The sequence below is a fragment of the Bartonella numerosa genome, from assembly GCF_037070845.1.
GTDB lineage: Bacteria > Pseudomonadota > Alphaproteobacteria > Rhizobiales > Rhizobiaceae > Bartonella.
This window is the reverse complement of sequence record NZ_JAYMZI010000001.1, coordinates 173,015-279,283: the sequence shown is the minus strand read 5'-3', so window position 1 is coordinate 279,283 and position 106,269 is coordinate 173,015. Positions and strand designations below refer to the sequence as shown.

Annotated in this window: 90 protein-coding genes and 1 pseudogene; 62 read left to right on the top strand and 29 right to left on the bottom strand. The window is 41.9% G+C overall.

Going from position 1 to position 106,269, the window contains the following annotated elements; all coding sequences use genetic code 11:
• The 15 genes from WCP75_RS01230 to WCP75_RS01160 all read left to right on the top strand — a co-directional run.
• The coding region (locus WCP75_RS01230; RefSeq protein WP_336276430.1) for a YadA-like family protein at positions 1-3,003 on the top strand (3,003 nt) is incomplete at its 5' end.
• A 947-nt stretch (positions 3,004-3,950) separates the two neighbouring features.
• Positions 3,951-4,547 (top strand): invasion associated locus B family protein, encoded by a 597-nt coding sequence (locus WCP75_RS01225; RefSeq protein WP_336276429.1) that lies wholly within the window; start codon positions 3,951-3,953, stop codon positions 4,545-4,547.
• 1,606 nt (positions 4,548-6,153) lie between these two features.
• The gene (locus tag WCP75_RS01220; protein WP_336276428.1) at positions 6,154-6,876 is read left to right on the top strand and encodes an RlmE family RNA methyltransferase; all 723 of its coding nucleotides are present in this window, start codon (positions 6,154-6,156) and stop codon (positions 6,874-6,876) included.
• 173 nt (positions 6,877-7,049) lie between these two features.
• Positions 7,050-8,066, top strand: coding sequence for a GTPase ObgE (obgE, locus tag WCP75_RS01215; protein ID WP_336276427.1), 1,017 nt, complete (start codon positions 7,050-7,052; stop codon positions 8,064-8,066).
• 10 nt (positions 8,067-8,076) lie between these two features.
• The gene (gene proB / locus WCP75_RS01210; protein WP_336276426.1) at positions 8,077-9,216 is read left to right on the top strand and encodes a glutamate 5-kinase; all 1,140 of its coding nucleotides are present in this window, start codon (positions 8,077-8,079) and stop codon (positions 9,214-9,216) included.
• 32 nt (positions 9,217-9,248) lie between these two features.
• Positions 9,249-10,505 (top strand): glutamate-5-semialdehyde dehydrogenase, encoded by a 1,257-nt coding sequence (locus tag WCP75_RS01205; protein ID WP_336276425.1) that lies wholly within the window; start codon positions 9,249-9,251, stop codon positions 10,503-10,505.
• Between the two features lie 35 nt (positions 10,506-10,540).
• Positions 10,541-11,134 (top strand): nicotinate-nucleotide adenylyltransferase, encoded by a 594-nt coding sequence (locus WCP75_RS01200; RefSeq protein WP_336276449.1) that lies wholly within the window; start codon positions 10,541-10,543, stop codon positions 11,132-11,134.
• A 56-nt stretch (positions 11,135-11,190) separates the two neighbouring features.
• Positions 11,191-11,634 (top strand): ribosome silencing factor, encoded by a 444-nt coding sequence (gene rsfS / locus WCP75_RS01195; RefSeq protein WP_336276424.1) that lies wholly within the window; start codon positions 11,191-11,193, stop codon positions 11,632-11,634.
• A 1-nt stretch (position 11,635) separates the two neighbouring features.
• The gene (locus tag WCP75_RS01190) at positions 11,636-12,082 is read left to right on the top strand and encodes a 23S rRNA (pseudouridine(1915)-N(3))-methyltransferase RlmH (protein WP_442894933.1); all 447 of its coding nucleotides are present in this window, start codon (positions 11,636-11,638) and stop codon (positions 12,080-12,082) included.
• Between the two features lie 135 nt (positions 12,083-12,217).
• On the top strand, positions 12,218-13,450 hold the full coding sequence (locus WCP75_RS01185; RefSeq protein ID WP_336276423.1) for a murein hydrolase activator EnvC family protein: 1,233 nt from the start codon (positions 12,218-12,220) through the stop codon (positions 13,448-13,450).
• A gap of 1 nt (position 13,451) precedes the next feature.
• On the top strand, positions 13,452-14,762 hold the full coding sequence (locus WCP75_RS01180) for a S41 family peptidase (protein WP_336276422.1): 1,311 nt from the start codon (positions 13,452-13,454) through the stop codon (positions 14,760-14,762).
• A gap of 40 nt (positions 14,763-14,802) precedes the next feature.
• A complete protein-coding gene (locus WCP75_RS01175) occupies positions 14,803-15,324 on the top strand; it encodes an RNA pyrophosphohydrolase (protein ID WP_336276421.1) in 522 nt (173 codons plus the stop codon).
• A gap of 112 nt (positions 15,325-15,436) precedes the next feature.
• Positions 15,437-15,997, top strand: a complete 561-nt coding sequence (locus WCP75_RS01170) for an invasion associated locus B family protein (RefSeq protein ID WP_336276420.1) — start codon at positions 15,437-15,439, stop codon at positions 15,995-15,997.
• A gap of 300 nt (positions 15,998-16,297) precedes the next feature.
• Positions 16,298-16,591 (top strand): YggT family protein, encoded by a 294-nt coding sequence (locus WCP75_RS01165; RefSeq protein WP_336276419.1) that lies wholly within the window; start codon positions 16,298-16,300, stop codon positions 16,589-16,591.
• Between the two features lie 23 nt (positions 16,592-16,614).
• A complete protein-coding gene (locus WCP75_RS01160; protein ID WP_336276418.1) occupies positions 16,615-16,944 on the top strand; it encodes a DUF167 domain-containing protein in 330 nt (109 codons plus the stop codon).
• Between the two features lie 57 nt (positions 16,945-17,001).
• On the opposite strand, the gene ppa is transcribed toward WCP75_RS01160, so the two are convergent.
• The 3 genes from ppa to mgtE all read right to left on the bottom strand — a co-directional run bounded on the left by ppa (position 17,002) and on the right by mgtE (position 21,054).
• Positions 17,002-17,532, bottom strand: coding sequence for an inorganic diphosphatase (ppa, locus tag WCP75_RS01155; RefSeq protein ID WP_336276417.1), 531 nt, complete (start codon positions 17,530-17,532; stop codon positions 17,002-17,004).
• A 73-nt stretch (positions 17,533-17,605) separates the two neighbouring features.
• The gene (gene typA, locus WCP75_RS01150; RefSeq protein WP_336276416.1) at positions 17,606-19,426 is read right to left on the bottom strand and encodes a translational GTPase TypA; all 1,821 of its coding nucleotides are present in this window, start codon (positions 19,424-19,426) and stop codon (positions 17,606-17,608) included.
• A 251-nt stretch (positions 19,427-19,677) separates the two neighbouring features.
• Positions 19,678-21,054 carry a magnesium transporter gene (gene mgtE / locus WCP75_RS01145; protein WP_336276415.1) on the bottom strand — a complete coding sequence of 459 codons (1,377 nt, stop codon included), beginning with the start codon at positions 21,052-21,054 and terminating at the stop codon, positions 19,678-19,680.
• Positions 21,055-21,393: 339 nt separating this feature from the next.
• Here mgtE and WCP75_RS01140 point away from each other — a divergent pair, with 339 nt between their 5' ends.
• Positions 21,394-23,418, top strand: coding sequence for a M3 family metallopeptidase (locus WCP75_RS01140; protein WP_336276414.1), 2,025 nt, complete (start codon positions 21,394-21,396; stop codon positions 23,416-23,418).
• 154 nt (positions 23,419-23,572) lie between these two features.
• Here WCP75_RS01140 and WCP75_RS01135 read toward each other — a convergent pair whose 3' ends face one another.
• Complete coding sequence (locus WCP75_RS01135) at positions 23,573-24,583, bottom strand: SGNH/GDSL hydrolase family protein (RefSeq protein WP_336276413.1); 1,011 nt, start codon at positions 24,581-24,583, stop codon at positions 23,573-23,575.
• Positions 24,584-24,598: 15 nt separating this feature from the next.
• Positions 24,599-25,855 carry a lytic murein transglycosylase gene (locus tag WCP75_RS01130; protein WP_336276412.1) on the bottom strand — a complete coding sequence of 419 codons (1,257 nt, stop codon included), beginning with the start codon at positions 25,853-25,855 and terminating at the stop codon, positions 24,599-24,601.
• 1,047 nt (positions 25,856-26,902) lie between these two features.
• Here WCP75_RS01130 and WCP75_RS01125 point away from each other — a divergent pair.
• Complete coding sequence (locus tag WCP75_RS01125) at positions 26,903-27,898, top strand: KpsF/GutQ family sugar-phosphate isomerase (protein ID WP_336276411.1); 996 nt, start codon at positions 26,903-26,905, stop codon at positions 27,896-27,898.
• 244 nt (positions 27,899-28,142) lie between these two features.
• Here the strand turns inward: WCP75_RS01125 and omp10 are convergent, their stop codons facing one another.
• Positions 28,143-28,499: an outer membrane lipoprotein Omp10 gene (gene omp10 / locus WCP75_RS01120; RefSeq protein ID WP_336276410.1), complete on the bottom strand. Its 357-nt coding sequence runs from the start codon at positions 28,497-28,499 to the stop codon at positions 28,143-28,145.
• A 255-nt stretch (positions 28,500-28,754) separates the two neighbouring features.
• Here omp10 and WCP75_RS01115 point away from each other — a divergent pair, with 255 nt between their 5' ends.
• The 8 genes from WCP75_RS01115 (at position 28,755) to WCP75_RS01080 (ending at position 40,026) form a co-directional block, all read left to right on the top strand.
• Positions 28,755-30,149: a sigma-54-dependent transcriptional regulator gene (locus tag WCP75_RS01115; RefSeq protein WP_336276409.1), complete on the top strand. Its 1,395-nt coding sequence runs from the start codon at positions 28,755-28,757 to the stop codon at positions 30,147-30,149.
• 337 nt (positions 30,150-30,486) lie between these two features.
• Positions 30,487-32,058 carry a phospholipase D family protein gene (locus WCP75_RS01110; protein ID WP_336276408.1) on the top strand — a complete coding sequence of 524 codons (1,572 nt, stop codon included), beginning with the start codon at positions 30,487-30,489 and terminating at the stop codon, positions 32,056-32,058.
• A 154-nt stretch (positions 32,059-32,212) separates the two neighbouring features.
• Positions 32,213-33,712, top strand: coding sequence for an IMP dehydrogenase (gene guaB, locus WCP75_RS01105; protein WP_336276407.1), 1,500 nt, complete (start codon positions 32,213-32,215; stop codon positions 33,710-33,712).
• A 678-nt stretch (positions 33,713-34,390) separates the two neighbouring features.
• Complete coding sequence (locus tag WCP75_RS01100) at positions 34,391-34,534, top strand: hypothetical protein (protein ID WP_336276406.1); 144 nt, start codon at positions 34,391-34,393, stop codon at positions 34,532-34,534.
• A complete protein-coding gene (locus tag WCP75_RS01095; RefSeq protein WP_336276405.1) occupies positions 34,491-35,777 on the top strand; it encodes an RsmB/NOP family class I SAM-dependent RNA methyltransferase in 1,287 nt (428 codons plus the stop codon). Before WCP75_RS01100 ends, WCP75_RS01095 begins: the two co-directional genes overlap by 44 nt.
• 120 nt (positions 35,778-35,897) lie before the next feature.
• Positions 35,898-37,454, top strand: coding sequence for a glutamine-hydrolyzing GMP synthase (gene guaA, locus WCP75_RS01090; protein ID WP_336276404.1), 1,557 nt, complete (start codon positions 35,898-35,900; stop codon positions 37,452-37,454).
• Positions 37,455-39,024: 1,570 nt separating this feature from the next.
• Positions 39,025-39,174, top strand: a complete 150-nt coding sequence (locus WCP75_RS01085; protein ID WP_336276403.1) for a hypothetical protein — start codon at positions 39,025-39,027, stop codon at positions 39,172-39,174.
• Positions 39,175-39,303: 129 nt separating this feature from the next.
• Entirely contained in the window at positions 39,304-40,026 is a 723-nt protein-coding gene (locus WCP75_RS01080; protein ID WP_336276402.1) for a glycerophosphodiester phosphodiesterase, read from the top strand.
• A 145-nt stretch (positions 40,027-40,171) separates the two neighbouring features.
• On the opposite strand, the gene WCP75_RS01075 is transcribed toward WCP75_RS01080, so the two are convergent.
• The 7 genes from WCP75_RS01075 to WCP75_RS01045 form a co-directional block, all read right to left on the bottom strand.
• Positions 40,172-41,209: a sn-glycerol-3-phosphate import ATP-binding protein UgpC gene (locus tag WCP75_RS01075; RefSeq protein WP_336276401.1), complete on the bottom strand. Its 1,038-nt coding sequence runs from the start codon at positions 41,207-41,209 to the stop codon at positions 40,172-40,174.
• Between the two features lie 2 nt (positions 41,210-41,211).
• The gene (ugpE, locus tag WCP75_RS01070) at positions 41,212-42,063 is read right to left on the bottom strand and encodes a sn-glycerol-3-phosphate ABC transporter permease UgpE (RefSeq protein ID WP_336276400.1); all 852 of its coding nucleotides are present in this window, start codon (positions 42,061-42,063) and stop codon (positions 41,212-41,214) included.
• Positions 42,064-42,081: 18 nt separating this feature from the next.
• Positions 42,082-42,966, bottom strand: a complete 885-nt coding sequence (gene ugpA / locus WCP75_RS01065; protein WP_336276399.1) for a sn-glycerol-3-phosphate ABC transporter permease UgpA — start codon at positions 42,964-42,966, stop codon at positions 42,082-42,084.
• A gap of 105 nt (positions 42,967-43,071) precedes the next feature.
• Positions 43,072-44,397: a sn-glycerol-3-phosphate ABC transporter substrate-binding protein UgpB gene (ugpB, locus tag WCP75_RS01060; protein ID WP_336276398.1), complete on the bottom strand. Its 1,326-nt coding sequence runs from the start codon at positions 44,395-44,397 to the stop codon at positions 43,072-43,074.
• Between the two features lie 379 nt (positions 44,398-44,776).
• Positions 44,777-45,721, bottom strand: a complete 945-nt coding sequence (locus tag WCP75_RS01055; RefSeq protein WP_336276397.1) for a metal ABC transporter solute-binding protein, Zn/Mn family — start codon at positions 45,719-45,721, stop codon at positions 44,777-44,779.
• A 1-nt stretch (position 45,722) separates the two neighbouring features.
• The gene (locus tag WCP75_RS01050; protein WP_336276396.1) at positions 45,723-46,604 is read right to left on the bottom strand and encodes a metal ABC transporter permease; all 882 of its coding nucleotides are present in this window, start codon (positions 46,602-46,604) and stop codon (positions 45,723-45,725) included.
• Between the two features lie 6 nt (positions 46,605-46,610).
• Positions 46,611-47,360: an ABC transporter ATP-binding protein gene (locus WCP75_RS01045; protein WP_336276395.1), complete on the bottom strand. Its 750-nt coding sequence runs from the start codon at positions 47,358-47,360 to the stop codon at positions 46,611-46,613.
• Between the two features lie 578 nt (positions 47,361-47,938).
• Between WCP75_RS01045 and nrdH the strand changes: the two genes are divergently transcribed.
• From nrdH to nrdF, 4 genes are read left to right on the top strand one after another with little or no spacing between them, the layout of a single operon-like run.
• Positions 47,939-48,163 carry a glutaredoxin-like protein NrdH gene (gene nrdH / locus WCP75_RS01040; RefSeq protein ID WP_336276394.1) on the top strand — a complete coding sequence of 75 codons (225 nt, stop codon included), beginning with the start codon at positions 47,939-47,941 and terminating at the stop codon, positions 48,161-48,163.
• Positions 48,163-48,570, top strand: coding sequence for a class Ib ribonucleoside-diphosphate reductase assembly flavoprotein NrdI (nrdI, locus tag WCP75_RS01035; RefSeq protein WP_336276393.1), 408 nt, complete (start codon positions 48,163-48,165; stop codon positions 48,568-48,570). Before nrdH ends, nrdI begins: the two co-directional genes overlap by 1 nt.
• Positions 48,558-50,693: a class 1b ribonucleoside-diphosphate reductase subunit alpha gene (nrdE, locus tag WCP75_RS01030; protein ID WP_336276448.1), complete on the top strand. Its 2,136-nt coding sequence runs from the start codon at positions 48,558-48,560 to the stop codon at positions 50,691-50,693. Before nrdI ends, nrdE begins: the two co-directional genes overlap by 13 nt.
• Before the next feature lie 12 nt (positions 50,694-50,705).
• Positions 50,706-51,680, top strand: a complete 975-nt coding sequence (gene nrdF, locus WCP75_RS01025) for a class 1b ribonucleoside-diphosphate reductase subunit beta (RefSeq protein WP_336276392.1) — start codon at positions 50,706-50,708, stop codon at positions 51,678-51,680.
• On the opposite strand, the gene prmC is transcribed toward nrdF, so the two are convergent.
• From prmC to secA, 4 genes are all read right to left on the bottom strand, one after another.
• On the bottom strand, positions 51,677-52,543 hold the full coding sequence (prmC, locus tag WCP75_RS01020; RefSeq protein ID WP_336276391.1) for a peptide chain release factor N(5)-glutamine methyltransferase: 867 nt from the start codon (positions 52,541-52,543) through the stop codon (positions 51,677-51,679). The genes nrdF and prmC overlap by 4 nt on opposite strands.
• Positions 52,540-53,619: a peptide chain release factor 1 gene (prfA, locus tag WCP75_RS01015; RefSeq protein WP_336276390.1), complete on the bottom strand. Its 1,080-nt coding sequence runs from the start codon at positions 53,617-53,619 to the stop codon at positions 52,540-52,542. The genes prmC and prfA overlap by 4 nt, the downstream gene beginning before the upstream one ends.
• Positions 53,620-53,810: 191 nt before the next feature.
• Positions 53,811-54,305 (bottom strand): Fur family transcriptional regulator, encoded by a 495-nt coding sequence (locus tag WCP75_RS01010; protein WP_336276389.1) that lies wholly within the window; start codon positions 54,303-54,305, stop codon positions 53,811-53,813.
• Entirely contained in the window at positions 54,244-56,961 is a 2,718-nt protein-coding gene (secA, locus tag WCP75_RS01005) for a preprotein translocase subunit SecA (protein ID WP_336276388.1), read from the bottom strand. Before secA ends, WCP75_RS01010 begins: the two co-directional genes overlap by 62 nt.
• 441 nt (positions 56,962-57,402) lie before the next feature.
• Here secA and WCP75_RS01000 point away from each other — a divergent pair, with 441 nt between their 5' ends.
• From WCP75_RS01000 to WCP75_RS00985, 4 genes are all read left to right on the top strand, one after another.
• Positions 57,403-58,359 (top strand): peptidylprolyl isomerase, encoded by a 957-nt coding sequence (locus tag WCP75_RS01000; RefSeq protein ID WP_336276387.1) that lies wholly within the window; start codon positions 57,403-57,405, stop codon positions 58,357-58,359.
• Positions 58,360-58,495: 136 nt separating this feature from the next.
• On the top strand, positions 58,496-59,722 hold the full coding sequence (gene argJ / locus WCP75_RS00995; RefSeq protein ID WP_336276386.1) for a bifunctional glutamate N-acetyltransferase/amino-acid acetyltransferase ArgJ: 1,227 nt from the start codon (positions 58,496-58,498) through the stop codon (positions 59,720-59,722).
• A gap of 124 nt (positions 59,723-59,846) precedes the next feature.
• On the top strand, positions 59,847-60,260 hold the full coding sequence (locus WCP75_RS00990) for a (deoxy)nucleoside triphosphate pyrophosphohydrolase (RefSeq protein WP_336276447.1): 414 nt from the start codon (positions 59,847-59,849) through the stop codon (positions 60,258-60,260).
• Positions 60,261-60,680: 420 nt separating this feature from the next.
• Positions 60,681-62,033 (top strand): L-cystine transporter, encoded by a 1,353-nt coding sequence (locus WCP75_RS00985; RefSeq protein WP_336276385.1) that lies wholly within the window; start codon positions 60,681-60,683, stop codon positions 62,031-62,033.
• Between the two features lie 18 nt (positions 62,034-62,051).
• Here the strand turns inward: WCP75_RS00985 and WCP75_RS00980 are convergent, their stop codons facing one another.
• Positions 62,052-62,936 (bottom strand): methyltransferase domain-containing protein, encoded by an 885-nt coding sequence (locus tag WCP75_RS00980; protein WP_336276384.1) that lies wholly within the window; start codon positions 62,934-62,936, stop codon positions 62,052-62,054.
• A 259-nt stretch (positions 62,937-63,195) separates the two neighbouring features.
• Here WCP75_RS00980 and WCP75_RS00975 point away from each other — a divergent pair, with 259 nt between their 5' ends.
• Both WCP75_RS00975 and grxC read left to right on the top strand, forming a co-directional pair.
• A complete protein-coding gene (locus WCP75_RS00975; RefSeq protein ID WP_336276446.1) occupies positions 63,196-63,915 on the top strand; it encodes a ComF family protein in 720 nt (239 codons plus the stop codon).
• 47 nt (positions 63,916-63,962) lie between these two features.
• Positions 63,963-64,220, top strand: coding sequence for a glutaredoxin 3 (grxC, locus tag WCP75_RS00970; RefSeq protein ID WP_336276383.1), 258 nt, complete (start codon positions 63,963-63,965; stop codon positions 64,218-64,220).
• A 25-nt stretch (positions 64,221-64,245) separates the two neighbouring features.
• Here grxC and ubiG read toward each other — a convergent pair whose 3' ends face one another.
• Entirely contained in the window at positions 64,246-64,986 is a 741-nt protein-coding gene (gene ubiG, locus WCP75_RS00965; protein WP_336276382.1) for a bifunctional 2-polyprenyl-6-hydroxyphenol methylase/3-demethylubiquinol 3-O-methyltransferase UbiG, read from the bottom strand.
• 200 nt (positions 64,987-65,186) lie between these two features.
• On the opposite strand from ubiG, the gene WCP75_RS00960 reads away from it, so the two are divergent.
• Positions 65,187-66,443, top strand: coding sequence for an aspartate kinase (locus WCP75_RS00960; RefSeq protein WP_336276381.1), 1,257 nt, complete (start codon positions 65,187-65,189; stop codon positions 66,441-66,443).
• A 647-nt stretch (positions 66,444-67,090) separates the two neighbouring features.
• On the opposite strand, the gene nhaA is transcribed toward WCP75_RS00960, so the two are convergent.
• Together nhaA and WCP75_RS00950 are read right to left on the bottom strand one after the other, a co-directional pair.
• On the bottom strand, positions 67,091-68,452 hold the full coding sequence (gene nhaA / locus WCP75_RS00955) for a Na+/H+ antiporter NhaA (RefSeq protein WP_336276380.1): 1,362 nt from the start codon (positions 68,450-68,452) through the stop codon (positions 67,091-67,093).
• Positions 68,453-68,574: 122 nt separating this feature from the next.
• A complete protein-coding gene (locus WCP75_RS00950) occupies positions 68,575-70,269 on the bottom strand; it encodes an aq_1923 C-terminal domain (protein WP_336276445.1) in 1,695 nt (564 codons plus the stop codon).
• Positions 70,270-70,649: 380 nt separating this feature from the next.
• On the opposite strand from WCP75_RS00950, the gene WCP75_RS00945 reads away from it, so the two are divergent.
• The 8 genes from WCP75_RS00945 (at position 70,650) to WCP75_RS00910 (ending at position 78,268) form a co-directional block, all read left to right on the top strand.
• Positions 70,650-72,422 carry an SLC13 family permease gene (locus WCP75_RS00945; protein WP_336276379.1) on the top strand — a complete coding sequence of 591 codons (1,773 nt, stop codon included), beginning with the start codon at positions 70,650-70,652 and terminating at the stop codon, positions 72,420-72,422.
• A gap of 625 nt (positions 72,423-73,047) precedes the next feature.
• Positions 73,048-73,719, top strand: a complete 672-nt coding sequence (locus tag WCP75_RS00940; RefSeq protein WP_336276378.1) for a tetratricopeptide repeat protein — start codon at positions 73,048-73,050, stop codon at positions 73,717-73,719.
• A 4-nt stretch (positions 73,720-73,723) separates the two neighbouring features.
• Positions 73,724-75,151: a ribosome biogenesis GTPase Der gene (gene der / locus WCP75_RS00935; RefSeq protein WP_336276377.1), complete on the top strand. Its 1,428-nt coding sequence runs from the start codon at positions 73,724-73,726 to the stop codon at positions 75,149-75,151.
• A 426-nt stretch (positions 75,152-75,577) separates the two neighbouring features.
• Positions 75,578-76,006 (top strand): AtpZ/AtpI family protein, encoded by a 429-nt coding sequence (locus WCP75_RS00930; protein ID WP_336276376.1) that lies wholly within the window; start codon positions 75,578-75,580, stop codon positions 76,004-76,006.
• 7 nt (positions 76,007-76,013) lie between these two features.
• The gene (locus WCP75_RS00925; RefSeq protein ID WP_336276444.1) at positions 76,014-76,772 is read left to right on the top strand and encodes a F0F1 ATP synthase subunit A; all 759 of its coding nucleotides are present in this window, start codon (positions 76,014-76,016) and stop codon (positions 76,770-76,772) included.
• Between the two features lie 54 nt (positions 76,773-76,826).
• Entirely contained in the window at positions 76,827-77,057 is a 231-nt protein-coding gene (locus WCP75_RS00920; protein WP_336276375.1) for a F0F1 ATP synthase subunit C, read from the top strand.
• Positions 77,058-77,192: 135 nt separating this feature from the next.
• Complete coding sequence (locus tag WCP75_RS00915) at positions 77,193-77,759, top strand: F0F1 ATP synthase subunit B (RefSeq protein WP_336276374.1); 567 nt, start codon at positions 77,193-77,195, stop codon at positions 77,757-77,759.
• 11 nt (positions 77,760-77,770) lie between these two features.
• Positions 77,771-78,268 carry a F0F1 ATP synthase subunit B gene (locus tag WCP75_RS00910; RefSeq protein WP_336276443.1) on the top strand — a complete coding sequence of 166 codons (498 nt, stop codon included), beginning with the start codon at positions 77,771-77,773 and terminating at the stop codon, positions 78,266-78,268.
• Between the two features lie 226 nt (positions 78,269-78,494).
• Here the strand turns inward: WCP75_RS00910 and glyS are convergent, their stop codons facing one another.
• From glyS to WCP75_RS00890, 4 genes are all read right to left on the bottom strand, one after another.
• Complete coding sequence (glyS, locus tag WCP75_RS00905) at positions 78,495-80,714, bottom strand: glycine--tRNA ligase subunit beta (RefSeq protein ID WP_336276373.1); 2,220 nt, start codon at positions 80,712-80,714, stop codon at positions 78,495-78,497.
• Positions 80,714-81,658, bottom strand: coding sequence for a glycine--tRNA ligase subunit alpha (locus WCP75_RS00900; RefSeq protein ID WP_336276372.1), 945 nt, complete (start codon positions 81,656-81,658; stop codon positions 80,714-80,716). The genes glyS and WCP75_RS00900 overlap by 1 nt, the downstream gene beginning before the upstream one ends.
• Before the next feature lie 104 nt (positions 81,659-81,762).
• Positions 81,763-83,463 carry a tetratricopeptide repeat protein gene (locus tag WCP75_RS00895; protein WP_336276371.1) on the bottom strand — a complete coding sequence of 567 codons (1,701 nt, stop codon included), beginning with the start codon at positions 83,461-83,463 and terminating at the stop codon, positions 81,763-81,765.
• A 94-nt stretch (positions 83,464-83,557) separates the two neighbouring features.
• Positions 83,558-84,571, bottom strand: a complete 1,014-nt coding sequence (locus WCP75_RS00890) for a polyprenyl synthetase family protein (protein WP_336276370.1) — start codon at positions 84,569-84,571, stop codon at positions 83,558-83,560.
• A 252-nt stretch (positions 84,572-84,823) separates the two neighbouring features.
• On the opposite strand from WCP75_RS00890, the gene WCP75_RS00885 reads away from it, so the two are divergent.
• The 7 genes and pseudogenes from WCP75_RS00885 (at position 84,824) to WCP75_RS00855 (ending at position 91,742) form a co-directional block, all read left to right on the top strand.
• A complete protein-coding gene (locus tag WCP75_RS00885; RefSeq protein WP_336276369.1) occupies positions 84,824-85,612 on the top strand; it encodes a tRNA1(Val) (adenine(37)-N6)-methyltransferase in 789 nt (262 codons plus the stop codon).
• 189 nt (positions 85,613-85,801) lie between these two features.
• Complete coding sequence (locus WCP75_RS00880; protein WP_336276442.1) at positions 85,802-86,653, top strand: S49 family peptidase; 852 nt, start codon at positions 85,802-85,804, stop codon at positions 86,651-86,653.
• Between the two features lie 211 nt (positions 86,654-86,864).
• A pseudogene (locus WCP75_RS00875) lies at positions 86,865-87,795 on the top strand (4-(cytidine 5'-diphospho)-2-C-methyl-D-erythritol kinase).
• Between the two features lie 262 nt (positions 87,796-88,057).
• A complete protein-coding gene (gene rnhB / locus WCP75_RS00870) occupies positions 88,058-88,699 on the top strand; it encodes a ribonuclease HII (RefSeq protein WP_336276368.1) in 642 nt (213 codons plus the stop codon).
• Positions 88,696-89,658 carry an L-threonylcarbamoyladenylate synthase gene (locus WCP75_RS00865; protein ID WP_336276367.1) on the top strand — a complete coding sequence of 321 codons (963 nt, stop codon included), beginning with the start codon at positions 88,696-88,698 and terminating at the stop codon, positions 89,656-89,658. Before rnhB ends, WCP75_RS00865 begins: the two co-directional genes overlap by 4 nt.
• Positions 89,659-89,660: 2 nt before the next feature.
• Positions 89,661-91,070, top strand: a complete 1,410-nt coding sequence (locus WCP75_RS00860; protein WP_336276366.1) for an FAD-binding oxidoreductase — start codon at positions 89,661-89,663, stop codon at positions 91,068-91,070.
• Between the two features lie 147 nt (positions 91,071-91,217).
• Complete coding sequence (locus WCP75_RS00855) at positions 91,218-91,742, top strand: DUF6101 family protein (protein ID WP_336276365.1); 525 nt, start codon at positions 91,218-91,220, stop codon at positions 91,740-91,742.
• A 353-nt stretch (positions 91,743-92,095) separates the two neighbouring features.
• Here WCP75_RS00855 and purD read toward each other — a convergent pair whose 3' ends face one another.
• On the bottom strand, positions 92,096-93,370 hold the full coding sequence (purD, locus tag WCP75_RS00850) for a phosphoribosylamine--glycine ligase (protein WP_336276364.1): 1,275 nt from the start codon (positions 93,368-93,370) through the stop codon (positions 92,096-92,098).
• Between the two features lie 94 nt (positions 93,371-93,464).
• Here purD and ubiA point away from each other — a divergent pair, with 94 nt between their 5' ends.
• Complete coding sequence (ubiA, locus tag WCP75_RS00845; RefSeq protein ID WP_336276363.1) at positions 93,465-94,466, top strand: 4-hydroxybenzoate octaprenyltransferase; 1,002 nt, start codon at positions 93,465-93,467, stop codon at positions 94,464-94,466.
• A 141-nt stretch (positions 94,467-94,607) separates the two neighbouring features.
• Here the strand turns inward: ubiA and pdxH are convergent, their stop codons facing one another.
• Positions 94,608-95,231 carry a pyridoxamine 5'-phosphate oxidase gene (gene pdxH / locus WCP75_RS00840; protein WP_336276362.1) on the bottom strand — a complete coding sequence of 208 codons (624 nt, stop codon included), beginning with the start codon at positions 95,229-95,231 and terminating at the stop codon, positions 94,608-94,610.
• Between the two features lie 305 nt (positions 95,232-95,536).
• Here pdxH and WCP75_RS00835 point away from each other — a divergent pair, with 305 nt between their 5' ends.
• The 10 genes from WCP75_RS00835 (at position 95,537) to WCP75_RS00790 (ending at position 104,099) form a co-directional block, all read left to right on the top strand.
• Positions 95,537-96,451: a DnaJ C-terminal domain-containing protein gene (locus tag WCP75_RS00835; protein WP_336276361.1), complete on the top strand. Its 915-nt coding sequence runs from the start codon at positions 95,537-95,539 to the stop codon at positions 96,449-96,451.
• A gap of 117 nt (positions 96,452-96,568) precedes the next feature.
• The gene (gene fabI, locus WCP75_RS00830; RefSeq protein WP_336276360.1) at positions 96,569-97,387 is read left to right on the top strand and encodes an enoyl-ACP reductase FabI; all 819 of its coding nucleotides are present in this window, start codon (positions 96,569-96,571) and stop codon (positions 97,385-97,387) included.
• A gap of 348 nt (positions 97,388-97,735) precedes the next feature.
• A complete protein-coding gene (locus WCP75_RS00825; RefSeq protein WP_336276359.1) occupies positions 97,736-97,924 on the top strand; it encodes a hypothetical protein in 189 nt (62 codons plus the stop codon).
• Positions 97,925-98,052: 128 nt separating this feature from the next.
• The gene (locus WCP75_RS00820; protein ID WP_336276358.1) at positions 98,053-98,175 is read left to right on the top strand and encodes a hypothetical protein; all 123 of its coding nucleotides are present in this window, start codon (positions 98,053-98,055) and stop codon (positions 98,173-98,175) included.
• A gap of 64 nt (positions 98,176-98,239) precedes the next feature.
• Positions 98,240-98,449, top strand: a complete 210-nt coding sequence (locus tag WCP75_RS00815) for a hypothetical protein (protein ID WP_336276357.1) — start codon at positions 98,240-98,242, stop codon at positions 98,447-98,449.
• A gap of 115 nt (positions 98,450-98,564) precedes the next feature.
• The gene (ribB, locus tag WCP75_RS00810; RefSeq protein ID WP_336276356.1) at positions 98,565-99,680 is read left to right on the top strand and encodes a 3,4-dihydroxy-2-butanone-4-phosphate synthase; all 1,116 of its coding nucleotides are present in this window, start codon (positions 98,565-98,567) and stop codon (positions 99,678-99,680) included.
• A 7-nt stretch (positions 99,681-99,687) separates the two neighbouring features.
• Positions 99,688-99,942, top strand: coding sequence for an exodeoxyribonuclease VII small subunit (locus WCP75_RS00805; RefSeq protein ID WP_336276355.1), 255 nt, complete (start codon positions 99,688-99,690; stop codon positions 99,940-99,942).
• A 228-nt stretch (positions 99,943-100,170) separates the two neighbouring features.
• Positions 100,171-102,078 (top strand): 1-deoxy-D-xylulose-5-phosphate synthase, encoded by a 1,908-nt coding sequence (gene dxs / locus WCP75_RS00800; protein ID WP_336276354.1) that lies wholly within the window; start codon positions 100,171-100,173, stop codon positions 102,076-102,078.
• Between the two features lie 15 nt (positions 102,079-102,093).
• The gene (locus WCP75_RS00795; RefSeq protein WP_336276353.1) at positions 102,094-102,843 is read left to right on the top strand and encodes a TlyA family RNA methyltransferase; all 750 of its coding nucleotides are present in this window, start codon (positions 102,094-102,096) and stop codon (positions 102,841-102,843) included.
• A gap of 59 nt (positions 102,844-102,902) precedes the next feature.
• Positions 102,903-104,099 (top strand): class I SAM-dependent RNA methyltransferase, encoded by a 1,197-nt coding sequence (locus WCP75_RS00790; RefSeq protein ID WP_336276441.1) that lies wholly within the window; start codon positions 102,903-102,905, stop codon positions 104,097-104,099.
• Positions 104,100-104,151: 52 nt separating this feature from the next.
• Here WCP75_RS00790 and tldD read toward each other — a convergent pair whose 3' ends face one another.
• Both tldD and WCP75_RS00780 read right to left on the bottom strand, forming a co-directional pair.
• Complete coding sequence (gene tldD / locus WCP75_RS00785; RefSeq protein WP_336276352.1) at positions 104,152-105,576, bottom strand: metalloprotease TldD; 1,425 nt, start codon at positions 105,574-105,576, stop codon at positions 104,152-104,154.
• Positions 105,577-105,684: 108 nt separating this feature from the next.
• Positions 105,685-106,224, bottom strand: coding sequence for an invasion associated locus B family protein (locus WCP75_RS00780; RefSeq protein ID WP_336276351.1), 540 nt, complete (start codon positions 106,222-106,224; stop codon positions 105,685-105,687).
• Between the last annotated feature and the right edge of the window lie 45 nt (positions 106,225-106,269).

Sequence of the window (106,269 nt, the reverse complement as noted above, 5' to 3'; positions counted from 1 at the left end):
AATGAGTTCACGAAGCTAGACAATAAGTTTACGGATTTGGACGGTAAGATTGATGGCGTGAAAAGTGATTTCAAAGACAATCTTCTCGCTAAATATAACAAAGGTGATAAATCCATTTTTATCGGTAGTGATGTAGATGGTGCCGTAATTAATGTTTCCAATAAGAATAGCGGGTCTCGAAAGATTCTTGGTGTAGCCGATGGAGATATTTCCGTAAGTTCGTCTGAGGCAGTGAATGGTTCGCAGCTTCATTCTTTAGGTGATGTGATTGCGAAATCTTTTGGTGGTAGCGCTGATTATCAGAACGGAAGATGGGTAGCGCCAAGATTTGATATCGTGCAATTTGGTGCTCATGGTCTGAGTAGCGGAAAAGAAAGCTATTACACTGTTTCTGATGCTTTTGGTGCGGTTAATGATAATTTCGAAAGCCTGAGCGATAATATGCGTACTATGCAAGATGACATTATCGGAAGTGTGGGGCAAAATTCCATATCATGGGATAGTAACGAACATGCGTTCGTTGCCAGTCACGTGACGTCCGGTGTAAAAACCAATGGTAAGCTTAAGTTTCTTCTTGATGGAAGTGTTTTTTCGGGTTCGACAGAGGCTGTGACAGGTGGTCAGCTTTACAATGTGAATAAGACTATTGCCGAATATCTTGGTGGTGGATCTAAGTTTGAGAATGGAAATTGGGTAGCGCCAAATTTCAAGGTTTCTACGCTCAATGCGGATGGTGTCTTTGAAGATACTGATTACACAAATGTTGCTTCCGCACTCGGTAGCATAAGCAGCTCCTTCAAAAATGTAGGAGAAAAAGTCAAAAATGATGTAGTGTCTGAGCTGAGAAATGATGTTGTTGGCGGAGTTACATCTCAGGTCATTCAGGATATTAAGACTGAAGTCAACGAATCTAGCCTTGTACAACACGATGTATCTACAAATGTTATCTCAATTGGTGGAAATGTAGGTGGTAGTGAAATTACGGTTGGAAACAGTAGTACTGGCTTGCGCACTATCTCTGGTGTGAAAGCGGCGTCGCTTACAGCAATGTCAACAGAAGCTGTTACTGGTTCTCAGCTCTATTCTATGAGTAACGCTCTTGCTTCGTATTTTGGTGACGGTGTCAAGTATGAAGGTGGGGAATGGGTAATACCAAGTTTCACAGTTACCGAACTCAATGAGGATGGTACTTCTTCAAAGCATGGTTACACAAATGTTGCTTCTGCGCTTGAAGGTATGAGCAGTTCTTTTGAAAACCTAACACAAAGCGTCATGAACAATATAGTGGAGGGTATTACGCATGAGGACCTTGTTACCAGCGTTGTTGATGGAGTAAAAAATGAGATAACGGTTGATATCGCTGATGAGCTAAAAGATGATGTTCTCCTTAAAATTGGCAATGATATTACCGATAACGTCACAAAAGAGATTCGTCGTACAAGTGTTGTGAAGCAAGAGGAGTTTGGAAGTGCCATCAATATTGGTAAAGATATGGGTGGAGTTGAAATTACTGTTGTGAACAATGAGGGCGCTTTGCGTGCTATCTCTGGTGTAAAGGCGGCGTCGCTTACAGCATCGTCAACGGAAGCTGTTAACGGTTCACAACTCTTTTCTGTGAGCAACAAGCTTGCCTCATATTTTGACGGTAGTGCAAAATATGAAAACGGTGAATGGATGTTGCCAGAATTTAGGGTTGTTACAATTGATGCGGATGGTGTTGCTGAAGATACCAACTATACAAACGTTGCTGCTGCACTTGATGGTATGAGTAGCTCCTTTAGAAATGTAGGAGAAAAAGTCAAAAATGATATAGTGTCTGAGCTCAAAGATGATGTTGTTGGTGGATTTACAGCTGAAGTTATTGAAAGTATTAAAGCGGATGTTGGTAAATTAAGTCTTGTGCAGCAGGATGCCTCCGCAAATATCATTACGATTGGTGGAAAAGTAGCTGGCACTGAAGTTACGGTTAGGAATAGAGATGGTGAGTTGCGTAGTATTTCTGGCGTAAAGTCTGCATCTATAGGAATTAGCTCAACGGAGGCTGTCAATGGTTCTCAGTTGTATTCGTTGAATAACCAGCTTGCTTCATATTTTGGTGGTGGTGCTAAGTACGAAAATGAAAAGTGGGTAGCTCCGGCATTTAATGTTGTGCAACTCGATGGTACTGTTGCTCGTTCTGGCAAAGATGGTGTGCGTCATACAGTTGCTAGTGCTTTCGATGCAGTTAATGAGAGCATATTGAGTATGAACAGTCGTATTGATGGTATCGAAAATAAGATTCCGAATGCTTCGGGCTCTGGTATTATAACTTCTGGTGATTTAGTTTCGGATTCAGATAATGTTGGTCACAATGGGCAGCTGAATAAGATTACGAATGTGGCTGATGGTAAGGTCGTGAGCGGCTCGCAAGACGCTGTGAACGGAGGACAACTCTGGGAAACGAACGAAAAAGTCGCGCAGATTGAAGAAAAAGTAGGTAATTCTGTTGCTTATGATGTAGATAAAGATGGGCATAAGTTTGTTTCCTTAGGTGGAGATGACAGTGAGCCGGTCTTACTTGATAATGTAGCCGATGGTAAAGTCGAGGAAGGGTCAAAAGAAGCTGTAAATGGCGGTCAGTTGGCGAGTGTTCTTGGTGATGCAAAAAAATATACGGATCAACGGCTAGATGGTATCACAGCTGATTCTATAAATGACGCTGTCGGGCAGTCTCAGTTGTATACGGATATGAAGTTTGAAGCATTAAGTTATGGCATTGAAAATAACCAAAAAGAAGCGAGACAGGCTGCGGCTATCGGATTAGCAGTATCCAACCTGCGTTATGATGATACACCGGGAAGGCTGAGTGTTTCTTTTGGCAGTGGTTTATGGCGTAGTCAGTCTGCGTTTGCTCTCGGTGCTGGTTATACGTCTGAAGATGGAAATGTACGTTCCAATTTATCGGTAACTAGTTCAGGAGGTCACTGGGGTGTTGGTGTAGGGGTTACCTTTACACTAAACTGATCAGATTGACGTAAAATCTCTTCTAAAATTTTTCTCGCCCCTATCTCGATTGAGATGGGGGCGAGCGTTTTTTGTTAAGGAGGTGTGCACGCAATGATGGCAAATAGGGATGTAGAAATTCTATAATTAAATAAAAAAATATATTTTTTTATTTATGTTGCCATAAATCTAGTTATGGCATTAGATGGACGTAAAGTCAGATCGTATATTTTTTTATAAATGAATTTATAATAAATAATTTGAACTTATTTTTTTAATAATCATTTGTATAATAGTTTATAATTTATAAATTTTTATGCCGTAGTGATTTTTATATTATTTATTGTGTTTTAAAAAAAATATACTATACTAATGCAGAGAAAGCTGGTTGTTATAGGAATAATATTTCTCTTGAATAGTAAGATTTCTGTTATCGTTGTTATAAAATATTGGCTTTATTCATGATGGTTGATGGCTCAGAAATGACCATAAGATTCGTGTTAAGAGTAAAAAAATAAAAATAATGTGTAGATGAATTTTTGGACTTCACGGCAAACGGTGGGTGGTCTTTTGCTTCGTTTTGTGGGTGGTTATTTTCTGTTTTTTTTAAAAATATCGTGTAGGGGTGGGCAGCTATTTTGTCCAGAAATTAGCGCTGTAAAACGGCAATTTATTTCTACAGTAGAAAAACGTAGTATCATTCTGTGCCATCAATGAAAGCGTGTTATGTATCGACACGATGGTGTTCACGATGATTAACAAGAGTGTATTGCTCAATCGTTTAAATTCGAACAGGGGGGATGGAACGTTAAGTTTGTCATGGTGGCAACTCAATCAAAAAAGCATTGGTGTGATCTGACGATTGAATCTGAGAATATTCGCAAAATAGGGAAGGCTAGACAGATTATAATCATAGCATGCAGAAAATAAATTAGGGTACGGGGAGCAGGAAATGTCCTGGGATAAAAATGACGGTAAAAAGAATTAATAAAGTCATGAAAAGGCAAAATATTTTGGTAAAGATTTTGTTGGCCTTTCTTGTATTGAGCAGGAGTGAAAGTTTTGCTAGTCAAAATAGTAGTGTTTATACTATACACCCTCCGCGGCTGTCTGTTCCTGGCGGAGCTCCGGGTGAAACACGTCGGATCATTGCACAATTTTACAATTGGACTCTGATCTGCGATGAAAAAAAATCGCTTCACAAGGGGATATGCAACGTAACACAGACTGTTCATGATCAGAAGGATGACACTATCTTCAGTTGGTCCCTTGTTGCTACAAAAAATGGCCAAGCAGTGATGCTCTTTCGGACGTTACCAAAAGCTGATGAAAGTATTCCCATTCGAATGTTCATAGATGGTGTTAAAAAGCCTGTTTTAGTTCGTTACACGCAGTGCAATAAAAAGGTGTGCTTAGCACAATTGCCCGTAGGATCGGCTTTAAGTGGGCAAATAGAGCAGAACAAGGACGTACGCATTTCTTATAAGGTTAAAGAGGGGAACACACTGTCTTTTACCGTGCCATTTAAGGGGCTTAGTGCGGCACTCTACTCTCTGCAACGATGATTGGCCAATTTCAGTAAAATTATTATTTTACTATGTTTCTGTAGTTTTTCTGATGAGAATCTGTGGTGGTTTGTTTTTTATGTTTGATACGATATGGGTTTAAGATTTTCACAAACCTTGTTAGCCGAATTGTATTGGCGGCTAACAATGAAAAATTTCTATAGTCAGTTTAAAAACGACTTAGAACGGAAAGAATATTCACTTTCTTAGGCGGTTTATTGTTCAGCTTATATGCTTTGGAGCATGCTTTAGCTGGGGACGGATCGACGTTAATTTTGGAATGGCATGGGAGTGTATCTGTTTTTCAGGACGTTCCTGTTATGTAGAGTAATAATATTCAAAGGAACCTCTAAAATATATTGTTCATTCTTTATTTTATGATAACTTTTTCAGGAATGTACTCAAGTAGGCTACGTTGAAGAGGACATAGTGGATTTTAAAAGATCCATTTTGTCATAAATAGCCAGTCCGTGATTTAAAAGTTTACCAATGCTGCATCTGCTAAAGGAAATTTTTAGGCATTGTTAGGGCACTTTTGATCCGATAGGATGATACTTATCGTAGAGATATAGTGAATGAGAAGATATTCTTTTATACTAGAAATCTTGATATTGTTTTGTGGTGGGTGGGTTTTGTTTTTATTGTTGATCATAAAAAATGCAGTAAAAGTAGCAAAATACTTATTTTGAATGACACAGTCTGAAAGCTTTAAGGTAGAGAAGCAAAGTTTTTTACTCGAGATTTTCTCGATAGAACTCTTTATCTTTTGTGGGATGTTTGAATTAGAGCTCCAATGATTATGCTTTCAGTGAATTGGAATGTCTTGGAATTGATGGTGTTTTTTCACGCGTCGCACGGTTTAAAAAAGGTGTGTGGTAAGAAGTAACTTTTTTCACGTGTAAGTTATAGATTTCTCGATTAAAGCGTCAAAGAATCATTGTTTCAGACTAAAATGAAGAGTGTTAGGTAGTTGGAAGTAGAGGTCGTTGTCTGGAGTATGGATATTGGTGAGCTGAACGTGTAGTTGTGCTTTTCGATATGGCAATTGGGTGTGGGGATGTCTGAGGTTATATTCCACGGGTTTTCTGGTCTTGTTTCTTGCATTTTCCAGAAAAATCTCACTTTGAATTTTATTACTGTCGGCTGTTGCATCTGCTAAATGTCCTAGGGGACAGCTGTTTGGGTAGTTCTGCAGGTGTAAAAGGTTATATAAAAATTTTTTCAATAATAATTTTGGGCTTATTTATTATAAATTGGGGATCTCTGCTGAGGTTTTTCTAGAAAATTTTTCAAAATTATTTTTGTTGTAGCGAGAGTACATTTCGTTTAGGGTGCCGTAGTTAAAGGCAAGTTGATGATATTGGGATGGATGATGCAGATATCGTTTTTGTAATGGATTTTTATGGGATGTGAGAATGGGGTCACATTCTAAATGAGGGAGATGAGTCCTCATACAATTTAGCTCGATGAAGAAGCTGGATGCTGTGAATTGTAGGTTAAAGAATTCAGTAGAGATTATGTTTTGCGCTGATGCGTGTTGTTATCACCAAAGAGAAAAGGGTTTAGGTATTCAGCGGCGGTCGGAGTATGGAGATAACGGATAATTATGAAAAGAACGACAAAAACGCCGACTGGTGGGTATGGTGGTTCGGGGTCGCATGAATTATATCAACGTGTAAAAAAGAAAGCAGGAACTATCAAGGCGTCGTCGCGGCGATGGTTGGAAAGGCATCTAAACGATCCTTATGTTCATCAATCGAGGGTTGATGGTTATCGTTCGCGCGCCGCTTATAAATTGATTGAAATCAATGAACGTTATAAATTTCTTAAAAAAGGTCAAAGTGTTATTGATCTCGGAGCTGCACCAGGAGGATGGTGTCAGGTGGCTGCACGTATAGTGAGATCAAATGATCGAGAGCCTAGCGTGGTGGGTATAGATTACTTAGATGTTAATCCATTACCCGGAGTTGCACTGCTGAAAATGGATTTCTTACATGCAGATGCTCCACAAAACTTAATTGACACTTTGGGAAAAAAACCCGATGTAATCCTTTCTGATATGGCTGCGCCCACAACGGGTCATCGACAAACGGATCATTTAAGAACGGTTCATTTATGTGAAGTCGCCGCTGATTTTGCTCTCTCAGTTCTCAAACCTGGAGGGCATTTTTTGGCAAAAGCCTTTCAAGGAGGCGCGGAAAACACTCTACTCAATACATTAAAACAGAATTTTAGAACAGTCCATCATGTAAAACCTCCTGCAAGCCGGAGAGAATCCGTTGAGTTGTATCTCTTAGCCCTTGAGTTTAAGGGAAAAATAGAGACTTGAATGTAGCTTCCTCTTTTCAAGAGGTTTTAATTCGCCTATATGTTTGGGGGCGAGAGTGTTTTCAGGCAATTGTCGGTGGTATGTTTGACCGTTTTTTGTAGGTAATGAAAAGCCGGTAAGGTTTGTGTGTTGCTTATAGAGATAGAGGAATTAATTCCTCAGTGGGCGTTTTCATGAAGTTTCTTGATCAAGCTAAAGTTTATGTTCGTTCTGGCTCTGGAGGGTCTGGTGCTGTGTCGTTTCGTCGTGAAAAATTTATCGAATTTGGAGGACCAGATGGTGGCGATGGAGGACGCGGAGGGGATGTTTGGGCCCTTGTCGTTGATGGGCTTAATACGCTTATAGATTACCGTTATCAGCAACATTTTAGAGCGAAAACTGGGGGGCACGGCAAGGGACGCAATATGACGGGTGAGAAAGGTGACGATGTCATCCTTAAGGTGCCTGTTGGAACGCAAATTTTCGAAGAAGATAATGAGACATTAGTTTGTGATTTAACGGAGATTGGACAGCGTTATCTTCTCGCAAAGGGGGGTAATGGCGGTTTTGGCAATTCTCATTTTACGACATCTACGAATCGGGCACCTCGTCGGGCGAATCCAGGATTGGCTGGGGATGAACGCGCGCTGTGGCTGCGGTTAAAATTGATTGCTGACGGAGGACTCGTTGGCTTGCCGAATGCTGGGAAGTCAACCTTTTTGGCATCGGTAACCGCAGCAAAACCAAAAATTGCCGATTATCCTTTTACTACGTTACATCCCCATCTTGGTGTTGCACGTATTGATGCTCGTGAATTTGTCTTGGCTGATATCCCCGGTTTGATTGAAGGGGCTCATGAAGGTGTAGGGATCGGAGACCGTTTTTTGGGGCATGTTGAACGTTGTCGTGTTCTGCTTCATTTGGTTTCTGCTCAAGAAGAAGATGTGGCAAAGGCATATCTTATTGTTCGCAATGAACTGAAGGCCTATGGCAATAATCTGAGTGATAAAACTGAAATTGTGGCTTTAAGCCAGGCGGATACCCTCTCTACTGAGGAGCGTGAGGCAAAACAGAAGATTCTTCATGGAGTAACGGGCCAATCTGTTATGATGCTTTCTGCGGTCAGTCGTGAAGGTCTAGAGGATGTGTTGCGCGCTTGTGCACACGTCATTGAGGCGGCGCGCCAAGAAAATATCAGCGAAGGTGGATAGGGATTGATATATGGCAGTTAGGTCGCACAAACTTGCAAGCTATAAACGTATTGTGATCAAAATTGGGTCCGCGCTTTTGGTTGATCCACGGGAGGGTTTGCGGGCTGAATGGCTCAATAGTTTGGTAAGCGATGTTGCCAGGTTACGCCAAAAGGGCGTCGAGGTTTTACTTGTATCTTCGGGAGCTATTGCTTTAGGAAGGACGCTGCTGCACCTTCCAAAGGGTGCTTTGAAGTTAGAACAGAGTCAGGCATGTGCTGCTTTGGGGCAAATTGAATTAGCAAAAACGTACAGTGATGCACTTGCCCAATATGGTCTAAAAACTGGTCAGATTTTACTCACTTTATCCGATACAGAAGAACGGAGACGTTATCTTAATGCTCGTGCTACGATTAATACTCTTTTGCACTTTGGAGTGGTCCCTGTGATTAATGAAAATGATACTGTTGCCACAAGTGAAATTCGCTATGGTGATAACGATCGTTTAGCGGCGCGTGTGGCAACAATGATGGGTTCAGATCTTTTAATACTTTTGTCGGACATTGATGGTCTTTACACTAAATCCCCTCATCGTGATCCAACGGCCAAATTTATTCCTTTTATTCCGTCGATTACAAGTGATATTGAAAAAATGGCAGACGTTTCCGCTTCAGGGTTTTCTCGTGGAGGAATGAAAACCAAGCTTGATGCCGGGAAAATAGCAAATTCTGCTGGAACAGCCATGATTATAACTTCAGGAAAGCGTATGAATCCCCTGATAGCGATTGACGGAGGAGAACGTGGAAGTTTTTTTGCTGCGAGTGAAAAACCCGTAAATGCCTGGAAAATTTGGATTTCCGGTCATTTGGGCACGTCCGGTATTTTAACGATTGATCAGGGAGCGGTTAAGGCGCTTGAGGCTGGAAAATCGCTGTTGGCTGCAGGTGTTACTGCTGTTGAGGGAGCGTTTTGTCGTGGGGATACAGTTATAATTGTTGATGAGAACGGAATTGAAATTGCTCGTGGACTTGCGAGTTATGGAAAAGATGAAGCCATTCGCATTATGGGGCGTAAAAGTGAGGAAATTGAGTCTATTCTTGGTTATGAAGCGCGTTCCGCCGTGGTTCATCGTAATGATATGGTTCTACATCGTTTTACCGATTCTATGTAAAAAAATGTTTTTTTACTTTTCCGAGTGATTGCATGAGTTTAGAAGAACAGATGAAGAGCATGGGACGAAAAGCGCGTCAAGCGGCTTCGATGCTTGCGGTTATTTCTCCTGAAGAAAAGAGTAAAGCATTAGAAATGGTGGCTTTGAGTCTGGAGGATCGGTTTTCTGAGATATTACGAGCTAATCGTAAAGATGTAGAAAATGCTGACAAGAATAATTTGCGGGCAGCGATGATTGATCGACTTAAGCTGGATGAGCCTCGTTTGCGTTCAATGGTAGATAGTGTTCGTCAAATTGCTCGTTTACCCGATCCTATTGGGCAAGTGATGGGTGAATGGACACGCCCAAATGGGCTTCATATAAGCCGTGTTCGTACACCTCTTGGTGTGATCGGTATCATTTATGAAAGCCGGCCAAATGTTACAATTGATGCGAGCGCTTTGTGTCTCAAGTCTGGAAATGCTGCGATCTTACGCGGTGGCTCGGATAGTTTTCACTCTGCGCATGCACTTCATTTTGCACTGGTGAGAGGATTGGAGAATGCTGGTTTTCCGGGAGATATCATTCAAATGGTCGGAACAAAAGATCGTGGCGCTGTTGGAGAAATGCTGAAGGGGCTGGATGGTACGATTGATGTTATTATACCCCGTGGTGGAAAAAATCTCGTTGCACGCGTTCAGTCTGATGCACGTGTTCCCACTTTTGCACATTTGGAGGGGCTATGTCATATCTATATCGATCAGTCTGCAAAGTTGAATATGGCACGTGATATCGTTTTAAATGCAAAATTGCGGCGGACGAGTGTGTGTGGCGCTGTTGAGACAGTTTTGATTGATCGTAAAGCATTAAAAAAATTTCTTCCTATTTTGATTGCTCTACAAAGAGAGGGGTGTGAAATACGTGCAACAAAGGATATCGTATCCCTCGTACCGGGAGTGAAGTTGGCATCTGAAGAGGATTGGTCATGTGAGTATCTCGATGCAATTCTTTCGGTTAAAACGGTTGAAGGTATTGAGGAGGCTATCTCGCACATTGAACGTTATTCATCGGGGCACACTGAATCGGTCATTGCCGAGGATTTGAAAGTGGTAGAGGCGTTTTTTAATCGTTTAGATTCATCTATTTTACTGCATAATGCATCCACGCAGTTTGCCGATGGAGGTGAATTCGGGTTTGGGGCGGAAATTGGTATAGCGACGGGGAAAATGCACGCGCGTGGTCCCATAGGTGTTGAGCAGTTAACATCGTTTCAATATCATATTAGGGGAAGTGGACAGGTTCGACCTTGAAAAAAACATTTTCCCCATGTCCACGGAAGATTCGCATTCCACATATTGAAAGGTCTAGTGTCGTTGGCCTTTTCGGTGGGTCTTTTAATCCACCGCATTTAGGGCATCTTCTCGTTGCAAAGACCGCAATTCGGCGTTTGCGTCTCGATCAATTGTGGTGGATGGTAACTCCGGGGAATCCTTTGAAGGATCATACACATCTACCATCTTTAGATGAAAGGATACGGTTAAGTTCCGAACTTGTTGATCATCCAAAGATACACGTGACTGGTTTTGAGCAGGTCATAGGTAAGACAGCGTCAGCAGATACGATTTCTTATATTCTCTCCCGTTGTAAAGGTGCGCGTTTTGTATGGGTCATGGGTGCAGATAGTTTTGCAACGATTCACCGTTGGCACCGGTGGCGTGACATTATGTCCATGCTTCCCATTGCTATTGTAGATCGTCCTTCGGTGCGTGCATCAACACTCTCCTCTCCTATGGCATGTGTTTACCGTTCTTTTCGTTTGGATGAGAGAGAAAGTGCGCGGTTACCTTTTATGAAGCCACCGGTTTGGACTTATTTGCATGGACCTCTTTCTTTTGAGTCATCAACGAATCTTCGTTTGGCGGGAAATAATTTTTCTTGAATATTTTATAAGATTTTGCGAATCTCTCCGGTGGGTTTTTTCTTTTGTATTTTTGGATGATGAGAAAGGGTATTGACCTGGAAAACGTTTTACAAAAAAGTTCCCATGATATTGTGTCTCGGGCAGAAAAGAAGCTTTCTTCGGTATCTAAGGGGCTTGAGGTCGTTCTTGGTAGTTTAGAGGATGCAAGAGCGGAGGATGTTGTCTCTATTGATGTTCGGAGCAGGTCGTCTTTGGCTGATTATATTGTGGTGGCGTCGGCACGTTCGCAGCGTCATATTTCTGCTGTGGCGAGTTTTCTGTTGTTCACTTGGAAGGATGGTGGATATGGTCGAGCGAGCGTAGAAGGGCTTGCTGGAGGTGATTGGGTATTAATTGATATGGGTGATATTATTGTTCATCTCTTCCGTCCGGAAGTTCGCCTCCTTTATAATCTCGAAAAAATGTGGCTTGCTCCAGATTTAAACGATACAGAGTCCGTTTTCTTTGGGGATCATTGATATGCGAATTTTTGTTTCTTCTGTTTATTGTATGAAGGTGGGCTCTGCGTGTAAATTGGCGCATCACTATTTTAGTCGTTTTTCTAAAAGTTATATGGTTGTTGGGCTTTGTTTTAAGACCTTTCAGGAAGTATTGAAGAATTGCATTCAGGTGGCGTACCAGTGCATGGAGGAAGAGGGGAGAACGCTTATTGGGTTCTTGTTTGAAAAGTATCGATTAATTGTGCTTGGTGAGCGCAGAAAGTCGATTTCGTCATCCGCTTCTACCGAAAAATTAGGATTGTATGGTGATGAGGGAATTTGTTATTTGGTGATTGCTGTGGGCGGGCATGATGAAAAAGCAAAGGGGCGTGCCAATTTTCTTTCATTTGTCGGTTCTATGATGTGGCTGCATCGGGTTTTTCGTATTGCTCGCAGAGCGGCTTTATTGGGTGATGACGGTTATTAATACTCCCTTACCGCCGTGTATGGGGATTTTTTATATAAATCATTAATATTGTTTTAGACGATGTCATTTAAAGCGTATTCGATTTATGAGACTAAACTTGATGGCTGAGCGAATAAAGGGATTTTTCATAAAAATATGCGATGTTTGTATGAAGGATGCGTGATATTTATAGCGTTGCTATCGAGTGTGTGTGTTTGTTTATCTACATCGTATGCTGAAGATACTGTTAGCAGTGTGGAAGCACATAAAGCATTGGTTGAAATTCGCAAGAGTATTTCTATTTCGCGCGAGCGTGTCGCTTATCTTGTTAATCAGGTTGAGCGTTTGAAAAAAGATCAGCGCGCTTTGACTGGTGCGTTAATAAAAGCAGCTAAAGCAGAACGCAATACAGCAAATGAAATTGCTGAAAGGGAAAAAAAGCTCGAAAAAATGATGAAAAAACAGGCGCAAAGTTATAAAAAATTGGAAAGTCGTCGAGCCGAATTTGCGGGAGTTCTTGCTATTTTGGAGCGTATGGGGCTGAATCCACCCCCTGCTTTTGTGGTACGGACCGAGGATGCGTTGGCTTCTATACGCAGTTCTGTTCTGTTGGGAGCGGTTATTCCTGAAATGCAAGAAAAAATAAAGGTTTTGTCATTAAATCTCAGGGAGTTAGTTGATTTGAATAACTCAATTGCGACGGAGTATTCGGCTCTGAAGACGAAAATGCAGAGTCAAGTGGAGCAGCGAAAGCATCTGGAGCTTTTGCTGGAAAAAAAGGAAAAATTACAGGAAAAGTCAGAAAGAGAGCTTATGGAGCAACGACAAAGAGGTGTTGCTCTTGCAAAAAAAGCTCATTCCTTGGAAGATCTGATTTTAGAACTTGACCGTCAGTCACAGCTCGATTCTAATATTCCTACGCAGGTACGAAAAAATTTGCAATTGTTAGAAAAATACAATTTTGAGGATCAAAAAGGCTCCTTGCTTTTTCCTGTTTCAGGAAGAAGAGTGAGGTATGTTAACAATGGTTCGCATATCACACGTTTTGGTGAAATGATTGAAACAGAATCATCCGCTGTTGTTGTGGCACCTGCTAATGCTTTTGTTGCTTTTGCTGGGCCATTTCGTTCTTACGGGCGGGTAGTTATACTGAATGTTGGAAATGGTTATCATATCATCCTTATAGGAATGTCAGAGATTAATGTGACTCAAGGACAGTTTGTTCTTTCAGGGGAGCCTCTTGGCGTAATGGGAGTGCAATTTACTGCGAACAGTGTTGCATTGGATATAGGAAAAAGTGCTCCGATGCTTTACATTGAGTTTAGAAAACAGGGAAAGCCTGTAAATCCAACTCCTTGGTGGCGGATAGAAAAATCGAAAAGGAATTAAGATGATTCGTAAAATTATTCTTTTAGTCACTGGGGTATTACTTAGTGCTACTTCAATAGTTCTTGTGCATTCTGTTGCTGCTAACAACGGAGGCGATACCTATAAACAGCTGGCTATATTTGGCGACGTATTTGAGCGGGTTCGTACGCAGTACGTGACGGTCCCAGACGATAAGAAGCTGATTGAAAATGCCATAAATGGCATGCTTACATCGCTTGATCCTCACTCAGCTTATATGAACGCTCAAGAAGCCAAGGATATGCGCGATTCCACTAAAGGGGAATTCGGAGGGCTTGGTATTGAGGTTACAATGGAAAAAAATTTAATTAAAGTCGTTTCTCCTATGGATGATACACCTGCTTCAAAAGCGGGTATTTTAGCAGGGGATGTCATTTCAAAAATTGATGGAGTGCAAACGAATGGCCAGACACTGAATGAAGCTGTCAATAAGATGCGGGGAGCTGTGGGGACACCGATTACATTGACAATCATTCGTTCTGGTGTTGATACGCCAATTGAGATTAAGGTTGTTCGTGATATCATCAAGGTGAAAGCAGTTAAGTACCGTGTTGAAGGTGATATTGGGTATCTGAGGCTTATTCAATTCTCTGAGCAGACTTTTGGCGATCTTCAGGCTGCGATTAAGGATATTCAGTCTAAAATTCCTCAAGATAAGCTAAAGGGGTACGTTCTTGATTTACGACTTAATCCTGGTGGTCTCTTAGATCAAGCAGTGAGTGTTTCGAGTTCTTTTCTTGATAAAGGTGAGATTGTATCGACCCGTGGACGTAAGAAGAGTGATGTAATGAGATTTGATGCTAAGCCAGGGGATATTATAAATGGAAAACCTCTGATTGTATTGATTAACGGTGGTTCGGCGAGCGCTTCCGAAATCGTTGCTGGTGCTCTACAGGATCATCGCCGTGCTACGATTTTAGGTACTCAATCTTTTGGTAAGGGGTCTGTTCAGACAATTATTCCTTTAGGTGAAAATGGTGCTTTACGCTTGACAACAGCACTTTATTACACACCGTCTGGCACTTCAATTCAGGGAACTGGGATCACTCCAGATATCATCGTAGAGCAGCCATTACCCGAAAAATATAAGGGGTATGATGTTAAGCTTGGTGAATCTGAGTTAAAAGGGCACATCAAAGGAACGCGAGAAAGCAATAAGGGGTCTGGCTCTGCTGCTTTTATTCCGAAAGATCCTAAAGATGATGTTCAATTGAATGAGGCTTATAAGCTTCTGCGGGGTGAAATGGCGAACGCAGCATTTCCACCAGATCCCAATAAGGATGTTCTGAAATAAGAAGGTGTTTGCATAGCATATGCTTTTAAGGGGAAATTGAATGGACGCGGTAGTAAATTTTAATGCTCTTCCCTATCGAAAATGTGTTGGGATCCTTGTATTTAACCACGAAGGTAAAGTTTGGGTTGGGCGTCGTTTGATGGTGCGCGCCAGGATGGATGCTGATGTGTCTGATTGTTGGCAGCTTCCCCAGGGGGGGATTGATGAAAATGAAGAGCCGCTGGACGCTGCGCGTCGCGAACTTTACGAAGAAACGGGTATTCGGTCCGTGATATTAATTAAGGAAGCAAAGGATTGGTTCAATTATGATTTTCCACGAGACCTTGTTGGTGATGTATTAAATAATAAATATCGCGGACAGACACAAAAGTGGTTTGCTTTTCGGTTTACAGGTGAGCTTTCCGAAATCGAGATTAATCCACCTCCAGATGGTAATAAAGCAGAATTTGACAGATGGAAGTGGGTTGATTTGGAAGTATTGCCTTCCATCATTGTCTCTTTCAAAAAGCATGTATACATGAAAGTTGTAAATGAATTTCGAGGTAGTTTTAGGCACTTATAAAAAAGTATATAATTGTAGAAAGCCATTTCTTTTATTAGAATGACTGTGTCATTGTGTAATTATTAAAAAATGGTAAAAGTGGTTCTGTTTTAATAAAAAATTGGAATGTAAGATGAAAAAATTGTTTAATTTATTTATGATCTCCGCTCTTTTGAGTATTTCTTCTGCGGCGTTCGCTGTGGATTCAAAAACTGCTGCACCCAAACCTGCTGCAGCTGCGTTGCCGAATGGTGCTTCTTCTTTGCTTGAGACTTATGGTTTGTGGAGCGTCAATTGTGGCATACAGGATGGAAAGAGGGTTTGTTTTATACACCGTCAAGAAGTAAATGATCAGAATCGTGTTGTCGTGGCGATGACTCTTATTGTAGATGCTGATAACAGCATATCCGGCAGTATGACAGTACCTTTTGGAATGCTGGTCTCTAAGCCTGTCCGCTTACAAGTAGATGAAGGGAAGTCAACTTTCGAGACCGCTATCCGGACTTGCTTGCCATCAGGTTGTGTGGTTCCCGTAGTTTTTGATAAAAATTTCGTAGCGGCATTGCGCGCCGGAAAGAAGTTGAAACTTTCTATGACGGTTGCAGCCCCGGGTGAGCCAGCTTTCAACGATCTATTCATTCAACTGAACGGATTTAGTAACGCACTCAACCGTCTGATTGCTTTGCAAAAATAATTCTGAGATAAAAAAGCGGCCTTTTTGGGCCGTTTTTAATCTAGGTGAGGGTGGTTTTTGTGCAAATTTACAGATTGGGGTGTGGCGTTTGCTGGGTTTTTAGGGCTTTTGTAGATTTTTCACCTGCTTCGTTGCTGTTTTTTTTTGTTAATGGTTTTACGGTTTAGGTTTCTGTATTTTTTGCTTACACTGAGAGACGTTGGTGTGTGATGTAAATCGTAAACTATTTTCAGTGGGCTTTATGTAATAAACTTTTGGGATATCGTCCTCTATTCCGTCGATTATAAAGAGAGACAGAGAATGGGTTATGCATTGTTTCAGGTGATTGATTTTATTTTCGATATTTACATTGATATTTTGATTGCGAGCGCTGTCTTCTCTTGGCTTTGTGCGTTCAATATAGTGAATGTGCGAAATCGTTTTGTTTTTTTAGTAGGGGATTTTTTGCACCGTATGACAGAACCTATTCTCGGTCATGTTCGGAAATTTTTACCAAATTTTGGAGTGGTCGATGTTTCACCTATCGCAGTCTACGTGATTATTTATTTTATCCGTAGCTTCATGTGGCAGGTTTATGCAAATACGTATTTGTAACATTTTGCTCCGAGTGAATAAGGATGTTCCATAGGGTTGATGCCAGTGGGTTGAGGTTGTTCGTATATTTAATTCCTAAGTCTTCAATCGATAAAGTCGTTGGAGTTAAATATGGGGACGATGGGAAGAAGTGCTTGGTGGTACGTCTTCGTGCTGCTCCTGAAAATGGGAGGGCAAACACACAGCTTATCAGATTTCTGTCGAAGCAGTGGAGAATTCCACTTTCTTGTATTTCCCTAAAAAGTGGAGTTACATCGCGTCATAAACAACTTCATTTTTCAGAATATATAGAAGAGCTGGAAAAAATATTGCACTCTTTAGAAGATTGCGCCTCTGCGCAAAAAAATAGATAAAAAAGATAAATGCGCCTGCTCTTAAGGCAGGCTTTTTATTTTGTCCTGTTGAAATAATTACGTTTTTTGATTACGTTCAATTGCCTGCGTAATCAATTCATGCGCAAAACTCTTGCTACGCCATCCCTCAATTTTAGCCCACTTTCCAGGCTCAAGGTCTTTGTAATGCTCAAAGAAATGCTCAATTTTTTTCAACGTAATTTCTGGGATATCCGTGTAATTATGAATGTTGACGTATTGCTGCGTTAACTTGGTAGAAGGAACGGCGATAATTTTTTCATCTTTACCGCCATCATCTTCCATAACAAGAGCGCCAATTGGAAGGACATTTATGACACAACCAGGCATAAGCGGACGGGTATTGCAGATGAGAACGTCAATCGGGTCCCCATCCTCTGAAAGAGTGTGTGGTACAAAACCGTAGTTTCCGGGGTAAACCATTGACGTATAAAGAAATCGATCTACGAACAAAGCTCCGGATTTTTTGTCCATCTCATATTTTATCGGTTGACCACCAAGGGGAACTTCGACGATGACGTTGATATCTTGTGGGGGATTTTTTCCAATAGGTATTTCCGCAATATTCATGTAAACATCCTTTCCGGGATACGGTTGAATAAGGTGCAATCGATTCGACTGGAAGAATCGTAAAATTAGGTTTTCAAATTGATGAGCGCGCCTTTTCAAAACGCTTTCGCTCATTTGGATCTAAATAAAGTTTACGTAGACGGATATTCTTGGGGGTTACTTCTACGAGTTCATCGTCCTGTATCCATGATAGAGCGCGCTCCAATGTCATCCTAATAGGGGGGGTCAGCTTTACGGCTTCGTCTTTTCCTGAAGCACGCATATTCGTCAATTTTTTTCCCCTTAAAACATTTACCTCTAAATCGTTATCACGTGAATGTATACCGACAATCATACCTCGATAGACTTTAACACCAGCGTCAATCACCATAGGTCCACGGTCTTCGAGGTTAAAAAGAGCATAGGCGACAGATTCACCGCTATCATTTGAAATCATGACACCGTTAACACGACCGGCAATGCTTCCTTTATAAGGCTCATAAGCGTGAAAAAGACGGTTCATAATCGCTGTACCGCGCGTATCTGTTAAAAGTTCAGACTGGTAACCGATGAGCCCTCGAGTTGGTACATGGAAGACGAGACGTACACGATTTCCCCCAGAAGGACGCAGTTCAATCATCTCCCCTTTTCGCTCGGAAATTTTTTGAACGACGGTTCCAGAGTGTTCTTCATCGACATCAATTACGACTTCTTCGATTGGCTCAAGAGTTGTCCCATTTCCATCCTGCCGCATGACAACGCGTGGGCGTGAAACACTAAACTCAAATCCCTCACGGCGCATATTTTCGATGAGAACCGCAAGTTGCAATTCTCCTCGCCCTGAAACATAAAAAGAGTCTTTATCGGCGGATTCTTCAACTTTAAGAGCTACGTTACCTTCTGCTTCTTTCAACAAACGATCACGTATAACACGGCTTGTAACTTTATCCCCTTCGGTACCAGCAAAGGGGCTATCATTGACCAAAAAGCTCATGGTAACGGTGGGGGGATCAACTGGTTGTGCGGCAAGTGGCTCATTAATTGTAGGGTCACAAAAAGTATCGGCAACAGTACCTTTTTGTAGACCTGCAATTGCTACAATATCACCGGCAGTACTTTCCTCAATAGGTTGCCGTTCTAGCCCACGAAATGCCAAAATTTTTGAAATACGCCCAGTTTCCAAAATTTTTCCATCTTGTCCAAGGACCTTTACGTTTTGGTTTGGTCTTATGGAGCCCGAATGAACGCGACCCGTAATGATTCTCCCTAAGAATGGATCTGCTTCAAGAATAGTTCCGATCATGCGGAACGGTCCCTCAGCCGCGGTAGGAGAAGGAACGTGACGCATTACAAGATCAAATAGGGGACTCAACCCTTGATCTTTCGGACCTTCTGGAGATTCCGCCATCCATCCATCGCGACCTGATCCGTAGAGAATAGGAAAATCGAGTTGTTCATCGGTTGCGCCAAGAGCAGCAAAAAGATCAAAAACCTCGTTGATAACTTCATCCGCACGTGCATCAGACCGGTCGATTTTATTAATGGCAACAATAGGGCGTAAGCCCACTTTCAGCGCTTTTCCAACGACGAATTTTGTTTGTGGCATTGGACCTTCGGCGGCGTCGACAAGCACGATAGCCCCATCCACCATATTCAAAATGCGTTCAACTTCTCCACCAAAGTCAGCGTGCCCTGGTGTATCAACGATGTTAATCCGGGTATCTTTCCAAACAACAGATGTTGCTTTCGCAAGAATTGTGATTCCACGTTCTTTTTCAATATCATTCGAATCCATCATACGTTCGCTCGTACGCTGATTATCACGAAAACTTCCAGATTGCTTGAGAAGCCCGTCTACTAGTGTTGTTTTTCCGTGGTCAACGTGGGCGATGATGGCAATGTTACGCAGTAGCATAAACTTTCTTCTTTTCGTTTAACAATATTCGCTCTGAAGGAAAGCCTTTAGTGTTTCCTCCCGATTATCGCGAGCATTCTACATGTTTTTTATGATTTTGGAAGAGGAAGAAATATTTTTACAGCAAGGCATCTACGAAGTTTTTCGCTTTACTGGATCAACCTGCCAATCCTTTCTGCACGGACAACGCTGCCTGTTTCTTCAGGTGAAAAAGGTTTTATCGCTTCACAAGGTACATCTCTCTTTAGACGCTATAGCAGGGTTCCGGATAAAATAAGGGAAGCTACAGAAAAATAAATCACAATACCTGTAACGTCTACTAGGGTCGCTACAAAGGGGGCAGAAGCGCTTGCTGGGTCGAATTTTAAAATCTTAAGGATAAAAGGGAGCATAGAACCGGACAATGATCCAAATGTGACAATTCCGATTAAAGCTGCACCTACTGTCATGGAAATAGCGACCCAATGTTCGCCGTAGTTATAGATGCCTGATTGCTGCCAGATGATAATGCGGGTGACGCCGATCGCTCCGAGTAACATACCGAGAGATAATCCTGTTGGAATTTCACGAATGATGACTTTCCACCAATCTTTAACTGTAAGTTCGCGCAAAGCCAATGCACGTATGATAAGAGATGTTGCTTGTGATCCGGAGTTTCCTCCTGAGCTCATAATAAGGGGAATGAAAAGTGTGAGTACAATCGCTCTTTCGAGCTCTGTTTCAAAATATTGCATAGCGCTTGCAGTGAGCATTTCACCGATGAAGAGTAGGGAAAGCCAACCACCACGTTTTTTCATCATTTCGAGAAAACTGATTTGCATATATGGTTTATCAAGAGCTTCCATGCCTCCAAATTTATAGGCGTCCTCGCTCATCCCATCGACTATAGTATCAAGTACGTCGTCGACGGTGACGATACCAATGACATGGTTATTTTCGTCAACAACCGGCACAGAAAGAAGATCATGGCGCTGAAAAAGGCGAGCAATATCTTCATGATCGGTGAATGGTGATATCGTGATAGGTGTGTCACGCGTAGGAACATTGATAATTTGTTCATTAGGTGAAGCAAGAATGAGGTTGCGAAGTGAGACAGCTTTGAGAAGGGTACCTATTTTGGGATCAATAACATAGCTCGTATAAACTGTTTCGCGTGTTCGTTCGACATCCCGAATGTGATCTAAAGTGTCCTTTACGGTCCAGTTTGATGGAACTGCTATAAATTCTGTTGTCATCAATGCACCAGCTGTATGATCAGGGTAGCTGGTGAGTTTTTTAAGCTCAGCTCTCGTTAAGGGGTTGAGCAAGGTATAAAGTCGTGTGCGTGTCTCCCCGTCTATCTCTTGGAAAACGTCTGCAGCAGCATCTGCAGACATGCCGTCAAGAATTTCAACAGAACGGTTTATGGGCAAAAGCTCAAGAATGGCGGCAGGTTGTTCAAGCTCTGGTTTATCAAAGAGTTCGATAGTATAGTCAAGGGGTAAGAGACTGAGAACGGTTACACGCTCCGTAATATCAAGATCATTAATGATATCAATGGAATCGGCGAAATGCCGATCTTTTAATTCTTTAGCAAGAGCCTCGGGGACGAGATTTTTGAAGTCGAAGGTCGTTTTGATTTCGGTCATGATGAAGTACCTTCCGAAGGATTGGAGAGTTATGAATCCAGATATATGGATAGGATAAATCAAAAATGATGGAAGATTTTAAAAAATCTGCCCCCGGTTACATTTTCAATCGTTAATATTTAGAATAAAGTCAAGGATAAATCGCAGTTCATGAACAATTTCATGAATTATGCGTGCGGGAATTTTCATTTATCTCCCATGACAAAGATGCCTTTTTCTTTCTTGTATTAGGGTGTAAGCGCAAACAGTTATTTAGAAACATTTTGGATAAGTTCACAATCTTATCATTTACATCGTAAAGATAATTGTTATGCTTTAAATTTACGGAGATATAATATTATGGCAAAAGAAGCGGTGCTAGATTGGAAGGGATTTTCGGGGCTTCCTGATTTTTCTTCAATAAGTGATGATGATTTTAAAGCTGCTTTTGAGCAGGCACTTAAGGAGGCTGAAGGAGAGGTTGAAGCAATTGCGGTGATGCAAGAGCCACCAACGCTTGAAAATTTTTTGCAGCCTTTCGAGCTTTCTGGCAAGGCGCTTGATCGTGTATGTTCGATATTTTTCTTGTACTCAGGTGTTTGTAGTAATGTGTTCATTCAGGAATTGGAGCAAGAAATTGCCGTAAAACTTTCCCGTTATTCTTCAAAAATTATGACGGACACACGGATATTTGCGAAGATAGAGCTACTCTATGAGCAGTCAAAGCAGAGCGTATATGACAGTGAGACAACGCGTGTTCTCGAATTATGGTGGAAAAATTTTGTTTGTAATGGTGCGAAACTTGATGAAAGAGGCAAAAAACGGCTTATTGAAATTAATGAAAAGCTTGCTTTTTTAGGCGCTACTTTTGGACAGCATGTTTTGAAAGATGAAGCTGAGTGGGTTTTGTTTTTAAAACAGGCAGATTTGTCTGGCTTGCCTGATGATCTCGTTGCATCAATGAAGGAAATTTCTCGTGAAAAGGGAAATGATGGGGCCTATGCACTGACATTGGCACGTTCAATTGTTGAACCATTTTTGAAATTCTCTCATCGTCGTGATTTGCGTGAAATGGCATTTCGAGCTTGGTCTAAACGGGGAGAAAATGACAATGATAACGATAATCGAGAGATTATCGTTGAGATCATTGCGCTGCGAGATGAGAAGGCCAAATTACTAGGGTACAAATCTTTCGCAGATTTGAAACTTGATAATACTATGGCAAAAAGTGTAAGTGCAGTTATGGATCTGCTTCTGCCTGTATGGGAGCGGGCGCAGATTAAAGCTGCTGCTGAGCAAATCGAATTGCAAGATTTTGCAAAAAAACAAGGAATTAACGAGCCTTTAGCGGCCTGGGATTGGCGCTATTATACAGAAAAACTACGTGCCGAAAAATTTTCTTTTGATGAATCTGAAATTAAGCATCATTTTCAGCTTGATCGCATGATTGACGCTGCTTTCGCAGTAGCGAAAAAACTCTTTGGAATTTCATTTGAAAAAAAAAGCGCCGTTGCACTTTGGCACTCTGACGCACAGCTGTGGGAAGTAAAAAAGTCTGATGGAAGTTTGCTTGGATATTTTATTGGTGATTATTTTGCGCGTTCTTCAAAACGATCTGGTGCATGGATGAGCAGGTTGCAATCGCAACATAAATTGAATGGCGGACAAAAGCCTATCATTTACAATGTTTGTAATTTCGCTAAGCCACCAAAAGGGGCGGCTGCTCTTTTGTCACTTGATGATGCGCGTACGCTTTTTCATGAATTTGGACATGCATTGCATGGTTTACTTTCTGATGTAACGTGGCCTTCTGTGTCTGGAACGTCGGTTTCGCGTGATTTTGTTGAACTTCCTTCTCAACTTTATGAACATTGGTTAACTGTACCAGAAGTATTAAAATCTTACGCTATGCATGCCAAAACAGGGATTTCAATGCCGCAAGTATTGGTAGATAAAATTATAAAAGCACGGACATTTGATGCTGGTTTTTCTGCGGTTGAATTTATCTCATCGGCCCTGGTAGATATGGCTTTTCATCGAGGGGAAACAGTGACTGATCCGGCAATGTTTGAGCGTAAAGAATTAGAAAAATTGCAGATGCCTGACACAATTATTATGCGCCATCGTCCTCCACATTTTGCGCATATATTTTCGGGTGATGGTTATGCCTCTGGTTATTATTCTTATATGTGGTCGGAAGTGCTCGATGCTGACGCTTTTCAAGCCTTTGAAGAAGTAGGGGATGTTTTTAATGTAGGGCTCGCTGACAAATTGAAACGTTTCATTTATTCTGCTGGAGGAAGCTGTGATCCAGAGGAGTTGTACAAGGCTTTCCGGGGGCGGTTTCCTTCGCCAGAAGCGATGATTAAAAAACGCGGATTGTAGAGCACGGCAGCATATGGTGTGAAGCACATTGTGACATTTCCTTGCGGTCCAAATTTGTGCTTGCCTTCTGTCTGTCACGGACGTGTATAACAGCTTTTTTGGTATATTCTATTTTGGATTTTTAAGAAGATAGATTTCAGATCGTAAAAGGACATCACGGAAGAGAAAAATCGTCAGCTCGGTCTTTGTGATGTCCGTTGAGGAGTGGCCATGATTTGTTCACGAAGTCCAAATCCTCTCTGTCCAGTAAGCGCGTATTCTTTTGTGCTATCTCATCTAAGCTCATCGGGGGCTGGTGTTTGATGTTTTCCAGCTCTCGTGTAGACTGGATGAGATGTGTGCTCACATGCGGGGAATTAAAAACAATTTTCAACTGTTTTTCCAAATAAGAGGCAAGCTTTTTCTTTCCTTCAGAGGTAAAATTGATACCATTGTTTGTGCGCAGTTTCACTGCTATTCCATTAACGTCATAGCCTGAGAAAGAAAATTGACCCTGTGTGTCAACGAAACCACCCCAAACACTGACGAAATGCCCCCCTGCCGCTTCTGTTTTATTTTTATAAAGTTCGTTAAAGATTAGCATTTTTCGTGTTAAATCATTGTTCTCAAAAGCAGGTTGCCCCACCCATATCCACGGCTTTCCTGAATCACGAAGACCTTTGGTGATTTCGGTAACTCTTCGTTCGTAGACATTCAGCCACTCTGGTTGTTCTGTGCTTAACAAACCGTGGGGCATTGTGATTGGTTGGTTATCATTCGCGCCAACCATTATGATGATGGCTTCGGGTTTGTTTTTGTCAATAAGCTTAGAAATATTTCTCTTCCAAGAATAATAATCAGTTCGGACCAATCCGGAATCTGGTACTGTACCATTTATGATAATGACACCGGTGTTATCGATATAGAGCCCTTTAAGTGCGTCTGCGGCGGCATATGCCATAAAGTCTCCTATAACAAGGATGCGTGTTGCATTTTTTTCTTTTACGTCTTTTTCTTGTATCGTGGCCCTTATTTGTGGTGCGTATATTTTTTTTTGTTCCAGTTCTCTATGTTTGAACAACAGTTCGAAAAAGCTGTGCGCCTCACTTGTTTTTTTTTGCATAACAGTGAAGACAAAAATAAAGAAAAGCAGGAAAGTGAAGTACACAACGCTGAAATGAGACAAATATTTTACTCTGGATTATCGTTTTCGAAGAAGAAGGAGGACGCTTTGAGATGGGTGCCCGTTGACTTCTAAGTTGTGTTGTAGTTGAAAAGCTTTGATTGCTTTTTTGGAAGCGATTCCTATTTTCCCATCAATCTCTCCTTCATAATAGCCGAGTTCACCTAAATGATATTGCAGCTCTTTCCGTTCTTGAAAAGAAAGAGGCTGAAAAGGTCGATTCCAGTCTTGAACCAATCCTGGATGTCCTGCAATGCGGTTAGCGAGAAGGCCTACAGCAAGGGCATAACGATCAGCATTATTATAACGCCTGATAACGAAGAAGTTTTTTGTCACGAGGAATGCGGGTCCTTCCGTTCCATCTGGACGTTTTAACATTGCAAGCTCAGATAGTGAGGGAAAAGAGTGGTCGTTTGCGTGTCTTACACCGAGTTTTTCCCATTGCTCAAAGGTGATCCAACCGTCAGGAAAATTTTTTTTCTTTGGTAATTTAACTTCTACCCCCCAGGGGAGACCAGGTTGCCAACCATTCATGTGGAGAAGATTAGCTGCAGTGGCGAGGGCGTCCGGGACAGAGGACCAAATATCGCTCCGTCCGCTTCCATCCATGTCGACCGCGTAGGCCAAATAGCTGCTTGGAATAAATTGTGTATGTCCCAATGCACCAGCCCATGATCCTGTGAGCTCGGAGCGTTCAATTCCACCATTTTGTAAAATTTTCATAGCAGCAATTAGTTGTGTTCGCGCATATTTTTCACGTTTTTTGTCAGCATAGGCCAGGGTTGCGAGCGAGCGAATGGCATCACGCACGATACCTTTGTTTTCTAAAACCTTTCCATAACTGCTTTCCATTGACCAAATGGCAAGAAGTATATGTTTGTCAACACCAAAGCGTTTTTCAATTTTAGAGAGCCACTCTTCCCATTTTTTTATTTTGTGCTGCCCCTCTCTAATTGCAATGTCGTGGATCCGATTATCAAAATAACTCCATGAAGGATCGACGAATTCTGGTTGGTGTGCAGCTCTTGCCAGAACTTCAGGGTCAATTGCGTTGACATCCTTGAAAGCTAGATTAAACGTAGATGGTAAAATTCCATTGGCTAGAGCCGTTTTTTTAAATTCTTTAACCCAGTTTTCAAAGCCGCTTTGGGCGTATGATAATGATAAAAAAAACGTCGAAAAAGTGTATAAAATGGCGGTAAACACAATAGCAAAGATGCCCTGTTTCATTGATTTTTTTGGAGAAAAAAAAGTTCCAGATTCTGTTTTTTGCATTTTTTAATTTCCGTCCATTTTCAAGTATCTTTATACGCCATAATCCCGTTTTTGTATCTGGCTTAATTGATTACGTTTTCAAGTAAACACATAGATTGTAATTAGGTTATTTACTTTAAACGAATGCTAATTTTATTCATTTCTTATTTATTGCTATAGTAGTTGAAGCAGTTGTTAAAATACATGGCAATTGAAGTCAGGGGGTTACATTTTTAGTCAAGGGGAGAATGGATGGTATCAATCCGAAAAGTGGCGCTTCCTGTGTTGGTTTTTTCTGCTCTCATTTCCCTCCTGCAGTGAAAACAGCCCGCAAAAAACAGCGAGCACTATGGGCAAGCTTGCTATTCAGCGCATTATAGACGGGGGCACGAAAGCCCGCGTTTAGGCATTTTATGTCCGTTATCGGATTCGGTAATTGATTACTAAAGTCCATTTTAATGCACAAACCAAGTTACGCATAGCACTTCTTAGGTTCAGTAAAAAGGGAAAATTTGAGTATCCAAACGCTTCATAGGTTTCTGTTTATACAGACTGCTTTAAGCAATAGGGGGCATCCTAATCGTGGATTTTTCTTTGGTGTTGGTGTGAGTTGTTTGGAGAGGAATCTTTTGCTCTATTATCATGGGGTGTTGCCGATACGGGTGAAATAAAGTCGTTGTTCTTGGGAGGGCGGTATTAATTAAAAGTTTGGTGGAAGAGATGTTATTCTTCTTCGAGAGTTTTATTCAGAAAGAACGCAAAATACGTTGCATATAATTTTGAAATTACGAGAATGACGGAAAATTAAGAACGAGGAGTGGGAAATGGAATTTAATTGATGGATGCGGTGGTGCGATTTTCAGGTAGGTGGAAGATGTTCTTCGTTGAGAATTGCGGATCAAGGTTTGCTTTTACTGAAATTGAAGCAAATAGCGAATATTGATTTTTTCTTCGGTGTATTTTGATGTGTACAGGTGGTTTTTTATGTCACTAAAAAATTATCTTAAAATCGTCAAAATTAAAAAATGATATAGACCTCTCGTTTAATTTCATTTATCGATCTCTTTTATGAAGAGGCCGTTTTCTCATGTTTTAGATTCGCACAGTGCTGTTGCGTCAGCGCTTAAGACGATTGTGAGCGAAAAGCGAGGGCTTGAGGCTCTTGAGTTGGCTCTTATGGGGAGCTTTTCTTCCTCTTTTAAAACTGCTGTTGAAACTATCAGAAATGCCAGCGGTCGTGTGGTTATCACGGGACTTGGGAAGAGCGGGCACATAGGAACAAAAATCGCTGCCACTTTAGCTTCAACTGGGACTCCTGCCTTTTTCGTACATGCTTCGGAAGCTAACCATGGTGACCTTGGCATGATTGGGTCTGATGATGTTATTCTCGCTTTGTCGTGGTCAGGCGAAACTCTAGAATTAAGTGGCATCATAAATCATGCTGCACGATTTCGTACTCCGCTCATTGCGGTAACATCGGGTAAGCATTCCATACTGGGGCGGCAAGCTGATGTTTTGCTATTGTTGCCAAAGATAGAAGAGGCTTGCCCTCACGGGCTTGCACCGACAACTTCAACGGTTATGCAATTGGCAATCGGAGATGCGTTGGCTATTGCTCTTCTAGAGATGCGGGGTTTTACGGCAACTGATTTTAAAATTTATCATCCTGGTGGTTATCTTGGTGCGAATCTCAAATATGTAGGTGATGTTATGCATCGGGGTGATAGCCTTCCTCTAGTTGTACAGGGTACGACCATGGTTGAGGCTATGAACATTTTAGTTGAAAAACATTTTGGTTGTGTCGGCATTGTAAGTCAGGAAGGTGAATTGATCGGGATCATCACTGACGGGGACCTTGCGCGCAATATGCACGTCGACTTATCGAAATTTGATGTCGATAGTATAATGACAAGAAATCCAAAAATTGTTGGTCCAGATACACTGGTTGGCGCCGCTATGGCTTTCATCAATGACTACCAGATTGGGGCTTTTTTCGTAGTTGAAGATAAAAGGCCTGTAGGAATCGTTCACTTTCATGATCTTTTACGCATTGGTGCTGCTTAAGCTGATATCATTTTTAGGGAAGATGAAGTTTTCTGTGAATTGGCTTCATCGGGTTGGAATGTTGAAATTAGTTGGCACAAACGGTTATTTTTCACGCTCTGCTACGCGGTACACTCCTTTATTTAATAGCTAACCATTTCTGGAGTTTCGTATAGCATAGGGGACGGGACCCGGAGCCAAGAAAAGCACCCATATCCTCCGTTGGTGCGCCCCTGTGATTTTTTTAGCAGCTGTCCTCTTTGAATTAAGCTCTTCGCTTGAGAGAAAATGGAAGTCCCGCGTGTGGTGTGCAGAAAAGTTGCATCTTATCGTATGATATTAGGCAGTTTACTCGGGATATAGTTCCACGAAGAATAGAGTGTATTTCAATTTCTACGTTCTGAGCGTTTATATATTTATAGGTACCTTCTGATAACTTTTCCTGTGTGTCTGCTGCTCTCGTTTCAAAGGTACCATCATAGAAGGAAGAAATAATACCATTCTCATCCATCCATTTACCATCAATTCCGTCTATATTTGCCTCGTGATATTGCGAAAAGCCGCACGCTGTTAAAGCCAGAGGAATGATTATGAGACATAAAATATGACAGGTGTTTTTCATTTTTTCACTCTAATTTTCGTTATTCTACTTTTGAAACTTTATACTTGTTAGATGACACCACTAATCAATATGAGAATTTTGATGAAAATCAATGGAAAAGCAAAAAAAATGGAAAAAAATGCCTTAATGTTGTATTTAGCTAACAGGCTTGATGGAATTCGTATGTGAAGTACGAGAGGTGGGATATGTTCTTTATGGTTTGCAACAATTCTTGCATTAAGCGGCTTGGTGATATTAGAAGGGATCGTTGAAGTTATGGTTGGTCCCATTCTGGTTGCAAGCGAAGATTACGGGAAACGTAGAGAGTTTTCCGCTATGCTTAGGGGCTTTGGTTATCGCGTTATTGAAGCTGAAAATGGTCTACGTACAGTTGATCTTTTGCACAGACGTAAGAATATCGTTCTTGTACTCCTTGACGTTATTATGAGCGATTTGAGCGTGAGTGATTTAATCAAGATGATTAGGGCTGCGGGTGTTTGCATTCCTATCGTTGTGATAGCGCCACAAGATAACCAAGAATTACTGCAGAAAGCTTTAACGGCTGGAGCTATTGATTATTGGATCCATCCAGTTACACCGATGCGACTGAGAGTCACTTTGGACATTCTTTTTCTTATTTCTGCGTTGGAACGCGAAATTGATTACATTAGACATGTTCGGTGGAAAAGTGAAAATCATCTGCGATTTTCTGACTTATGCATAAAAAGTAAAGTAATGCAAAATGTGCTGAAACAATCGAAGGAAGCCGCAGCTTCTTCACAGAATCTTTTAATAGAAGGTGAAGCAGGAACAGGTCGTGAGACGTTAGCTCGCATTATTCATCATGAAAGTTGTTCATCGAGGAAGGATTTTGTTCGGTACCAGTGTTCGGCTGTAGCTGACCCAGAAGAAGAAAAACGCCAGTGGTTTAACGAATTTTTGCCGCTGACTTCTTACATTGAAGAAGGAACACTTTGTCTCTGTGATGTTGATAGGCTTGAGCCTATACAGCAGAAGCGTTTCGTCCGTTACCTTGCTGAAAGGGAGAAAGTTGTAGGAAGTGGAGGTTATCCCTTCCGAATCATCGCCCTTTCGACATCACGGCTTGCTGATTTGGTTCAGGAAGATTTTTTTTCGTGTGATTTATTTGAACAGCTCTCTCAATTGCACATCAGTGTCCCTGCTTTGCGAGAATTAAGGGACGATTTTCCAGAGCTTGTGCAACGTTTAATTGACAGAATTATCGTTGAAACGGGAAGATCGCATGTGCATGGTTTGGCGGGATCAGCTCTTTCGCTGCTCATGCACTATGATTGGCCTGGTAATTGGGATGAAATTGAGAATTGTTTGTTTCGTGCTGTTCTACTTAGTGAGGGGCCGCTGTTGACTGTTAGAGATTTTCCGCAGTTATTGGGGAATCCGTTGGTGGGCGCTCCAAATATCATTGAGAGTGATGTTAAAGAATGCAACGAAAAAGGAGCAATACAATTTTTTGATGCTGATGGACATATTCGTACTTTTGCTGATATGGAGCGTGATATTATCGAAAGAGCAGTTCAGCACTACAAGGGGCGCATGAGCGAAATTGCTCGCCGTCTTCGTATCGGGCGTTCCACACTTTACCGTAAAATAGATGAATTGAAAGTGATGAATAATCAAAGTCAAAAGTAAAATATAGGAAAAATTTTCATTTATAGGATGCATAGTGGAGATCGGGGTTTTAAGAAGGGGCGGTTTTTTGTGAATTCTGGTTATCGGGGATGGTCTCGTTCGGACTGGCGCATATTGCGGCCCAGTCTGTGGGGGCTTCGTTGGATTGCCTTTTAGGTTCTTGCCACCTCATTGTAAATTGCATAATATATTGATTGTGGCTTCTACGCTCTTGATACAAGAGTGCAATTTTGGAAACGCTGATGCTGTACCGGCGCGTTCTCAGGCACGAGGCGATGTCTTCTTCGCTACTCGTGTTTATAGTAGTACGATAACTTAAAAATGGAAAGTATTCTTCTTGTTTCTGCTAAATATTATTTTTCATTTTATTGTGTTTTTTTTTGTTTCATCTGTATTGGCGGTTTATACATACGGACGTTTCATGAAAAATGCTCGGGGGAAATGTTCTTATGCGTTTACTGTTAAAAAAGATGAAACCAAGCTTGATCGTGTCGTAAGTAAGCTAGCTCAGGAAATGAATGGGCTGGGTATTGATAAAGATGCTCTTTCGCTCATCGCTAATAATCTAGATGCGTTTTGTGCCCGTGCTATAGGAGCAGCGCAAGCAGGGCGTAGTCTTGATTTGATGTACTATATTTGGGATGATGATTTAACGGGTCGCTTGTTGTTGAGTGAAGTTGTTAAGGCGGCTGACCGGGGTGTTCGTGTACGCCTTCTTTTAGATGACATTAATGCCCAGGCACGTGATCCGGCCTATATTGCGTTGGATAAGCATCCCCATATTGAGGTTAGAGTGTTTAATCCAGGGCGTGCGCGCAAGGGTGGTTTGCGCCGCGGTTTAGAGATTATACTGAGGGCGATCATTGTGACACGCAGAATGCACAACAAAGCCTTCATTGTGGATGGCCGGGTAGCCTTTGTTGGGGGAAGAAATATTGCGGATTCTTATTTTGATGCAGGAAAAAAATCACGCTTTAGAGATTTAGATTTAATGCTAATTGGTCCATCGGTTAAGAAAATAGAATCTGTTTTCGACGATTTCTGGAATAGTGCTGTGGTCCTGCCGATTCACACTCTCGTTGTTTCTAAAGGTGCGGTTAGCCTCGATTACTGGAGGGATCAATTGCGAAAGTTTCGTGATTCAAAAGTTTCTAAGGTTTATCTGGATTATGTTAGCGAGCATATTAATTTTGAATTCTTTATTCAGGCAGGGAAGCGATTATTTTTGGCAGAAAAAGTTGTTGTTCTTTCTGATCCTCCGGAAAAGGCATTACGTAAGAAAACAGAAAACTGGCTCATGAAGGCTCTTTTACAAGTTCTTAAGAATGCAAAAAAAACGGTTCAGATTACATCACCGTATTTCGTTCCTAGTAAGGTGGGTACGCGTAATTTGGGCAATTTGGTCTCAAAAGGTGTTGATGTTAAAATTCTGACTAACTCTCTGGCAGCTACTGATGTTGCACTTGTACATGGAGGCTATATGCTGTACCGCAAGGCATTGTTGAGGAGTGGTGTTAAGCTTTATGAGTTAAAGCCAGACAGCGGCGTCTATGGATTACGACTATTTAGATCGAGTAAGGCAAGCCTGCATACTAAAGCTTTTCTGGTTGATAGCAAAACTGCTTTCATTGGATCTTTCAATTTTGATCCTCGGTCGGCTACATTGAATACGGAAATGGGAATTCTTTTTGAATGTGCACCAATTGCAGAGAGGTTAAGTTTGCTTTTTTCTGAGGAAACTACTGGTGAGATGAGCTATCGTCTTCGTCTTGACGATAACGATCGTATTCATTGGGATTTTATTGAAGGTGAAAAACAGTGTAGCGTTAATTGTGATCCAGAAAGTAGTTTTTGGCGCCGCGCGTTTGCAAAAATAGTAAGTTGGTTACCCATCGAGTCGCAATTATAGATTTTTCAAATTAGATCTTGGAAAGTGCTTTATTTTCCTTTTCATTTCGTTTTCTGCATGGCATAATTCGCCGCCAATTCGCAATTTATTAGAGCTGCGGTCGTGTATTTCTCGGAAGTGAACTGCGGCGTTTTGTTGTTAGAGGAATTTGGCTATGGCAAAGATTGTTGAAACGAAGACGGGTGCGTTGGCATTAACTTTTGATGATGTGCTTTTACAGCCGGGTCACTCTCTTGTCATGCCGAGCCAAGTAGATCTCAAAACGCGCGTTGCGGCGGATATTGAGCTGCATCTGCCGTTACTTTCTGCGGCGATGGATACTGTAACGGAATCGCGTTTGGCAATTGCTATGGCTCAAGCCGGTGGACTCGGTGTTATCCATCGTAATATGTCTTCTGTAGAGCAGGCTGAGGAAGTACGCCAAGTCAAGAAATTTGAATCTGGTATGGTCGTTAATCCAGTGACGATCGGGCCGGATGCAACGCTTGAAAAGGCTAAGGCTTTAATGCGTTCTTATGGTATATCAGGTATTCCTGTTGTTGAAGATGATGCTGAAGGCGAAACTGCCGGGCGACTCGTCGGTATTTTGACAAATAGGGATGTGAGGTTTGCATCGGATCCGAAACAAAAAATCCGCGAATTAATGACGCATGAAAATTTAATCACGGTGCGTGAGAATGTTCGTCTGGATGAAGCGAAGTATCTTTTACATCACCACCGTATTGAAAAGTTGTTGGTAGTGGATGAATTGGGCCGTTGTGTTGGCTTGGTGACGGTTAAAGACATTGAAAAGGCGCGATTAAATCCGAATGCGGCCAAAGATTCTCAAGGGCGCTTGCGTGTTGCTGCTGCAAGTGGTGTTGGGAAGGATGGAATTGAACGCGCTGAAAGATTGATCGACGCTGGTGTTGATGTTTTAGTAATTGATACAGCGCATGGTCATTCTCAGCGTGTATTAGAAACAGTTGAGCATATCAAGAAAGTGGCGCCTTCTACAGCTATTATTGCTGGAAATGTGGCGACTTCACAAGCAACGCAAGCCTTAATTGATAGTGGTGCAGATGGAATAAAAGTTGGTATTGGTCCTGGTTCTATTTGTACAACTCGGATTGTTGCGGGTGTCGGTGTCCCTCAGCTTGCTGCCATCATGGGCGCTGCAGAGGTTGCTAACAAAGTGGGTATTCCTATCATTGCTGATGGCGGAATTAAAGCTTCGGGTGATTTTGCTAAAGCTCTGGCGGGTGGGGCTTGCGCTGCCATGATTGGTTCTCTTTTGGCTGGCACAGATGAAAGTCCTGGCGAAGTTTACCTTTATCAAGGGAGATCTTTTAAGGCTTATCGTGGCATGGGGTCGGTTGGCGCTATGGCAAGGGGGTCGGCGGACCGTTATTTTCAGGATGAAGTTCGTGATGAACTTAAGTTAGTTCCCGAAGGTGTTGAAGGACAGGTTGCTTATAAGGGCCCTATAGCGTCAGTGTTGCATCAGCTAGCTGGCGGGTTGCGTGCTTCGATGGGGTATGTCGGGGCAAGAAATCTAGCAGAATTTCGCGAAAAAGCGACGTTTGTTCGTATTACCAATGCTGGGCTCTATGAAAGCCATACGCATGATGTGGCTATTACGCGGGAAAGCCCGAATTATCGTAGGCCCATTTGAGATTTTCGAAAGTTGGGTCTGTTGTACGATGGCATAAAATAGTCTTGAGAGGGATAGGGGGCTTTTTTGCTGTGTTAATGACATTTCACGAGTATGAAGAAAGAGCTGGAGTTTTCACCTCCAGCTCTTTCTTTGGTTTTTTCAGAATTAAAAGAGTTAATTTTTTGAGGTTTTGCGCTCAGTTTTTTGTGTGTGTTGGCGGCTGTGAGTTTCATGGCTTTGGGCAGGTTTTTTTTTGTTGTTTGAAGGCATCGTACCGTGGCAACTTTTAGATACTGCCGTTTTCCCATTACTGTGAGTATTCATTATTTTCTCCTTTTAGATTATTTAGCATATAGGCTACTATAAGAACGGTCGTTCCAGATAAGTGGTTCCACGCAGTTTTTAAAAATTGCTCCATGTTTTTATTAGAGATGAGATGGATTTGCGCGGCCATAGCAGAGGCGTTTTTTATTTTGTCGGAGAATGATATTCGAAAGAAGTTGGATGTTTATACTCAGCGCTACAATCAAAGCTACTAGGAGGAAAAATCTTACGGAGGCAGTGGTTGTCCATAGAGTAAAGCAAGATCCCGTGTATTTTAGAACAATAAAAAATGCACATGAGCAATACATAACAATATGTTAGATAATGAGATACGATTTTATAAAATACGTGATTAAAGTCATTCGCTTTTTGATGCGAATTTTTCGTGGTTTATTTTTAGGAAAGTTCATTGGTGGCGAGAAGTTAATTTTATTTTTTTCTTTAACTAAGTTAGGTTTAACGGGAGAAATGGATGCGGTTGGGTGGACGTTTGCAAGCGGCAATAGATGTTCTTAGAGAAACGGAAGTTCGGTATCGTCCCATCAGTGAGGCTTTAAAAGATTGGGGTTATTCTCATCGCTTTGCTGGAGCAAGTGATCGTGCTGCAATTAGCACAATTGTTTATGATGTTTTGAGGCGACGTTATTCTTTTCAATGGCGTATGGACAGTGATGAAATTCGGGATATCGTTTTTGCTACTTTATTAGATGCGGGAAAAAAGACGATCGAGCAAGTTGATGCGGAATTAGAAGGAGATCGGTTTGCGCCGCGGTTATTGGGGGACAAGCAGCGTCAATCGTGGAGAAAACGGCAATTAATTGATGCGCCAGACTATATTCGTGGTGATATTCCTCAATGGTGTAAAGCCCATTTATTTCCTTCATTTGCAGATAATTGGGAGAGAGAGGCGGCTGCGTTAGCAACCCGTCCTCCTTTAGATTTACGGGTGAATAGTTTGAGAGCAACGCCGGAGAAGGTGTTTAAGGAATTGGCAAAAATTAAGGTCCAATCTGTGTCGTGGTTTCGACAAGCTTTAAGGATTTCACCAATTGAAGAGTTCGGCCGCCATCCTAATGTTCAAGTTGAACCTGCCTTTCAAAGAGGGCATTTTGAAATACAGGATTTGGGGTCTCAGATCGTTGCTTACCTTATTGAGGCAAAAGCGGGTATGCAGGTGTTGGATTATTGTGCTGGCGCTGGTGGGAAGACTTTAGCTTTAGCTGCTGGTATGAACAACCGCGGGCAAATTTACGCTTATGATTCAGATAAGGTTCGCTTGGCTCCAATTTTTGATCGCCTCCGAAGGGCAGGTGTTCGTAATGTGCAATCACGGGTGAAAATAGAAGAATTGGAGCCATTAATGGGGCAGATGGATGTCGTTTTATTGGATGTTCCTTGCAGCGGTACGGGGACGTGGCGACGTCGCCCGGATGCGAAATGGCGCTTAACACCAGAACAGGTGAAGCAACGTCAAGTAGAACAGAGCGCTATTTTGAATTCGGTACTGGAATACCTTAAACCAAGTGGTCGTTTGGTCTATATAACGTGCTCCTTATTTATTGATGAGAATGAGGAGCAAATTTCTCGTTTTCTTCAAAAAAATTCCAATTTTTATCCCATAAATATGCGTGCGCTGTGGCAGAGACATTTTGGTCTTTCGGCTGTGCAACCAATATTTTCGAATTATGGACTTACCCTGTCACCAGTGACAACGAAGACGGATGGATTTTTTTTGTCTATTTTGCAACAGAAACATTAGTTTGTAATGTTCATGATTTTTATAAAAGTTGCATTTTTTTATGCTAAACGACTTGTGAAAAAGTAAAGATTAGATAATAAATCTCATTCAATAATTTCTTGTATTACCGATTGGATTTTTATGAATACATCGCATTCAGGTACTGTTCTTATCATTGATTTTGGTTCGCAAGTTACGCAGCTTATTGCACGTCGGGTGCGGGCGATGGGGGTTTATTCTGAGATTATTTCGTTTCAGTCGGCTTCAAGATGGCTCAAACGCATGAAGCCTGATGCTATTATTTTGTCAGGCAGTCCTCACTCAACTCTTGATGACGGCTCTCCACGTGCTCCGAGGGAAGTTTTTGAGGCCGGTATTCCAGTTCTTGGGATTTGTTATGGAGAACAAGTTATGTGCGTTCAGCTTGGAGGAAGCGTTGAGGCTTGTCATAAACGCGAATTTGGACGTGCTTTTCTGGAAGTGCAAGAAGAGAGTCCGCTTTTTGATGGTGTGTGGAAAAAAGGATTCTCTTATCAAGTGTGGATGAGTCACGGTGATTGTGTGACGACTTTGCCCAATGGCTTTCATGTTATAGGGACGTCAAAGGGTGCTCCTTATGCTGCTATTGCTGATGAAGAACGCCATTTTTATGCGGTGCAATTTCATCCTGAAGTGGTGCACACACCAGATGGTGCTAAACTGCTAGAAAATTTTGTTTATAAAATTTCTGGTCTGAAAAGCAATTGGTCAATGGCAGCTTATCGTGATCGGGCGATTTCTGAGATACGCGAAATAGTCGGAAAAAGTCGTGTAATTTGTGGTCTTTCAGGCGGCGTTGACTCATCGGTTGTAGCTGTACTTCTTCACGAAGCAATAGGGGAAAAACTGACATGCATTTTCGTAGATCATGGGCTGATGCGTAAGAACGAGGCTGAAGAGGTTCTTATGTTATTTCGGAAACATTATAACATAAAGCTCATTCACGTTAATGCTACCGATATATTCATCAATGCATTGAAGGGTGAAACAGATCCGGAGAAAAAACGCAAAACAATAGGTCGCCTTTTTATCGAAGTTTTTGAAGAAGAAACCAAAAAGATAGGTGGGGCAGAATTTTTGGCGCAGGGGACGCTTTATCCAGATGTCATTGAGAGTGTATCAGCTATTGGCGAGGCGACAACGATTAAGAGTCACCATAATGTAGGTGGATTGCCAGAGCGAATGAATATGAAACTGGTAGAGCCATTACGTGAGTTGTTTAAGGATGAAGTTCGAATCTTAGGGCGAGAGTTAGGGTTGCCAGAACAGTTTATTGGTCGTCATCCTTTTCCAGGTCCCGGCCTTGCAATTCGATGCCCGGGTGCGATTACGCCTGAAAAATTAGAAATTTTGCGTGAAGCTGACGCCATCTACCTTGATGAAATTCGAAAAGCTGGTCTTTATGACGAAATTTGGCAGGCTTTTGCTGTTCTTCTCCCCGTTCAAACTGTTGGTGTTATGGGTGATGGGCGAACTTATGAATTTGTTTGTGCTCTTCGCGCTGTGACTTCTGTGGATGGTATGACTGCTGATTTTTATCCATACAGTGTAGAGTTTCTTGGTAAAGCGGCAGCGCGTATCATCAATGAAGTTAAAGGGATCAATCGCGTTGTGTATGATATAACTTCAAAACCTCCAGGTACCATTGAGTGGGAATGATTGCGTGTGTGGCGTTGGTTAGGGAAATTGACAATGGCATATGCGTGTGTGTGCGTATAAAGCGGTTGGTTGCGCCGTTTCAGTTTTGGCTTTGAAGCGAAAAATTTTGATTCTGAGTTAGAGATAAAAATCGTACTGTCTTGGACAGCGGAGAATGTGGTCTAATCATAAGACTTGTCATATTTGATAATTAGAATTCGTTGGCTTTATAAGCAGTGGTTTGTGTTTTCTGCCACTCACTATTCATGATAGCTTATTCTACAAAAAGTATGGAGGGGTCATGTTTCAAACTCTATATTTTTTCTGCATATTGGCTCTTTATGAGGTGGGTATCTGGATCATTGTGTATCGGAGCTTTCGGGGGGGGGCACGTGGTCGACATCGGTGGAAGTGCGCATCCACGGAGCGGACTATATTTGAGCTTTACGAATTATGCTATGAAAAATAAACTTATTTTGGGAGAGAAAGTGGAAAGAAAATGCTGCCTCATTTCATCCATTGTATAAAATATACAAAAAATTGAAATGTGGTGGAATGAATTTTTCAGCTTTTCCGGGTTATATTGTCGCAGAAAGGTGGACGGAGAGGATAACGTATTGGCTGAGTTGCAATAGAGCGGGGTAAGCTTGAAGATCTATTCAAGATGGGGGGATTATGCTGAAATTCTCTGATCTTACTTATTCTAAAATTTTTTCAGGTATATCAGACCGATATCGGTGCAGAAATGTGTTAAGCAAGTGGCTCATAAAGGGTCAGTTGAATGCCCTTTTGGCATGTTTCTTCTAATCGCTTAGTAGGGTAGATTCTTAATGGGTTGATTGAATGTAATTTTTATAAAGGATAATTTGAAAATTATGGCCTTGAGTTAATTAACGATTGTAAGGAGATTGTTGCGCGACTTCTCAGCGTTCTGGTATTTAGGTTAGAGTGGCTGCTACTAAGGGTGAAGATACTCTAGCTGTTGGCCTAGGGTGTTCACGTTTGTGCGTTGGAATTAATCAACTTAGGTTCGAATTAGGTGGCTTACATATTTTTGTTCATAAATTCGCGTAGGCGATCAGTGGGGCTTACGGCACTACAGCTCCTCGTAAAAAACTCTTAAACGACATCTTCGGTGAGTGTGCAGGAAAACTCCATGCAAAGGTGGTTACATTGAAACCAAAATGGCTGAATTCGCACTGAAATCTACTATTTCTGCGTTGGATGTTGCCAAATTATGTACGTAACGAGAAAAAAGTTTTGCTAACGACGATTTAGTATGAAACTACAAAGAAAGTACGCTGATTTTTAATCATGTCACTGTTTTTGTTCGTTTTATCAAAAGCTTAGAAAAAAACTGTAACTATGTAACTAAGGTGGATTCTCGTGTGCAAAATTGGAAAGTTAGTCCGAGCGACGACCACCCCATTTAAAATTAGAAAGCCGCTCTTATACGTAATATTCGAGAAAATTTGTCCTTTTAGGTAGCAATGGTAGTTAAAATGAGATCGATGTGGGTGCGCATTTTTTTGTTTCCAGTAGGTAGATTTTGGATTGGCTGCGTTAAGGTATAAGTTGGGCAGCTGTTTTGATGTGGGATAATTTTAAGCGGGAAAAAATTGTCAAAACGGAAAAAGTTTCAGATGATACAGTGTGGGCAGCTATATTGTTTTGCGACGTTTTTGACTTTATGGTTATAGGAAATTTTATTGTTAATGAATCGGCAATGATAGAATTCTAAGAGTGGGCATTTTGAGGATGCTATGTTCTCCGGAATCTGATACTTAATGGGTAAGCAGGCAAAAAGAGCTTTTAAATTTTTGTCGTGTGCGGTTGGTGTTATTTCAAATTTAGAAGTGTGAAGTTTTCTATGCCTAAGCAAAAAATTGTTGCGCATCGTGGTGGAAGTAGTCTTCGTTCTGAAAACACACTTTCAGCATTCCGCAACGCAATCGCGCTGGGAGCCGATGAGGTTGAATGCGACGTTCATCTTTTGAAAAGTGGCGAAGTGGTTGTCTTCCATGATTTTCATTTAGAGCAATTAGTTGGAAAAAAAGGGTATATTCATGATATTGATGATGAGACACGCAAGAAACTTCGTGTGCAAGGAAGCAGTGAGGCTCCCCCTTTATTAGAAGAATTGCTTGATCTTTTAGGACCGACTGACGTTGCGCTACATCTTGAAATTAAGACATGTGGCGAAGTCGAGCGTGAGTATATTTTGTCACAAAAGGCACTCGCATTAATAAAAAGCCGAAACTTGGAAAAGCGCGTTTCCGCAATCAGTTTTGATCCTGCTAGTCTCCGCCCTTTTATTGAATCAGGAATACCATCTGGCCCATGTATCGATGACTTTGAAGGTGATATGTGTCGTTATTTTTCTGAGTGGAAACAGTTAGGGTATCGTGATTTGAGTTTATATGGTTCTCTTGCTTCCCAAAGTTTTGTTGAGTCTGCGGTTGATGCTGGTTTTACTGTAGGAGTATGGACGATCAATGGACAAGCTCGGTTATCGCATTGGCTCGGTACATCGGTACATTATATAACGACAGATCAGCCTGATCTCGCTTTACGGTTGCGCTCGCAAAAATAAAGACAATTTTGTGCCGTTAAAAAAGCAAAGTCCTGTGTTTCTGCGATTGCATATTTCTGCAAAGTAATGAGAAATCCATGGAAAAAGGTTCGTAACTCATATGTTGATTGCTAGATATAAATTTCGACTGCAATGGTTACGTTGATTATGTGCGTTTTCCTGTGTTTTTGTTGAAAGTATGGAAGTTTTGAAGAGCGACGGTAAAACTTAATTTCTGCCCGTGGTCGTTTGCGAGGCGCTCCTTCGTTTCTATGGTAAAAAGAGAATCATTCCAACGTGTCACAATGTGACATCCTGTTCCAACAGGCTTTATAAGTTCGATTTTTGTGTGAAATACAAATCCTTTATTTGGATATTCACCTAACAGGATTGCTTCTGGCCTAAATGCCAAAAGATCAGTTTCTTTGCTGCAAGGAAATGAGCTGCTAAAATGTTGTTCTAAGATTTCACGATCAAGAAAATTTATTGGTGGAGAACCGATGAAGTCAGCGACGAAGGTTGTCGCGGGGTTGTCGTAAATCTCCATGGGGGTTCCTATTTGTTCTATGTGTCCTTTATTAAGAACGACCATTCTGTCAGCTAATGTCATTGCCTCTAGCTGGTCATGGGTGACGTACAGACTGGTTGTCCCCAAAGAACGCTGTAGGGTTTTAATCTCTATGCACATTTGTGCGCGCAATTTTGCATCAAGGTTTGAAAGCGGCTCGTCAAAAAGAAAGATGCGTGGTTGACGTACAATTACACGTCCCATTGCAACACGTTGCCGTTGTCCTCCTGATAATTGATGTGGCTTACGATCCAGAAACGGCTCTATTTGCAAAAGCTTTGCAGCTTGTGCGACACGTTTTTTGATTTCATCTTTCGGGGTTTTGCGATTTTTTAGACCGTATTCCAAATTTCCACGGACCGTCATATGTGGGTAAAGCGCGTAATTTTGAAAAACCATAGCGACGTCGCGATCAGCTGGTTCACGATCATTGATACGCTCATCATCAACGTATAGCGTGCCTGAGGTAACTTGCTCAAGTCCAGCAATAATACGCAGTAAGGTTGATTTGCCACATCCTGAGGGGCCGACAAGGACAAGAAGCTCGTGGTCTAAAACGGTTAAATTTAGATCGTCAATAATCAAAATTCCGTTGTCGTATTGCTTTTTTATATTAGATAATTGAACTGTGGCCACGATTATTTCTCCGTTTCGACGAGGCCTTTAACGAAAAGCCGCTGCATGAGGATGACTATTAAGACGGGTGGCACCATGGCAACGACTGATATTGCCATGAGGATATTCCATTGAGGGTCGTGTTGGAGTGATTCTACTATAAGTTGCTTTAAAATCACAAGAATGGTTTGATGTTCTTGGTCTGTTGTAATGATAAGAGGCCAGAGGTATTGCACCCATCCGTAAATAAACATGATGATGAATAAAGCCGCAATATTACTTTTGCTCAAAGGTAAGAGAATGTCCTTAAAAAATTTAAATGGTCCCGCGCCGTCTACGCGTGCGGCTTCTAAAAGCTCATCGGGAATAGTTAAAAAAAATTGACGAAATAAAAACGTTGCGGTCGCCGATGCTATGAGTGGAATGATCATTCCACTATAGCTGTTTATCATACCCAATTTCGCAACGACAACGTATGTTGGGATGATACGAACTTCGACTGGAAGCATCAATGTAACAAAGATGAGAGCAAAAGCGGTTTTCCGGAAAGGGAAGCGCATATAGACAATTGCATAAGCAGAGAAAAGAGAAATAATAATTTTTCCGATACTAACACCTAGAGCCATGATGAATGAGTTAATTAAAAGTGGTCCCAATCGTGGAAGACCCAGTTGCGTGAGTTTATCACCAAAGATTGCTGTATAATTTTCTAGAGCGTATTTTCCTGGAAGTAGAGGAAGTGTTCCTGCACTAAATGAAGCCGAACTGTGGGTGGAGGCAACAATAGCGACATAAACTGGAAAACAGATAATGGCGATACCAATAATAAGGATAAGATGGGTCATAAATTTTAAAACAGGACGGTTTTCAACCATGATGTTCCTCTTAATTCCTTAATATTGTACGCGACGCTCGATCCAGCGAAATTGAATAAATGTCAGCGCAATAACCATAAGCATTAATATTGCCGATTGTGCTGCTGAGGCGCCAATGATTTGATTTTTAAAGCCATCATCATACACCTTATAAACGAGAGTGCTCGTTGCACGCGCTGGTCCTCCAGATGTCATGTTGTCTATCATACCAAAAGTATCAAACATGACGTAATGAACATTCATGACGAGGAGAAAAAATGTCGTTGGTGAAATTTGTGGAAAAATTACAGTCCAAAATCGCTTAAAAGGACCTGCACCGTCGATTGCTGCTGCTTCTATTTGAGAGCGTGGGATAGACTGAAGGCCGGCAAGGAAAAAAAGGAAATTATAAGATATTTGCTTCCAGCTCGCGGCAATCACAATAAGGATCATGGCCTGAATGCTATTGACACGATGGTTCCAGATGATGCCAGTTTTTTCAAAAAGAACAGGAATAATTCCGATAGTAGGATGAAAAATGAATAACCACAATATTCCTGCTAATACGGGTGCAACTGCGTAAGGCCAAAGCAACAGCGTAGTATAGGCTTTCTTTGCATGAATAACACGATCAACAGAGACGGCCAAAAGAAGCGATATCGCCATTGAAATAATGGTAACAGAAGCAGAAAATATTACAGTCGTGAGAAGTGATTTTATGTAAATAGGATCAGACAGGACCGTTACGTAATTTTCAAAGCCAATAAAGGTCTCTGTAAAACCAAAGGGGTCTTCACGTTCGAAAGATAATTTTATCGTTTGGGCGGCAGGCAGAAAAAAAAATAAAAAAGTTACTGCAAGTTGAGGGAGTAGGAGCCAATAGGGAAGCCATCTGTTTTTGAAATACGCGTGTTTTTTTTGCATTTTCAGGTTTCTTTAATGAGAGGCATTGAAAAATTGACGATAAAAAACATTGGAAAACCCACTCTTTAGGTCGAGTTTCTTAATTTTCGATGGCAGTGTAGAATTTTAATGATTAGCTCTTTCAAATTCACGGAGAAGTTTATTTCCACGTTTGACGGCTGCACCCAGTCCTAATTCTGGTGTTTTAGAGCCATCAAGAACAGCTTCCAATTCCTGATCAAGAACAGAGCGAATTTGCGGCAAATTACCAAATCTTATCCCTCTGGAATTGATTGTCGGTGGGTTGAGGTCGATCTGCTTGATGGCTATATACGCGCCTAAATTTTGATCGTAAAAATGTTGTTCTTTACTCAATTCGTAAGCAGCTTTTGTGATAGGAAGATATCCTGTCTTCTGATGCCACTTTGCTTGGTTGTCTGCTCTTGAGAGAAATTTTAGGAAAGCGGCTGCTCCCGCGTATTCCTTCGGGGTGTGGCCCTTTAATACCCAAATAGAAGCGCCACCGACAATCGAATTTTGTGGAGCACCCTTTACATCGTCGTAATATGGCAACATACCAAATCCAACGTCAAATCGGGCTTCAGAGACTATACCGGCGCGTGATCCTGCAGACTGCATAAAAATCGCACAGTTTTGCGCCATGAACATTGGTGCTGAATCCAACGCGCCAGCGGGGCCGCCGTAGCGAAAGATACCTTGATCGTGCCACTTTTTGAGATCTGTCCACATCCGTACTTGTAAGGGCCCGTTGAATGTAAGCTCTGAGTCCAGTCCACCAAACCCATTGTCTTTCGTCCCAAAGGGAGTGTTATGCAAGGCTGAAAAGTTTTCTACACCGATCCATTGAGCCGCGTAGGACATCGTAAAGCCACAGTTCGCTGCTTTAGACTCGAGAATTCTTTTTGAGAATTCTTCGACATCTTTCCACGTTTTTGGGGGCTGTTCGGGGTCGAGCCCCGCTTTTTTAAAAATGTTTTTGTTGTAGTAAAGGATTGGCGTTGAGACGTTAAACGGCATGGAAAGCATCCGCCCTTGGGAATCGGAGTAATAACTTCTCACGGCCGGTAGGTAGTCTGTGGAGGAGAATTCTTGTTTCGTATCCGCCATAAGCTTGTAAATCGGGTAAATCGCGTTTTTTGCGGCCATCATAGTTCCGGTACCAACTTCGTAAATTTGGGCGAGGACCGGCTGCTGCTTTCCGCGAAATGCTGCAACAAGAGAGACCATACCCTCTTCGTATTCACCGCGAAAGGAGGGGATAATTTCGTATTCGGATTGGTTTGTATTAAAGTCGTTGATGAGACTTTCGGTTTGTTTTCCCAACTCTCCGCTCATAGAATGCCAAAAGCTGATTTTTGTCCGCGCAAAACTTGCAGTCGCCATGGTCGTGGCAATCGTAAGTGCTGCTATGGAAAAATGAAAACGATTCATAGCTCAACCTTTCCGAAGTGATGGAACGTAGATATCCTTTAAACTGTAGCATCACATATGCTATTTTAAAAATACGCCAGTCCATTTAAACAGGAACCACTAAAAGGTCAAACAAATTTGTTTGGGCTCGCTCGTTTTCCTTCTGCAACTGTTTGCTATTGTACTTTAACGTGATTACACGGATATTTGATGAAAAAAGCGATATATCTTAAATGAGCGGTATAAAAGGAAAATTTGAGAACGCATGCAGCAGGTATCGTTTAATTTGAGCGTTACATTTGGATCTATGATACACAGGAAGTAGGTGCTTTTAATTTTTATAATATTTACTTTTGCGGTCTTTTTTGTGATGGATTCGGAAAAATTGTTTGCGTTGTTGTTATAATTGTAGGTTATTGTGCTTTGATTTAACGCCTTTTATGGCGTCAATGATGGTGTTTACATTATGCTGCATAAAAGCGAGATAGGTTGCGGCGGGGCCGTCTTTGTTAGATAGTGCGTCGGAGTATAACGTTCCGCCAATTTTTAATCCCGTTTCTCTTGAAATTTGTTCTATGAGACGAGGATTCGAGATATTTCCAACAAATAAAGCGGCTACTTTATTTACTTTAATTTGTTCAATAAGTTTGGCTACATCGGCTGCAGCGGCTTCTGCTTCCGTTGATATGCCCTGGGGTGCAAGGACAGTAAGTCCATATTCTTGAGCAAAGTAGCTAAAAGCGTTATGGGATGTAATGATAGTTCGTTTATCTTTTGGAATGGCTGAAATCTGTTTCGTGATAATCATCTGCATTTCATCCAGCTTTTTGATGTAAGCGTATGCATTTTTTTTGTAGTTTGGACAGGATTGCTGATCAATTTTACAGAGAGCAGTAGCGATGTTTTTGATATAAATTTTAACATTGGGGATGGTTTGCCAGGCATGTGGGTCTGTATTGCTGTGGTGGTGTTTGGCGTTATGTTTTTGATTTTCAATTTTGATAGGAAGGATATTAGCGCTAGCTTTGACGAGAGGTGCTCGTGTGCCACTTGCCGCAATGAGACGGTCGATGAATCCTTCTAGGTTGAGACCATTGATAAAAATAATATGAGCATTTTTAAGATATTTGGCATCGCGAGGAGTCGGTATATAAGTGTGTGTGTTGGCATTCGCTCCGATCAGAGTAGTTACAGAAACGTGATCACCTCCTACGTTTTTTATTAAATCTGCAAGAATAGAGAAGCTTGCAACAACTCTGATCTTATTCTGTGCGTTGTGTGCAGAAATAGAAAATGGAAAGAGAGCAAATGACAAGAGGGCTCCAAGAAAAGCAAATTTAGGCACATTATTTCCTTATAGTGGGGGGGAAGTATGCAAAAAGATGAGAAAATCGTGTTGCGATAAGGCCACGCGGACTTATGATGCTGGAAAAAAGGTAAATAATCCCCGCCGCAATAATAATAGAAGGGCCAGAGGGAATTGACAAATGGAAAGAAAGCAGTAGTCCACACACGCTGGAAATGATTCCTAAAAAGATGGAAAATATGCATATGGAGCTAACACGAGAGAACCAAAAACGGGCTGTAATGGCCGGAATCATCATGATGCCAATAGAAAGCAACGTTCCTAATGACTGAAAGCCGCTAACCAGATTTAGAACTACAAGTCCAAGTAGCGATATGTGGGTATATTTACTCAGTGGAGAGAGTGATTGAAAAAACGAAGAGTCAAAGCTCTCTACTACGAGCGCTCGCCAGAAAATGCAAAGACAGGACACTGTGATCAGCATTATAGCGGTGATGAGGTATAGTGATTGTATATCAATGGCAAGCACAGAGCCGAACAAGAGGTGGAGCAGGCCAATCGTTGAATCTTTAAGTGAAACAATAATAACGCCCGTTGCTAGGGCAATGAGATAAAAGACTGTCATTGATGCGTCTTCTGTCTGGATGCTATTTCGTGAAATTAAGGCAGTTGCTATTGCAACAATAATGCCAGCCAATATTCCACCAAGTGTCATAGATATTAGGGATAATCCACAAAAAAGAAAAGCGGCTGCAACACCAGGAAGAATAGCATGGGATATAGCATCTCCTGTCAGACTCATTCTACGTAACATCAAAAATACACCGGTAGGACAAGCACTGATTGACAGAAGAATCAAACCGATTAAAGCGCTTTTCATAAAATAAAAATCGATGAAAGGTGCGAGGAGAAATGCGTACACGTTTCATTATCCAATATGGTTGGAGGTGTTGGTCGACAGGTATTGTTTTTGCGGTCTGATTCGAAAAAAATCAGGTGTGAAAGACGACACGATGTTGTGAGTGCTATCTTTGAAGAACTGTTTCGTTTCTCCGTAAAAGGCGTTGTGCTCATTAATCTGGATTGTTTGGGGAAAGTATTTTTGTACAACAATGGGGTCATGCAATGCTGTAAGGATTGTTCGCCCTTGCTGGTGCCACTGAATTATTAATTCTAAAAGATTTTTTTGGGTATTATGGTCGACGCCATTGAAGGGTTCATCAAGTAAGATAATATCGGCGTTTTGTACGATGATGCGTGCAAAGAGAGCACGCTGCAGCTGACCGCTTGATAATGTATCAAGCGATCGGGTGGCGAGCGCTGTAAGACCAACCGCATTAAGAGCGTTTTGGACTGCGTATCGATAGGGGCGCTGGCTTTTCCATAATCCACAAAAAGACCATAGCCCTGTCTTTACGAGCGCTTCTACATTAATCGGAAATGTTTTGTCGATGTTACATTGTTGGGAAAGGTAGGCTATACGATTTTTCTTCGATTTTGTGATTTTACCGCTAATGGGCCTGATTAGGCCAGCGACAGCTTTAAGCAACGTAGATTTTCCAGAACCGTTATCACCCGTTATCGCAACTAACGAACCTGACATGAGTTTCGCCGAAAAACTCCTTACTGCTATTCTTTTTGCGTAGCCTAATGTCGCATCGTCAAAATGTAGACCCATAACCTTCGTCTTCGTTCATTGTTTTTATAATAGTTATGTTATACAATTACATATGTCAATAATATTATGTTACAATGTCGTACAAATATCGTGGAAAGTTCAAAACAATGGTTGAATTTTTGTCATGAGATATTAAAAATATACGGTGTTAGCAGCGGATGGAGATATACGCGTTCCATTGAGTGTTTGAGTCTTTTCGTGATGGAAAAGTAAGGGTGGGAAGGCATTTTTGCTGGCGTATTTCTTTGCCTTTCGTGGGGTTCTTTACTCATGAAAGGGGGGTGAGGTTTTTGAGGACAGCTGCTTCGGGTGTTGTGTTATCGTAGATCATTTATTTTTAAGAGATGGTAGGAGGGAAGTGCGGTGCAGGCAAGCGGTTATTTTATAATTGGGGGGGGAAGAGTGCCATGATGAATTGTAGAATAATCGTATATTCTTATCATAATTTTTAAATTAGTTGATTAAGAATGTGGGGATTTTCTGGTATATTTAGGAAGCTATGTGTTGCTTGAGTGGGGGTGTGGCTGCGCATAATTTACGTGAAAAGCTGATTTTTGGAATTATGGAAGTTGGAAAAAATGTCTATTACTATTTACAGCAAGCCTTCTTGTGTTCAGTGCGATGCGACGCGGCGCGCCTTTGATGCCAAAGGTATTGGTTATCACGTTGTCGATATTTCCCGTGATGAAAAAGCGTATAGTTTTGTCCGGTCTTTGGGGTATCGTCAGGTTCCTGTTGTCGTATGTGGTGAGAATCATTGGTCTGGTTTCAGGCCGGATATGATTAGTGGTCTTTGTGATTGATGGGGCTTATCGTCTATTATTCGAGTATAACAGGTAATACTGAGCATTTTGTTTCTCGGGTTGACCAGCGGCTTTTCAAAATTGATAAAAAAAAACCTCGCGCGTTAGTTGGGGAGCCTTATGTTTTAGTCGTTCCCACGTACGCGGATGGTGAAGGTAGGATGGCCGTACCAAAGGCGGTTATTCGTTTTCTTAATGAAGTAGAGAATCGCAAATTAATTCGCGGTGTCATTGGCGGTGGAAATCGTAATTTTGGTCGCAATTATAGTTTAGCTAGCAAGATTATTGCTGAAAAATGTTTAGTGCCCTGCCTTTATCGTTTTGAGCTTCGTGGAACTGACGAGGATGTCGTGCGTGTAAAGAGGGGATTGGAGGAGTTTTGGAAACAATCAGTATGGAACGGCTGAAAAAATTAGGTAAAGTCACAGATTATCATGCATTGAATGCGATGCTTAATCTCTACGATGAGGATGGTCATATCCAATTTGATATGGATCGGCTTGCAGCGCGGCAGTATTTCCTCCAGCATGTTAATCAAAATACGGTTTTTTTTCATAATCTTAAGGAAAAAATAGACTATTTGATAGAGGAAGGTTACTACGAAAAAGACTTGTTTGAGCTTTATGATTTTTCTTTTATCAAAAGGCTTTTTAAGCGTGCCTACGCGTTCAAATTTCGTTTTTCGACTTTTTTAGGTGCGTTTAAATATTACACGAGCTATACATTAAAAACTTTTGACGGAAAGCGCTATCTTGAACGTTACGAAGACCGTGTCTGTCTGGTGGCTTTGTATTTAGCGCAGGGGAACAAGGCTTTTGCTGAAAGTCTCGTAGATGAAATTATCACGGGGCGATTTCAGCCTGCGACGCCAACATTTTTGAATGCAGGGAAAAAGCAGCGCGGCGAATTAGTGTCGTGCTTTTTGCTGCGGGTTGAAGATAGCATGGAATCGATAGGTCGTTCTGTCAATTCAGCTTTGCAACTTTCAAAGCGGGGTGGGGGTGTGGCGCTCTGTTTAACAAATTTGCGGGAAGCGGGGGCGCCGATAAAGAAAATAGAAAATCAGTCTTCTGGTGTTCTTCCCGTGATGAAACTTCTTGAGGATTCCTTTTCTTACGCTAATCAACTTGGTGCACGGCAGGGCGCTGGTGCTGTTTATTTGCACGCGCATCATTTGGATATTATGAAATTTTTGGACACAAAGCGCGAGAATGCTGATGAGAAGGTCAGAATCAAGACGCTTTCTCTTGGTGTAATCATCCCTGATATTACTTTTGAACTCGCGCGTAATAATGAGGATATGTACTTGTTCTCACCCTATGATATTGAGCGTGTTACAGGAAAACCCTTCAGCGATATTTCTTTAACGGAGCATTACCGGTCTTTTGTTGATAATGCAAAGATTCGTAAAAAGAAAATAAGTGCACGCGTCTTTTTTCAGACCTTGGCTGAGATTCAGTTTGAGTCAGGTTATCCGTATATTTTATTTGAGGATACTGCTAATCGTGCCAATCCAGTGGCAGGGCGTATAAGTATGAGCAATTTATGTTCAGAAATTTTGCAGGTGAGCGAGGCGAGTGAGCTGGAAACGGATTTAACTTATCGCACTGTTGGGAGTGATATATCTTGTAATCTTGGTTCAATGAATATTGCAAAAGCGATGGAAGGTGGTAGTTTAGGGGAAGCGGTGGAAATTGCTGTTCGTGCTCTCACCTCTGTTTCCGATATGAGTAATATCGCTTGTGTTCCTTCTGTCGCGAAGGGTAATGCTGAAAGTCATGCAATTGGTTTGGGACAAATGAACTTGCATGGATTCTTGGCGCGTGAGCAGATTTATTATGGGTCTCCGGAGGCCATTGATTTTACTAATATCTATTTTTATACTGTGGCATATCACGCGATACGCGCTTCTAATTTAATCGCGCGCGAGCGTAAAGAGACGTTCGTGGGGTTTGAGAAATCGGCTTATGCGGACGGCAGTTTTTTTGCAAAATACATCGATAAAGAGTGGAAGCCGCAGTCTGCGGTTGTGCGAGAGATTTTCGCGCGTAACGGTATTGCTATTCCAGATCAAAAAGATTGGCAGGAGCTCAAAAATTTAGTTGTTGAGCATGGTCTTTATAATCGCAACCTTCAAGCCGTGCCCCCTACAGGGTCTATCTCCTATATTAATCACGCGACATCTTCAATTCATCCAATTGCTTCAAAGATCGAGATCCGTAAAGAAGGAAAAATTGGACGTGTTTATTATCCGGCTCCTTATATGGACAATACAAATTTAGATTTTTACCAGGATGCTTACGAGATTGGTCCTGAGAAAATTATCGACATTTACGCTGCTGCTACGCAGCATGTTGATCAAGGACTTTCATTAACTTTATTTTTTCCGGACACGGCCACTACACGTGATATTAATCGTGCGCAAATTTATGCCTGGAAAAAGGGCATAAAGAGCATTTATTATATACGATTGCGTCAGATGGCATTGAGCGGGACGGAAGTGGATGGCTGCGTTTCTTGCAGCTTATAGGAGGTAGTTTGTATGACGAAGATTACGACCAAGAATCCTGTCGTGAGCGCTGTTAATTGGAATAAATTGCAGGACGAGAAGGATCTTGAGGTGTGGAACCGCTTAACTGGGAATTTTTGGCTACCCGAGAAGGTCCCGCTTTCTAATGATATTCCTTCGTGGTCGAGTTTGACAGAAGAAGAGCGCAGGCTAACAGTTCGTGTTTTTACGGGTTTAACTCTTCTGGATACAATTCAAAATACTGTGGGAGCCATTTCGCTTATGGCTGATGCGATAACAGAGCATGAGGAGGCCGTGCTAACGAATATTGCGTTTATGGAAGCAGTTCATGCACGTTCTTATTCTTCTATTTTTTCGACCCTTTGCTCAACGGTAGAAGTTGATGATGCTTTCAGGTGGTCAGAAGAAAATGTCCATTTACAAAGGAAAGCGCGGCTCGTGCTTGAGCGTTATGAAGGGGACAACCCATTAAAGAAAAAAATTGCTTCAACGTTGCTTGAAAGTTTTTTATTTTATTCTGGTTTTTATTTACCTATGTATTGGGCCAGTCGTGCGAAATTGAGTAATACGGCTGATTTGATTAGGCTCATCATCCGTGATGAAGCTGTACATGGTTATTATATAGGTTATAAATTTCAATTAGGGTTCGCAAAGCTTGATGAAACTAAAAAGCAGGAAATTAAGGATTTCGCGTTCGAACTGCTTTTCGATCTTTACAATATTGAATGCAAATATACTGAAGATCTTTATGATGATATTGGGTTAACAGAAGATGTCAAAATTTTTCTTCATTATAATGCGAATAAGGCTTTGATGAATCTAGGGTTTGAGTCCCTTTTTCCTCCTGAGGTTTGTCGTGTTAATCCAGCTATTTTGGCAGCTTTATCGCCGAATTCCGATGAGAATCATGATTTTTTTTCGGGAGCTGGTTCTTCCTATGTTATTGGTAAGGCGGTTGCTACTATGGATGATGATTGGGAATTCTAACGGTTGTGTGCGAAGAGGAGCGCGCGGGGTATATTGTTCAAGTCTCTGCGCACTTCCAGGCACTGGAAGCCGTTTCCTTCGAATAAGTTGCAAACTTCCTTGTCTTGGGAATGTCCAATTTCAACGGCTATGTGGCCGTTTTCTTTTAAGTAGTTTGTTGCTTCATGGACGAGCTTTCGATAGAAGTCGAGACCGTCTTTTCCGCCAATCAATGCGCGTAGTGGATCGTAGCAACGTACTTCCTTTGAGAGTTTCTCAATATCTTTTTCTGGAATATATGGTGGGTTAGAAATAATAAGATCAAACCGCCCTGTAACGGAGTCAAACCAGTCACTGAGAAGAGGTGTAAAGCGGTGAATGACTTTTGCGTTTTGCGCATTTTTTGTAGCTGTTTTGAGGGCATCTTCAGAAATATCGACAGCCACTGCGGAGGATTGAGGGATCTGTTTAAGAATGGCGATCGCAATTGCACCACTTCCTGTCCCCATGTCGAGTAGTAATGTCTTTTTTGATTGCTCCACCTGTTTTCTTAAAAATGGCAAAACGATGTCTACTAGCGTTTCTGTGTCAGGGCGCGGTTCCAATGTATCTCGAGATAATGAAAGGGATATACCGTAAAATTCTCGTGTTCCTATAATACGGTGAACGGGTTCGCCGGCAATACGTCGCTGTATTGCGTGTTCTAGTTGTGTCATTTGTTGAGGGGAAATGCGCATGTTAGGACGAGAGATTCTGTCAGATGCATCCGTTCCTGTTACCCATTCAACAAGTATCCTTGCATCAAGACTGGCCTCGGAAATTCCTTTATGACGCAATTCTTTTTTGGTTTTTAGGATGACATTATTGAGAAAACAGTCGTTCATCCATTATTATCCATTTCTGTGAGGAGAGTCGTTTGGTAATCAGAGATGAGAGCATTTATAAGCTCATCAAGGTCTCCCTCTATAATACTGTCAAGCTTGTATAGTGTGAGGTTGATGCGGTGATCGGTAACACGTCCTTGAGGGAAGTTATAAGTACGGATACGCTCTGATCTATCACCGGAGCCAACTTGGTTTTTACGTGACGCTGAGCGCTCATTTTCCGCTTTTTTTTGTTCAATATCGAATAGGCGTGCTCGTAAAATCTGGAGCGCACGTGCGCGGTTTTGGTGTTGTGACTTTTCTGCTTGTACAACCATAATGCCTGTTGGAATATGTGTAATTCGGACTGCCGAGTCTGTTGTGTTAACATGCTGTCCTCCTGCCCCTGACGCACGCATTGTATCGATACGAATATCCTCCGGCCGGATTTCAATGTCAATTTCTTCAGCTTCTGGAAGTACTGCGACGGTGGCAGCAGATGTGTGAATTCGTCCGCTTGTTTCTGTTTCGGGGACGCGCTGTACGCGATGAATACCAGATTCAAACTTCAGTTTAGAAAATACCCCTTGTCCTGAAATGGTAGCAATAATTTCTTTATATCCACCAACCTCGCCTTCATTAAGTGAGATAACTTCGACTTTCCATTTGTGGGCGTTGGCATAGCGTTCATACATGCGGAAAAGGTTACCGGCAAAAAGCGCTGCTTCCGATCCGCCTGTTCCTGCTCGAATTTCGATAATAGCGCTTTTTTTATCAGCAATATCTTTTGGTAAGAGAAGAATTTGGAGCTCTTTTTCGAGCTGCTTCCTTTTCTGAAATAATAGTGGAAGCTCTTCTTGAGCAAGATTGCGCATATCTGCGTCTGTTAGTTTATCATCGATCATAGCTTCTAGCTCTTTAATTTCTGCGTAAAGAGCGTTTAGAATTTGTATAGAGGCAACAATTGGTTGTAATTCTGCATATTCGGAAGCTAGCTTCACATAAACTTCAGCGTCAGGATTTTGAGCCATTTGGCTTTCAATTATTTCAAAGCGCTTTTCAAGTTGTTTCATACGATCTTGTGGCAAAGAAACCATGACAATACTAGCCTAATTTGTTATAATATTCTCGTTATAGTGTTGGTGATCAATCTTTTCATAGCATCATATAAAAGGCGGTAATAAAGCAGGAAAGCTTTTTTGCCAACGGGGACTGCGTGTTTTACATTGAATTTATACAAATCTGACTTACGGGGAGGGGATTAGGCTTTGCGTACGATCCCTGGAGGTCAGGGGTTGCGCTTTTTCCCGTAAAGCTCAAGTCGGTGGTGTATGATGTCGTAACCAAGGGATTTAGCAATCTCTTCTTGCAAATATTCGATGACATCCGATTGAAATTCTATGACTTTTCCCGTTTCTATATCGATTAGATGATCGTGATGTTTTCCGTCTGCTTGTTCGAAACGAGACGGTCCGCCGTTGAAAGTATGGCGATGAATTGTCCCATTTCCTTCTAATGTTTTCATAGTTCGGTAGACTGTTGAAAGTGAAATAGTCGAATCCATTTTGTTGGCGCGTTGAAAAATTTCAAATGCGTTTGGGTGGTCGTCTGTATCGGTTAAAACATCGAGAATAATGCGCCTTTGACGGGTTACTCTCAAACCTGCGGTGCGTAACTCTTTCTCGTAATTTCGCTTTTTATGCATTTCAATCATTTTCTTTTCAGACAAAGGATCCATGACAATGTTTATATTTTTTCTCTGAACCACAAGGACAAAGCTCATTGCGTCCAACTTTCCCCCATGTAGTTAAATCGCTTGGATCACGATCTTTAGAGTGAACGAGCTTATTTTCTCGCGATTGCGCCCACGAGACCGGATCATTTCCTTTTTCTTGGTTGTTAATAGAAGAATGATTTGCATCGGTTTGTGTGAGCGGCGGCGATTCTGAAGGCTGCTGAATGATTTCAAAGCGCATAAGTTTAGAAGTAACGTGCCTGCGCAAATTTCTGAGCATGGTTTGAAAAAGTTCAAATGCCTCTGTCTTGTATTCGTTAAGGGGGTCTCGTTGTGCATAACCACGAAAACCAATAACAGAACGCAGATGCTCTAAATTTACCAAATGTTCGCGCCACAATACGTCGATGGTCTCAAGCAATACAGCTTTTTGAAAATAAGCCATAACCTCCGGAGGGTAGCGTTTAGCACGTTCATTTTCAAGCTGGATAACAGCGTCAAAAATTTTCTCCAATAATTGCTCTTGAGCGATCCCATCTTCTTTCCCCCATTTCTTGACTGGGAGCTCAAGGTTGAAGAGTTGGCGAAATTCCTCTTGTAGAGTTTTTAAGTCCCACTTTTCAAAATACGTCCCCGACGGTATATAGGTCTCCACTAAATCCTCTACCACTTCGTTGCGCATTTCAAGGATCATTTCGGCCAAATCATTCGCGTTCATAATTTCCATACGCTGTTCAAAAATAACTTTGCGTTGGTCATTCATGACGTCGTCGTATTTTAATAAATTTTTGCGAATCTCGAAGTTTCGAGATTCAACTTTCTTTTGGGCTTTTTCAATGGCTTTATTAATCCACGGATGGATGATCGCCTCATTTTCTTTCAATCCAAGCTTTTGCAGCATGCTGTCCATACGATCAGAACCGAAAATACGCATGAGATCGTCCTGAAGAGAGAGAAAAAATTTTGATCGACCAGGGTCACCTTGGCGACCGGAGCGACCGCGGAGTTGGTTGTCAATACGACGGCTTTCGTGGCGTTCAGTTGCAATGACATAGAGTCCGCCAGCGGCTAGTGCTTTTTCTTTGAGTTTCTGGACGTCTTCTTTTATTTTTTTGATTTCGGCTGTTCGTTCTGATCCTTCGGGCATATCTTGTAATTCTTGTCGAATACGCATCTCGACATTACCACCTAGTTGTATATCTGTGCCGCGGCCAGCCATATTTGTTGCAATGGTTAAAGCTCCTGGAACTCCTGCCTGTGCAATGATATACGCTTCTTGCTCGTGATATCGGGCATTCAGGACTCTAAAATCGTTAATACCTTCCTTTCGCAAACGTTCTGCTAATTGTTCTGATTTTTCAATGGATGTCGTACCAACGAGGATAGGTTGTCCTTTTGCATGCGCCTGACGAATATCATGTACGATGGCACGATATTTCTCTTCCGCAGTCCTATAAATCTCATCATCTTCATCCCGACGTTGTATTGGTAAATTTGTGGGAACTTCGATAACATCAAGATCGTAAATATTACCGAATTCTTCTGCTTCTGTTGCAGCAGTTCCGGTCATGCCGGATAATTTCTTATACATACGAAAATAATTCTGGAAAGTGATGGAAGCTAATGTCTGATTTTCTGGTTGGATAGCAACGTGTTCTTTGGCTTCTAATGCTTGATGAAGGCCTTCAGAATAGCGCCTCCCTGGCATCATACGGCCTGTAAATTCATCAATGATAACAACTTCATTATTGCGGACGATGTAGTCTTTGTCACGGACAAACAGTTTATGGGCTTTTAGGGCGTTATTTATGTGATGGACAATAGCAACATTTTCTATGTCGTAGAGACTTCCGCTTTTTAGATGACCAGATTTCTCGAGCATCTTTTCAATTTTTTCAGTACCAATTTCGGTAAAAGTTGTCGTCTTTTGTTTTTCATCTATTTCGTAATCTTCTGCGATCAAGGCAGGAATGAATGTATCAATGAGGTTATAAAAATCTGTACGATCTTCTAAAGGTCCTGAAATAATAAGGGGGGTACGTGCTTCGTCAATGAGGATGGAGTCGACTTCATCAATTATCGCGTAATTATGCCCACGCTGGACCATTTTGCTGCGATCGAACGCCATATTATCGCGAAGATAATCAAAACCTAATTCGTTATTTGTCGCATATGTGATGTCGCACGCATACGCTGCCTGACGGGCATCGTTATCAAGATCATGGAGAATCACACCGGTTGTTAGCCCCAAAAATTCATAGATTCTACCCATGGTTTCGGCATCACGACTGGCAAGATAGTCATTTACTGTAACGACATGAACACCTTTTCCTTCTAATGCGTTGAGATAAACTGGGAGTGTTGCCATCAACGTTTTACCTTCACCGGTGCGCATTTCAGCTATACTCCGTTCATGAAGAACCATTCCACCGATAAGTTGCACATCGAAAAGACGCATATTATAGACACGCTTTACTGCTTCACGAATAGTCGCAAAAGTCTCTGGCAAAAGCGAGTCAGCGGTTTCACCTTCAGCCAGTCGCTTACGAAACTCATCGGTTTTTTGGCAGAGTTGCGTATCACTCAATTTTTGGAATTGTTCTTCCAAAGAGTTAATTTTTACGACCCTTTGGCGAAAGGCCTTAAGACGGCGCTCATGAGCCGAACCAAAAAATTTACGTGCAAAAACGCCTAAACCGACCATTCCTGGTCCTTTCTCTTATTTGTTACAACCATAGTTGGATGCTCCATGCACATTATCCCCATCTTTTCCACTTTCCAAGAGACTTCATGTTGAATGTATATGGTGTTTGTTTGCTTGTCGGTGCATAATCATTTACCTCAATTATCAAAGTAGAAATAAGAGGATAAACGCATCGTGTCAACTTCAGTAATACCATTTAATTAGTGCGCTATAGAGTAATTTATGATATGATGTAACGTAATATGGCGGCGTCCTGTGTGGTTGCATTTTTATTGTTGTAGATTTACTATTGTAGAGGTCTAAAGTGGGGCGAACCAAAGTAGAGGGGCGGTTTGTCTTTTTTTTACACAAAGTTATCGATTTGTCTATGCTTAGAGATTTAAAGTGTTATGATGGAATAACAGAATCTCGAACGTGTATTTGTCTTTAAGGAGCATATTTATGAAATTCAACTTTATCACGCTGTTTTTGACATCGACTTTACTAGTAAGCTCAAATTTGGGGGTGGTGGCTAAGGAAAGCGTGACGTCCGGATCGAATGATTTAAAGGCTTTGGAGAAAGCTTCTGAAAAGAAAATTCCTCCTTCTCATATTATGGCGGTCATTGATGGAAAGAATATTACGGCTGGGCAATTAGATGAATTAGCGCTCGAGATAAATCCAAATTTAGCAAATATCCCAGATGAACAACGCCGTATAACAGTTTTAAAGGCCTACTTGGACATGCGTGTTCTCACTAAAGCGGCAATCAGCAAAGGCATTGATAAGACTGCAGCTTACGATAAGCGTATGGCAATTATGCGAGACAATGTACTTCAGCAGCTTTATTTTAAGCAGATGGTTGTTGATCAGATTTCGGATGCTGATTTAGTAGCGCTTTACGATAAAGAGGTTGCTGCTTTGCCTAAAGAGGATGAAATTAGAGCGCGCCACATTTTAGTGAAAACAAAAAAAGAGGCGCAAGACATCATTAAGCGTTTGAATAAGGGTGAGAATTTTGAAGAGATTGCGAAAAAAAGCTCAACGGATGGTTCAGCCGCCGTTGGGGGGGATCTTGATTATTTTAGCCACGGCCAAATGGTTAAGCCTTTCGAGGATGCTGCGTTTGCCTTGAAAGTCGGAGAGTACACTAAAAATCCTGTTGAAAGCCCTTTTGGATGGCACGTTATAAAGGTAGAAGATCGTCGTCTGAAGCAGCCTCCTGTATTTGATGATGTGAAAGAGATGTTGCGTACGCAGCTCATAAAAGAGCGTTACCAAAAGCTCATTACCGATTTACGCAGTAAAGTGGATGTAAAGTATCCTGATGCTCATATTGCAGAGCTTATGAAGTCACTTAATAAAAACGATGTGCCGTTGTTGGGTGAGCCGTCTGATGACGATGAAGAAGAGGAATAGTATTTTTCAGTTGGGCATCTTGATGTGCTGGCTTTATCTAAGAAGTCTGGATTCTGTCTGTTGGGTTCCTGCTTAGTGGGGATGTCTTGTTGCGTTGGGCGTGGTTTTTTATTGGCAACACATTTTGGATGTATGAATGCTTTCTTTGTCTTCTCCGAAAATACAAGAGCTTCCGCCGTTGTCTGGCGTTCGGATAGCAACGGCTGAGGCTGGAATTAGGTATGAGGGTCGTACGGATCTCCTTTTTATTATATTCGATGTACCAGCAAACGTGGCGGGTGTTTTTACGCGCTCAAAATGTCCATCCGCTCCTGTAGAGCACTGTCGTGTGTCTCTTCCTCATGGGGTTGCTAGGGGTGTTGTTGTTAATTCCGGGAATGCTAATGCTTTTACGGGGCGCAAAGGTAGGCAAGTAACGGATGCGATAACGCGCGCTGCAGCACGTGTTTTAAAGGTTAAAGAAAATGAAATTTTTGTAGCCTCTACTGGCGTTATTGGGGAGCCGATGGATGCTTCCTATGTTGTGAATCTTTTACCAAATATGGTGGAGAGAGCAGAAGAAGGAAACTGGTTGGAAGCTGCGAAGGCTATTATGACGACAGACACGTTTCCGAAACTTGCTACGCGCAGCTTTGGTTGTGGGGGGGAGGTTGTCACCATTAATGGGATTGCGAAGGGATCTGGTATGATCGCGCCAGATATGGCAACGATGTTATCCTTTGTGGTGAGTGATGCGGCGATTTCTTCGGATATACTCCAGTCCATGTTATCAGAGGCAGTTCAGGGTTCTTTCAATTCGATAACTGTTGATAGTGATATGTCTACGTCGGATACATTGATGATGTTTTCAACAGGGCAGGTAAAAGGGAGTTTTCCCTGCCTTACGAGCAAGTCTGATCCGCGCTATGACGTATTTGTGAAGCAATTGAGCGGACTTTTGCTTGAGCTTGCCTTACAAGTTGTTTGCGATGGCGAAGGGGCTCGTCATTTAATCGAAGTTAATGTAATTGGTGCTACAACAGACGATGCTGCTAAGACTATTGCCCTATCAGTTGCAAATTCACCGCTTGTAAAAACAGCAATTGCTGGTGAGGACGCTAACTGGGGACGAGTGGTTATGGCAGTCGGTAAGGCAGGCGTCGAGGTAGATCGTGATTTGTTGACTATTTGGTTTGGTGAACATCGCTTGGCTGTCAATGGTGAGCGTGATCCTGAGTATAGTGAAGAGACAATAGGTGCTTATATGCAGGGAAAACATATCGCGATTCGTATCGATATTGGCCTAGGAAATGGTAAGGCGACTATTTGGTCTTGCGACTTGACAAAGGAGTACGTTATGATCAACGGTGATTACAGAAGTTAATAGATTTACTGTAGGTTTGGTATCAAGCGCTCTGCGCTCGTCGCAGAAGGTTGTTGTGGGCTCTCTCTTTGGAGTGGGTGTCTTTGGTAGAAAGAGTGATTATTGTTTCTGTTTGAGGGGTGGTATGCGTGTAGAAAGTTCGCTTCTTCTCGTTGTTGCGTGTGCGTTATTGGATAAAGATAATCGCGTTTTGCTTGCAGAGCGTCCTCAAGGGAAGCCGATGGCCGGTTTGTGGGAATTTCCCGGTGGAAAGATTGAACGAGGTGAAACTCCAGAGGCATCGCTGATTCGTGAATTAGACGAGGAGCTTGGTATTCATGTTTCAGAAAGTAATTTGTTTCCCCTGACATTTGTAAGCCATGGCTATGAATCATTTCACCTTTTAATGCCTCTGTATCTTTGTTCTCACTATGAGGGTGTTGTGCACGGGCGAGAAGGGCAAAATCTGAAATGGGTTTTTATTGGTGATCTTGATCACTGTTGTATGCCTGATGCTGATAAGCCATTAGTTCCAGTATTAAAAAATCTTCTATCCTAATCTGTTTATGAAAAGGAAGGAACATTTGCGGAGAAAAAGTATTTTCTTTTCATATTATGTTCATTACAAGGGTAGGTTCTGGAATTTGTTTGAGGGAGAGGTATTTCGGTTCATCGTTGGAGGTTCCCCTATTTTCGCGTGTTTGGCTGCGGGGTTTCCATTATTGCGCTTCTACTACAAGTCCGATATTGAGGTCAAATGAGGAAGCTCGGGGAGGGTTGCTATTTGTTGGAAGCATTTTGTTTTAGAATGAGACTCCGTCGATAGCAGGAATAACCAAGAATCCTCATCTATATAACTTTTGATGCAGAAATTTATAAAGTTTTGACGGGTTTTGTATTTTTTTCAAAATACTATGAATTGATTTTGAGTTATGCGTTATTTTCATTCTTAGGAGAAACGATAAGATAGGCATGAGCAATGGCATTTGATTTTTTCGTTAATTTATTTCTGTTTGTGATTTTTTTATTTTTGATTTCTCAAAGTAAAAAAATGAAATGGAGCCTTTCACTGCGCGTTATGCTAAGTCTCATTCTTGGCCTGGGTTTTGGGAGTGTCTTGCAAGTTGTTTACCGGGAGAATGGGATCACTTTACTAAATTCTGTTGAATGGTTTAATATAGTCGGAGATGGTTATGTCTCGTTGTTAAAAATGCTTGTTATGCCATTGATCCTTACTTCTATTGTTTCGGCAGTTGCTCATCTACACTCTGTTTATGATATTGGTAAAATTAGCGTTTCTTCAATTTCTATATTGCTCCTTACAACAGCCATTTCAGCTTTGATTGGTGTCTTTGTCGCTAACTCTTTCGGATTAACAGCTGGGGGATTGATAAGCGGAGATGAAAATATTTCCGCTGTTTTTCCCCATGCTCTTCAATTAGAAAATATGAGTATGCCGAAGATGATTTTATCCTTTATTCCTGAAAATCCGTTTGCTGAATTAGGGGGAGTGAAGCGAGAATCGGTTATCAGTGTTGTTATTTTTTCAGCGTTTCTGGGGGCTGCAGCTATTTTTTTAAAAAAAGATGATCCGGATAAAGGAGAAAAAGTTCTTTTATTTATTCAAGTTGCACAAGCATGGATTATGCGATTGGTTCGTGTTGTAATTTCTTTAACGCCTTATGGTATTTTCGCGCTTACAACGAAATTAGGAGCGACTTCGAATGTTGCAGATATTTTTAAATTACTGATTTTTGTTATTGCTTCTTATGTCGGTATTATTTTTATGTTTGGAATCCACGGTGTGTTGCTTGGCATATCAGGCATTAATCCGTTTCGCTTTTTTAAGAAGGTATTGCCTGTTTTGATATTTGCTTTCAGTAGTCGTTCAAGTGCTGCAACTATTTCTCTAAATATCGATGCACAAACACGTCAAGTTGGTGTACCGCAGTCGATCGCAAGCTTTGCAGCTTCTTTTGGGGCAACAATTGGGCAAAATGGTTGCGCGGGACTTTATCCAGCTATGCTTGCTACCATGATAGCGCCTTCTGTTGGCATAAATCCTTTCGATTTTACTTGGATTGCTACCCTCGTTGGTGTTGTAACGCTAAGCTCTATCGGCGTTGCTGGTGTTGGCGGTGGTGCTATTTTTGCTGCATTTATTGTGTTGCCAATTATGGGGCTACCTGTTTCTTTGATTCCTGTGCTTATTTCCATAGAACCCTTGATTGATATGGGGCGTACAGCTTTGAATGTAAGTGGCTCAATGTTGGCTGGAACTGTGACGAGTCAGATTTTACGTACAACAGATAGGAGCATTTTTAGAAAGTAGTTATTATATTGGGGGGGATCATGGTTTTTCCGGTTGTTTTCCCAAAACATCTGTGAGGGATATTTGGGCTGAACCTGGGTGCATGGGTTTTTGTTGGTCTTTGTGAGGAGCCCAACCAGAAAGCCAAATAAAAGAAAAATGTGCGCGGATGCGTCCATCAGGATCACTAAAGCGTTCTGCATATATTTCGGAGGCACGAAGAAAAAAACGCTTTGATACGGGACGCCGTGATCGATTAATGAGTGCATTTTGCATTCCCATGGCTTTAATGTCGTGCATGAGATCGAATATTGTATTGTAGCGTACAGTGATATCTTCAATATCTACGACAGGGAAGGCGAAACCAATGCGCTGCAAAAGGGCTCCCGCATCGCGAATATCCGCGAAAGGGTAAATTCTAGGGCTTGCTCCGTTGTAGAGCTCAATTTCGGCTTGTAGTAGGCATTCACGTAATTCGGTTAGTGTACCAGCTCCAGCCATAACGCCAAGAAATAAGCCATCTGGTTTAAGGGTGTTTCTTATTTGATAAAGGACGCTGGGGGTATCATTGGTTAATTGTAGTGAAAGAAGCGAAACGATAAGGTCACAATAATGCTCCGGAAAATCGAGGAACTCTCGGTGACGTAAATGAAATTTTTTATTACGACTCCCGTAGAGTACGTCAGTTTCAACGCGTTCTACGCAACGGACTTTCCCTGACTTCATTAAAGCTTGCACAGCAAGTTCGGTATGGCTATGTAGGTCCAGGCCAAGTGTAAACAGGCGATTAACAGTACCCAAACGTTTACAAAGGTCATCTGCCATGCGGGATAACAGGAAATCATACCCCGTTTTTACTTTTTTGAAGGCACGTTTACGGTATTGTTCAATACGAGCATAGTCGAAAATTAAAGGATGTGGCACGTCGTTTAATACTTCCCATCTATAGTATTACAGTATATTTTAAAAAGGCTCATTTTTACGCGAACCATGTCAAATTCTTGATGTAAAAAGTAGACTATGGAAAATGAGAGCTTTTAAAGCAACCCAATTTTATAAATCAAAGGGCGCAAAGGGAATTTTTTTGTATGTAGAAGTTGTAAAATTTTAAATTAGCTACGCTGTGTTTTTTTTAAATAGCTTTAGGCGAGGGGGTGTATTGGGTAAATTCATTGAATTCTTTATGACAATTCTATATCCGTCAATTTGTCCTGGATGTAAACGAACGGTTTCTTCTTATGGTACGGTTTGTTCTGAATGTTGGAAAGATCTTCAATTTATCACAAAGCCTTATTGTCCTATTATGGGGATTCCTTTTGTTTGCGATATGGGTGATGGCTTTCTTAGTGGTCAAGCCATTCAGAATCGTCCTCCTTTTTCGCGCGCCCGTTCGGCTATTATTCATAAAGGTCTGGCAAAACTTTTGGTGACGCGATTGAAATATGGTGATCGTACAGAACTAGCGTCTTTTATGGCCGATTGGATGGTGTTTGCTGGGCGTGAGGTTATTGAAGGTTGTGATGTCATCATTCCCATTCCGCTGCATTTTCGGCGTTTTTGGGGACGGTTCTATAATCAATCTGCTGAGCTTGCTCGCTGTATTGCAAAAACGCAGAAAAAAGCTTTTAGGCCTGGTTGGCTCGTGCGCCGTAGATATACGCGCCCGCAAGTTAGTTTATCTGTCGGGGAGAGAAAATTAAATATGTCGAATGCTTTTGAGGTTCCCTGTAAAGCTAGAGGACATCTGAAGGGATGTTCTGTTTTGTTGATTGATGATGTGTTCACGACAGGTGCGACAGTCACAGCGGCGGCTGCAACATTAAGGCGTGTTGGTGTGCGGCAGGTTGACGTTTTAACGTTTTCGCGCGCGTTGGAGGAAGCTTCAGTTTTTCCTCACTCTTGAAAGATTATTTAGGAATTGGTATTGGAAATTATTGGAGGATGATAATTGTGCATGAGATCGTACTTTATACGCGTCCAAATTGTCCTTATTGTGTGAAGGCGCGTGATTTGCTTGATAAAAAGGGGGTACAGTATACGGATATCGACGCGTCGACTTCTTTTCGCCAGGAAATGGTCAAGAAAGCAAATGGTCGTAATACGTTTCCGCAAATTTTCATAGGTGGTTATCACGTTGGGGGTTGTGATGATCTTTATGATTTAGATGCCGAAGGTAAGCTAGATCCTTTATTGAAGACTGTGCGGTAATGCAGTGGATTGTACGCGGTTCTCACTAAAAACGTCTTGCCAGAAGAAAGTAGTTGACGTCCATGTCTCGCGAGCGATTCCAGCTATCGTTTATTGGATTGTATGTTATGCCTATTTCATCGGTTACAGTGAGGGCATTTTCTGATAGGATTTTTTTGAGCTCATGTGGTTTTAGGAATTTTTTATAGTCGTGAGTTCCTTTAGGAAGCCAGCGTAGGATGTATTCAGCTCCTATGATGGCTAGCCCCCATGCTTTCCACGTGCGGTTGAGCGTTGAGATAAACATCAGTCCTCGTGGTTTGAGCATTGTTGCTGTGGCTGCTATAAAAAGCTTAACATCAGAGACATGCTCAACAACTTCCATATTGAGGATTATATCGAATTGTTCTCCCTCATCGGCTAATGTTTCTGCAGTGGCATTACGGTAATCAATTGAAAGACCGCTTTGAGCTGCGTGGGTTTTTGCAACCTCGATATTGGTTTGTGCAGGATCGGCTCCTACAACTGTAGCACCGAGACGTGCCATTGGTTCGCATAGTAAACCACCTCCACATCCAATATCGAGAACTTTTAAATTTTTGAATGGTGAAAGTGAAGCGGGATCGCGATTCAATGTTAGGCAAATTTTTTCTTTAATATACGCGAGGCGTGTTGGGTTAAATTGATGGAGTGGTCGAAATTTTCCCTGAGGATTCCACCATTCAGTGGCAATCTGCGAAAAGTGATCAATTTCATTCTGATCAATTGTAGTACGTGTCTCATTCATTTCATCATTCTCCTTTTTTATTTTTAATGACCAAGTCAGGTGAATTTTACTTAAAGTCAAGGAAAATTAACACACACATATCGGGCTTGCGTAAGGGATAGATATTCTGATATGCCAAAACCTTGTTTGTTGGTGCATTGGAAAGACCTCATTCTTCATCGCCATTAGAAATAGGAAATGCAAAAGTAAGAGTATTATTGATGACACGTATTGTCATGAAATTTGGTGGAACATCTGTAGCGAATGTTGAATGTATTCATAATGTTGCGCGGCATATTAAAAGGGAGGTAAATGCAGGTAATGAGGTTGCTGTCGTTGTATCAGCAATGGCTGGTAAAACCAATGAACTTGTTCAGTGGGCGCATGACACTTCACCAACGTATAAAGATGCTTGTGAATATGACGTGGTTGTTTCTTCTGGCGAGCAGGTAACTGCAGGTTTGTTGGCTCTCACGCTCAAAGCTATGGGAGTTAATGCTCGTTCATGGCTTGGCTGGCAGATTCCTATTCACACCAATAGCGCACACGGTGGCGCGCGTATTACGAATATTGATGGATCTTTTTTAATACGGTGTTTGCAAGAGGGGCAAGTAGCTGTTGTTGCTGGTTTTCAGGGGTTAGCTCCAGGAAATCGGGTTGCTACTTTGGGACGTGGTGGATCAGATACGAGCGCTGTTGCAGTGGCAGCTGCTATACAGGCTGAACGCTGTGATATTTATACAGATGTAGATGGTGTTTATACGACTGATCCGCGCGTAGAACCTAAGGCTCGTCGTTTAGCGAAAGTGGCCTTTGAAGAAATGCTTGAGATGGCTTCTCTTGGAGCAAAAGTTTTGCAAGTTCGTTCCGTTGAGTTGGCTATGGTTCATAAAGTTCGTACTTTTGTGCGTTCAAGCTTTGAAGATCCAGATGCTTTGGGCGCGGGTGATCCGATAAGTTTTTCTGGGACGCTTATTTGTGATGAGGATGAAATAGTGGAACAACAGAATGTTACCGGTATTGCTTTTGCTAAGGATGAAGCGCAGATTTCATTGCGTCGACTCGCGGATTGCCCTGGGATATCTGCAGCAATTTTTGGTCCTTTGGCTGAAGCGTACATCAATGTTGATATGATTGTGCAAAATACTTCTGAAGATGGTTCAACAACTGATATGACTTTTACTGTCCCATCGGCAGATGTTGATAAGGCTGTTGAGCTTCTTAAGGAAAATCAAAAAGAAATAGGCTTTGATGTTATTCAGTTTGAAAGTGGTCTTGCGAAAGTGTCTGTTATCGGTATCGGAATGCGCAGCCACGCAGGTGTTGCTGCTACAGCATTTAAAGCTTTAGCCGAAAAAGGTATTAATATCCAGGCAATTACTACATCAGAGATTAAGATCTCCGTTTTAATTGATAGCGCGTATACTGAACTTGCTGTGAGGACATTACATGCTGTTTATAAATTAGATAAAGGGTGAATGTTTTTTGTTCTAGGAAGTTTTTGAACCGTTAATATTTATGTGTAGCGCGATATATGGTGGTGTTGGTGGGATCAGTGTGGAAGGCGGTAGTTGCTGAAGAGGAAGTATATTGCGCCGATTCCTGATTGCGTATTTCAAAGGGGTATCTTTGTAAATTCTCATTTTAATTGCGTGTTCAATGAAGTTCAGTTTCGTTGGACTTTTGGTGCTGCTGCAAAAAAATACGGCTTACAGACAATTTGTTATGCCGACATTTTATCTTCAAACAGGGATTTAGAGTGATACGCTGTGCAGTAGCCTCTTTCCCGTAGTGTAGAAGATTTCAGTTTGTACAATATGTGAAAAAATTTCTTCCTTATGTTAATCTCGTGCGGAGGAGCGGGTAGGGTGTTCGAAGTTTTTCTCTACAAAAAGTACGCAACTTTTATAGGTTTTTTTTAGTGATTATAAGGTTGGGATATCCAAGTGATATCCAAGTAAGATTTTAAACAATATATAGTCTTTTCTTTTCAGAATAGCCATAGAAACAGGACACAGTGGGGTTTTTGTTACTCATTCGCGCAATCGTAATACGCCCAATACAGCAGATTAGGCTAAATTGCTTCCAAGATAAAAAAATTGAGGCGAAATACGATTGGTTTAATTCATTGGGAACTGCGAGGCATTTTTTTGCTGCCTTTGATACAAATAAGCCCGTACCCAAGACCGATGAGAGCGGATAAACCAGATCCACACAATACTCCAATTTTCGCAGCGTCAAGCAGGATGATGTTTTTAAAAGCAAGCATTGAGACGAAGATAGACATTGTAAAGCCAATTCCGGCCAACAGTCCGATTAACAACATGTTTGCCCATGTTATATTAGAGGGTAAGCGGCACAACCCCGATTTTACGGCTAGATAGCTTGCGGTAATAATGCCGAGAGGTTTACCAACAGACAGACCGGAAACGACACCGAGTATAATTAAGGATGATTTGTCGGCAGAAAGGTCAAAGTTCGCAAAACTAACACCCGCATTTGCAAAAGCGAAGACGGGCATGATACCATAAGCAACCCAAGGGTGCAATATTGCCTGTATGCGTATTACTGGTGCGATCATGTCGCGCTGTCCTTTGCGCATTTTTTTTAACGCATTTGAGATATGATGTACGTCTGTTTTTGCATTTTTCTCTTGAAGAACTTGCATTGCATTTCTTAGTATTGTGAGTGGAGCTACAAGGGTGCGGGTAGGGTGAACAGGGGTCATCATGCCCAGAATGACACCGGCGAGTGATGGATGAGCACCCGTTACCATTAAACCCCACCAGATGATTGTGCCCGGAAAAATATAAATCCACGCTGACGCAAGCCCGATCCATTGAAAAAAGAACACTAAAACAATTCCGGCCGCCGCAATGGCCAAACCGCTGGGGTCAATGCTGGCTGAATAAAAAAAGGCGATAATGAGAACTGCGATAATATCATCAATAATTGCCAAGGATAGAAGAATAATATGGAGATTGGAAGGAATTCTTTTTCCAAGAAGGGCAAGGATGCCAAGAGCGAAAGCAATATCTGTAGCTGTTGGCACTGCCCAGCCATGAGTGTGTCCACCATTTAAGTTGAAACCAAGATAAATAATTGCAGGGAGACAAACTCCACCTACGGCTGCAATAATTGGCAAAACTGCTTGTCTAAAATCAGCGAGGGCACCTTCATGAATTTCTCGCCGAATTTCCATACCGGCTACGAGAAAAAAAACCGTCATGAAAACGTCATTCACCCAAAAGTGTAGGCTCCACGAGAGGGAAAAGTTACCAAAATTAAAACCAAGATACGTATGCCAAAAAGCTTCATAGAGAGGCGAGTATTGGGAGTTGGCAAAAATAAGTGCAGCAGCTGCTGCCAGCAAAAGGACAATGCCACTCAGAGATTCAATATGGAGAAAACGCTCAATAGCAAAAAGTGCCTGATTTGTGACACGGGAAGCGCGGTTAGGCAAATGCTTTGAAGATAAATCAGACATAAACAACTCCAAATATTAACAACGTTATTAATGTACATCCCCTATACAAACAAACGCATAGAGCGCCATCATACCATATGAAAGAAAAAAAATAGAAATAAAATTCTTAGTTTATGGTAAGGTTATAAGGGTGAAGACTCATTCTCGATGGTCAAGTTCATTTTACTCAAAACTGCTGACAAATTATTTTGTAGATCCGCTCCTAAATCGGCTATTCTGAGGCCTTTTTCATCTTTTGTTGTTATCTTGATCGTTAATGTCTTCGGATTTTTAGCGAAATCGCCAAGAGACTTTGAAACAATTTCGGTTTTGTCACTATTTTTTAGTAATAATTTGGGACTCTGTGTCATTATCAAGTAAAAATCATCATAAAGTTCTTTTTTGAGATCGTATTTATCGTCATTAAACTTTTGTGCGAGATGGGAAAATAGGTGATCAATGAGCCCGGCATCCGTATAGCGTACACTAGCTTCAGTTATGCAAAAATTTTGAAAAGAAGCGATCATCACATTCTTTTGTCCGGAGAAGACTTCTTCGTCAACGCCGCTAATTCTGGCAGATATTTCTCCGGATCCGATGTCTTTCATATCGAAAGAAACTACATTAAGGGAAATTGCGCGCTTTTGCTCATCGTATGAAATATCAAGTTTTCCTGACAGGATCAGCTGTTCAAAATTCACGTTTTTGAGGAAATCTAAATCCTCTCTTTCTATTTCTCCGGGCACGACCGAAAAATTATCAAGAGATAACAGAAGCTTTTTGGGTACGGGCCGTTCCCACTGACTTGGTTTAAACTGAAATGAATCGAACTTTGCTTTTAACTGTGGCGTGTTGATGGAAAATTTATCCATTTTGGCATCAATTGAGGTAACTGCGAGTAGAGCATCCATGAAAGCGGCATTTCGCACCGTTTTTTGGGCTGTTTTGTTACCTTTTTTCTTTGCACTGAGGTACGCTCTTATCAATTTTTCAGGTGCTTGTTTGAGCGTTTTCATTTTCAAACCAGATGTCTTAAATCTGCCAAGGGAGAAAGAGGTACTCTTTTCTTTTCCTTTAAAAATATCCACTATCGTATCATCTAGAGCGATAAGGCCGGTGATGGTTTTTCCTTGATTAGTGAAGTTGCTTCTTCCGAAAAAAACAGAATAGGCGTAGCGGATATCAATATCGCGCGCTTTTATTGCATTACTTCTCGCGACTATATGTATTGGTTGCGCACCATTTGCAGCTGTTGTTCCAAGATTCATTGTTTCGACGTCAACGGAATAGATGTGTCCATTTTTTAAGCCATAAAGTTGAAGATTTTTTACCTCAATTTTATCGGTTAATTTATTTTCATTTTCTATAGAAATCAGCATACTTGGCGCTACAATTGATGAGAGTTTAACGCGTGTAATAAATTGTAAAAAGCGGGATGCAACCGTGGTATCGTTTTTCTCCAATGATACGCTGTTAATAGAAATTTTGGGGATTCTTACGTGGATATTATTGTACTTTAAATCGACGTCATAAAGTGTAAAAGTTCCAGGGATAAATGCGATAGGCGGGCGGGCTGAAAGTGCACCAATCCTAAGTGACATGTTCGCGGGCATGGGAATAGTGACGTTTCTCAGGTTAACTTTACCTATAACGCTAACTTCGGACCTTATTGCTTTTATGGAATGTCGAGCTATCTCTCGTTTTACAAAATCGTCAAGGTGGGGCTTTGCTATATAAAAACCGCCAACAATTATGATTGTCAAAATAGCTACAAATCCAACAATACACGCCAGCCAATATTTTAGATTTTCTTTGTATTCACTATTAAAATCGACCATCATTTCTTCTTTCGTCTTTAGCACTATACACAGGGGTTCAGGCTTTCTTTAGGCAACAACAAGAGCTCAGACAGAGTAGACGCGTTCCAGTTAAGTAGCTGTCTTGTTTTTCGTGCTTTTTTGACATGTAAAATCATCTTCTCCTGTTTTTCAATATGATTTTATTGATTGTTATTATTTTCTTGAGTTCCAGTATGTTATGAAAAGGCCATCTAATATGTAAAATGGGTATGTGTTGATCATGATTTTGTTTATAATATTAATCGTTCTTAAAGCATACTCATTTCCGCTTTTATCTTGTTGCCTTTTATTAAGGACAGTTAAGAATTAAGAAGGTGTGTTATTGTTCATTGTAATTTAATGGGGAGAGGATGGGTATTATGACAGAAGATCAAATGATGGCTTTTTTGATCATCGGTTCTATGATGGTTGTTTTTATCTGGGATCGATTTCGTTATGATGTTGTTGCTGTTTGTACATTGTTGATCGCTTCTGTCGTTGGTCTTGTCAGCCCAAAGGAGGCGTTTAGCGGTTTTAGTAATGACATTGTGATCATTGTGGGTAGTGTGTTCGTCGTCAGTGCTGCCATATCACGTTCTGGTATAATGGAGTTTATCATCCAGCGGGTATGGCCGGACGTTAAGTCAGTACGCCTTCAATTGGCTTTTTTAGTTACTTCTGTGATGTCGTTATCAATGTTCGTTAAAAATATTGGTGCTTTGGCTATCATGCTTCCAATTGCTTTCCAATTTGCCCGCCGTTCTCAGGTTTCTCCTTCTGTTTTTTTAATGCCAATGGCATTTGGTTCTTTATTGGGTGGTCTTATGACGCAGATAGGGACTTCTCCCAATGTCGTTATCTCGGCCATGCAAGAACGTTTAGCAGGGACTCCTTTCACTATGTTTGATTTTACACCAGTTGGTGCAGCAGTTGCTACTGCTGGTGTATTGTATCTAGTTTTTTTTTCGTGGCGTTTGCCTGCGCGTGTGCGTTCGGGCGCATCATTTGATGATGTCATTGACATTCGTAACTATATTTCTGAAGTGTGTATCCCAGCTAATTCACCGATCGTGGGGAAAACCATTGTTGATCTCGTTAAGCCATCAGGTGGTGAAGTTATGGTGATTCAAGTTATCAGAAATAAAGTGTTTATCTCTCCGCTTCCGGATTTTATCCTTTCTGAAAACGATATTGTTTTGTTAGAAGGGTCGCATACGGGCCTGGATAGTGTGATTAATTCTTCTCGTTTAACGTTTTCTTCTGGTCGCGCTATTCCTACGGGAGACAAAGACGGTGATGTTGATATCATTGAGGCAGTTATTACGCATAATTCCCCCCTCATTGGCATTAGTGCCAGAGAGTTCTCGTTGTTTGATCGTTACGATGTGAATTTGCTCGCGCTCAGTCGTCAGCATGAAAGGGTTCGGGGGAGGCTTGGTGATATTGATTTTCATCTTGGAGATGTGATTATTTTACAGGGGCAGGATGCGATCATTCCAAATTTATTACGCGAATTGAAGTGTTTTCCTTTAGCAAAACGCAATATCATGTTTGGAAATTTGCGGCATGGCATCATATCCTTGATTATTCTATGTGTAGCAATTACTTTTACGGCTTTTCAGATTGTTCCTGTGGCATTTTCTTTCTTTTCTGCAGCGGTTGCGATGGTTCTTTTTCGTGTTTTACCGGCGCGTGACTTATATCAAGCATTAGATGGACAAATATTGGTATTGTTAGCCGCCCTTATTCCGGTGAGTGAAGCATTGGAGAAGACAGGTAGTACGGACCTCATCGGTTACTGGCTTAGCCAATTGGCGGTGTTTCTGCCGCCATCCGGCGCATTGGCGCTCATGTTGGTTACAGCAATGCTAGTGACGCCATTCTTGAATAATGCGGCGACGGTGATGATGGTAGCGCCGATAGCGTCAAGTTTTGCCCATTCCCTTCATTATAATCCTGAGGCTTTCTTGATGGCAGTTGCAATCGGCGCTGGGTGTGAGTTCCTTACACCTATCGGGCATCAGTGTAACATGCTCGTCATGGCGCCAGGAGGATATCGTTTTAGCGATTATCCGCGTTTGGGGGCGCCGTTGGCTTTATTGGTGGTAATTGTCTCTGTTCCAATGCTGATGTGGATTTGGCCATTGCAGTGAAATGACTCTGCAATTTTAGATATAATAAATTTTGACAAAGTTTTTAAAGATCGTTCATAGAATGCATTTAAGTTTAAACAGTGTGTTTTTCTTTTTACCAGTGTGTTTCTGAGAGTTCAGATCGTGTCGCTTAGGAACTCAGATTTTATGCATTGGATAGAGCCTTTCATTTATTTTGTTTCAGGTGTTTCAATCATAAAAAATTTGATCAATATCCTTTCCGGAGTTGTTTATGAATTAGCTTATTTTGGTAATTCTATAATGGATATTTTCTAAATACGATGCGACTGTTTTCTCAGCTTCAGGGAATTGTTTAATTTGTGTGCGTTTTGTGAGGTTTTGAACAGTGTTATTTGAATTGTAGGGCGATGAGTTTTCAAAATTAAGGTGATGGTAGTTTTTGTATTTTGAAAAATTAGATGTTGACTATGTATAAAATTTGCAATTCAATCTGAAAGGTTGGGCTATTTTTGATTAATTTTGTCATGAAGGTCCGCTTATACGGGTTCTCGTTGGTTTTTGGATAATGGGCTGACAACTTGAAAATTTTCGGTTAATGAGAAGTGCTGCCGTCGTTCGTTTGTTGCGTAAAAGCGCAGGAGTTGATTTTTTAAGGTATGATAGTATGTCGTATGATAGTTTTATCGCTGAAGTTAATACAGAATTTCGTCAAGAAAAGGCTCTCGCTTTTTGGAGGCGATATGGTTTTTCGATTGTTGTTGCGATTATCGTTTTTATATTAACGGTGGCTGCTTATCAAATCTATCACTATGAACAAACGAAGAAGGCGGGCCATATTGGTGAGATGTTTATGAAGGGCCTCGATCTTGCGGATGCACACCATTTTGATGAAGCAATGAGGCAGTTAGAAGATGTTAAGTCGACCAACTTTGGGGGATATCCCTACCTTGCTCGTTTGCGTGAAGCTTCCTTGCTGATGGAGCAAGGCAATATTGCTAAGTCGGTGGAGGTTTTTGATGCAGTTGCAGCTGATGAAAGAGCGCCGCAAATTTTGCGGAGAGTGGCAAAAATCCGGGCTGCTTATATTTTAGTCGATGCGGGAACCCTTGATGATGTCAAAAAGCGCGTTGAAGACATGGCTAATGACGCGGATCCTATGCGTATGTCTGCAAGAGAGGCTTTGGGTTTAGCGGCTTATAAAGCTGATAGAATAGATGATGCGGTTTATTATTTTCGAAAAATTTCTGAAGACGATGTTTCAAGATCAAAAATAATGGATCGGGCACAAATTATGCTCGAGCTTATTCAAGCTGAAGGTAGAATGAGTAGGGGATGAGTTTATGGTCCTCACCGTTGCTATAGTTGGTCGGCCTAATGTCGGGAAGTCGACGCTGTTTAACCGCTTAGTTGGGAAAAAATTGGCTTTGGTTGATGATAAGCCTGGTGTAACGCGTGATCGGCGTGTTCATGAGGCTAAGCTTCAGGATTTGCGTTTTGACGTCATTGATACTGCTGGATTGGAGGAAGCGGGCGATCACACTCTTGAAGGTCGTATGCGCTTTCATACGGTGGCCGCTGTCGATGAAGCAGACCTCATTTTGTTCATGTTTGATGCGAAGAGTGGAATAGTATCTGGTGATCTCAATTTTGTTCCACTTGTTCGCAAATCGGGAAAACCGGTCGTACTCGTTGCTAATAAATCCGAATCAAAAGCAGCAATGGGGGGGGAATATGAGGCTTGGTCGTTGGGTTTAGGGAATCCTTGTTTGATATCTGCCGAGCACGGCTTGGGTCTTTCGGATCTTCGCGATGCAATTGTGAATGCTCTCGGCGAGGATAGAGCCTTTATGTGCGAAAATAAGGAGCAACAGGTTGCTACACAATTTTTGTTTGTTGATAATGATGCGGGCGGTTTTCAGGGACGGGAGTCTTCTTACGATGAAAATAAACCTATTCGGGTTGCAATTGCTGGTCGTCCAAACACAGGAAAGTCGACCCTCATCAATAGTATGTTGGGGCAGGATCGGTTGTTAACAGGACCTGAAGCAGGACTTACACGCGATTCCATCTCAGTGAATTGGGAGTGGCGCGGTTGCCGTATTAAGCTTTTTGATACTGCAGGTTTGCGTCGAAAGTCAAAAATTCAGGAAAAATTAGAAAGACTCTCCGTTGCGGATACTTTGCGTGCTATCCGTTTTGCAGAGGTTGTTGTCATTGTTTTTGATGCGACCATTCCATTTGAAAAGCAAGATTTACAGATCGCTGATCTTGTGATTCGCGAGGGGCGTGTTCCTATTATTGCTTTCAATAAGTGGGATATTATCGAAGATCGTCAGACAAAGCTGGTTGATTTACATGAAAAATGTGTTCGCCTCCTTCCTCAGATTCGTGGCTTGAGGGCCGTTCCTTTATCCGGCCAATATGGCCAAGGGATTGATAAACTCATGGAAAATGTTATGATGATGCACCGAGTTTGGAATCGCCGTATTCCCACAGGAAAGTTGAATCAGTGGATTGAAACTGTCGTTGCACACCATCCGCCTCCTGCGGTATCTGGACGTCGGCTTAAGATCAAATATGTAACACAAGTTAAAGCGCGTCCCCCTGAATTTGTCATTTCCTGCTCTCGATCGAAGGTTATGCCTCAATCATATTTGCGCTATCTTTCTAATGGATTGCGCGATGCGTTTGGTATGTCGGGTATACCTATTCGTATATCGTTACGGACATCTAAAAATCCTTTTGCGGCGCGTTCAAAAAAGGGATGATTCTTTTATTGTTAGAGCCGATTAAATTGCAAGGTAAGAGTTGATTTTTGGCGTTTTTTTGTTTTGTAAGGTGTTTTGCTGTTTTATCGTAAAAAGAGCGATAGTGGTTGGTGAACAGAAGTGTCCTCATTCGTGTTTGTCTATGAGGAGAATAAGGGGGTGTGCTGGTCGTGTTAAAGTTTTCTTTTAACTTCGGTTGTGTTTGTGGAGTTGTGTGTAAAAATAAATGAATTCTTGCTTGGGGTGCGGGTTTTGTTCGTTTGTCATTGGTTGAGTGCGAAGGGAGAGAGTGGACGCGAGCGTTTTTTTTATGCGATAAATTGTGATAGACTCGTTTTGGCAGCTTGACGAATAAATTTGATAACAATATGTTGTCGTTGGCTTTTAGGGTGTGTTCTAACCTTGTTTTTGATTGAGGAACCGGTTATGGCGGAAGGCGGTGGGCGTGTCGTGCTAGAAGAGAGTTCTGAAAAGGAAGAGCGAGGTGGTTGCTTGAGTTCAGGAAGCCTGGAGCATCGTGGTCGGAGGCTGGGTTTTGCTTTGATGCGTAGACAGGTATCAAAGGAATATGGTCCTGATGATGGGCAGCGGGGAGAGCCGCGAGGGAGAGTGGCTCAGGCAGTTGAACTTTCCAGTGAGTTTTTTGCGAGTGTTGTTGTTGGTGTTGTACTGGGGTTGGGGTTTGATAGGCTAGTGGATTCGTCGCCGTGGGGGTTGGTGTTCTTCCTTCTTCTTGGATTTGCTGCTGGTGTATTGAATGTTCTTCGGTTTGTGGGGTACGTGTCCTCCGACCGGCTAGGTGAGAATGGCGCGCGGCGTCAAGATAGAGAGACCGATAAAAGGTTTGACAGATGAGGTTGAAGTGATGTCACAAGCTCCAGATCCTATTCATCAGTTTGAGGTTTTACGATTAGTCAATATTTCTTTAGGAAATATAGATTTGTCGTTTACGAATGTATCATTCTTTGTAGTAGCCACTGTCGTTGTGACGTCAGTTTTTCTTTTTATTTCGTCGTCAAGTCGCGGATTGGTTCCTACACGGATGCAGTCTATTTCAGAAATGGCGTATGAATTCGTAGCGTCAACCTTGCGGGAGTCTTCGGGTCTGCAGGGGATGCAATTTTTTCCTTTAGTTTTTTCGCTGTTTACTTTCATTTTGGTTGCTAATTTTATTGGCCTTTTCCCCTATTTTTACACGGTTACTTCTCAGATAATGATCACTTTTTCATTGGCGATGTTAGTTATTTTGACCGTTATTGGCTACGGTTTTTGCAAGCATGGGCTTTGTTTTTTAAGATTGTTTGTCCCCAGTGGTGTTCCTGTTGTAGTTTTGCCTTTGGTGACTATGATTGAGGTGATTTCTTTTTTTTCTCGTCCTATCAGTCTCTCTCTTCGTCTGTTTGCCAATATGCTTGCTGGCCATATCACTCTTAAAGTTTTTTCTGGTTTTGTTGTCTCGATGATCGGGGCTGGGATTATGGGCGTTGGTGGTGCGGTTTTACCGCTTGTCATGACTGTCGCAATTACCGCCCTTGAGGTTTTGGTTGCGTTTCTTCAGGCTTATGTTTTCACGGTCTTAACTTGTATGTATCTGAATGATGCGGTTCATCCAGGACATTAATTAAGCTGGCGGTTTTTCGTCAAATATTGTAATTGTGCGTTAAAGGAGAATGATATGGAATTGGTGCTTGCAGCGAAGTATATTGGTGCTGGTCTCGCTTGTTTTGGTATGGCTGGGACAGCTCTTGGTCTTGGCAATATTTTCGGTAGTTATCTTTCCGGTGCATTAAGAAATCCATCCGCGGCAGATGGTCAGTTTGGTCGTCTGGTTTTTGGTTTTGCTGTGACGGAAGCTTTGGGTATTTTTTCGTTGCTTGTTGCTTTGCTGCTCCTTTTTGCAGTTTAATAGTTTTCAAGAGGGTATGTCTATTTTTTCTATGAGGGGTGGGCGTGCCTTTTGCGGTTTAGCTGAGAAGATGTTAGTTGGTGAGCACCAGTCTTAAGAGAGAGGTTGGGCGGGTTGTTTGAAGGATGAAATGAAATGCTTGTTTCTCGGGCTTATGCGTATGATATTGAGACGCCGATGGAGCGTATCAAAAATGCAGCGGAGCATGCGGAGCGCGTTTTTCCTCCCTTTGATTTGGCACATTTTGGTTCGCACCTTTTTTGGTTAGCGATTTCTTTTGGGCTTTTTTATCTTTTCATATCTCGTGTAATTGCGCCGCGCATTGGTGGTGTCATTGAAACGCGTCGGGATCGAATTGCATCCGATTTAGATCAGGCAATGCGTTTGAAGCAGGAGGCCGATGTCGTGGTTGAGACATATGAGAAGAGGTTAGCTGATGCTCGTTTAAAGGCACATGCTATTGCGCAAGCTGCTGGTGAAAAAATAAAAGAGAAGGCTGAGCTTGAACGAAAAGAGGTTGAGGAAAGTTTAGAGAAAAAGCTGACAGATGCTGAAAAACGGATAGCAAAAATTCGAGATAAAGCTATGCGAAATGTGGGATCGATTGCGGAAGAATTGACTCTTGAAATTGTAAAAAAATTGATTGACACTGATGTAAACAAGGAAGATGTTAGTTCGGCTGTCAAAGCTGCAAGCTTTTAGGGATTACGATGATGACGGATACTTTTTGGTCCTTAGTTGGGTTGGTTCTTTTTATAATTCTTCTGATCTATTTTAAAATTCCAGATATGATTGTACGTCATCTCGATATGCGGGCGAAGCGTATCAAGGATGAACTTGATGAGGCCCTTCGTCTTCGTGAAGAGGCGCAGGAAATCCTGGCTGAGTATCAGCGTAAACATGCAGAAGCAGAGAAAGATGCGCAGGAAATTGTCATCGCAGCTAAGCGTGAAGTTGAAGCGGTTGTCGCTGAGGCTCGTGCAAGAGCGGAAGAGTATGTGAAAAACCGCAATAAGTTGGCAGAACAGAAAATTGCACAGGCAGAGGCTGATGCAATACGCGTGGTTTCTTCATCTGCTGTTGATTTAGCGGTTTCTGCTGCACGTACGCTCATCGCTAAGGAGTTGGATTCTGATGATAGAGCCGGCGAGCTCATTAGAAAATCTCTTACCGAGGAAACTCTCGCGAAAATGAAAACGTATCTTAATTGATGGTCGAGAGAAGCGTTTTTTAGGGCTGATTCTTTTTATTAAGGTGCGGCTTCTTTTTTTTGGTTTCTTTGCTGTTTGTAGTTGAGTTTCAAAATTTTTCGGAATCACGGTACGTGGTTGGTTTGTGGTATTTTACCAAGGTACTTAACGGAGAAGTTTTCGAAGATGAAAAGGAGCGAGGTTGCGCCTTTGTCACTTTAGAGGTGATCAAATCTTCCTTTTTAGTTTAGACTACAAGCTTTGAAAAATTTGCGAGGGCTTTTGCGGTGATGCTGATACGCTTGAGAAGAGCGAGGCGATTGTTCCGAATATTGGGGTTTTGGTCGTTTACCAATATTTTTTCGAAGAATACGTCTATAAATTTTCCAAGTGGCACGAGCTCATTTAATGCAAGTGATAAGTTTCTTGTGCCCACGCGGCTGAGGATCTTCTCAACCTCAATGATTTTTTGATAAAGCTGTTTTTCTTCAGTTTTTACAAAAAGTTCGGGGTTGACTCCGCTCGTTAGCATTTCGCCTTTTTGAAGTTCATTCTCGAGGATGTTTTCAGTGCGTTTTATCGCAACTAAGAGGTTGTTTCCGTCCTCTGTATTTATGAATGAGGCAAGTGTTTCTGTATGGCGAAAAATTAATAAAAAATCATCAGAATTTTTGTCCAAAACTGCCTCAATAATATCGTAGCGGGCACCTTCTTCTTTTAGATAAATTTTTAGACGTTCATGAAAAAACGACAAGAGATCAAGCAGGACGTCCTCTGTTTTTTCTAGAACTATTTTGGAGGATTTTTCAGTTTTGATATGAGATATATTATACTTAAGTTTTTGCTGCGAGAAAAGGCTTTCTGCAAAGACAAAGAGTGGCATAAGGTTGATTTTCCAATCATGTGAAAGCACTAGTCTGATAATTCCTTGTGCTGCCCGTCTTAATGCATAGGGGTCTTTCGAGCCAGTTGGCTTTTCGTTTATGATCCAAAAACCAACGAGCGTATCGATTTTGTCAGCTAGCGCAACCGCCGTGGCAATGGGTTCTTCAGGGACACGATCTTTTGGTCCTTGGGGTTTATAGTGATCTTCTATTGCTTCAGCTACACGAGGATCTTCTCCCTGAATGAGCGCATATTTTCGTCCCATAATCCCTTGTAGTTCAGGAAACTCTCCAACAACTTCTGTTTGCAAGTCTGCTTTTGCAAGGATTGCTGCGCGTTTAGCTAAAAGAGCGTCGGCATGTACTAAAGGGGCAATTTTTTGTGCCAGAGCTGCGATTCGCTCCACTCTAGCACCTTGCGTACCCAATTTTGCATGAAAGGTCACATTTAAGTGATCAAGCTGCGCCATTCGCTGGTCGAGGGGTTTACTTAAATTGAGGTCGAATTTTTTAACAGAGTATTTTAACTGTTGAGTGTCTAGCAAATTGTGCTGGTCTGTTTGCCAAAAATAAAGTGCGTCAGAAAGGCGGGCACGTACAACTCTGCTGTTTCCTTTAGAAATCTCCTTTCCCTCATCATTTGCAAAAATATTAGAGATGAGAATAAAATGGTGAGAGAGTTTGGCTAATTCACCTCGTCTACGGGTTACAAAGCATTTTTGATTAGCTCTAATGGTCAAGCGAGTAATTTCTGGGGGAATATCAAGGAAAGATTCATCGAAACTTCCCATGAGCACAACAGGCCACTCAACGAGTCCCGCAACTTCTTCTAAGAGAGCACTGTCTTGAACTAATTCTAGGCCATTTGCAAAACATAGGTTTTGAGCGTCTGCTAAAATGATATTTTTTCGTCTTTCTGCATCCAGGATGACCTTGTTGGCTTCAAGTTTGGCTATATAGTCATCAAAACGGCGGATTCGGATAGGCTTGCCATCACTTAGAAAACGGTGACCGTAGGTTAGGTCGTTGCTTACAAGAGAGTCGATCACAAAAGGAATAACTCGCGTTTCGCCAATTTCTGGTCCGAAAATGCAGAGAATATTCTGTAAAGGACGAATCCACTTTAATGCTCTGCTTTTTATTGAATCTTTGCCCCAACGCATAGATTTTGGCCATGGGAAATTTCGGATAATATCTGGTAAAACATCGGCAATAATTTCTTCTGCATCTCGACCTTTTTTTGTGATTTTGGCTATATAAAAATCGCCATTTTTACCATTATGCGCAATATCTGCTTCAGAAATATCATTCAATCCCGTCGCTCGCAGGAAACCATCGATGACGTGTTGCGGTGATTTTACACTGGGCCCTTTTCGTTCTTCATAAATATCTTTTGAGCGTAGAGAAAGACCTCGTACATCTAATGTTAGTCGGCGGGGAGTCCAATATTCACGGGCAGCTTGATATGTTAAGCCTGCATTAGTAAGTTTATCTGTGACGCATTTTTTGAGGTCAGCTGCAGCTTTCCTCTGCATGCGGGCAGGCATTTCTTCGCTGAAAAGTTCAAGCAGCAGGTCAGACATTAGGCCTCTCCGTTAATGTGTGTTTTGCAGGCTTCGGTGAGTAAAAACGCTTCACCACAACGGCGTGCAAGATCACGAACGCGAAGTAGGTAACTTTGCCGTTCAGTTACAGAAATTACGCCACGTGCTTGCAACAGATTGAAGATATGACTTGCCTTAATGCACTGATCATAAGCTGGAAAAACACATGGGTATGAGTTATTTTTTTCGTCCGTCTTGTTGGCTTCAAGGAGCGAGATGCATTCGCGTTCCGCATCAATAAAATGTTTATGTAATAACTCTGTGTCGGCGAGTTCAAAATTATAGTATGAATATTCCTGCTCCGCTTGCAAAAAAACATCCCTATAAGTTATCTTATCCTCTCCTTCTAAACCGTTGAAGTTAAGATCATAAACATTATCAATACCTTGTATGTACATTGCCAAACGCTCAAGCCCATAGGTGAGTTCTCCAGAAACGGGGGCGCATTCAATGCCGCAGATTTGCTGAAAGTAAGTGAATTGAGAGACTTCCATACCATCGCACCAGCACTCCCACCCGAGCCCCCAGGCACCGAGTGTCGGACTCTCCCAATCATCTTCGACAAAGCGAACATCATGGAGTTTCGTATCAAGGCCGATGAATTCCAGGGATTTTATATAAAGATCTTGCAAATTTTTGGGTGATGGCTTGAGCAGCACTTGGAATTGATAATAGTGTTGTAAACGATTTGGATTTTTTCCGTATCGACCATCTGCTGGACGCCTAGAAGGTTGGACGTAAGCTACTTTCCATGGACGCGGTCCTAATGAACGCAATGTTGTAGCTGGGTGAAAAGTTCCAGCTCCAACTTCCATATCGTAAGGTTGCAGAATTGCACATCCATGATTAGCCCAATAATTTTGCAAGGTTAAAATTAACCCTTGAAAAGAACGTGCAGGGTTGAGATATTCAGGAAATTCCACGCTTTGTACCCTTTAATTGTTTAATTAAAAGACGGCAGCCAAAGGTTTTTTTTGGCCTCTATCATTGTCTATTGTCTCACACGGCTATGGTCAAGTACCGTTGTTCATTGCAAACCAAATTTCAATTTTTCTTGGATTTTTTGAGAATTTTTCGGTTTTCCATCGATCGCATGATTCCACTGAAATACCGCTTCACGTTTTCGTCCTACTTGCCAATAAGCATCACCTAGATGATCATTTAGTGTTGGGTCTTCAGGTTGTAATTTGACAGCAGATTCCAATAGGTCAACAGCTTTATCGTATTGTTTAAGCTTATAATAGGCCCATCCCAGAGAATCCAAAATATGACTATTTTGAGATTGTAATGTGGAGGCTTTTTGTAGCATTTGAAGTGATTCTTCAAGTTTTTCATCACGATCAACAAGGGAATAAGCGAGATAATTAAGGACTTGTGGCTGATCTGGGACAAAATTGAGCGCTTTCCTCAGGTCAAGTTCGGCTTTTGACCACTGCTGTAAACGTTCAAAAGCAATGCCGCGCTGATAAAAAAGCTTCCAATCGTCTCGCTGAAAGCTTTTTATTTGCGCAATAGCGCGATCCATAACCTGGGCGGCTTCAGAAAATTTATTGTCTTGCATATAAATAGCGGCCAACGTTATAAAAATATGACGATCATTAGGAAATTTGTCATTTAACGATGTAAGTAATTGAATAGCTTCGTTGTAGTTGTTGTTGCGTGCGAAAATAAGAGAAAGCCATAATTGCCCGCTTTTATAGTAAGGAGAGTTGGATGGTAGGGCGCGATAAAATTTAATCGCCTGATCTAAGTTATTCAGTCTTGCGGATGTGTCTGCCAATTGAAACAGAGCGGCATCATTTTGGGGGTTTAATGCCAGGGATAATTGTTGAAAAATACGCGCAATGCGCTCTGAGTCTTTTCGATTGAGTTCCGTTCCGAAATTATATAGTACCTCGCTTGCTCCTTGCTGAGGCGTTTTGATCAATCTCTCTAAGGTGGCGCCTTTTTCGATCTTTTCTCGAATACTCGTGAGTATTTCTCGTCTTTGCAATGTTTGTTCGCCGTGCTTGAGAGTTTGAATAGCCTGTTTGCGCATTTTATGATGCAGTTGGAAGGAAGCGTATGCTATAACAATGCGTTCGTAGGTATTCGGTGCGATAAAGGGACCTTGTCGGTTATTAAGCGCTTGAGTGAAATATTTTTCTGCGTCCTGTGTACGTCCTGCTAAATCGCTCATGAGCGCAAGATGGTAGTTTGTGAAAAGGTTGTACCAGACAGGGCCGTGTATATTTTTAAGGTCAGCGATCGCTTGAGAGTGATGTCCAGACCCGAATGTTGCCCAAAAACTGATCAATTCAGGAATTGGATTGTTGGGCGTCGGAGATGTTTGTGATTGCGATTGCAGAATATTTTTGGCACTTTTGTAATCTCTTTCGATAATATTTTGTACCGATAATGTTAGAGATACAAAAGGAGTTATAATGCCTTGTTCCTTCAGCCGTTGGGCCTGCTTAACAGCTTCTTTAAAGGAACCTACAGACAGCATTACTTCGAGGATATCCATTTGTGCATTAATATTTTTAGGCTGATGAGCGAGGGCCCGCTTAAAATAATTGATGGCCAAATCTATTTTGTTTTCATGATTCGCAACCCTTCCAGCTAAGTAAGCACCTGCGAACGAAGCTGCGTTTGTCGTGGTACTGGTTTTGCTATGGGTGAGGGATGGCATCAGCACGACAACTGCGATAAAGAAAGCAAAAAAGTGTGATGTTATTGTGCTGCGCATAAAGCTAATCCTTTTTAAGATAATCAGTTGAGTACGCGGTTTATAATTTATATTCGATCATTTCGTTTAAAAATACCACGATGGTTGCGATTAATTAGTTTATACGGGCGATACAAAAATTGACAGCCTCAACCAAAGCATTGTGGGCGGGGCTATCATCCATCAAAGAAAGAGCACTGATTGCATGTTTTCCGTGAGTTTTAGCTTGCTTTATCGTATCTGTTAGACCGTCATACTTTTCTATTAAATGCTGGGCGTGCGCAAAGTCTTCATCATTGCTGCTGCTATTTTTAAGTGCTTTTTTCCAAAACATTTTTTCTGCGGCATTTCCCCGTTCGTGTGCAAGAATGACGGGCATTGTAATTTTTCCTTCTCGGAAATCATCACCTACATTTTTTCCCAAGTGTTTTGTGATTCCACCATAATCGAGCGCATCATCGACCAACTGGAATGCCATTCCTAGCGATGCTCCATATTCGCGCAATGCAGAACGCTCTTTGTATCCGTAGTCAGTAATGATTGGTCCTATTTCAGCTGCAGCCGAAAAAAGTACAGCCGTTTTTGCGTTGATGATTCTAAGGTAATCTGAGACACTTGTCTCTATATTTTTCGCTGCAGAAAGTTGCATAACTTCGCCTTCAGCAATAATTGCAGCAGCGTTTGCTAGGACGGAGAGCGCCTCTATGGAACCAACGTCAACCATTAATTTGAAAGCTTGCCCTAACAGAAAATCACCAACGAGTATACTGGCCTGGTTTCCCCAAATCGTGCGTGCAGTAGATTTGCCGCGTCTCAAGCTGCTTTCGTCGATTACATCATCATGTAACAATGTTGCTGTATGCATGAATTCAACTGCCGTTGCGAGTTTTATGTGTCCACCATTTTTGTAACCAAACATATGGGCGGAGGCTAAGGTTATCATTGGGCGCAACCGTTTCCCTCCCGATGAGATAAGATGGTCAGAAATTTCAGGTATCATCTCAACATCTGATTTCGACATAGAAAGGATAAGCTGGTCCACGCGCTTCATATCATCTTTGGTAAGGCTGATAAGGGATCGGAGAGAAATTAGATTGTCTTTTGTATCTGGTCTTGTGGCAGCACTCAATGTGTTTTCTCCTAGAGTATTGCGGTGGGCTATATGAATGTTATTTCGTCTACAGCATAAAGGGGACTCTGCTTCGGTTCAAGTTTTGATGTTACGTTGAAGTACGAGTCTCAGATAATATTTATGAGGAAGATTTTTAATGTTTGCGTAATTTAATTTTTATGAAATTATGGGAATTTAAGGCACCTTATATTTTAGAAACAGCAAATTATGAAAAAACGTAAATTGTGACGATGAATATCAGGCTTTTATATGAATAATAAAACGAATCATAGTGACGAAACAGTTGACGGGTTTCATCGTGGGAGATTTTATTTAGTTCAGCCGCGTTTGCGTGGTCATCGTTCTGGCATGGATGCTATGTTGTTGGCTGGTTTGGTTCCCAGTGATTTTAAAGGTAGGGTTGTTGATTTGGGTGCTGGTGCCGGTGCGGCGGGATTAGCTGTTGCATCGCGTTGTTCAGAGGTTTCTATCACATTGGTTGAGCGGTCGGATTTTATGGCATATTATGCTCAAAAAACGCTCATGCTGAAGCAAAATGAGAAATTTGTTGATAGGGTTTGCCTGTTAAAGGCAGATGTTACATTTAGGGGAAAGAATCGTTTGGAGTCAGGATTATTAGATAATACTTTTGATTTTGCGATTATGAATCCGCCTTTTAATAGTTCTGCGGATCGCAAAACTCCTGACAAACAGAAGTTTGAGGCGCACGTTATGCCTGATGCGATGTTTGATAATTGGTTGCGAAGCGCGGCAGCCATTGTTAAACCTGGTGGGTATTTGGGGTTAATTGCGCGTCCGCGATCGCTGACTGATATTCTGCATGCTTTGAAAGGGCGTTTTGGTAATGTTTGTATAATTCCTGTTCATGCGCGCTCTGAAACAGCTGCAATTCGTATCTTGCTTTATGCAAAACGGGGAAGCAGAGCAGCTTCATCTTTGTTGCCACCGTTGATTATGCACGAGAACAACAGCCAGACTTTTTCGCCTCGGATTGACGCCGTTAATAATGGGCGCATAAGCCTGTGGGAACTTTTTTAATGGTGTCTTGTGTTTTCCAATTTATCATTTAAATTCGGGCCGGTTCTTTTCCTCAAGGGAGGTTTTAATTTCAGATGAATTTGGGTTCTATCGCGCGATTTGGGTTGCTTTTGGAACTTTTTGCATAGTTATGTTCTTCCTTTTTTGATCCTGCTTGTTCGCTTTCTTTTGATTTATAGAGGTATTATTTTGGTTAATGTTATAAAAAATCTTGTCTCCTGCTGTTTTTGTCCCAGTAAACTTGAGATCCCTGTGGTGCGTCTCCATGGGATGGTTGCCGGTTCTGACTCATTGGTATCGCGTACGCTTTCATTGGGTAAGTGCGCTAACCTTTTAGACAAAGCTTTTGCTTATAAGAAAGCGCCGGCCGTTGCCATTATCGTTAATTCTCCCGGCGGTTCGCCTGTACAATCGCATCTCATCTTTAAGCGTATTCGCGATTTGGCAAAAGAAAAAAACAAGAAGGTTCTTGTATTCGTCGAGGATGTGGCAGCGTCAGGGGGATATATGATTGCTTGTGCTGGGGATGAAATTTTTGCTGATCCATCTTCGGTTGTTGGTTCTATCGGGGTTGTTTCTGCTTCTTTTGGTTTTCCTGAGCTTTTGAAAAAAATTGGTGTGGAGCGCCGTGTGCACACGGCCGGAAAAAATAAGGTTGTGTTAGATCCATTTCAGCCGGAAAAGAAAGAAGATGTTGAACGCTTAGAATCCCTGCAACTTGAAATTCATCAAACTTTTATCGATTTGGTTAAGGTGCGCCGTGCAGAGAAGTTGTCAGATGACTCAGATCTTTTTACAGGAATGTTTTGGAGTGGAAAGAAGAGCGTTGAGCTTGGTCTTGTTGATGAATTAAATGATGTGCGTTCTGTTATTAAGACGCGGTTTGGTGACGATGCTAAGCTTCGATTAATTGCTCCTCCGAGAAATTTATTAGGGTATAAAACGTCTTTAGGCGTTACGTCTAATGTGGTTTATACAGCGGTTGATAGTGCGTTTATGGTAGCTGAGGAACGGGCGTTATGGCAACGTTATGGTTTATGATATATGCTGTATTGGTAGGTAATCTCCTTTAAGAGCGCATGTTAGAAGAGAGAATTTTAAACGATATGAGCAATTGTTCGTGGCCTTTTGTTTTTGTGGCGTACTGAGAAACAATTATGAAGGGCGTATCTTGTCTGCGTAAAGGCTGGTTTGTTGTGTGTACGATACGAGGTGCTTTCATAGGTATTGCGTTAGTTGAATGTTTCTTGAGATGATATTGAATGTACAAGCTTTGTTCAAATGGCACTGTTAGTTTGTTTACGCCTATTAAGTTGAATTTGGCTCTGCACGTCGTTGGCCGGCGCGCTGATGGATATCACTTAATAGAGAGCTTGGTTTATTTTAGTCTCAGTGGTGATTATTTGAGTTGTACTCCCTCTGAAAATGATGGTTTTGTTTTAACGGGCCCTTTCGCTGATAGGCTCGTTCCTGACACAGGTAATTTGGTTGTTCGTGCGCGTGATTTCATGCGTAAAATGTTTCCTGAATTTGCTAGACCTGCTTTTTTTCGACTCGTTAAAACATTGCCAGTCGCTTCAGGGATTGGCGGTGGTTCTGGCAATGCAGCTGGTGTTATGAGTATACTGCGTCGACAATGGAATCTTGATTGTCCCTATGAAAAATTAGCAAGAATGGGTTTAGAACTTGGCGCTGATGTACCGATGTGCTTTTCTGCATTAGAATGTTATCAGCCCCTTTTCGTTACAGGAATTGGACAAAATATGATACGGCTAAAAGATGCTTGCTCTCTTGCGGTGGTGCTGGTTAATCATGGTCAGCAAATTGCTACGGAAGCCGTTTTTAATGCTTTAGAAGAACGCTATAATTCTCCTTTAAAAATTGATCCAATGGTTTTGAGGACGGTGTACTCACTGGTTGAGGCGTTGCGGGAAACGCGTAACGATCTTTTTGCTCCTGCATTTAAAATTTCTCCTCGATTATCTGAAGTTTTAAATGTTTTGGATGAGAGCGGATCTCTTCTTTCTCGCATGTCAGGGGCTGGTGCTACTTGTTTTGGTATTTTTAAAGATGAAAAAGAGGCACAGCGGGCGGCTCTTTTTATTAAATCTATTCGTCCAGATTGGTTTGTTAGGCCTATAGTGACGTTAGGAAGGCTTCGAATACGTAAAGTGAGGACATGATTTTTGTCAATGATTATACTGCGCGAGATATTGAGGTGCCGTTATGAAATTTTTGATCAGGTTTGCGTAGTGGTGTAGTTAAAATATGGTGAACGATATTTAAGAAAATCGGGTTTCTGTATGCTCTTTGTGTTTTTGTATTGTTGTGCTTACGTGAAAAGTGTGGAGGCCCGGTGTTTCGTTTTCGTTATAAGACTTGTGAAAAATGGGTGGGGGTGCAAAAATAAATACATGTGTCAGTTACGTTGATAATTCATCCAATATGTTTGATCTATTACTTGAACCACATTTTTCGTACGAATTAGATTTGCAGAAACAGGGGTTCTCGCATGTCGCAGGTGTTGATGAAGTAGGGCGTGGCCCTCTTGCTGGCCCTGTTGTGACGGCGGCGGTCATTTTGGATAAAAATCATATACCGGATGGATTGAATGATTCAAAAAAACTTTCCGCTAAGAGGCGTAGCGGACTTTATCATGAAATTTTAAAAACTGCGTTAGCGGTTTCGATTGCTAGTTTGTGTTCCCGCACCATTGATCAGTGTAATATTAGAGAAGCAACTTTGGAGGCGATGCGCCGCTGTATCATGGGATTGGCGGTGCCAGCTCATTATGCATTAATTGATGGGCGCGATATTCCCTCTAAGCTGCTATGTCCAGCAACTGCTTTGATTAAAGGTGATCAGCGTTCGGTTTCAATTGCTGCGGCATCTATTGTTGCTAAGGTAACGCGTGATCAGATGATGGAGCGCGCTGGACAGGTTTATAAAGAGTATGGTTTAGAGAAGCACGTAGGCTATCCAACGTTGGCGCATCGTTTAGCTCTCGATAAATATGGGCCGGTTGTAGGACTGCATCGTTACAGTTTTACACCCATAAAAGGGCGCTATAGGAGTGATATATCGTGAAGATTCTTCCCCTAAACAGTGATTCGATGAAAGAAGCGGTCGTACTTCTGGAACGGGGGAGGTTGGTGGCGCTGCCGACAGAAACCGTCTACGGATTGGCTGGAGATGCAACTAATGGGGAAGCAGTAGCCGCTATTTTTTCTACAAAAGGCCGGCCGAAGTTTAATCCCCTGATTGTCCACGTAGGCAGCATCGCTATGGCAGAGTGCCATGTTGAAATTGATACTATTTCACGTCGATTGATGGAAGCATTTTGGCCCGGTCCATTGACATTAATTTTACCTTTAAAATTGCATCATAATATTCATCCTTTGACTACTGCTGGTCTTGATACGCTTGCTGTTCGTTTTCCGGACAGCTGTTTCGCCGAGGTCGTACGATATTTTGGTAGACCTTTAGCTGCTCCTAGTGCAAATCGATCAGGGCGTCTCAGTCCCACTTCAGCTGAAGCAGTTTTTGCATCTTTAGGGAGATCAGTTCCTTTGATTATTGACGGAGGGCCTTCTAAAATTGGGCTTGAGTCAACGATCATTAAAGTTTGTGGCGAAAGTGTTTATCTCTTGCGTCCCGGAGGGCTCTCTGCCAAGAGTATTGAAGATGTCACGGGGAGACCGCTGAAACGGTTGGATCAGCGGATGGCGATTGAGGCACCTGGTATGTTGAATTCGCATTACGCGCCTAATGCTGCGGTTCGTCTGAATGTGAAAAAGGTAGAATATGGTGAAGCACTTTTGGCATTTGGTCTCAAACGCGTTATGGGAGTTGAAAATGCTATTTCTGTGCTAAATCTTAGTGAAAGCGGGAAGTTAGAAGAGGCTGCTTCTCGCTTGTTTCAATACATGAGACAGTTGGATTCGCTTAAAGTGAGGTCTATTGCAGTGGAACCTGTACCGTTGCATGGGCTTGGTGAGGCTATCAATGATCGTTTAATACGCGCCTCTGCTCCAAAGGAAGAGTGAAAATGGAGCAGGATTTGATTGAGAGATTCAGAGAAATTGTTGGCACTGCGCATGCTATAACGGATGAGGCTTTAATTGCGCCATATTTGTCAGAAGAACGTGGGATTTTTCATGGAAAAACGTCGTTAGTTTTACGGCCATCTTCTACGAAGGAGGTATCATCGATTATGCAATTGGCTAGCCAAACGTGCACACCAATTGTACCTCAGGGCGGAAATACAGGTCTCGTTGGTGGTCAGCAGCCGGATAACAGTGGGGGTGGCGTTATTTTATCCATGGAACGATTAAACAAGATCAGATGTATTGATCTCGAGGGTAGTTTCGCTGTTGTAGAGGCTGGTGTTGTCTTACGCAGTTTACAGGAAAAAGTAGATGGAACTGATCTTTTTTTTCCTCTTTCTTTGGCTTCGGAAGGTTCTTGTCAAATAGGAGGAAACCTTTCGTCTAACGCTGGAGGTACGGCTGTTTTGGCTTATGGAAATATGCGTGAGCTTTGTCTTGGTTTGGAAGTTGTTTTGCCTGATGGCCAAATTTTGGATGATTTGCGTTTTGTAAAAAAAGACAATAGTGGCTATGATTTAAAAAATCTTTTCATCGGCGCAGAGGGGACTTTAGGGATTATAACTGCTGCTGTTTTGAAGCTTTTTCCAAAAGTAAAGGGCAAGGCAGTTGCTTTTGTAGGGTTACAAAGTCCAGCTAAGGCCCTCGCATTTTTGTCTCTTTCTCAACGTTGTGGAGGAGAGATGTTGACCGGTTTTGAGCTAATGGGAAAGCTCAGCTTGAAGATGGCTCTGGATTATAACAGATGCCAAGGTTCCCCTTTTAGGCATGATCATGAATGGTACGTACTGATTAATATTGTGTCATTGCGGAGTGGTGATGAAGCGTCATTGGTGCTCAATGGTATTTTGGAGGATTCTTTTAAAAGTGGTGTGATAGAGGATGCGGTTATTGCGCAATCATTGAAGCAGCAAGATTTTTTTTGGCAATTACGGGAAAGTATTTCGTATGCACAAAAATTGGCAGGAGGGTCGATTAAGCATGATATCGCGGTACCTGTTGCCTTTATACCTGATTTTATTGCTGAGGCATCCTTTATCGTTGAAGATATTTCTCCTGGTGCGCGGGTGGTTTGTTTCGGCCACATGGGTGATGGAAATTTGCATTACAATGTTACGCAGCCTATTGGAGCCGATACTGAGGCATTTTTGCAATTATGGTCCCAGATGAATCGTCGTATTCACGATTTAGTGATACGCTATCAGGGTGCATTTTCTGCTGAACACGGGATTGGTCAGCTTAAGCGTGGAGAGCTTCGTGCGTTTAAGTCACCTGTCGCGCTAGATTTGATGCAGAAGATTAAAAAAACACTCGACCCTTTAGGAATTATGAATCCTGGAAAAATATTATAGCTTGAGAATGGTAGATTTTATTGCGTATTCATATTTAGGTTTTGATAACCAAAAGATGAACTCTTCCATTTTTATTCAGCCTTTTAATGACCCAACGAAAAAAAACTGCTAGAAGGAGTGTGTTATTAAAATAATTGGGAAACTGTTATGGCTGATCGAGGCTTTAATCAGGCAAAAGCGGGGGTTGAATTTCGTTTGGATCCGTTTTATTTGCCGCAAACAACAACGTATTTTTCGCCAAAAACGGGTAATGAAATGACCTGTTCATTGGGCGAGAGTGGTGTTTTTCTTAAAACAGATTCTTCCTCAAGTTTGCTGCATTTGGTTCCGGCTTGTCATTACAGAGGGATTTCAGCACGTACAGTAAAAACTCCTTCAGGAGATAGGGCAGTTGCATTAGAGCTGTTTCATGTAGATGAAGAATCTTGTATCCCACTTTTGGTTTCTAGGGACTTGAATAATGTTCTCCTGGATTGGCGATTGTGGGCCGATATTTATAATCTTCCTATGCTCATGATTAACGAGGACGGCAGCAGTGTGGTTGTTAAAGAACGTTCTGATCTGCGTCGATTTTTTCATAGAACATTACGTTGTAAACGAAAGCGCTTCTCCCTTCGTTGTGGTGGCTCGCTGGGTCTGCGCTTGATAATGTTTGATCAGGTTGCAATCTAACGATGATTGCATGGGCAATTTTTGCATACCAGGTTGATGGGCGCTCTGCGGTCTGTACAGCTCTCCTACGACGATAAAGGACTTCGCATCTAGTTTTAAGCTTTGTGCATAAAAGGCCTAAACGGATACAAAAAACAAATAATGTCTGGTTGAGGTGCAGCGCTCTTGTGTTCAATGATTTGTATTTTATTTATTTTGTAGTGGAAACGAGTTTCCTCGTTTCACAGTTTTTTGCGTTTGATGGCAAATTTAATGTTCTGAAAAAAAATGCAGAGATATAAAATAGTTGGCAATTCACGCACATATATTGTCGTATGACATATACGACTATTGAAAAATAAAGTTTGAAAAATTCACTGTTCTCTCGTAACAGCTCGCCATCCAATATCGCGCCGAGCAAAACCTTCAGGCCAATCAATACAATCGACAGCTTTGTAAGCACGCTTTTGTGCCTGTGCAATGGTTTCTCCTACCGCTGTTACGTTTAAAACACGTCCACCATTGGCAATTAACTCTCCGTTGCGCAATGCTGTACCAGCTTGAAAAATTTTTACACCTGGGAGCGTATTCGCTTTATCAATATTGCGGATGATGCCGCCTTTTTTGGGAGAATCCGGATATCCCTTGGCAGCCATGACTACGGTCAAAGCGGATTTTTTAGACCATTTAAGAGGTTTTTTCTCAAGCTTTCCTTGGGCTGTTGCAAGGAGGATCGGAAGAATATCGTCTTCGAAACGCAGCATTAAAACCTGACATTCAGGGTCACCGAATCTTACATTAAACTCAATTAATTCAGGCCCTTTTTGGGTTATCATTAATCCAACGAAGAGAATGCCTTTAAAGGGTGCTCCCATTTCATTCATGCTGTATAGGGTTGGTTCAACAATTTCTTTAAGGGTACGATCAATCATTTCTTCCGTCATTAAAGGGGCCGGTGAATAAGCGCCCATGCCACCGGTATTAGCTCCAGTATCGCCGTCACCGACACGTTTATGATCTTGTGCTGACCCGAAAGGGAGAGCGATTTTACCGTCACAGAGGCAGAAGAAACTTGCTTCTTCACCTTCAAGAAAGGATTCCACGACAATTTTGGCGTCTGTATTATTCCCGGTATTACTGAGGCAAGCATCAACTGCATTGTATGCTTCCTCTATTGTCGTCGCAACAACAACACCCTTACCGGCGGCTAGGCCATCAGCTTTAATGACAATGGGAACGCCCTGTTGATGGATATACGTTTTTGCTTCCAGAGCATCACTAAAGCAATGGTAGGTGCCCGTAGGGATGTTATTTTTACGACATAAGTCTTTCGTAAAAGCCTTTGAACCTTCTAATTGGGCGGCTTTCTGAGTTGGTCCGAATACATAGATGCCAGCGCTATTAAGAGAGTCTGTTATGCCAGCAACTAACGGTGCTTCCGGTCCAACGACCACCAGGTCGATGGAATGTGTCTTGCAAAAATCAACAACGAGGGGATGGTTATTGATATCTAAATCAATATTTTCACCCAATTCCGTTGTTGCAGGATTTCCAGGAGCACAATATAATTTTGTCAACAGTGGTGATGCTGCTATTTTCCATGCTAGAGCATGTTCTCGCCCGCCTGAGCCAATAAGAAGAATGTTCATTGTCTGCTCCTACTACAGAAGAAGGTGATTCGGTCATTTTTCTTGTCATAAGAATGAAATGCCTCTATCGCAAGACAAAAGGTGAAACTATTTTATGAAAAAAAGTAAAAATATCGTACGTATTCAATCTTGTGAGAGTCATGGACAGGTTGCGGATGCTTCTTCTAAGTGGGTCTACCATTTTCTTCCACATTCTTTGTTGTTTTATGCTCAACTGGCACGTTGGGATCGGCCCATTGGGTGGCAGTTGTTGATGTGGCCCTGTTTTTGGTCAACGACTATGGCCTTTTTCTCTCATGAAATGATTCGATTGCCTCTTTTACCAATCTTGGGTAATTGGCTCTGGTATCTTTTACTTTTTTTTCTGGGGTCCGTGGCTATGCGGGGCGCGGGGTGTACGTGGAATGATCTTGTCGATCATAGGATTGATTCTCAAGTGGAACGGACACGTTCTCGTCCGTTGCCGACAGGACACGTGAGCCGGTTTCAAGCAAAAGTTTTTATATTGGTGCAGTGCTTGATCGGTTTGGTCGTCTTATCTCGATTTAATGTATTCAGTTTTTTTCTGGGTGTTTCGTCATTGGTAGCGGTAGCGGTTTATCCTTTCATGAAACGTGTAACGTATTGGCCGCAATTTTTTCTGGGTATTGCATTTAACTGGGGGGCATTGATGGGATGGGCGGTTGTGTATGGAAGTTTGAGTTTAGCGCCGATTTTACTTTATGCGGGATCAATTTTGTGGACGATAGGATATGACACAATTTATGCGCACCAGGACAAAGAGGATGATTCGACCGTTGGTCTACGCTCTACGGCGCTTCTTTTTGGCAAAGGCACCAAGTGCGCGCTTATGTTTTTGTATAGCGGTTTTGTCGTCTTAGTCGGCTTAGCGTTTTATCTGTCGCAGGTTCCTATTGTGGGATTTTTAGGGCTTTTTGCTGCAAGCATTCATATGTGCATTCAAATTAAGGTCATTGATATAGACGATAGCTTACAATGTTTGGGGCTTTTTAGATCTAATTCATTTGTCGGTTTTTTAATCTTTGCCGGTTTAGTATGCGGTGGCGTATGGACAGCAGTTTACCGCACAGTCTGACAATGATAAATTGGGTGATCATTGTGCTGCACGGTGTTGTGGGTGGTTTTTGTTTTTTATAGCCAGAGTTTTCTTGTTTGGGTTTCGTAGTCTTTTACTGAATTTCGCGGACTTTTAAGAAGTGCATTAGAGTCAAATGGGCTAAGGGTAAAGTTTTTTCTTCTGCCAATCAACACAATCAATCGAATTTCGTGTAAAAAGTACGCGATCATGTAAACGAAATGGACGATCGCACCAAAATTCTATGGAAAGAGGTTTGACTCGGAATCCAGACCAATGAGGTGGACGCGGGATATTGCCCACAGCATAGCGTGCAGTGTATTTGGCAATTGCCTCTTCAAGGATAAAGCGGTTTTCTAGCGGACGAGATTGTTTGGATGCCCACGCACCAATGCGGCTGCCGCGCGGTCGCGATTGGAAATAAGCATCGGCTTCCCGAGTGCTCACTTTTTCAACAATTCCTCTAATTCGAACTTGGCGGAGAAGAGATTTCCAATGAAAACCCAAAGATGCTTTCATTGATTTCAAAATTTCCTGTCCTTTAGAACTTTCGTAGTTGGTATAGAAAACAAAACCTTGAGAATCGAAATCTTTGAGAAGAACCATACGAACGTTGGGTAATCCAGTTTCGTCGACCGTTGCTAATGCCATAGCATTAGGATCATTTATTTCGTTCGCTATAGCCTCTTCAAGCCAATTGCCGAAAAGCGTGAAAGGTTCTTGCGCTTGTGTGAAATCATGATCGGATTGTACTTTGTTATTCATAATATCTCCGGATATCATTGAACGGAAGTGGGGTATTCCCCGATATATTTTAAGTTACTCTGAATTATTAAGGAACAAGTAACAGATACATTTTTTTGCGGTGTTTTTATAATTTTTATCGTTAGCATAAAATGAAAAGAGCCGTATTAGGTACAAAAATGCTTATTTTACCTAGTATTTTAGTCTCTTTATGGACATATAGACGAAGAGGAAATATTCTATGGGATGGCTGACAGTACTATGAGAGGTGTTGGGTAGCTCATCGCTTGGTGTTTTGGAAACAAAAGGACTGAAAAGAGGACAATATGCGTGATCCCTATACAGTTTTGGGTGTGGATCGTACTGCTGAATCGCGGGAAATTAAGTCTGCATTCAGAAAATTAGCAAAGAAATATCATCCAGATCACAATATGGATGATATAAAAGCCAAAGAAAGATTTTCTGAAATTAATCAGGCTTATGAGATTATAGGTGATAAAGATAAAAGAGCTCAATTTGATCGCGGTGAAATTGATGTGGAGGGAAAACCAATTCATCGGGCTTATGGTGCTGGTGGAAATTTCCGAGATAGATACGATCCTTTTTCGGAAGGAGCGAAGGGGTTTGATTTTGGTTATTCAGGTGGTTCCAGTTTTGATGCGAGCAATGTTTTTCGTGATTTATTTGAAAGGGGTGGAGGTTCCTCAAACTCTTCGCAATATAACCATAATCGCAATCAGTTTAAGCAAGGGGCTCATATTCGTGCCAATCTTACAGTGACATTGGAGCAGATGGTTGGTGCTGAAAGATTGGAAGTCGTTTTTCCTAATGGAAAAAAGTTAAAAATTAAGCTTCCAGATTACGTAGAAGATGGGCAGACCATACGTCTAAAAGGTCAGGGAGAAGAGGGAGCATACGGTGAGGCGGGAGATGCATTGGTGACCGTCCAGATTCGCAAACATCCTCGTTTGCGAGTTGAAGGAAGAGCCCTCCATCTTGATTTGCCGGTTTCTCTTAAACATGCTGTGCTTGGAGCAAAGGAAGAAATCGAGACTTTAGAGGGGCGAGTTGCCGTAAAAATTCCTGCATGGTCGAGTTCTGATCGTATTTTACGGTTGAAAGGAAAGGGACTCTATCTGAAAAACGGTCAAAGGGACGACCTTTATGTACATATTCGTATCATGTTACCGGAAGGCGGAGACGCAGAGTTGGAACAATTTTTTCGGACACAGAAAGATTAGCTTTTAAATTATTAAAAGCGTAGTTTCTATTCGACTTGAAATCAATTACTTGAAGAAAAGTTCGACCTATGTCATAGGCAGAGGGTAATGTTGATTTCAAGGAGCAGGGCAGTGCTGATGGCTAATGTTAATGGTTTATTGTGCGGAAAGCGTGGTTTAATTTTGGGGCTGGCCAATAATCGCTCTATCGCTTGGGGAATAGCTAAAGCGGTTAGTGCAGCGGGGGCGGAGCTTGCTTTTACTTATCAGGGAGAGGCAATAAAAAAGCGCGTTGAGCCTTTAGCTGAAGAACTGAATGGGATTGTTTGCGGTCATTGTGATGTTTCTGATAGCGCATCTATTGACGCAGTTTTTAAAGAAATAGAAACCAAATGGGGGAAATTGGATTTTTTAGTTCATGCTGTTGGTTTTTCTGATAAAGATGAATTGAGTGGTCGCTATGTTGATGTGAGCGAATCAAATTTTATGATGACAATGAATGTTTCTGTTTATTCCTTAACGGCTCTTGCCCGGCGGGCAGAAAAATTGATGTCGGACGGTGGTTCGATTTTAACATTGAGCTATTATGGTGCAGAAAAGGTTGTTCCTAATTACAATGTTATGGGAGTTGCTAAGGCGGCTCTTGAAGCGAGCATGAAGTACCTAGCAGTGGATTTAGGTCCTAAGAATATTCGTGTTAACGCTATATCTGCTGGGCCGATTAAAACACTGGCTGCTTCTGGTATCGGTGATTTCCGTTATATTTTAAAATGGAATGAGTACAATGCGCCTTTGCGTCGTACGGTAACGATCGAAGATGTGGGTGATTCAGCTCTTTACCTTCTTTCAGATTTATCCCGTTCTGTTACAGGTGAGGTGCATCATGTGGATTCTGGCTATAACGTAATAGGAATGAAAGCTGTTGATGCGCCGGATATTTCTGTCGTTAAAGAGTAAAGTTTATGAGGTCTTGTTCGACGACGATAAATTGACTAGGACCGGCGTGGTTGGCAGTCTTCGTGAATGAGAGGCTGCGTTCGCGCGGGGTCGGTGCGCTGTGGTTGTGTGTGCGTGGTAGAGGGACAGGGCGTTTTCCGTGTCGTGTAGCGCATCGAGTCGTTCGTTTTGTATAACGGCGTGGATTAAGGGTCGTGATGTCGCTCTTGGTTGTATCATAGATGGTTGTCCTTCAAGGATTGTTTGCGGTTTTTTTTTCATTTCTCAACTGTTGAAATATTTCTATTTGGTCTTTCGGATATCCGATATTATCTAATAAAGGTTAAGCTGGGACGGTTTAGCCGTGCGATGCAGAGTCGAGAGCAAGATCAAGTGGAGATTCTTTTGGGAATTGTTGTTCAAGGCGAGGCAACGTTGACGACAGCGGGGGCGTTGGTTTTTATATTTACCAAGATGCGGGGGCAGAATTCTAATGATTATAGTTCCATCGCTTACCAAGTATCACTTAAGTTATACAGATTATACTTGTGGCGTTGATATGACGTTCGTGATAGCGACTGACATTCGTGATATTAATTGCGCTTGTCAGGACTGATCACAGGTTGATAATGATCCATTTTTTACGCCTGATGCAGGGATAGTGTAGATTTTTAGCGGTTACTTTGATGAATTACGCGAAAGTAAGCTATATGTTGGTTTCTATCGCTGAGGTTGTTGAAGAAGACGTTCTCGCGAGGCTAGGAGCACTAATTTATGCAAGGCTAGATCGAATATTTCTTCGTTATTAATGTCTATTAATGCTGTTAAGGGGGGCAAGATTGGTGATGGATTTTCTGCAGCCCTTTTGATTAGATGAAGAAAATGCAGATGAAAGGTGTATGGAGAAGGGTGGGAGGCTGTTTTTTGTCTAATCATGCTTGCGGTATTTTTAGGTGGGGTATCAAGCGGGAAGCTTATCGCTCTATATTATATTTTTCTGTTAAGCTGATTTCGTCAATTTTGTTTCCTCACTGCCTGGTTGATGTTGATGGTAAGGATGTAAAGGTCATAACAGAGGGGTGATACGGTCCGTATGTTGGGTCCGCGCTGTTCGCGTTGGTGAAGTGATTGTTGCTTCTGTTATCCCTGACTATTATTTAGTACATCGTGGTCAGGTCTGCGATTCGAAAGGTGAATGATGGTGCATGATCAAAAAAAAATTATTTCTGCTATTAAGGCTTTTGAATGTGGTGAAATTGTCGTGGTTATGGATGACGATGACCGTGAGAACGAGGGTGATTTAATTGTTGCTGCCGTTCATTGTACAGAAGAAAAGATGGCATTCATTATACGCCATACGACGGGTATTGTTTGTGCGCCTATGCTAAGAGAAGGGGCGCAACGGCTTTATCTTTCCCCTATGGTTTCAGATAATGATTCTATGCACCGTACTCAATTTACTGTTACTGTCGATTTTAAATATGGAACGACGACAGGTATTTCGGCACAGGATCGTACGTTGACGGTTCGTAATCTTGCTAATCCCAATGCTTGTGCAAGCGATTTTGTTCGCCCGGGACATATTTTCCCTTTGATTGCGCATGAAGGGGGAGTTCTTATGCGTTCGGGTCATACCGAAGCGGCAGTTGATTTGTGTAAATTAGCTGGTTTGCCGCTGGTTGGCGTCATTGGCGAGTTGGTCAATGATGATGGTAGTGTTAAACACGGAGATGAAGTTACAAAATTTGCGCAAGATAATCAGTTACATGTAATAACGGTGGCGGATCTAATTGCTTATCGACAGCAGAAGGAAATGTTGATTAAACATATTGGAGAAGCGCACTTTGAAACATCAGTAGGAGCAGCCGTTTTTCGGAGCTACCAGCTCCCCTGGGAGGCCATTCAACATGTTGCGGTTATTTTTGGTGATATTCGCGATGGGAAGGATGTTCCTGTGTTTTTGCACCGTGAAAACATTATGAATGATATTTTTAATCAATCATCAAATATCGTGACTGTTATGGGGCGCATGATGGGAAAAGAGAGGCGTGGCGTGCTTATTTATTTACGCGAAGGGTCCGTTGGTGTTGGTTCTAAACTTTCTGTTGGCGTTCAGGGGATGGCAATAGAAGGCTCGGAGAGTCACGTGCAGGCAATTGAACGCAAAGAAAAGTGGCGCCGAATAGGCCTTGGGGCACAAATCTTGAGACATCTGGGAATTAATTCTATGATTGTTTACGCTTCAGATGAAGAACGTTATTATACAGATTTCGAAGGTTTTGGAGTTCATATATCCAGGACAGAAATTTTATGAGGGTAATATGAAGTCGGGAATAAAGAGAGAAGACATTGCGACATTGAGTTTTGAGGCGGCACTTAAGCAGCTTGAGGTGATCGTCGAGAATTTGGAGCGGGGGGATGTTCCTCTAGAGCAGTCAATTGATATTTATGAACGTGGTGAAGCTCTAAAAAAGCATTGCGATGGACTCCTGAAAGTTGCTGAAGCCAAAGTCGAAAAAATCCGACTTTCGGAAGGTGGTCTTCCGCAAGGAGTGGAGCCACTTGATTCTGAATGATATTGTTTGAGGGTATTTATCGTAATGTAAAAGGCCAAGTGATCTGGTTTATGGGGGATGAGCTTTGTAGTTTCTCTCTTCGTGAAATGGGTCGAAAGTTAGAAAAATTGTAGATAATTCCGCGTAGATAAACTATTTCGATGGCAATGTGATACACCATAAGCGAAAGCGTAGAGGGCTCATGCTGGTCGTTTCGCTTCATTTATGAGACAACATGAGGAGCTTCTCTTGTCCCAGATATTAACGCCACTACTTGATCGTGTTCATTTGCCGCAGGATTTGCGGGCACTTTCGGAGGCTGATTTGCTACAATTGGCTGATGAGTTGCGAGCTGAAACGATCGATGCTGTTTCTGTGACAGGCGGGCATCTCGGTGCTGGCCTTGGTGTCGTTGAGTTAACAATTGCGCTGCATTACGTTTTTAATACGCCTGAAGACAGGATTATCTGGGATGTTGGACATCAAGCATATCCACATAAAATTTTAACGGGCCGGAGGGATAGGATTCGTACATTACGTCAAGAGGGAGGTTTATCAGGTTTTACAAAACGGTCAGAAAGTGTGTATGATCCGTTTGGTGCAGGTCATTCCTCGACTTCTATTTCGGCCGGTCTCGGTATGGCGGTGGCTGATGCTTTAAGAGGAGAAAAAAGGCGAAGAATTGTCTCTGTAATCGGCGATGGCGCTATGTCTGCTGGTATGGCATATGAAGCAATGAATAACGCTGGCGCTTTGGATGCCCGTTTGGTTGTTATTCTTAATGACAATGATATGTCTATTGCACCTCCTACGGGGGCTATGAGGGCTCATCTTGCTAGGTTAATTTCTCATCCTTCTTACCGCAGTCTGCGTGAGCGGGTGAAGGTGTTCAGCAAAAAGTTGCCAAAATTTTTTTTGGATCAGGCTTATCGTTCAGAGGAATTCGCAAGATCTTTTTTGGTTGGGGGGACCTTATTTGATGAGCTCGGTTTTTATTACGTTGGACCCATAGATGGCCATAATTTGAACCATTTACTACCCGTTTTGAAAAATATTCGTGAATATCCTAATGGTCCTGTTCTGGTGCACGCAGTTACGCGCAAAGGAAAGGGGTACGCACCCGCTGAAGCATCATCTGACAAATACCACGGTGTTAATTGTTTTGATATTGTAACGGGAAAACAGGTTAAAGCACAAAGCAAAGCGCTTTCTTACACTAAAATATTTTCTGATGCTTTAATAGAAGAGGCTGCGCGTGATGATAAAATCATTGGTATAACGGCGGCAATGCCAAGTGGGACGGGTCTTGACGCTTTCGCTAGACAATTTCCAAACAGGATGTTTGATGTTGGCATTGCTGAACAGCATTCTGTTACTTTCGCAGCGGGGATTGCTAGTGAAGGGTATAAGCCTTTTGTTGCAATTTACTCCACATTTTTACAGCGTGCTTATGATCAAATAATTCATGATGTGTCTATACAAAAACTGCCGGTTCGTTTCGCGATTGATAGAGCGGGTTTTGTTGGTGCAGACGGTGCGACGCATGCAGGAAGTTTTGATATCGCTTTTTTAATGGTTCTCCCTGATTTTGTTGTGATGGCTCCTTCTGATGAAGTGGAGTTGATGCATATGGTGCGTACAGCAGCGGCCTATGACGAAGGGCCTATTTCTTTTCGTTATCCGCGTGGTGAAGGCACTGGTATGGATTTACCGCAGCGAGGCGAATTACTTGAGATTGGAAAGGGGCGCATTTTGCGCGAAGGAAGCAGGGTAGCTTTGGTTTGTTTTGGAACGCGGTTATCTGAAGCGTTAGCGGCAGCGAATATATTGGAAAATGAAGGGTTGTCTACGACTGTTGTTGATGCAAGGTTCGCGAAGCCTCTGGATAAAGATCTAATGTCTCGTTTAGCACGTGAGCATGAAGTATTTGTAACAATTGAAGAAGGTGCAGTGGGTGGATTTGGAGCACATTTATTACAATTTTTGGCGCAAAAAGGATTTTTAGATCATGGATTAAAGGTTCGCACGCTAAAACTTCCCGATGAATATTTGAATCACGGTCCACCGAAAAAGGTTCTTTCGCGTGTTGGACTCGATGCCATTGGTATTGTCAACACTGTGTTGTCCGCTTCAGGGAAGGAAATTCGGACGATATAGAAAGTTTAGTATGAGATGGTTGTTAAAAAACGACTTGATGTTTTTTTAGCTGAAAAAAATTTTTTTACTACACGCTCACGAGCGCGTGACGCCATTGTACGTCGAACTGTGAAAGTTGATGGCGAAATTATCGTTAAAGCCGGGTACTTCGTTTCTGATAATGCGGAAATTATAGTTTGCGATCCGGCACAGAACTACGTTTCACGTGCAGCGTTGAAATTGATCAGTGCGCTTGATACATTTCCGGTTGTAACGGACAAAGTGATCGCTATTGATATCGGTGCGTCAACGGGTGGTTTTACGCAAGTTCTCTTGGAACGTGGTGCAGCTCACGTTATCGCTATCGATGTTGGTAGTAACCAATTTGATCGACGTTTATTAGGGAACAGTGCGATCACCTTGTTGGAGGATCTCAGTGTTAGGGATTTAAAACAAGAGCATTTGGGAGGCCGAGAAATCGATCTCATAGTATCGGATGTTAGTTTTATTTCTCTTAGACTTGCGTTGCCTCCTGCTCTGTCTTTGGCTAAAGATGGAGCTCAGGCAGTTTTGTTAGTAAAACCGCAATTCGAGGTTGGTAGAGGAGGGGTCCTCGGTAAAAATGGGGTATTAAAAAATTTATCAGTAGCAGAACAAATTGCCAGAGGGATTTTTGATTGGCTGAATACTCAAACAGGGTGGACTGCGAAGGGTTTATTACCTTCGCCCATTTTAGGTGGTGATGGTAATCTGGAATTTTTGTTATTCGGGGAGAAAAAGGGGTGAGCGCTGATAATGATGTTGTAATCAACCGTATTGGAGCGGATGGACATGGTATCTTCAATATGTCGCATGGCACTATTTCGGTTCCTTTTACTTTACCAGGGGAGGTTGCAACAATTTCTCGTCGTGGGAAATATGGAAAATTGATTGCTCTCAAAAAAAAATCATCGGAACGAATCGATCCTATTTGCCGACATTTTGAGAATTGCGGAGGGTGCGCGCTTCAGCATTGGCGCGCTGACGCTTACCGCTCTTGGAAATGGCAGTTGGTTGTTGATGCGCTTAAAAAGTATAAAATCGATTCTCCTGTTCTTCCTTTAATTGAGTGCAAGCGTCACAGTCGCAGACGGATCACTTTGACAGCTCTTTCGATCAAGAATGACCGCGTTATTGGTTTTAACCGCTCTTTGTCCCATGATGTTATTGCTTTAGAAGAATGTCCAGTGACGTGCTCAGAAATTACGTCTAAACTAGATGGTATTAGAGTGCTTTGTTCTCTTATTGGAAATTATGCTGAGCGCTTTCATGTCACGGTAACATCTGTTGTAAATGGCCTAGATGTTGCTTTAAATGGGTGCGTAGTACGGGATGAGTGCATTCGCCAAAAATTAATTCACGCGGCGCTTTCTTGCGGAATTACGCGTTTATCTGTCGAAGGTGAGGTTTTTATCGAGCGAGAAAAGCCATTAGTTTATTTTGGAAATGTGGGGGTTGAATTTCCTGTTGGGGGTTTTTTGCAAGCGACTTCTGAAGCAGAAGATATCATAGGCGACATCGTTTTGTGCCACTTAAAAAAAGCAAGGAATGCTGTTGATTTGTTTTCGGGAGTTGGAACGTTCGCACTGCGTATGGCAAGAAAGATGAACGTCCACGCGGTAGAAAATGATGGGGAAGCATTAGAGAATTTAGGTCGGGCGGCACGTTTTACAGCTGGTTTAAAAAAAGTAACTTATGAAAAACGCGACCTCTTCCGTCGTCCACTTTCTGCAAATGAACTTGAGCGTTTTGATAGCGTTGTTTTTGATCCTCCGCGTGCTGGTGCAGAAAAGCAGGTGCGTGAATTGGCAAAAACGACCATTCCGCGTGTGGTAGCAGTCTCGTGTAATCCTATAACATTTGCTCGCGATTTATCTCTCCTGGTTTCTGGCGGTTATACTTTAGAAAAAGTTGTACCGATTGATCAATTTTTATGGTCACCGCACGTCGAAATCATCGCTGTCTTGAGTAGACTCAAGGTCAAAACTGGTTGGACGCTTTAGTTTTTTTGAGGGACACTAAAAAATTCTTTAATTTTGGTAAAAGCGTATCTAGCTAGCTTTGTGGAATTGCTGTTCCGCCGACCGTCATATTATTGATTCGCAGGTGAGGTTGTCCGACACCAACAGGGACATTTTGTCCAGCTTTTCCGCACATACCAATACCATTATCAAGTTTGCTATCATTACCAATCATTGTAATACGTTTCATGGCATCTGGGCCGTTTCCAATGAGGGTTGCACCTTTTATTGGCGCTACGATTTTGCCGTTTTCTACCCGATAAGCTTCAGTGCATTCAAACACGAATTTTCCAGAAGTGATATCAACTTGTCCTCCACCAAATGAAACGGCATAAATTCCGTGTTTTAGTGAGGACAAAATCTCCTCAGGTGTTTTGTCTCCTCCCAGCATCATAGTGTTGGTCATCCGTGGCATCGGTGGATATGCGTAGGATTCGCGCCGTCCATTTCCAGTTGGATCAACGCCCATAAGTCGGGCATTTAGCCTATCTTGCATAAAGTTAACAAGCCTTCCATCTTCAATTAGAACGTTACGTTTTGATGGAGTTCCTTCATCGTCGATAGTAAGTGAACCACGGCATAAGGGGATTGTACCATCATCAATTACTGTAACGCCTTTTGCTGCGATCTGCTTTCCTAAAAGTCCTGCGAAAGCAGATGTTTTTTTACGATTAAAGTCACCTTCCAAACCGTGACCTACAGCCTCATGAAGCATAACGCCAGGCCACCCGTTAGCTAGGATGACATCGAACGTTCCTGCCGGTGCTGACTCTGCTTCTAAGTTTGTCAGAGCCATACGCAAAGCTTCATCGGCAGCTTTTTTCCAATTTTCTTCATTAACAAACTGGCTGAATCCCTGCCGTCCACCACATCCATAAAAGCCATTTTCGCGTCGACCGCCTTCTGCAGCAACTACGGATACGGAAAGCCTCACGAGAGGACGAATATCACGAACGAACCACCCGTCAGCACGCAAAATTTCAACATGCTGCAGTGAACCAGAAAGGGAAGCAGAAACCTGGTGCAATCTATCATTTTTTTCACGTAAATAGGTATCGATTTTTTGTAAAATTGCGATTTTTTCTTCGAATGACGGAATGCTGAGAGGATTATGTGCTTGATAGAGTTTTTTGTTTGTTTTTTGAGGTGCTTCACTGTAGGAGCCCGTATAATTATTGTAGGCAATGGCTTTAGCTGTTTCGCTAGAGCGTTTGAGCGCAGAAACTGACAGTTCACTAGAGTGAGCGTATCCAGTAGTTTCTCCGGAAACGACACGCAGACCGAATCCCATATCTTGGTGAAATGATCCGTTTTTAAGCTGTCCATTGTCAAATAGAAGCGTTTCGCTTTCTGTGTATTCGAGGTAAAGCTCGCCATCATCAGCACGGTGCAGAGATTCTTGTACGAGTGATTGCACTTTAGATGGAGAAATATCAAAACGGTCAATCAGAGACTTCATAGCGGCTATCCTGTATTCATCTGTATAGGGGGAATTTTTGTTTACTTCGTTTGAAAATTTGTAAAATGGGAGCTTTTGGATACCTTTAGAGTCTAATTTGTATAAGTTTTACCATGTTTGTAAAGTTGCATAGGCATCCTCGAGGCCGTCAAGATCAGCGGTTCCTCCAACACCTTGTTCGGGAGTTGTAAAGATAAAATAGGTCGCAGCTTTACCTTTCAAGAAGGTTTGTAACATATCTTCTTCGAGGAGAGCTTCAGCAACACAGCTATCACCAAGACAACGTCGATACTCCATTCTTCCCACGTTTTTATCATCAATTTTTATACCAACACCAGAGCGTAATTCAACCCGAATCGGAACAAAAACGCGCATTAAGGCTCCTTGATTTTTGGGCAATTTATAAAATGTAATGCGAAGAGTAATATCATGGCGATCTTTTATATGTATATTTTGTACAACTTCGCATTGTATATTTGGTGTACCTGGCGGTAGGAAACAAACTTTCGTCCACGCACCGTAGGCTTGCGGGGTGGGGATGCTCTGAACAGCGGATGTTTGTGCGATAGCATGGATGGTGGAAATACAAAAAAATACGTAGATAGTACAAATAAAGGAAATTTTTTTTGGCAATTTACAAAATATCACAGGATACCCCACCCAATTAGCGCCGTATCTTTATATACAGATTTG

Excerpts from the sequence above, each read along its gene's own strand:
- WCP75_RS01225 (WP_336276429.1), top strand. The coding sequence starts at position 3,951 with ATGACGGTAAAAAGAATTAATAAAGTCATGAAAAGGCAAAATATTTTG.
- WCP75_RS01220 (WP_336276428.1), top strand. The coding sequence starts at position 6,154 with ATGAAAAGAACGACAAAAACGCCGACTGGTGGGTATGGTGGTTCGGGG.
- obgE (WP_336276427.1), top strand. The coding sequence starts at position 7,050 with ATGAAGTTTCTTGATCAAGCTAAAGTTTATGTTCGTTCTGGCTCTGGA.
- proB (WP_336276426.1), top strand. The coding sequence starts at position 8,077 with ATGGCAGTTAGGTCGCACAAACTTGCAAGCTATAAACGTATTGTGATC.
- WCP75_RS01205 (WP_336276425.1), top strand. The coding sequence starts at position 9,249 with ATGAGTTTAGAAGAACAGATGAAGAGCATGGGACGAAAAGCGCGTCAA.
- rsfS (WP_336276424.1), top strand. The coding sequence starts at position 11,191 with ATGATGAGAAAGGGTATTGACCTGGAAAACGTTTTACAAAAAAGTTCC.
- WCP75_RS01190 (WP_442894933.1), top strand. The coding sequence starts at position 11,636 with ATGCGAATTTTTGTTTCTTCTGTTTATTGTATGAAGGTGGGCTCTGCG.
- WCP75_RS01185 (WP_336276423.1), top strand. The coding sequence starts at position 12,218 with ATGCGATGTTTGTATGAAGGATGCGTGATATTTATAGCGTTGCTATCG.
- WCP75_RS01180 (WP_336276422.1), top strand. The coding sequence starts at position 13,452 with ATGATTCGTAAAATTATTCTTTTAGTCACTGGGGTATTACTTAGTGCT.
- WCP75_RS01175 (WP_336276421.1), top strand. The coding sequence starts at position 14,803 with ATGGACGCGGTAGTAAATTTTAATGCTCTTCCCTATCGAAAATGTGTT.
- WCP75_RS01170 (WP_336276420.1), top strand. The coding sequence starts at position 15,437 with ATGAAAAAATTGTTTAATTTATTTATGATCTCCGCTCTTTTGAGTATT.
- WCP75_RS01165 (WP_336276419.1), top strand. The coding sequence starts at position 16,298 with ATGGGTTATGCATTGTTTCAGGTGATTGATTTTATTTTCGATATTTAC.
- WCP75_RS01160 (WP_336276418.1), top strand. The coding sequence starts at position 16,615 with ATGTTCCATAGGGTTGATGCCAGTGGGTTGAGGTTGTTCGTATATTTA.
- ppa (WP_336276417.1), bottom strand. The coding sequence starts at position 17,532 with ATGAATATTGCGGAAATACCTATTGGAAAAAATCCCCCACAAGATATC.
- typA (WP_336276416.1), bottom strand. The coding sequence starts at position 19,426 with ATGCTACTGCGTAACATTGCCATCATCGCCCACGTTGACCACGGAAAA.
- mgtE (WP_336276415.1), bottom strand. The coding sequence starts at position 21,054 with ATGACCGAAATCAAAACGACCTTCGACTTCAAAAATCTCGTCCCCGAG.
- WCP75_RS01140 (WP_336276414.1), top strand. The coding sequence starts at position 21,394 with ATGGCAAAAGAAGCGGTGCTAGATTGGAAGGGATTTTCGGGGCTTCCT.
- WCP75_RS01130 (WP_336276412.1), bottom strand. The coding sequence starts at position 25,855 with ATGCAAAAAACAGAATCTGGAACTTTTTTTTCTCCAAAAAAATCAATG.
- WCP75_RS01125 (WP_336276411.1), top strand. The coding sequence starts at position 26,903 with ATGAAGAGGCCGTTTTCTCATGTTTTAGATTCGCACAGTGCTGTTGCG.
- omp10 (WP_336276410.1), bottom strand. The coding sequence starts at position 28,499 with ATGAAAAACACCTGTCATATTTTATGTCTCATAATCATTCCTCTGGCT.
- WCP75_RS01115 (WP_336276409.1), top strand. The coding sequence starts at position 28,755 with ATGGTTGGTCCCATTCTGGTTGCAAGCGAAGATTACGGGAAACGTAGA.
- guaB (WP_336276407.1), top strand. The coding sequence starts at position 32,213 with ATGGCAAAGATTGTTGAAACGAAGACGGGTGCGTTGGCATTAACTTTT.
- WCP75_RS01100 (WP_336276406.1), top strand. The coding sequence starts at position 34,391 with ATGCGAATTTTTCGTGGTTTATTTTTAGGAAAGTTCATTGGTGGCGAG.
- WCP75_RS01095 (WP_336276405.1), top strand. The coding sequence starts at position 34,491 with ATGCGGTTGGGTGGACGTTTGCAAGCGGCAATAGATGTTCTTAGAGAA.
- guaA (WP_336276404.1), top strand. The coding sequence starts at position 35,898 with ATGAATACATCGCATTCAGGTACTGTTCTTATCATTGATTTTGGTTCG.
- WCP75_RS01085 (WP_336276403.1), top strand. The coding sequence starts at position 39,025 with ATGTGGGATAATTTTAAGCGGGAAAAAATTGTCAAAACGGAAAAAGTT.
- WCP75_RS01080 (WP_336276402.1), top strand. The coding sequence starts at position 39,304 with ATGCCTAAGCAAAAAATTGTTGCGCATCGTGGTGGAAGTAGTCTTCGT.
- ugpE (WP_336276400.1), bottom strand. The coding sequence starts at position 42,063 with ATGGTTGAAAACCGTCCTGTTTTAAAATTTATGACCCATCTTATCCTT.
- ugpA (WP_336276399.1), bottom strand. The coding sequence starts at position 42,966 with ATGCAAAAAAAACACGCGTATTTCAAAAACAGATGGCTTCCCTATTGG.
- ugpB (WP_336276398.1), bottom strand. The coding sequence starts at position 44,397 with ATGAATCGTTTTCATTTTTCCATAGCAGCACTTACGATTGCCACGACC.
- WCP75_RS01045 (WP_336276395.1), bottom strand. The coding sequence starts at position 47,360 with ATGGGTCTACATTTTGACGATGCGACATTAGGCTACGCAAAAAGAATA.
- nrdH (WP_336276394.1), top strand. The coding sequence starts at position 47,939 with ATGTCTATTACTATTTACAGCAAGCCTTCTTGTGTTCAGTGCGATGCG.
- nrdI (WP_336276393.1), top strand. The coding sequence starts at position 48,163 with ATGGGGCTTATCGTCTATTATTCGAGTATAACAGGTAATACTGAGCAT.
- nrdE (WP_336276448.1), top strand. The coding sequence starts at position 48,558 with ATGGAACGGCTGAAAAAATTAGGTAAAGTCACAGATTATCATGCATTG.
- nrdF (WP_336276392.1), top strand. The coding sequence starts at position 50,706 with ATGACGAAGATTACGACCAAGAATCCTGTCGTGAGCGCTGTTAATTGG.
- prmC (WP_336276391.1), bottom strand. The coding sequence starts at position 52,543 with ATGAACGACTGTTTTCTCAATAATGTCATCCTAAAAACCAAAAAAGAA.
- prfA (WP_336276390.1), bottom strand. The coding sequence starts at position 53,619 with ATGGTTTCTTTGCCACAAGATCGTATGAAACAACTTGAAAAGCGCTTT.
- WCP75_RS01010 (WP_336276389.1), bottom strand. The coding sequence starts at position 54,305 with ATGAGCTTTGTCCTTGTGGTTCAGAGAAAAAATATAAACATTGTCATG.
- secA (WP_336276388.1), bottom strand. The coding sequence starts at position 56,961 with ATGGTCGGTTTAGGCGTTTTTGCACGTAAATTTTTTGGTTCGGCTCAT.
- WCP75_RS01000 (WP_336276387.1), top strand. The coding sequence starts at position 57,403 with ATGAAATTCAACTTTATCACGCTGTTTTTGACATCGACTTTACTAGTA.
- argJ (WP_336276386.1), top strand. The coding sequence starts at position 58,496 with ATGCTTTCTTTGTCTTCTCCGAAAATACAAGAGCTTCCGCCGTTGTCT.
- WCP75_RS00990 (WP_336276447.1), top strand. The coding sequence starts at position 59,847 with ATGCGTGTAGAAAGTTCGCTTCTTCTCGTTGTTGCGTGTGCGTTATTG.
- WCP75_RS00985 (WP_336276385.1), top strand. The coding sequence starts at position 60,681 with ATGGCATTTGATTTTTTCGTTAATTTATTTCTGTTTGTGATTTTTTTA.
- WCP75_RS00975 (WP_336276446.1), top strand. The coding sequence starts at position 63,196 with ATGACAATTCTATATCCGTCAATTTGTCCTGGATGTAAACGAACGGTT.
- ubiG (WP_336276382.1), bottom strand. The coding sequence starts at position 64,986 with ATGAATGAGACACGTACTACAATTGATCAGAATGAAATTGATCACTTT.
- WCP75_RS00960 (WP_336276381.1), top strand. The coding sequence starts at position 65,187 with ATGACACGTATTGTCATGAAATTTGGTGGAACATCTGTAGCGAATGTT.
- nhaA (WP_336276380.1), bottom strand. The coding sequence starts at position 68,452 with ATGTCTGATTTATCTTCAAAGCATTTGCCTAACCGCGCTTCCCGTGTC.
- WCP75_RS00950 (WP_336276445.1), bottom strand. The coding sequence starts at position 70,269 with ATGGTCGATTTTAATAGTGAATACAAAGAAAATCTAAAATATTGGCTG.
- WCP75_RS00945 (WP_336276379.1), top strand. The coding sequence starts at position 70,650 with ATGACAGAAGATCAAATGATGGCTTTTTTGATCATCGGTTCTATGATG.
- WCP75_RS00940 (WP_336276378.1), top strand. The coding sequence starts at position 73,048 with ATGTCGTATGATAGTTTTATCGCTGAAGTTAATACAGAATTTCGTCAA.
- der (WP_336276377.1), top strand. The coding sequence starts at position 73,724 with ATGGTCCTCACCGTTGCTATAGTTGGTCGGCCTAATGTCGGGAAGTCG.
- WCP75_RS00930 (WP_336276376.1), top strand. The coding sequence starts at position 75,578 with ATGGCGGAAGGCGGTGGGCGTGTCGTGCTAGAAGAGAGTTCTGAAAAG.
- WCP75_RS00920 (WP_336276375.1), top strand. The coding sequence starts at position 76,827 with ATGGAATTGGTGCTTGCAGCGAAGTATATTGGTGCTGGTCTCGCTTGT.
- WCP75_RS00915 (WP_336276374.1), top strand. The coding sequence starts at position 77,193 with ATGCTTGTTTCTCGGGCTTATGCGTATGATATTGAGACGCCGATGGAG.
- WCP75_RS00910 (WP_336276443.1), top strand. The coding sequence starts at position 77,771 with ATGACGGATACTTTTTGGTCCTTAGTTGGGTTGGTTCTTTTTATAATT.
- glyS (WP_336276373.1), bottom strand. The coding sequence starts at position 80,714 with ATGTCTGACCTGCTGCTTGAACTTTTCAGCGAAGAAATGCCTGCCCGC.
- WCP75_RS00895 (WP_336276371.1), bottom strand. The coding sequence starts at position 83,463 with ATGCGCAGCACAATAACATCACACTTTTTTGCTTTCTTTATCGCAGTT.
- WCP75_RS00885 (WP_336276369.1), top strand. The coding sequence starts at position 84,824 with ATGAATAATAAAACGAATCATAGTGACGAAACAGTTGACGGGTTTCAT.
- rnhB (WP_336276368.1), top strand. The coding sequence starts at position 88,058 with ATGTTTGATCTATTACTTGAACCACATTTTTCGTACGAATTAGATTTG.
- WCP75_RS00860 (WP_336276366.1), top strand. The coding sequence starts at position 89,661 with ATGGAGCAGGATTTGATTGAGAGATTCAGAGAAATTGTTGGCACTGCG.
- WCP75_RS00855 (WP_336276365.1), top strand. The coding sequence starts at position 91,218 with ATGGCTGATCGAGGCTTTAATCAGGCAAAAGCGGGGGTTGAATTTCGT.
- purD (WP_336276364.1), bottom strand. The coding sequence starts at position 93,370 with ATGAACATTCTTCTTATTGGCTCAGGCGGGCGAGAACATGCTCTAGCA.
- ubiA (WP_336276363.1), top strand. The coding sequence starts at position 93,465 with ATGAAAAAAAGTAAAAATATCGTACGTATTCAATCTTGTGAGAGTCAT.
- pdxH (WP_336276362.1), bottom strand. The coding sequence starts at position 95,231 with ATGAATAACAAAGTACAATCCGATCATGATTTCACACAAGCGCAAGAA.
- WCP75_RS00835 (WP_336276361.1), top strand. The coding sequence starts at position 95,537 with ATGCGTGATCCCTATACAGTTTTGGGTGTGGATCGTACTGCTGAATCG.
- fabI (WP_336276360.1), top strand. The coding sequence starts at position 96,569 with ATGGCTAATGTTAATGGTTTATTGTGCGGAAAGCGTGGTTTAATTTTG.
- WCP75_RS00825 (WP_336276359.1), top strand. The coding sequence starts at position 97,736 with ATGCAGAGTCGAGAGCAAGATCAAGTGGAGATTCTTTTGGGAATTGTT.
- WCP75_RS00820 (WP_336276358.1), top strand. The coding sequence starts at position 98,053 with ATGAATTACGCGAAAGTAAGCTATATGTTGGTTTCTATCGCTGAGGTT.
- WCP75_RS00815 (WP_336276357.1), top strand. The coding sequence starts at position 98,240 with ATGAAGAAAATGCAGATGAAAGGTGTATGGAGAAGGGTGGGAGGCTGT.
- ribB (WP_336276356.1), top strand. The coding sequence starts at position 98,565 with ATGGTGCATGATCAAAAAAAAATTATTTCTGCTATTAAGGCTTTTGAA.
- WCP75_RS00805 (WP_336276355.1), top strand. The coding sequence starts at position 99,688 with ATGAAGTCGGGAATAAAGAGAGAAGACATTGCGACATTGAGTTTTGAG.
- WCP75_RS00795 (WP_336276353.1), top strand. The coding sequence starts at position 102,094 with ATGGTTGTTAAAAAACGACTTGATGTTTTTTTAGCTGAAAAAAATTTT.
- WCP75_RS00790 (WP_336276441.1), top strand. The coding sequence starts at position 102,903 with ATGTCGCATGGCACTATTTCGGTTCCTTTTACTTTACCAGGGGAGGTT.
- tldD (WP_336276352.1), bottom strand. The coding sequence starts at position 105,576 with ATGAAGTCTCTGATTGACCGTTTTGATATTTCTCCATCTAAAGTGCAA.